Origin of the sequence: Bradyrhizobium sp. AUGA SZCCT0283, from assembly GCF_018130385.1 — a bacterium.
Lineage (GTDB): Bacteria > Pseudomonadota > Alphaproteobacteria > Rhizobiales > Xanthobacteraceae > Bradyrhizobium.
The window spans coordinates 1-110927 of record NZ_JAFCLU010000021.1; the positions used below are offsets into that span (position 1 = coordinate 1).

Annotated in this window: 113 protein-coding genes, 1 tRNA gene and 3 pseudogenes; 51 read left to right on the plus strand and 66 right to left on the minus strand. The window is 63.6% G+C overall.

Annotated features, from left to right (window positions below; genetic code table 11):
- Window positions 1-116: 116 nt before the first annotated feature.
- Window positions 117-1511 (minus strand): Nramp family divalent metal transporter, encoded by a 1395-nt coding sequence (locus JQ624_RS25475; protein WP_212421667.1) that lies wholly within the window; start codon window positions 1509-1511, stop codon window positions 117-119.
- 121 nt (window positions 1512-1632) lie between these two features.
- Between JQ624_RS25475 and JQ624_RS25480 the strand changes: the two genes are divergently transcribed.
- From JQ624_RS25480 to JQ624_RS25500, 5 genes are all read left to right on the plus strand, one after another.
- Window positions 1633-2763: a PspA/IM30 family protein gene (locus JQ624_RS25480; RefSeq protein ID WP_212421668.1), complete on the plus strand. Its 1131-nt coding sequence runs from the start codon at window positions 1633-1635 to the stop codon at window positions 2761-2763.
- A complete protein-coding gene (locus tag JQ624_RS25485; RefSeq protein WP_212421669.1) occupies window positions 2760-3419 on the plus strand; it encodes an OB-fold-containig protein in 660 nt (219 codons plus the stop codon). The genes JQ624_RS25480 and JQ624_RS25485 overlap by 4 nt, the downstream gene beginning before the upstream one ends.
- Before the next feature lie 2 nt (window positions 3420-3421).
- Entirely contained in the window at window positions 3422-5185 is a 1764-nt protein-coding gene (locus JQ624_RS25490; protein ID WP_249130071.1) for a flotillin family protein, read from the plus strand.
- Window positions 5186-5354: 169 nt separating this feature from the next.
- Window positions 5355-6611 carry an MFS transporter gene (locus tag JQ624_RS25495; RefSeq protein ID WP_212421670.1) on the plus strand — a complete coding sequence of 419 codons (1257 nt, stop codon included), beginning with the start codon at window positions 5355-5357 and terminating at the stop codon, window positions 6609-6611.
- Between the two features lie 217 nt (window positions 6612-6828).
- Window positions 6829-8040: a multidrug effflux MFS transporter gene (locus JQ624_RS25500; RefSeq protein WP_212421671.1), complete on the plus strand. Its 1212-nt coding sequence runs from the start codon at window positions 6829-6831 to the stop codon at window positions 8038-8040.
- Window positions 8041-8138: 98 nt separating this feature from the next.
- Here the strand turns inward: JQ624_RS25500 and JQ624_RS25505 are convergent, their stop codons facing one another.
- Genes JQ624_RS25505 through JQ624_RS25535 form a run of 7 tightly spaced genes read right to left on the minus strand, consistent with a single transcriptional unit; the run spans window position 8139 to window position 12202 of the window.
- Window positions 8139-8354 (minus strand): hypothetical protein, encoded by a 216-nt coding sequence (locus tag JQ624_RS25505; protein ID WP_212421672.1) that lies wholly within the window; start codon window positions 8352-8354, stop codon window positions 8139-8141.
- A gap of 14 nt (window positions 8355-8368) precedes the next feature.
- A complete protein-coding gene (locus JQ624_RS25510) occupies window positions 8369-8857 on the minus strand; it encodes a universal stress protein (RefSeq protein ID WP_312014490.1) in 489 nt (162 codons plus the stop codon).
- A gap of 44 nt (window positions 8858-8901) precedes the next feature.
- The gene (locus JQ624_RS25515) at window positions 8902-10173 is read right to left on the minus strand and encodes an adenylate/guanylate cyclase domain-containing protein (RefSeq protein ID WP_212421674.1); all 1272 of its coding nucleotides are present in this window, start codon (window positions 10171-10173) and stop codon (window positions 8902-8904) included.
- A 47-nt stretch (window positions 10174-10220) separates the two neighbouring features.
- Window positions 10221-10628, minus strand: coding sequence for an arsenate reductase (glutaredoxin) (arsC, locus tag JQ624_RS25520; RefSeq protein ID WP_212421675.1), 408 nt, complete (start codon window positions 10626-10628; stop codon window positions 10221-10223).
- A complete protein-coding gene (locus JQ624_RS25525; RefSeq protein ID WP_212421676.1) occupies window positions 10625-11320 on the minus strand; it encodes an MIP/aquaporin family protein in 696 nt (231 codons plus the stop codon). The genes arsC and JQ624_RS25525 overlap by 4 nt, the downstream gene beginning before the upstream one ends.
- Complete coding sequence (locus JQ624_RS25530) at window positions 11320-11847, minus strand: arsenate reductase ArsC (protein ID WP_212421677.1); 528 nt, start codon at window positions 11845-11847, stop codon at window positions 11320-11322. Before JQ624_RS25530 ends, JQ624_RS25525 begins: the two co-directional genes overlap by 1 nt.
- Window positions 11840-12202 (minus strand): helix-turn-helix transcriptional regulator, encoded by a 363-nt coding sequence (locus tag JQ624_RS25535; RefSeq protein ID WP_212421678.1) that lies wholly within the window; start codon window positions 12200-12202, stop codon window positions 11840-11842. The genes JQ624_RS25530 and JQ624_RS25535 overlap by 8 nt, the downstream gene beginning before the upstream one ends.
- Before the next feature lie 123 nt (window positions 12203-12325).
- On the opposite strand from JQ624_RS25535, the gene JQ624_RS25540 reads away from it, so the two are divergent.
- From JQ624_RS25540 to JQ624_RS25560, 5 genes are read left to right on the plus strand one after another with little or no spacing between them, the layout of a single operon-like run.
- The gene (locus tag JQ624_RS25540) at window positions 12326-12643 is read left to right on the plus strand and encodes a helix-turn-helix transcriptional regulator (protein WP_212421679.1); all 318 of its coding nucleotides are present in this window, start codon (window positions 12326-12328) and stop codon (window positions 12641-12643) included.
- 56 nt (window positions 12644-12699) lie between these two features.
- Window positions 12700-14064: an NAD(P)-binding domain-containing protein gene (locus JQ624_RS25545; protein ID WP_212421680.1), complete on the plus strand. Its 1365-nt coding sequence runs from the start codon at window positions 12700-12702 to the stop codon at window positions 14062-14064.
- Between the two features lie 52 nt (window positions 14065-14116).
- Window positions 14117-15283, plus strand: a complete 1167-nt coding sequence (locus JQ624_RS25550) for an MFS transporter (protein ID WP_212421681.1) — start codon at window positions 14117-14119, stop codon at window positions 15281-15283.
- Window positions 15280-16458, plus strand: coding sequence for an MFS transporter (locus JQ624_RS25555; RefSeq protein ID WP_212421682.1), 1179 nt, complete (start codon window positions 15280-15282; stop codon window positions 16456-16458). The genes JQ624_RS25550 and JQ624_RS25555 overlap by 4 nt, the downstream gene beginning before the upstream one ends.
- Window positions 16459-16854: a RidA family protein gene (locus JQ624_RS25560; protein WP_212421683.1), complete on the plus strand. Its 396-nt coding sequence runs from the start codon at window positions 16459-16461 to the stop codon at window positions 16852-16854.
- 3 nt (window positions 16855-16857) lie between these two features.
- On the opposite strand, the gene JQ624_RS25565 is transcribed toward JQ624_RS25560, so the two are convergent.
- Together JQ624_RS25565 and JQ624_RS25570 are read right to left on the minus strand one after the other, a co-directional pair.
- Complete coding sequence (locus JQ624_RS25565; RefSeq protein ID WP_212421684.1) at window positions 16858-17688, minus strand: N-acyl homoserine lactonase family protein; 831 nt, start codon at window positions 17686-17688, stop codon at window positions 16858-16860.
- Window positions 17689-17752: 64 nt separating this feature from the next.
- On the minus strand, window positions 17753-18631 hold the full coding sequence (locus JQ624_RS25570; protein ID WP_212421685.1) for a DMT family transporter: 879 nt from the start codon (window positions 18629-18631) through the stop codon (window positions 17753-17755).
- A 292-nt stretch (window positions 18632-18923) separates the two neighbouring features.
- Here JQ624_RS25570 and JQ624_RS25575 point away from each other — a divergent pair, with 292 nt between their 5' ends.
- The 3 genes from JQ624_RS25575 (at window position 18924) to JQ624_RS25585 (ending at window position 21436) form a co-directional block, all read left to right on the plus strand.
- Entirely contained in the window at window positions 18924-19655 is a 732-nt protein-coding gene (locus tag JQ624_RS25575; RefSeq protein ID WP_212421686.1) for a sulfite exporter TauE/SafE family protein, read from the plus strand.
- 214 nt (window positions 19656-19869) lie between these two features.
- Window positions 19870-20124, plus strand: a complete 255-nt coding sequence (locus JQ624_RS25580) for a hypothetical protein (protein ID WP_212421687.1) — start codon at window positions 19870-19872, stop codon at window positions 20122-20124.
- 415 nt (window positions 20125-20539) lie between these two features.
- Window positions 20540-21436, plus strand: coding sequence for a DUF1259 domain-containing protein (locus JQ624_RS25585; RefSeq protein ID WP_212421688.1), 897 nt, complete (start codon window positions 20540-20542; stop codon window positions 21434-21436).
- 15 nt (window positions 21437-21451) lie between these two features.
- Here JQ624_RS25585 and JQ624_RS25590 read toward each other — a convergent pair whose 3' ends face one another.
- A complete protein-coding gene (locus tag JQ624_RS25590) occupies window positions 21452-22678 on the minus strand; it encodes an MFS transporter (protein WP_212421689.1) in 1227 nt (408 codons plus the stop codon).
- Window positions 22679-22691: 13 nt separating this feature from the next.
- Window positions 22692-23264: a hypothetical protein gene (locus JQ624_RS25595; RefSeq protein WP_212421690.1), complete on the minus strand. Its 573-nt coding sequence runs from the start codon at window positions 23262-23264 to the stop codon at window positions 22692-22694.
- A gap of 374 nt (window positions 23265-23638) precedes the next feature.
- Here JQ624_RS25595 and JQ624_RS25600 point away from each other — a divergent pair, with 374 nt between their 5' ends.
- The 3 genes from JQ624_RS25600 to JQ624_RS25610 all read left to right on the plus strand — a co-directional run bounded on the left by JQ624_RS25600 (window position 23639) and on the right by JQ624_RS25610 (window position 26624).
- A complete protein-coding gene (locus JQ624_RS25600; protein WP_212421691.1) occupies window positions 23639-24457 on the plus strand; it encodes a sulfurtransferase/chromate resistance protein in 819 nt (272 codons plus the stop codon).
- Window positions 24458-24468: 11 nt separating this feature from the next.
- Window positions 24469-25860: a chromate efflux transporter gene (gene chrA / locus JQ624_RS25605; protein WP_212421692.1), complete on the plus strand. Its 1392-nt coding sequence runs from the start codon at window positions 24469-24471 to the stop codon at window positions 25858-25860.
- 107 nt (window positions 25861-25967) lie between these two features.
- Window positions 25968-26624 (plus strand): DUF6064 family protein, encoded by a 657-nt coding sequence (locus JQ624_RS25610; protein WP_212421693.1) that lies wholly within the window; start codon window positions 25968-25970, stop codon window positions 26622-26624.
- On the opposite strand, the gene JQ624_RS25615 is transcribed toward JQ624_RS25610, so the two are convergent.
- The 7 genes from JQ624_RS25615 to lepB form a co-directional block, all read right to left on the minus strand.
- Window positions 26621-27568 carry a cation diffusion facilitator family transporter gene (locus tag JQ624_RS25615; protein ID WP_212421694.1) on the minus strand — a complete coding sequence of 316 codons (948 nt, stop codon included), beginning with the start codon at window positions 27566-27568 and terminating at the stop codon, window positions 26621-26623. The genes JQ624_RS25610 and JQ624_RS25615 overlap by 4 nt on opposite strands.
- Window positions 27569-27736: 168 nt before the next feature.
- Window positions 27737-29992 (minus strand): DNA topoisomerase IV subunit A, encoded by a 2256-nt coding sequence (parC, locus tag JQ624_RS25620; protein WP_212421695.1) that lies wholly within the window; start codon window positions 29990-29992, stop codon window positions 27737-27739.
- A gap of 186 nt (window positions 29993-30178) precedes the next feature.
- Window positions 30179-30931 (minus strand): DNA repair protein RecO, encoded by a 753-nt coding sequence (gene recO / locus JQ624_RS25625; RefSeq protein WP_212421696.1) that lies wholly within the window; start codon window positions 30929-30931, stop codon window positions 30179-30181.
- A 127-nt stretch (window positions 30932-31058) separates the two neighbouring features.
- The gene (locus tag JQ624_RS25630; protein ID WP_212421697.1) at window positions 31059-31439 is read right to left on the minus strand and encodes a hypothetical protein; all 381 of its coding nucleotides are present in this window, start codon (window positions 31437-31439) and stop codon (window positions 31059-31061) included.
- A 47-nt stretch (window positions 31440-31486) separates the two neighbouring features.
- On the minus strand, window positions 31487-32416 hold the full coding sequence (era, locus tag JQ624_RS25635) for a GTPase Era (protein WP_212421698.1): 930 nt from the start codon (window positions 32414-32416) through the stop codon (window positions 31487-31489).
- Window positions 32406-33224 carry a ribonuclease III gene (gene rnc, locus JQ624_RS25640; RefSeq protein WP_212421699.1) on the minus strand — a complete coding sequence of 273 codons (819 nt, stop codon included), beginning with the start codon at window positions 33222-33224 and terminating at the stop codon, window positions 32406-32408. The genes era and rnc overlap by 11 nt, the downstream gene beginning before the upstream one ends.
- On the minus strand, window positions 33221-33979 hold the full coding sequence (lepB, locus tag JQ624_RS25645) for a signal peptidase I (protein ID WP_212421700.1): 759 nt from the start codon (window positions 33977-33979) through the stop codon (window positions 33221-33223). Before lepB ends, rnc begins: the two co-directional genes overlap by 4 nt.
- On the opposite strand from lepB, the gene JQ624_RS25650 reads away from it, so the two are divergent.
- Entirely contained in the window at window positions 33918-34217 is a 300-nt protein-coding gene (locus tag JQ624_RS25650) for a hypothetical protein (protein WP_212421795.1), read from the plus strand. The two genes, lepB and JQ624_RS25650, sit on opposite strands and share 62 nt — an antisense overlap.
- A 44-nt stretch (window positions 34218-34261) precedes the next feature.
- On the opposite strand, the gene acpS is transcribed toward JQ624_RS25650, so the two are convergent.
- From acpS to rpoZ, 4 genes are all read right to left on the minus strand, one after another.
- Window positions 34262-34681: a holo-ACP synthase gene (gene acpS, locus JQ624_RS25655; protein WP_212421701.1), complete on the minus strand. Its 420-nt coding sequence runs from the start codon at window positions 34679-34681 to the stop codon at window positions 34262-34264.
- Window positions 34678-35442, minus strand: coding sequence for a pyridoxine 5'-phosphate synthase (locus JQ624_RS25660; protein ID WP_212421702.1), 765 nt, complete (start codon window positions 35440-35442; stop codon window positions 34678-34680). The genes acpS and JQ624_RS25660 overlap by 4 nt, the downstream gene beginning before the upstream one ends.
- A gap of 162 nt (window positions 35443-35604) precedes the next feature.
- The gene (locus tag JQ624_RS25665) at window positions 35605-37896 is read right to left on the minus strand and encodes a bifunctional (p)ppGpp synthetase/guanosine-3',5'-bis(diphosphate) 3'-pyrophosphohydrolase (protein WP_249130075.1); all 2292 of its coding nucleotides are present in this window, start codon (window positions 37894-37896) and stop codon (window positions 35605-35607) included.
- Window positions 37897-38187: 291 nt separating this feature from the next.
- Complete coding sequence (rpoZ, locus tag JQ624_RS25670; protein WP_024512695.1) at window positions 38188-38580, minus strand: DNA-directed RNA polymerase subunit omega; 393 nt, start codon at window positions 38578-38580, stop codon at window positions 38188-38190.
- Between the two features lie 355 nt (window positions 38581-38935).
- Here rpoZ and JQ624_RS25675 point away from each other — a divergent pair, with 355 nt between their 5' ends.
- Both JQ624_RS25675 and JQ624_RS25680 read left to right on the plus strand, forming a co-directional pair.
- Complete coding sequence (locus JQ624_RS25675; RefSeq protein ID WP_212421703.1) at window positions 38936-39565, plus strand: NYN domain-containing protein; 630 nt, start codon at window positions 38936-38938, stop codon at window positions 39563-39565.
- Between the two features lie 145 nt (window positions 39566-39710).
- A complete protein-coding gene (locus JQ624_RS25680; RefSeq protein WP_212421704.1) occupies window positions 39711-40364 on the plus strand; it encodes a uracil-DNA glycosylase in 654 nt (217 codons plus the stop codon).
- 132 nt (window positions 40365-40496) lie between these two features.
- Here the strand turns inward: JQ624_RS25680 and JQ624_RS25685 are convergent, their stop codons facing one another.
- From JQ624_RS25685 to dapA, 4 genes are all read right to left on the minus strand, one after another.
- On the minus strand, window positions 40497-41072 hold the full coding sequence (locus JQ624_RS25685; RefSeq protein WP_212421705.1) for a peroxiredoxin: 576 nt from the start codon (window positions 41070-41072) through the stop codon (window positions 40497-40499).
- Between the two features lie 106 nt (window positions 41073-41178).
- Window positions 41179-41652, minus strand: a complete 474-nt coding sequence (gene smpB / locus JQ624_RS25690; protein WP_212421706.1) for an SsrA-binding protein SmpB — start codon at window positions 41650-41652, stop codon at window positions 41179-41181.
- 1 nt (window position 41653) lies between these two features.
- On the minus strand, window positions 41654-42070 hold the full coding sequence (gene mscL, locus JQ624_RS25695; RefSeq protein WP_212421707.1) for a large conductance mechanosensitive channel protein MscL: 417 nt from the start codon (window positions 42068-42070) through the stop codon (window positions 41654-41656).
- A 43-nt stretch (window positions 42071-42113) separates the two neighbouring features.
- A complete protein-coding gene (dapA, locus tag JQ624_RS25700) occupies window positions 42114-43004 on the minus strand; it encodes a 4-hydroxy-tetrahydrodipicolinate synthase (RefSeq protein ID WP_212421708.1) in 891 nt (296 codons plus the stop codon).
- 288 nt (window positions 43005-43292) lie between these two features.
- Here dapA and JQ624_RS25705 point away from each other — a divergent pair, with 288 nt between their 5' ends.
- Window positions 43293-45518 (plus strand): lytic transglycosylase domain-containing protein, encoded by a 2226-nt coding sequence (locus JQ624_RS25705; RefSeq protein WP_212421709.1) that lies wholly within the window; start codon window positions 43293-43295, stop codon window positions 45516-45518.
- Window positions 45519-45919: 401 nt separating this feature from the next.
- On the opposite strand, the gene JQ624_RS25710 is transcribed toward JQ624_RS25705, so the two are convergent.
- On the minus strand, window positions 45920-47443 hold the full coding sequence (locus JQ624_RS25710) for a porin (protein WP_212421710.1): 1524 nt from the start codon (window positions 47441-47443) through the stop codon (window positions 45920-45922).
- Window positions 47444-48414: 971 nt separating this feature from the next.
- Here JQ624_RS25710 and JQ624_RS25715 point away from each other — a divergent pair.
- Window positions 48415-48508 (plus strand) — tRNA-Ser (locus JQ624_RS25715).
- A 316-nt stretch (window positions 48509-48824) separates the two neighbouring features.
- Window positions 48825-49541, plus strand: a complete 717-nt coding sequence (locus JQ624_RS25720) for a hypothetical protein (RefSeq protein ID WP_249130076.1) — start codon at window positions 48825-48827, stop codon at window positions 49539-49541.
- 6 nt (window positions 49542-49547) lie between these two features.
- On the opposite strand, the gene JQ624_RS25725 is transcribed toward JQ624_RS25720, so the two are convergent.
- The 8 genes from JQ624_RS25725 to gatC form a co-directional block, all read right to left on the minus strand.
- Window positions 49548-50348 carry a tetratricopeptide repeat protein gene (locus JQ624_RS25725; RefSeq protein WP_312014491.1) on the minus strand — a complete coding sequence of 267 codons (801 nt, stop codon included), beginning with the start codon at window positions 50346-50348 and terminating at the stop codon, window positions 49548-49550.
- 180 nt (window positions 50349-50528) lie between these two features.
- Entirely contained in the window at window positions 50529-50795 is a 267-nt protein-coding gene (locus tag JQ624_RS25730; protein ID WP_212421712.1) for a hypothetical protein, read from the minus strand.
- A gap of 69 nt (window positions 50796-50864) precedes the next feature.
- Complete coding sequence (locus JQ624_RS25735) at window positions 50865-51284, minus strand: hypothetical protein (RefSeq protein WP_212421713.1); 420 nt, start codon at window positions 51282-51284, stop codon at window positions 50865-50867.
- A 1129-nt stretch (window positions 51285-52413) separates the two neighbouring features.
- On the minus strand, window positions 52414-53898 hold the full coding sequence (gene gatB, locus JQ624_RS25740) for an Asp-tRNA(Asn)/Glu-tRNA(Gln) amidotransferase subunit GatB (protein ID WP_212421714.1): 1485 nt from the start codon (window positions 53896-53898) through the stop codon (window positions 52414-52416).
- Window positions 53895-54200, minus strand: a complete 306-nt coding sequence (locus tag JQ624_RS25745) for a hypothetical protein (protein WP_212421715.1) — start codon at window positions 54198-54200, stop codon at window positions 53895-53897. Before JQ624_RS25745 ends, gatB begins: the two co-directional genes overlap by 4 nt.
- Window positions 54191-55666 (minus strand): Asp-tRNA(Asn)/Glu-tRNA(Gln) amidotransferase subunit GatA, encoded by a 1476-nt coding sequence (gene gatA, locus JQ624_RS25750; RefSeq protein ID WP_212421716.1) that lies wholly within the window; start codon window positions 55664-55666, stop codon window positions 54191-54193. Before gatA ends, JQ624_RS25745 begins: the two co-directional genes overlap by 10 nt.
- Complete coding sequence (locus JQ624_RS25755) at window positions 55663-55875, minus strand: hypothetical protein (protein ID WP_212421717.1); 213 nt, start codon at window positions 55873-55875, stop codon at window positions 55663-55665. The genes gatA and JQ624_RS25755 overlap by 4 nt, the downstream gene beginning before the upstream one ends.
- A 29-nt stretch (window positions 55876-55904) precedes the next feature.
- Complete coding sequence (gatC, locus tag JQ624_RS25760) at window positions 55905-56192, minus strand: Asp-tRNA(Asn)/Glu-tRNA(Gln) amidotransferase subunit GatC (RefSeq protein ID WP_212421718.1); 288 nt, start codon at window positions 56190-56192, stop codon at window positions 55905-55907.
- A gap of 443 nt (window positions 56193-56635) precedes the next feature.
- Here gatC and JQ624_RS39380 point away from each other — a divergent pair, with 443 nt between their 5' ends.
- From JQ624_RS39380 to JQ624_RS25770, 3 genes are all read left to right on the plus strand, one after another.
- The gene (locus tag JQ624_RS39380; RefSeq protein WP_283816966.1) at window positions 56636-56764 is read left to right on the plus strand and encodes a hypothetical protein; all 129 of its coding nucleotides are present in this window, start codon (window positions 56636-56638) and stop codon (window positions 56762-56764) included.
- Between the two features lie 233 nt (window positions 56765-56997).
- Window positions 56998-57789, plus strand: a complete 792-nt coding sequence (locus JQ624_RS25765) for an alpha/beta fold hydrolase (protein WP_212421719.1) — start codon at window positions 56998-57000, stop codon at window positions 57787-57789.
- Between the two features lie 42 nt (window positions 57790-57831).
- Window positions 57832-58710 carry an MBL fold metallo-hydrolase gene (locus tag JQ624_RS25770; protein ID WP_212421720.1) on the plus strand — a complete coding sequence of 293 codons (879 nt, stop codon included), beginning with the start codon at window positions 57832-57834 and terminating at the stop codon, window positions 58708-58710.
- A gap of 42 nt (window positions 58711-58752) precedes the next feature.
- Here JQ624_RS25770 and JQ624_RS25775 read toward each other — a convergent pair whose 3' ends face one another.
- Complete coding sequence (locus JQ624_RS25775) at window positions 58753-59829, minus strand: nitronate monooxygenase family protein (RefSeq protein WP_212421721.1); 1077 nt, start codon at window positions 59827-59829, stop codon at window positions 58753-58755.
- A 39-nt stretch (window positions 59830-59868) separates the two neighbouring features.
- Window positions 59869-60873: a nitronate monooxygenase family protein gene (locus JQ624_RS25780; RefSeq protein ID WP_283816967.1), complete on the minus strand. Its 1005-nt coding sequence runs from the start codon at window positions 60871-60873 to the stop codon at window positions 59869-59871.
- Between the two features lie 73 nt (window positions 60874-60946).
- On the opposite strand from JQ624_RS25780, the pseudogene JQ624_RS25785 reads away from it, so the two are divergent.
- Window positions 60947-61825: pseudogene (locus JQ624_RS25785) on the plus strand (LysR substrate-binding domain-containing protein); the annotation flags it as partial.
- On the opposite strand, the gene JQ624_RS38745 reads toward JQ624_RS25785, so the two are convergent.
- The 7 genes from JQ624_RS38745 to JQ624_RS25815 form a co-directional block, all read right to left on the minus strand.
- The gene (locus tag JQ624_RS38745; protein WP_249130085.1) at window positions 61815-62030 is read right to left on the minus strand and encodes a hypothetical protein; all 216 of its coding nucleotides are present in this window, start codon (window positions 62028-62030) and stop codon (window positions 61815-61817) included. The pseudogene JQ624_RS25785 and the gene JQ624_RS38745 sit on opposite strands and share 11 nt — an antisense overlap.
- Before the next feature lie 47 nt (window positions 62031-62077).
- Window positions 62078-63127: a HupE/UreJ family protein gene (locus JQ624_RS25790; protein WP_249130086.1), complete on the minus strand. Its 1050-nt coding sequence runs from the start codon at window positions 63125-63127 to the stop codon at window positions 62078-62080.
- Between the two features lie 2 nt (window positions 63128-63129).
- A complete protein-coding gene (locus JQ624_RS25795; protein WP_212421725.1) occupies window positions 63130-63651 on the minus strand; it encodes a hypothetical protein in 522 nt (173 codons plus the stop codon).
- Entirely contained in the window at window positions 63648-65210 is a 1563-nt protein-coding gene (locus JQ624_RS25800; protein ID WP_212421726.1) for a Gldg family protein, read from the minus strand. Before JQ624_RS25800 ends, JQ624_RS25795 begins: the two co-directional genes overlap by 4 nt.
- Window positions 65207-65908, minus strand: a complete 702-nt coding sequence (locus JQ624_RS25805) for an ABC transporter permease (RefSeq protein ID WP_212421727.1) — start codon at window positions 65906-65908, stop codon at window positions 65207-65209. The genes JQ624_RS25800 and JQ624_RS25805 overlap by 4 nt, the downstream gene beginning before the upstream one ends.
- Window positions 65905-66660: an ABC transporter ATP-binding protein gene (locus tag JQ624_RS25810; RefSeq protein ID WP_212421728.1), complete on the minus strand. Its 756-nt coding sequence runs from the start codon at window positions 66658-66660 to the stop codon at window positions 65905-65907. The genes JQ624_RS25805 and JQ624_RS25810 overlap by 4 nt, the downstream gene beginning before the upstream one ends.
- Window positions 66661-66781: 121 nt before the next feature.
- The gene (locus JQ624_RS25815) at window positions 66782-67645 is read right to left on the minus strand and encodes an N-acyl homoserine lactonase family protein (RefSeq protein ID WP_212421729.1); all 864 of its coding nucleotides are present in this window, start codon (window positions 67643-67645) and stop codon (window positions 66782-66784) included.
- A 402-nt stretch (window positions 67646-68047) separates the two neighbouring features.
- Between JQ624_RS25815 and ruvX the strand changes: the two genes are divergently transcribed.
- Together ruvX and JQ624_RS25825 are read left to right on the plus strand one after the other, a co-directional pair.
- A complete protein-coding gene (gene ruvX, locus JQ624_RS25820) occupies window positions 68048-68530 on the plus strand; it encodes a Holliday junction resolvase RuvX (RefSeq protein ID WP_212421730.1) in 483 nt (160 codons plus the stop codon).
- Window positions 68531-68533: 3 nt separating this feature from the next.
- A complete protein-coding gene (locus tag JQ624_RS25825; protein WP_212421731.1) occupies window positions 68534-69463 on the plus strand; it encodes an AEC family transporter in 930 nt (309 codons plus the stop codon).
- On the opposite strand, the gene JQ624_RS25830 is transcribed toward JQ624_RS25825, so the two are convergent.
- From JQ624_RS25830 to JQ624_RS25840, 3 genes are all read right to left on the minus strand, one after another.
- The gene (locus tag JQ624_RS25830) at window positions 69460-70236 is read right to left on the minus strand and encodes a CPBP family intramembrane glutamic endopeptidase (RefSeq protein WP_212421732.1); all 777 of its coding nucleotides are present in this window, start codon (window positions 70234-70236) and stop codon (window positions 69460-69462) included. The two genes, JQ624_RS25825 and JQ624_RS25830, sit on opposite strands and share 4 nt — an antisense overlap.
- Before the next feature lie 114 nt (window positions 70237-70350).
- On the minus strand, window positions 70351-71994 hold the full coding sequence (locus JQ624_RS25835; protein ID WP_212421733.1) for an acyl-CoA dehydrogenase family protein: 1644 nt from the start codon (window positions 71992-71994) through the stop codon (window positions 70351-70353).
- 21 nt (window positions 71995-72015) lie between these two features.
- Window positions 72016-72762, minus strand: coding sequence for a M15 family metallopeptidase (locus JQ624_RS25840; RefSeq protein WP_212421789.1), 747 nt, complete (start codon window positions 72760-72762; stop codon window positions 72016-72018).
- Between the two features lie 237 nt (window positions 72763-72999).
- On the opposite strand from JQ624_RS25840, the gene JQ624_RS25845 reads away from it, so the two are divergent.
- From JQ624_RS25845 to plsY, 3 genes are read left to right on the plus strand one after another with little or no spacing between them, the layout of a single operon-like run.
- Complete coding sequence (locus JQ624_RS25845; protein ID WP_159012754.1) at window positions 73000-73953, plus strand: aspartate carbamoyltransferase catalytic subunit; 954 nt, start codon at window positions 73000-73002, stop codon at window positions 73951-73953.
- 3 nt (window positions 73954-73956) lie between these two features.
- The gene (locus JQ624_RS25850) at window positions 73957-75258 is read left to right on the plus strand and encodes a dihydroorotase (RefSeq protein ID WP_212421734.1); all 1302 of its coding nucleotides are present in this window, start codon (window positions 73957-73959) and stop codon (window positions 75256-75258) included.
- Window positions 75259-75291: 33 nt separating this feature from the next.
- Window positions 75292-75882: a glycerol-3-phosphate 1-O-acyltransferase PlsY gene (plsY, locus tag JQ624_RS25855; RefSeq protein WP_212421735.1), complete on the plus strand. Its 591-nt coding sequence runs from the start codon at window positions 75292-75294 to the stop codon at window positions 75880-75882.
- Window positions 75883-75915: 33 nt separating this feature from the next.
- Here the strand turns inward: plsY and JQ624_RS25860 are convergent, their stop codons facing one another.
- From JQ624_RS25860 to JQ624_RS25870, 3 genes are read right to left on the minus strand one after another with little or no spacing between them, the layout of a single operon-like run.
- Entirely contained in the window at window positions 75916-76296 is a 381-nt protein-coding gene (locus tag JQ624_RS25860; protein ID WP_212421736.1) for a type II toxin-antitoxin system HigA family antitoxin, read from the minus strand.
- Window positions 76286-76609 carry a type II toxin-antitoxin system HigB family toxin gene (locus JQ624_RS25865; protein WP_212421737.1) on the minus strand — a complete coding sequence of 108 codons (324 nt, stop codon included), beginning with the start codon at window positions 76607-76609 and terminating at the stop codon, window positions 76286-76288. Before JQ624_RS25865 ends, JQ624_RS25860 begins: the two co-directional genes overlap by 11 nt.
- Before the next feature lie 52 nt (window positions 76610-76661).
- Complete coding sequence (locus tag JQ624_RS25870) at window positions 76662-77903, minus strand: amidase (RefSeq protein WP_212421738.1); 1242 nt, start codon at window positions 77901-77903, stop codon at window positions 76662-76664.
- Window positions 77904-78021: 118 nt separating this feature from the next.
- Between JQ624_RS25870 and dprA the strand changes: the two genes are divergently transcribed.
- Window positions 78022-79146 (plus strand): DNA-processing protein DprA, encoded by a 1125-nt coding sequence (gene dprA, locus JQ624_RS25875; RefSeq protein WP_212421739.1) that lies wholly within the window; start codon window positions 78022-78024, stop codon window positions 79144-79146.
- On the opposite strand, the gene JQ624_RS25880 is transcribed toward dprA, so the two are convergent.
- A complete protein-coding gene (locus JQ624_RS25880) occupies window positions 79143-79544 on the minus strand; it encodes a helix-turn-helix domain-containing protein (protein ID WP_212421740.1) in 402 nt (133 codons plus the stop codon). The two genes, dprA and JQ624_RS25880, sit on opposite strands and share 4 nt — an antisense overlap.
- A gap of 99 nt (window positions 79545-79643) precedes the next feature.
- Between JQ624_RS25880 and JQ624_RS25885 the strand changes: the two genes are divergently transcribed.
- Window positions 79644-80252 (plus strand): FMN-dependent NADH-azoreductase, encoded by a 609-nt coding sequence (locus JQ624_RS25885; RefSeq protein WP_212421741.1) that lies wholly within the window; start codon window positions 79644-79646, stop codon window positions 80250-80252.
- 51 nt (window positions 80253-80303) lie between these two features.
- Here JQ624_RS25885 and JQ624_RS25890 read toward each other — a convergent pair whose 3' ends face one another.
- Together JQ624_RS25890 and JQ624_RS25895 are read right to left on the minus strand one after the other, a co-directional pair.
- The gene (locus JQ624_RS25890; protein WP_212421796.1) at window positions 80304-80471 is read right to left on the minus strand and encodes a hypothetical protein; all 168 of its coding nucleotides are present in this window, start codon (window positions 80469-80471) and stop codon (window positions 80304-80306) included.
- Between the two features lie 155 nt (window positions 80472-80626).
- Window positions 80627-81400 (minus strand): SDR family oxidoreductase, encoded by a 774-nt coding sequence (locus JQ624_RS25895; protein WP_212421742.1) that lies wholly within the window; start codon window positions 81398-81400, stop codon window positions 80627-80629.
- 112 nt (window positions 81401-81512) lie between these two features.
- Between JQ624_RS25895 and JQ624_RS25900 the strand changes: the two genes are divergently transcribed.
- Entirely contained in the window at window positions 81513-81989 is a 477-nt protein-coding gene (locus tag JQ624_RS25900; RefSeq protein WP_212421743.1) for a helix-turn-helix domain-containing protein, read from the plus strand.
- 125 nt (window positions 81990-82114) lie between these two features.
- Here JQ624_RS25900 and JQ624_RS25905 read toward each other — a convergent pair whose 3' ends face one another.
- A complete protein-coding gene (locus JQ624_RS25905; RefSeq protein WP_212421797.1) occupies window positions 82115-82369 on the minus strand; it encodes a hypothetical protein in 255 nt (84 codons plus the stop codon).
- 229 nt (window positions 82370-82598) lie between these two features.
- On the opposite strand from JQ624_RS25905, the gene topA reads away from it, so the two are divergent.
- The 6 genes from topA (at window position 82599) to rpmG (ending at window position 90747) form a co-directional block, all read left to right on the plus strand.
- Entirely contained in the window at window positions 82599-85370 is a 2772-nt protein-coding gene (gene topA / locus JQ624_RS25910; RefSeq protein WP_212421744.1) for a type I DNA topoisomerase, read from the plus strand.
- Window position 85371: 1 nt separating this feature from the next.
- On the plus strand, window positions 85372-87714 hold the full coding sequence (rnr, locus tag JQ624_RS25915) for a ribonuclease R (protein WP_212421745.1): 2343 nt from the start codon (window positions 85372-85374) through the stop codon (window positions 87712-87714).
- Window positions 87702-88142 (plus strand): DUF983 domain-containing protein, encoded by a 441-nt coding sequence (locus JQ624_RS25920; RefSeq protein ID WP_212421746.1) that lies wholly within the window; start codon window positions 87702-87704, stop codon window positions 88140-88142. The genes rnr and JQ624_RS25920 overlap by 13 nt, the downstream gene beginning before the upstream one ends.
- A gap of 40 nt (window positions 88143-88182) precedes the next feature.
- Window positions 88183-88920, plus strand: coding sequence for an NUDIX domain-containing protein (locus tag JQ624_RS25925; RefSeq protein ID WP_212421747.1), 738 nt, complete (start codon window positions 88183-88185; stop codon window positions 88918-88920).
- Window positions 88921-89131: 211 nt separating this feature from the next.
- On the plus strand, window positions 89132-90457 hold the full coding sequence (locus JQ624_RS25930) for an LLM class flavin-dependent oxidoreductase (protein WP_212421748.1): 1326 nt from the start codon (window positions 89132-89134) through the stop codon (window positions 90455-90457).
- 122 nt (window positions 90458-90579) lie between these two features.
- Window positions 90580-90747, plus strand: a complete 168-nt coding sequence (gene rpmG, locus JQ624_RS25935) for a 50S ribosomal protein L33 (protein ID WP_027537094.1) — start codon at window positions 90580-90582, stop codon at window positions 90745-90747.
- 459 nt (window positions 90748-91206) lie between these two features.
- Here rpmG and JQ624_RS25940 read toward each other — a convergent pair whose 3' ends face one another.
- Both JQ624_RS25940 and JQ624_RS25945 read right to left on the minus strand, forming a co-directional pair.
- Window positions 91207-91824: a YeeE/YedE thiosulfate transporter family protein gene (locus JQ624_RS25940; protein ID WP_212421749.1), complete on the minus strand. Its 618-nt coding sequence runs from the start codon at window positions 91822-91824 to the stop codon at window positions 91207-91209.
- A gap of 17 nt (window positions 91825-91841) precedes the next feature.
- The gene (locus JQ624_RS25945; protein WP_212421750.1) at window positions 91842-92360 is read right to left on the minus strand and encodes a YeeE/YedE thiosulfate transporter family protein; all 519 of its coding nucleotides are present in this window, start codon (window positions 92358-92360) and stop codon (window positions 91842-91844) included.
- Between the two features lie 58 nt (window positions 92361-92418).
- Between JQ624_RS25945 and JQ624_RS39550 the strand changes: the two genes are divergently transcribed.
- The 5 genes and pseudogenes from JQ624_RS39550 to JQ624_RS25970 all read left to right on the plus strand — a co-directional run bounded on the left by JQ624_RS39550 (window position 92419) and on the right by JQ624_RS25970 (window position 96625).
- On the plus strand, window positions 92419-92742 hold the full coding sequence (locus tag JQ624_RS39550; RefSeq protein ID WP_312014492.1) for a hypothetical protein: 324 nt from the start codon (window positions 92419-92421) through the stop codon (window positions 92740-92742).
- 17 nt (window positions 92743-92759) lie between these two features.
- Entirely contained in the window at window positions 92760-94199 is a 1440-nt protein-coding gene (ccoG, locus tag JQ624_RS25955) for a cytochrome c oxidase accessory protein CcoG (protein WP_212421751.1), read from the plus strand.
- Between the two features lie 226 nt (window positions 94200-94425).
- Window positions 94426-94677 carry a hypothetical protein gene (locus JQ624_RS25960; protein WP_212421752.1) on the plus strand — a complete coding sequence of 84 codons (252 nt, stop codon included), beginning with the start codon at window positions 94426-94428 and terminating at the stop codon, window positions 94675-94677.
- Window positions 94678-94779: 102 nt separating this feature from the next.
- Window positions 94780-95211: pseudogene (locus JQ624_RS25965) on the plus strand (TetR/AcrR family transcriptional regulator); the annotation flags it as partial.
- Window positions 95212-95407: 196 nt separating this feature from the next.
- Entirely contained in the window at window positions 95408-96625 is a 1218-nt protein-coding gene (locus tag JQ624_RS25970) for a serine hydrolase (RefSeq protein WP_249130079.1), read from the plus strand.
- A 191-nt stretch (window positions 96626-96816) separates the two neighbouring features.
- Here JQ624_RS25970 and JQ624_RS25975 read toward each other — a convergent pair whose 3' ends face one another.
- Both JQ624_RS25975 and JQ624_RS25980 read right to left on the minus strand, forming a co-directional pair.
- A complete protein-coding gene (locus tag JQ624_RS25975) occupies window positions 96817-98190 on the minus strand; it encodes a PleD family two-component system response regulator (RefSeq protein ID WP_212421753.1) in 1374 nt (457 codons plus the stop codon).
- 12 nt (window positions 98191-98202) lie between these two features.
- Window positions 98203-98568 (minus strand): response regulator, encoded by a 366-nt coding sequence (locus JQ624_RS25980; protein ID WP_027538546.1) that lies wholly within the window; start codon window positions 98566-98568, stop codon window positions 98203-98205.
- 232 nt (window positions 98569-98800) lie between these two features.
- Between JQ624_RS25980 and JQ624_RS25985 the strand changes: the two genes are divergently transcribed.
- The gene (locus JQ624_RS25985) at window positions 98801-99100 is read left to right on the plus strand and encodes a DUF3572 domain-containing protein (protein ID WP_212421754.1); all 300 of its coding nucleotides are present in this window, start codon (window positions 98801-98803) and stop codon (window positions 99098-99100) included.
- A gap of 175 nt (window positions 99101-99275) precedes the next feature.
- Window positions 99276-100568, plus strand: coding sequence for a DNA polymerase IV (locus JQ624_RS25990; RefSeq protein ID WP_212421755.1), 1293 nt, complete (start codon window positions 99276-99278; stop codon window positions 100566-100568).
- A gap of 148 nt (window positions 100569-100716) precedes the next feature.
- Here the strand turns inward: JQ624_RS25990 and JQ624_RS25995 are convergent, their stop codons facing one another.
- The 6 genes and pseudogenes from JQ624_RS25995 to pdhA form a co-directional block, all read right to left on the minus strand.
- Window positions 100717-101118: a RidA family protein gene (locus JQ624_RS25995; protein ID WP_212421756.1), complete on the minus strand. Its 402-nt coding sequence runs from the start codon at window positions 101116-101118 to the stop codon at window positions 100717-100719.
- A 237-nt stretch (window positions 101119-101355) separates the two neighbouring features.
- Window positions 101356-102112: pseudogene (locus JQ624_RS26000) on the minus strand (slipin family protein).
- On the minus strand, window positions 102109-103515 hold the full coding sequence (locus tag JQ624_RS26005; protein ID WP_212421757.1) for a nodulation protein NfeD: 1407 nt from the start codon (window positions 103513-103515) through the stop codon (window positions 102109-102111). Before JQ624_RS26005 ends, JQ624_RS26000 begins: the two are co-directional and overlap by 4 nt.
- A 94-nt stretch (window positions 103516-103609) precedes the next feature.
- The gene (locus JQ624_RS26010; protein ID WP_212421758.1) at window positions 103610-104710 is read right to left on the minus strand and encodes a dihydrolipoamide acetyltransferase family protein; all 1101 of its coding nucleotides are present in this window, start codon (window positions 104708-104710) and stop codon (window positions 103610-103612) included.
- Window positions 104711-104729: 19 nt separating this feature from the next.
- The gene (locus JQ624_RS26015; RefSeq protein WP_212421759.1) at window positions 104730-105710 is read right to left on the minus strand and encodes an alpha-ketoacid dehydrogenase subunit beta; all 981 of its coding nucleotides are present in this window, start codon (window positions 105708-105710) and stop codon (window positions 104730-104732) included.
- Window positions 105703-106788 carry a pyruvate dehydrogenase (acetyl-transferring) E1 component subunit alpha gene (gene pdhA / locus JQ624_RS26020; RefSeq protein ID WP_212421792.1) on the minus strand — a complete coding sequence of 362 codons (1086 nt, stop codon included), beginning with the start codon at window positions 106786-106788 and terminating at the stop codon, window positions 105703-105705. The genes JQ624_RS26015 and pdhA overlap by 8 nt, the downstream gene beginning before the upstream one ends.
- Window positions 106789-106937: 149 nt before the next feature.
- Between pdhA and JQ624_RS26025 the strand changes: the two genes are divergently transcribed.
- The gene (locus JQ624_RS26025) at window positions 106938-107192 is read left to right on the plus strand and encodes a hypothetical protein (RefSeq protein WP_312014494.1); all 255 of its coding nucleotides are present in this window, start codon (window positions 106938-106940) and stop codon (window positions 107190-107192) included.
- 16 nt (window positions 107193-107208) lie between these two features.
- Here the strand turns inward: JQ624_RS26025 and JQ624_RS26030 are convergent, their stop codons facing one another.
- Window positions 107209-108075, minus strand: a complete 867-nt coding sequence (locus JQ624_RS26030; RefSeq protein WP_212421760.1) for a cell envelope integrity EipB family protein — start codon at window positions 108073-108075, stop codon at window positions 107209-107211.
- Between the two features lie 253 nt (window positions 108076-108328).
- Here JQ624_RS26030 and JQ624_RS26035 point away from each other — a divergent pair, with 253 nt between their 5' ends.
- The 3 genes from JQ624_RS26035 to JQ624_RS26045 all read left to right on the plus strand — a co-directional run bounded on the left by JQ624_RS26035 (window position 108329) and on the right by JQ624_RS26045 (window position 110908).
- On the plus strand, window positions 108329-108796 hold the full coding sequence (locus tag JQ624_RS26035; RefSeq protein WP_212421761.1) for a RidA family protein: 468 nt from the start codon (window positions 108329-108331) through the stop codon (window positions 108794-108796).
- A gap of 14 nt (window positions 108797-108810) precedes the next feature.
- Window positions 108811-109563: a glycerophosphodiester phosphodiesterase family protein gene (locus tag JQ624_RS26040; RefSeq protein ID WP_212421762.1), complete on the plus strand. Its 753-nt coding sequence runs from the start codon at window positions 108811-108813 to the stop codon at window positions 109561-109563.
- A 106-nt stretch (window positions 109564-109669) separates the two neighbouring features.
- A complete protein-coding gene (locus JQ624_RS26045; RefSeq protein ID WP_212421763.1) occupies window positions 109670-110908 on the plus strand; it encodes a GNAT family N-acetyltransferase in 1239 nt (412 codons plus the stop codon).
- Window positions 110909-110927 lie beyond the last annotated feature (19 nt).

Sequence of the window (110927 nt, forward strand, 5' to 3'; positions counted from 1 at the left end):
CCGAATCTTGTCCGTATCCATTCATCGCAACCTCCTTGGCTGAAGTGTTGCGACGACCGGTTGAATCCGCCCTGGGTCGCCCGGTCAAGCCGGGCGATGACGCGGTGTGTGAGGCCTCACCCGAAAAACGTCTCGAACAAGAGTTTTACGTTCAGCGCCACGATGATGCCCGCGACGATCCACGCCACCGCGGCGACCGAACGGGAGATCGCGAACTGGCCCATCTTGCGCCGGTCGGAAACGAACTTCACCAGCGGGATCACCGCGAACGGCAATTGCATCGACAGCACCACCTGGCTGAACACCAGCAACTGGCTGGTGCCGCGCTCGCCATAAAACGCGGTCACGATCACGACCGGGACGATGGCGATGCCGCGGGTCAATAGCCGCCGCGCCCAGCTCGGCAGGCGCAGATGCAGAAAACCTTCCATCACGATCTGGCCGGCCAAAGTCGCCGTGACCGTCGAATTCAGGCCGGAGGCGAGCAGCGCCACCGCGAACAGGGTGGAAGCGATGCCGAGGCCGAGCAGCGGCGACAGCAGCTCAAACGCCTGGCCGATTTCGGCCACTTCAGTGCGGCCGCTCGCATGGAAAGTGGCGGCGGCGACGATCAGGATCGCGGCGTTGATGAACAGCGCCAGCATCAAGGCGATCGTCGAATCCGTCGTCGCCCATTTGATCGCCTCGCGGCGGCCCTTGTCGTTCCGTTCATAGGCGCGGGTCTGCACGATCGAGGAGTGCAGATAGAGATTATGCGGCATCACGGTGGCGCCGATGATGCCGATGGCGATGTAGAGCATCTCGGGATTGGTGACGATCTCGGTCGAGGGCAAAAAACCCTTCAGCACCCCGGCAACCGACGGCGCGGCAGCCACGATCTGGATGCCAAAGCAGACGGCGATGACGATCAGGAGCGCGATGACGAAGGCTTCGAGGAAACGAAAACCCTTGTTCATCAACAGCAGCAGCAGGAACGCGTCGAGCGCGGTGATCAGCGCGCCGCCGATCAGGGGAATGCCGAACAGAAGTTTCAGCGCAATCGCGGTGCCGATCACTTCCGCCAGGTCGCAGGCGATGATCGCGGCCTCGCAGGCCACCCAGAGCAGGAAGTTGACCGGTCGGGAAAAGCTGGCGCGGCAGGCCTGCGCGAGGTCGCGGTCGGTGACGATGCCAAGCCGCGCGGCGAGCGCCTGCAGCAGGATCGCCATCAGGTTCGACAGCAGGATGACCGAGAGCAGCGTGTAACCGAATTTCGAACCGCCCGCGAGGTCGGTGGCCCAGTTGCCTGGGTCCATGTACCCGACGGAGACCAGGTAGCCGGGGCCGACGAAGGCCAGCAGCCGGCGCGACCAATGTCCGCCAAAGGGCACCGAGATGGTCGAATTGACCTCGGGCAAGCTGCGCTGGGCGTCAGCGGCGGCATCCGCGCGCCAGCCGGCGGCAGTCGTATCGGTCATCGGTACACTCTCAGTCGAGGGCTTCGGACCCAATGCGGGCGTTCGGGCGTCCATTTCGCCAAGATGGCCGATATCCGCCTTTATTGCAACTCATTTGCAACTGCATCTAGCAATCACGAAAATGATACCAGCGCGACCTCTGGAAAGCACTGAGGAAGTGCTTTATGATTACACTATGGTCAAGATCCCGGTCGAGACGCCCACGGCCACGCTGCGATACGCCCTCGCCCCCGACGAGGCCGGCATCGCCGCCATCGAGGCAACCTTTGCCGCCTACGACCGGATGATGGCGATCCTCGCCGAGGTTGCACCTGTCGGCGCCAACCTCGTCGCCCTTCATGCCCAGGCTTACGAAAAAATCCGCATCGAGACCGGCCTGCCCGCGCGGCTGGTGACGCTCGGCCTGCGCGACCGCGCCGGCTATGTGGCTGATGCGGCGATGCGCCGGATTCCACTCGACGACAAGTTGTTTGCGATCAAGGGGCCAACTTCACTGACCATTAGCACTGTCCAGGGACGCGTCTTGGTCCCGTTCGATGTCCCGGGCTACCTTGCCGGCTGGGAAAGTCCCTTCCCGGCTCACTTGGTCTCGGACGGCCACGCTTACGAAATCCAGATCGCCGTCAAATCGAAATCAATACAACCGGAGGAGAAGACCATGCTTCACGAAGGCATTCTAGCGCGCATGGGCCGGCTTCTTGCCGCCATCGCCAGCCAAACCATCGACAACGCCGAGAACAGCAACAAGCTCGCGCTGGTCAAACAGGCGATCCGCGAGATCGACGCCGGCGCCGACGAAGCGCGCTATGCGCTCGGCAAATCGCGCGCCGAGGAATTCCGCCTCAAGCGGCGGCGCGAGGAGCTGGACGCCGAAGTCGCTGCGTTGACGGAAAAAATCCGTCTCGCCATCGCGGAAAATCGCGAAGACCTCGCGCGCGCCGGCGTTGCACGGCAAATTGATCTGGAATCCCAGACCATCGCGCTCGAACGCGCGATGGATTTCGTCGAACTCGAAATCGATGAGCAGACCAAGGCCTTGCAGGCGATGCTTGGCGCGCGACGTGAAGCCGAAACCCGTCTCGCCGATCTCGAAGCGAGCCTCCTGCAGCACGCGCCACTTGAACCCGGCCGGGCGGCTCCGGCGACTAATACGATGAGTGCCGATCGCGCCATGGCGGCGATCGCACGCGTCACCGGCGTGCCCGCCTCCAGCGTTCTCGGCGACAGGGAGCTCGACGAACTCGACCGGCTGCATCGCGAAAAGGAAATCGCGGCGCGGCTTGAAAGGATCAAATCGCAACAATGAGCGCCCTGACCGACCTCCTGCTGGCGCCGGACGTGCGGCCTTTCACTGTGGCCGCGGCAATCATGGTGACGCTCGGCGGCATCGAATTGCTGACGACGCTGGTCGGATTTTCGATCAGCGAACTCCTCGGCAAGGATCTCGCGGTCGAGGCCGACAGCGACAGCGGCCTCGGCGGCATGTTCTTATGGGTCAACGCGGGTCGCCTGCCGCTGTTGATCCTGATCATCCTCGCGCTCGGCGTGTTCTCGATCGCAGGATTTTTCCTGCAGGGCCTTGCGCACGGTGCGGGGCTCTCGGTCCCCGCCTCGATCGCGGCGCTCGCCGCTGCGGCCTGCAGTATCCCGGCCATCCGCGTCACCAGCCGCGGCATCGCCCGCATCATCCCGCGCGACGAGACCTATGCGGTGGACGAGGCCGATTTCGTCGGCCACGTTGCCGAAGTTTCGATCGGCCCGCTCGACCAGGGACTGCCCGGCCGCGTCCGTCTCAAGGATGTCTTCGGCAACTGGCATTCACTGGTGGCGCGCGCCAGTCCCGATTCCGCACCGCTCCCGGTCGGCGCCAGCGTGTTGCTGGTCGACCGTGACGCCAAGAGCTTCATCGCCATTTCCGCACCCGCCGACCTTATTGCGCAACAACGTTCAGACAGGGCTTAAACATGTGGGAACTTGCAGTACCCGTCGCTATTGGCGTCATTGCCGTTCTTGTTATCGGTCTCCTGCTTGCCAAACTCTACCGCCGCTCGACGCGTGACGAAGCCTATGTCCGCACCGGCCTCGGTGGCCAGAAGGTCGTGCTCGACGGCGGCTCGATCGTTCTTCCGGTTTTCCATTCCACCGCCGCGGTCAATTTGAAGACACTGCGGCTCGAGGTCGCCCGCGGCGGGCCGGACTCGCTGATTACCAAGGACCGCATGCGCGTCGACATCGGCGCCGAATTCTATCTGCGCGTCAAACCGGATAGCTCGTCGATCGCGCTCGCCGCGCAGACGCTGGGCAGCCGCACCAACAATGCCGGCGAGCTGCGTGAACTGATCGAGGCCAAATTCGTCGACGGCCTGCGTTCGGTGGCCGCGACCATGAACCTCGAAGAGCTGCAGGAGCAGCGCGCCACCTTCGTCAAGTCGGTGCAGGAGGCGGTCGGCGCCGACATCCAGAACAACGGCCTCGAGCTCGAGTCAGTGTCGCTGACGCGGCTCGACCAGAGCGACATCAAGCATTTCAACCCGAGCAATTTCTTCGACGCCCACGGCCTGACGACGCTGACCAAGATCACCAGGGAGCGCGAACAGGAGCGCAACCAGATCGTCCGTACCACCGAGGTGAATATCGCGCAGCAGGACCTCGTCGCCCGCCAGACCACGCTGACGATCGAAGCCACCAAGCGCGAGGCGGAACTGGCGCAACAGCGCGACATCGCCAACAAGACCGCCGCCATGCGCGCGCAAACCGCCCAGGTCGAGCAGACCGCGCTGCAGAACGAGGCGGAATACCGCATCCAGCAGGAACTGGCGGTCGCCAACAAGCAGACCGAAGCCAACCAGTTGCGCGACACCCGCAAGATCGAAGCCGATCTCGCGGTGAAACGCCGCAACACCGAAATGGAGCGCGACCTGCAGATCGTTGCCCAGGAAAGCGCGATCGCGGTTGCCACCAAGAGCAAGGAGCAGTCGGAAGCGCAGACCATCGCCGAGACCGCGCGGGCGCTGGCCATTGCGGCCGAGGAAAAGGTCACGACCGCCCGTGCCACCGAAATCGCCGAGCGCGACAAAATCATCAACGTGATCGCGGCGCGAAAGGCGGCCGAAACCGAGGCAATGCCGATCACGGTGATGGCGGAGGCCGAAAATCAGGCAGCCAACAACAAGGCGGAAGCCATCAATGTACTGGCACAGGCGGATGCCAATGCGGCCACCACCCGGGCCGCCGGCGTCAAGGCGCTCGGTCAGGCCGAGGCGGAGGTCGCCATGCTCAAGGCCGAGGCGCGCAACAAGCTCAGCCAGGAAATGATCGACTACGATATCAATCTCGCCCGCATCAACATCATTCCGAATGCGCTAGCCGAAGCGGTCAAGCCGATCGAGAAGATTTCCGACATCCGGATCTTCGACACCGGTGGCCTGCTCGGCCGCGGCAGCGGCAATGGCGCCATGAACGGCGGTGGCAACGGCCTTGGCCTCGGCGACGGCCTTGCCGCGCAGCTGCTGTCGGTCTCGGCCTTCAAGCCGATCATCGACAAGATCCTCGCAGAAGGCGGTTTTGCCGCCGGTCCTGACGCGCTGACCAGCCTGACCAACGCGCTCGCCGCGCAGCAACTGGCAAATCCCGCCGAACCGCCTCCCGCGGTCGATGCACATGACGTGGTGACGCCGCCGGCGACCATCTCGGGAACGGGCAAGGCGACGCTCGGACCCAAATCCTGATCAGGCCGCCTGATCCGCCGCTCCAACTGAAATCGAAACAGGCCCGCCGCGGTTCACGCGGCGGGCTTTTTCTTGTGCAATTCCCTCCCGCCCCTTGTCGGGAAACGGGTGGGTTCGATCGTCCTGCAGTCAGACAATGAGGACAGATCGAATATCAGGGAATTTCGCCATGTCCGCCGCCGCCGCGCCTCGCCTGCCCGCAACGTTCAACCGCCTAGCCTGGTCCAACCTCGCCGCGCAGTCGGCCGAACAGATTGCGCTCGCCGCGGCGCCCATCGTTGCAGTGCTGCTGCTCGGTGTCGGCGAAGGCCAGACCGGGCTGTTGCAGACCGCACTGACGCTGCCCTTCATCCTGTTCGCGATCCCTGCAGGCCTGCTCGCCGACCGCATCTCGCGGCGCTGGGTGATGGCAAGCTCCGAGGCGCTGCGGGCGGCCGCGCTTGCCGGAATTCTGCTGCTGATCTGGCTGGGGCAAATGACGCTGCCGCTGCTTTCGCTGCTCGGCTTTATCGCCGTCTGCGGAACCGTCGCCTACAGCGTCGCCGCACCCGCGCTTGTACCGTCGCTGGTGACCTCGCAACAACTGCCCGCGGCGAACGCGCGGATCGAACTGGCGCGGACGATCGCGTTCGCCAGCGGACCGGCGCTCGGCGGCGTGCTGGTCGGATGGGTTGGCGCGGCGCCCGCATTCGGCTTCGCCGCGGCGTTGTCGGTGATCGCGGTCGTGCTGCTGTCAGGCATTTACGAGCCGGCACGCGCCCCCGGTCCGCGCCGCCATCCGCTGCAGGAAATCAAGGAAGGCGCCGCGTTCGTGCTGCATCATCCGCTGCTGCGGCCGGTGTTCATCACGCAGTTCATCTTCAACACGGCGTCGTTCCTGCTGCTTGCCGTATTCGTGCCCTATGCCGTGCGCCGCCTCGACCTATCGGCTACCGGCGTCGGCGTAACGCTTGGGATGTATGGCGTCGGCATGGTCGTTGGCGCGCTCGCGGCGACGCGGGTGATGAAGCTGCTGGCCTTCGGAACCGTGATCGGGCTCGGGCCCGTCACCGGCTTCGTCGCCGCAATGGTGATGGCGCTGACGACCATCGTGCCGACGCCATGGCTGGCGGGCTTAAGCTTCTTCCTGCTCGGCGCCGGTCCGATCCTGTGGGTGATCTCGACCACGACGCTGCGGCAATCGGTGACGCCGCCATCGCTGCTCGGGCGCGTCTCCGCCATCAACATCATGAGCTATGGCGCCCGCCCGCTTGGCTCCGCGCTTGGCGCCGTCGTCGGCGGGCTTTATGGCGCGGAAACATGCCTCTATCTGGCGGCGGCGATCTTCGGCGCGCAGGCGCTGGTGATCTGGATTTCGCCCGCGGTCTCGCTGGCGCGGCAGCCGGACATGGTGGGAGAAGCGGCGGGCGCAGTGCGGGCCTGCTGAGCGGTTCCCGTCATTGCCTGCGACAAACGCGAAGCGTTTGCGCAAGGGAGCGATAGCGACGAAGCAATCCATGCCTTTGCCGGGTCATGGATTGCTTCGCTTCGCTCGCAATGACGGCAGTTACCAGCAATTTATTCCAAACCTACTCCCGCCTACTGGCATTTTCTCATCTCGTTTTATATGATGGTTGTCATTCCAAACAAAAGCGGAACCCGCCATGACCGACCAGATCGCCGCGATCGACGCCAGCCCCCGTACCGAGGCCTCCTCGACCGTCCTGCAGATCGCCGTGTTGGCCGGCCTTGCCGCGACCGGGACGCTTGCCACCAACATCCTGCTGCCGTCATTGCCGCAGATGGCCGCGTCGCTGAACGTCACAAGCGCGGCGGTCACATCGGCAATCACGATCTTCCTGGCCGTGTTCGCCGTCGGCCAGCTCGCGGTCGGGCCGATCTCGGACCGTTACGGCCGCCGCTGGCCGGTCCTGATCGGATTCGCCGTCTTTTTTGCCGGCAGCGTCTGGTGTGCGCTGGCGACCGACCTGACCAGCCTCTTGATCGGCCGCGTCATCCAGGCGGCGGGCGCCTGCGCCACGTCGGTCCTGTCCCGCGCCATCGCCCGCGACATGTTTTCGGGCGCCGCGCTGGCACGGGCAATGGCGCTGATCATGATCGCGATGGCGGCGGCGCCCGGCTTCTCGCCGTTGCTCGGCGGCGCGCTCGACCACACGTTCGGCTGGCGCTCCGAGTTCGTCCTGGTCGCGGCCTTTGCGGCGCTCGGCGCCGTCGCCTATGGCGCCGTGTTCGGCGAGACCCATCACGCAACGCGTACCCCGCTCGACCCGCTCGCGATTGCCAAGAACTATTTCGGCCTGATCGCCGACCGCCGCTTCCTGGTGCCGGCCGCAACCGTCAGCCTGATCATGGGCGGGCTGTTCTCGATGTTTTCGGCGGCACCGCGAATCCTGATCGAGGCGATGCACCTCACGCCGATCCAGTTGGGCCTGTTCTTCGCAGGCACCGTATTGATCGTGTTCGCCGCCGGCATGCTCGCGACCAGACTAGCCCCGCGCTACGGGCTCGACCGCTCGATCCGGGGCGGGCTGCTCACGGCCGCCGCCGGCAGCATCGCGATGCTGCTGGTCGCGCTGTACAGCCCCACTCTCCTTTCGTATCTGGGCGCCCTGAGCGTGTTCCTGCTCGGCATGGGCATCGTCAATCCGTTGGGGACGGCGCAGGCGCTGTCGCCGTTCGGCGACAGAGCGGGCGCGGCATCCGCGCTGGTCGGCTTCTGGCAGATGATGACGGCCGCCATCGGCGTCTGGCTCGCAGCCACGATCTCGCACGAGGCGCTGTTCGCGCTTGGTGTGGTGCTGACGGTGTTCTCGCTGCTGGCGGTCGGGCTCTACACGCTGCGAGCCAAAGCCTAGAGCGGGATGACTTTTCTTCGAATCGTCATCCCGCTCTATCTCTTTGATTTGAGCATGATCTTTTCGGAAAACCGGTACCCACTTTTCCGGATCATGCTCTAGGGGCGCATGAACATGAAATCCGTCCCGGGATCGCAATTCTCGGCAACGAAGCGAAGCTCCGACTGAACGTCAGCGACTTCCCTGTTTTCGAGATATTTGGCGACGACGAGACCGAGCAGCGCGCGGCAGACACTGTCGACACCTTGCCCGGTGCTGTCCGCTTCCGCGACGGCCGCAGAGAAATGACGTTGCGCGATTTCGGTTGCGGACATTCAGGCTTCCATTGTTAGCGATAGACCAGGATCGGAACCGCGCTGTGGGTCAGCACTTTCAGCGTTTCGCTGCCGAGAATCGCCGATACTCCGCGCAGACCGTGCGAGGCCATGACGACCAGATCGCAACCATTGTTTTTCGCGGTGTCGACAATCGCCTCATACGGCTTGTCATGTTCGACACACAGCGCGCTGCAGGCGACACCGGCCTCGGCGGCTTCGTTCCTGATGCTGTCGAGATATTTCGCGGTCTGCGTCGCGACCAGCACCTTGTATTGTTCGAGCGCCGCCGAGGCGGCAGTGGGATCGACCACGAGCGAGGTCAGCGGCGTCGAGACGACAAGGGCGCTGACCCTGGCCCCGATCGCTTTCGCCAAGGCTATTCCATGCCGCATCGCAGCCTTCGACAACTCCGAGCCGTCGGTGGGAAGTAAGATATGCTTATACAAATTGCGCCTCGCCCCTGCTTTTGCAGCAGATTTGAGACGGAAACCGGGCCGCACGCATTGATGTGAATCAAGCCTGACGCCCGACTGGAAATTCGGCGTCAGGAGGCCAGATACCGCTCGTACTTCCCCGCCACCACTTCATCCGCGGCGATGTCCGGATCGAGCGTGTAGAGGTCCTGCGCGCGGCCGATGCCGCGCAGCGCATAGCGGCCGGTGGACACCAGGTAGTTCCGCCCCGCGGCATCGAGGCCCGCGCGGAACGCCGAGGACATCAATAGTTCCCGGTCGACCGAGCGGCACATCGAGGCGATGCGGCTGACCTCGTTGACGGCCGGCCCCACCACGGTGAAGTCGAGCCGGTCATCGCTGCCGATATTGCCGTAAAACACCTCGCCGACATGCAGGCCGACATGGGCTGACGTGACCGTGCGGTTTTCGGCCGTGCGGCGGGTGGTGAGAGCCTTCATGTTGCGGCGGAAGCGATGTTCGGCGCGCAGCGCGGCGCGTTTTGCCACCGCCATGTTGTCATGCATGTTCTCTTGGGTGAACATCGCCAGCACGCCGTCGCCCATCAGCTTCAGCACCTCGCCGCCGGCGTCATGAATGGCGTCGATCGAGGCCTGCGCATAGTCGTTGAGGAACGGGATGATCTCACCCGGCTCGATGCTCTCGCTGATCGCGGTCGAGCCGCGCAGGTCGGAAAACCACAGCACCGCGTTGATGCGCTCGGTGACGCCGCGCGCGATCCGCCCGCGCAGCACCTGTTCGGCAGCGTCGCGCCCGAGATAGACCCGGCCCAGCGTCTTGGCGATGTCGGCCTGCGCTGCGGATTTGATCGCAAGGCCCAGCACCGGCACGAGGTCGCGCAACGCCGCCAGCCCCTGAGCGCCAAAGCCCTCGTCGCGCCGGGTCACAAAATAGGAATAGACGCAATCCATCTGCCCCATGGTGCCGGCCTCGCCGAAGCGGTGCGTATAGGCCACGACATGCTTGTGACCTTTCTCGGCCAGATCGCGGGCGAATCCGTATCGATGTGAAGCGCCATCGGCGAGGTCGATCGGCATCTCCTCCACGCCGCTTTCGAGCATGTGATAGAAAACCGAGTTCTGCCAAGCCTGCGCGGCTTCGCCCTCATTGGTCGAACCATATTCGAACGCGTCGCTCTCGTTGGTCTGGGTGTCGTTCCAGCGAAAGCCACGGCCTTCGAAAATCGGGTGCAGCGTGTCGATGAAGACCATCCCACGCGACAGGCCGAGCCCCTCGGCGCAGCAGCGCTCGCAGAAGCCGCGGATCAAATCGTTTTCGGGCAGGCCTGTGAGGCCCTGGCTGACCAGCCAGTTCATCAGGCGCAGACGGGGGGCAAGTTCCATACGCTGATTATGCCGCGCAATGGTGATGAGTGAAAGCCTCGCCCCAATCAACGCTTCGCGCGCGCGACCGCCTCGCCGTCTTCCTTGACGAAGGATTCGACAGGGTGATCGAGCAGGTCGAGCACCAGTTCCGACGGCCGGCACAGCCGCACGCCCTTCGGCGTCACCACGATCGGCCGGTTGATCAGGATCGGATGCTCAAGCATGAAGTCGATCAGCTCGTCGTCGCTCCATTTGGGATCGGCAAGGCCGAGTTCGGCATAGGGCGTGCCCTTCTCGCGCAAGAGCTCGCGTGGCGAGATGCCCAGCGCCCCGATCAGTTCGACCAGCCGGGCGCGGCTCGGCGGGGTCTTCAGGTACTCGATCACCTCGGGCGCCTCGCCGCTCTGCCGGATCATCGCCAGCGTGTTGCGCGAGGTGCCGCAGGCGGGATTGTGATAGATCGTGACGGTCATGGCCGAGCCTCCCTTTTCTTTCCAGCCTCGCCTGCCCCGCGCAGCAGCCAGTTCATGAAAATCAGCGCCACAACCGCGCCGCAGAGTTCGGCTGCAATGAAGCCGGGAAGATCGGCAGGGCGAATGCCCGAAAACGTATTGGTCATCGAGCGCGCGATGGCAACGGCCGGATTGGCAAACGAGGTCGAGGCGGTGAACCAGTAGGCCGCCGTGATGTAGAGGCCGACCAGCCACGGCACCGCGGTGCGGTTGAACCTGATACCGGCGAGGATGGTCGCAAGAAGGCCGAATGCGGCAACGCCCTCGGCGAGCCATTGCGCGCCGCCGGTCCGCATTTTCAGCGAGGCGTCAATCAGCGGCAGCGCGAACATCGCATGCGCCACCATGGTTCCGGCGATCCCTCCGGCCACCTGCGCGAAGACGTAACCCAGCGCATCACGCGGCGTCAGTTCGCCCTTCAAGGCAAAGACCAGCGATACCGCGGGATTGAAATGCGCGCCCGAGATGGGCCCGAGAATGGTGATGAGAACCACCAGGATCGCGCCGGTCGGCAGCGTATTGCCGAGCAACGCCAGCGCGATATCCTTCGTCAAGGTTTCGGCCATGATGCCGGAGCCGACCACGGTCGCAACCAACAGCGCGGTGCCGAGGGCTTCGGCGGCGAGCCGGCGCGGCAAATCAAATTCGGACATCAGCTGGCCTTCTCCTGGCCTGAGGTCGAGCCGTCGCTGCGGCCGATGTCGCGCAATCTGGCCCCAAGCGACAGTTGGTCAATGCTTTCCAATGGCAGACTTGTGAAGGCGGCGATTCGATTCTTGAGATAGCGGAAGGCCGCGACAAAGGCCGCTTCCTTCTCGATGTCCGTCCCCTCAACCGCCGCCGGGTCTTCAATCCCCCAATGCGCCGTCATCGGCTGTCCGGGCCATAGCGGACAGGATTCGCCGGCGGCGTTGTCGCAAACCGTAAAGACAAAATCCATCACGGGTGCATCGGTGCGGGCAAATTCTTCCCAACTCTTCGAGCGCAAATCGTCAGTGGGGTAATCAAGGCGGTTCAGAACCTTGATCGCAAATGGATTGACCGTCCCCTTCGGCTGGCTGCCGGCGGAGAAGGCGCGGAAGTTGCGGCGGCCATCCTTGCGCAGGATCGATTCCGCCAGGATCGAACGCGCGGTGTTTCCGGTGCACAGGAAGAGAACGTTGTAGATGCGTTCAGACATGCGCTTTCCTCCTTGTCTTTGGCGGACAGCAAGGCGTGAGGTCTTCAATCAGCGGCCCGCAGATCTCAGGCCGCCCGTCGCAGCAGTCCCTCAACATGAACAGCACCACGGCCTGAAAGGCCTTGAGATCCGCACGATAGACAATCGAGCGGCTGAAGCGCTGCGCCGTCACCAGCCCCGCACGGGACAGGATCGCCAGATGCGACGACATGGTGTTTTGCGGCACGGCGAGTGCCTTGGCGATGTCGCCGGCGGCGAGCCCATCGGGTTCGTGCTTCGCCAGCAGGCGAAACACATCGAGCCGGGTCGACTGAGCAAGCGCCGCCAGCGCGAGGATGGCTTGTTCCGATTCCATATATCCAGACTTATCGATATAATGTCCCCTGTCAACCCGAACGCAAAAGCCTGCCCTGAACCATATTTCGATGATTCTAGAAATACCGTTGACGAGTCAGGATTTGCGTGAGAGGATGCCCGCATGAAAATCGACGACGCCGCCGCCCATCTCGAAGCGCTGGGCAATCCGACCCGGCTCAAAATCTACCGCGCGCTGATCCGCGCCGGTGATGCCGGGCTCGCGGTCGGCCGCCTGCAGGAGAAACTGAAGATCGCACCCTCCACGCTATCCCACCACATCAAGGCCTTGGTAGTGGTCGGCCTCGTGACCCAGGAGCGCGACGCGACCACGCTGATCTGCCACGCCAACTACGAAGTGATGCGGGAGCTGGTGGGGTTTCTGGTCGCGGAATGCTGCACTGAAAGCGCCGAAACCACCGATGCCAAGACTGCGGCATAGCGGGCCGCGTTTTTTCGATCTTTATTTCGATAATTCTAGTTTTACGGGAGGATAACGTGAGCGAAGCCAAAACCGTCGCGATTATCGGAGCCGGGCCGGTCGGCCTTGCCGCCGCCGCCCATGTGCTGGAGCGCGGCCTGCAGCCGATCGTGCTGGAAGCTGGCGACCATGTCGGCCACGCCATGCGGCAATGGGGCCACGTCCAGCTGTTCTCGCCGTGGGAATACAATGTCGACAAAGCTGCGGTGCGTTTGCTGGCGACGACGGGCTGGAACTCTCCTGAACCCGATCAGTACCCGACCGGCGCGGAGATGGTGGAGCGCTATCTCGAGCCGCTCGCCAACAACACCGCGCTCAAGCCCCACATCCACACCTCGAGCCGCGTCACCGGTATCAGCCGGGTGGGCTTCGACAAGCTCAAGACCAAGGGCCGCGAAACGGCGCCGTTCGAAATCCGGTATCAGAACGGGAAAGGTCCTGAGATCGTCAAGGCCGATGCGGTCATCGACGTATCCGGCACCTGGCATTCGCCGAATCCAGCAGGCGCGAACGGCCTCCCCGCCATCGGCGAGACAGAGGCGACCGACCGGATCGCCTACGGCATGCCCGACGTATTGGGTAAGGACCGCGCGCGCTATGCCGGCAAGACCGTTGCAGTGCTGGGTGCCGGGCATTCCGCGATCGGCACGCTGACCGATCTGGCGAAGCTTGCGGAGCAGGCACCGGAGACACAACCGATCTGGCTGTTGCGGGGCAACGATCCCGCCAAGGCCTTTGGCGGCGGCGCCAACGACAAGCTGGTCGCCCGCGGCGAACTCGGCGCCGCCTTCGCCGCGCTGGTGACCGCCGGCCGGATCAAGGTCGAAAGCGAATTCCGCGTTTCGCATCTCATCCCTGACGGCCCTCGCCTTATCGTGGGCGCCCTTTCCGCCTGCTCGGCCCGTCGGGTGGTCGTCGACGAACTGATCGTGGCAACGGGCTTCCGCCCCGACCTCGATTTCGTGCGCGAGCTGCGCATCCGGCTCGATCCGGCGATCGAATGTCCGGTCGCGCTGGCGCCGCTGATCGATCCCAACGAACATAGCTGCGGCACCGTGCGGCCGCATGGCGCGCGCGAACTGGCGCAGAACGAGCCCGGCTTCTATTTCGCGGGCATGAAATCATATGGCCGCGCGCCGACCTTCCTGATGCTCACGGGATACGAACAGGTGCGCTCGATCGCAGCCGACATCGCCGGAGATCGCGAAGCCGCGGAGCGGGTCGAGCTGGTGCTGCCCGAAACCGGCGTCTGCAGCCGTTCGCTCGCGCCAGATGCCAGCAATTGCTGCGGCGGCCCTGCATTATCGGATGTTGACGCCTGTTGCGTCGCGGATGAGAAAGCAAAGCAGCAAGGCAAGACGGGATGCGGTTGCGCGTCCTGATCAATAAGGAGTAGGCGGAATTTTTCTGGAGGGACGCTCCGTCATCGTCGCGATGTGCTTCGGGCAGCTTGGCAGCCTGCTCCCGCATGTCGTCGTGCCTTCGATTCTTGCGGCATTCCTGATCCCGGAATGGCATCTCAGCGGCGCGCAGGCCGGCCTGCTGGCGGGCTCCGGCGCCGCCGGCTACATGCTGGCCGTGCCGGTGCTGGCGACGCTGACCGACCGTATCGACGCGCGCAAAATATTGATCACAGGTTCGGCGCTCAGCGCGCTCGGGACCTTGCTGTTCGGCCTGTTCGCGACCGGCCTGTGGTCGGGCGCCCTCTTCAACGCGGTCGCGGGCGTGGGCTTTGCCGGCGCCTATATGCCGGGCCTCAAGGCGCTCACGGATCGTCTCGCCCCGGGCGATTCATCCCGCGCCATCACGCTCTACACATCGAGCTTCTCGTTCGGCGTCGGCGTGTCGTTTCTGGTTTCCCAACTCGTTGCGGATGCCTGGGGCTGGCGCAGCGCATTTTTCGTCACCGCCGCCGGGCCGCTGGTGATGCTCACCGTCTGCTTGCTGTTACGGCCGGTCGAACCGAAGCCGGCGTCGGGACGCCTGCTGGATTTCGCACCGGTGTTCCAGAACCGCAAAGCCATGGGATTTGTCCTCGGCTATGGCGCGCATTGCTTCGAGTTGTATGGCATCAGGACCTGGATCGTGGCGTTCTGGACGTTCGTGGCCGCAAGGAATTCGGACGCTTCGATCCTGACGCCGATCGTCGTCAGCGTGGTGTTCTCCATGCTCGCGATGCCCGCGAGCATCCTCGGTAATGAGATCGCGCTCCGGTTCGGCCGCCACCGCGCCATAACGACCGTGATGTTGGCTTCCGCCGCGGTGGCCCTTTTGATAGGCATCCTCGCCGACAAGTCACCGTGGCTGCTGCTGCCTTTGATGCTGGTATATGCCATCACGGTTCCCGCAGATTCCGGCGCATTGACCTCGGGCATGTCGATGTCCGCAGAACCGAACTATCGCGGCGCGACCATGGCGATGCATTCCACCGTCGGCTTCAGCCTGTCCGCGCTTGGCGCGTGGGCGGTAGGTATTGCGCTGGACGCTGCGGGAGGACCGCAAAGTTCAGCGGCCTGGATGGCGGCATTTTCGGTGTTGGCGGCAGGGATCCTGCTTGGGCCGCTGGCGCTCTATTGGTCAAGAAGAGAGACGCCGCAGTGAACCGCAGCCAGTTTTCCATCATTATCGCGCTCGGCACGACCCAGACACTGGCCTGGGCTTCGAGCTATTACCTGCCCGCGATCCTCGCCGATCCGATCGCGCGCGATCTCGGCGTTTCCTCGAACTGGATCTTTGCAGCTTTCTCAGCGTCACTTGTCATCTCGGCCATGCTCGGGCCGCGCATCGGCCGGCAGATCGACCTGGTCGGCGGCCGGTCCGTGCTGTCGCTTTCCAACCTCGTGCTCGCCGCGGGACTGGCGCTGCTCGGTCTTACCTATTCGATACCGGTGCTGCTCGCCGCCTGGCTCCTGCTCGGCATCGGCATGGGTGCGGGGCTCTACGACGCCGCCTTCGGCGCGCTCGGCCGCATCTATGGCGACGCGGCGCGGCGCTCGATCACCGGCATTACCCTGATCGCGGGCTTCGCCTCCACCGTCGGATGGCCGCTGACCGCATGGGGGCTGGAAACGATCGGCTGGCGCAACACGTGTTTTGCGTGGGCGGCGGCGCACGTCCTGATCGGCCTGCCAATCAACTGGCTGATGCTGCCGCCGGTCGCGGGCGCAAAGGCGGCCATTGCCGCCGCCGTCAAGCCGCACGTTCCGCTCGACCGCACCATGATCCTGCTGGCGTTCGCCTTTGCCGCAGCATGGTGCGTCACCGGCGCGATGGCCGCGCATCTGCCGCGCATTCTCGAATCCGCCGGCGCGACCTCGCTGCAGGCGGTGGCCGCCGGCGCCCTGATCGGTCCGTCGCAGGTGGCCGCGCGCATCTTCGAGGCGAGTTTTCTCTCACGATATCACCCGCTGGTGTCGGGCCGGCTCGCCTGCCTCACCCACCCGATCGGTGCGGCCATCATTGGACTATTGGGCGGCGGCGCGGCCAGCGTCTTTGCCGTCTTCCATGGCACCGGCAATGGCATCCTGACCATTGCGCGCGGCACCATGCCGCTCGCGATCTTCGGGCCGAAAGACTATGCCTATCGGCTCGGCATCATCGGCGCCCCGGCGCGGATCGCGCAGGCCGGCGCGCCACTGGCGTTCAGCCTCTTGATCGACGTCATGGGCAGCCGCATCCTGATCGTGTCGTCGGCGCTCAGCCTCTCGGCGCTGCTAGCGCTGTGCTTGCTGCGGGCGCCGCCGCCACGAAGCGGGACGAAAGAGGGGGATGTCTGAATGATCACCCGCATCAATCCGCCTGAACTCGGCTCGCCGCCCGGCTATTCCCAGATCGTCGAAGTGACCGCGGGACGCATCATCTTCATCGCCGGCCAGACCGCGCTCGATCGCGACGGCAATGTGGTGGGCCGGAACGATTTCGCTGTCCAGGCCGAGCAGGTGTTCCAAAACCTTGCGATCGCGCTGCAGGCCATCGGATGCACGGCCGCCAACCTGGTGAAGCTCACCGTGTTCCTCACCGACATGGATAATCTCGGGCGTTACCGGGAAGCCAGGAACCGCTTCTTTGCGTCGGTCACGCCTGTGGCGGCGCCCGCAGTGACGCTGGTCGAGGTGTCGAAGCTGTACGGTCCGGACTTCCTGATCGAGATCGAAGCCATCGCGGCGGCGTAAGCGTCATTCGTAAAACTCCGGTGACATCTTCAAGCCGTCCCGCTGCGCCTTGTCGTGGTTGATCCAGAGTTGCGCCTTCTCTTTTGTGAGCGTATCGGCAATTTTCTGCATCGAGGCCTGCGTCTGCTCCTTGTTGGAGTTCATGGACGGGACCGCGCGAATTTCCCAATTGCTTGTAAAATGAACGGCGTCGCCCGACAGCACGATCGCGCCCGATTTCGGCAGCTTCACCAATAGCGATTGATGACCGGGCGTATGCCCCGGCGTCGAGAGGATGGTCACGCTGCCATCACCAAATATGTCACGGTCTCCTTCCAGTTTGGTGACCGGGTGCTCGGCCTTGAAGCGCGGCGCATTGTTGGCCCCGGGCCATTCATATTCGGCCTTCTGCACGTACAGCATGGTGGTCGGAAACATCTCGACATTGCCGACGTGGTCGGGATGGGTGTGCGAAACTGCCATCCCCTTGATGTCCGCGGGTTTCACCCCGAGCCTGTCAAGCTCCCCTGCCAAGGTCTTTGGCCGGCGCCACAACACGGCCTTGGGATCGGCCGGCGCAAGACCATCCGGCATCGCCGCAACGGCGTCCGCGACTCCGGTGTCCCACAGGAACCAGCCCTGCGCGTGCTTGATCAGGTAACAGCTATCGACGAAGTTCATCGACTTGCCTTCGTTAAGACCCGGCGACCAGCGCGAGATGTCGCCCGCAACGCCCTCGCCGCAGTTGAGAATGTAGAGTTTTTCGACACCTGGCCTGGCTGATTGGGCGTGACCGGAATTGACAGTAAGCGCGGCAGCAACCAGCGGCACTGCAAGAGTGATCGTGCGTTTCACGTTGTTCCTCCCGAGAGCTCAATGTCAGCTATCCTATCTCATCTCCGGGCGCCTTGATTGGTGGTTACGGACTTTTTACCTCCGACGTTGCGATCCAAATCCCGGCGAACACCGCGACAAGCCCGAGCACGAGATTGGGCGTGATCGGCTCACCGACCAACTGCGTGGCGAGCAGCCCCGCCGCGAGCGGATTGACGGTCATGGTATTGGCGACGCGCGTCGGCGACGCCCGTTCCAGCGCCAGCACCCACAGGATGAACGCCAGCGCGCCACCGGCAACGCCGAGATAAATGCCCGCGATCCATGGCGGCGTGCTGAACTGGCTCAATGCCGCGACGCTTCCCGTCAACAAGCCGACCAGGACCAGGGCTGCGGCGCCGGTCCCCATGCCGACGGTAAGGAAGCCAAGCGCGCTCGATCGCCGGATGAAGGGGCGGGACCAGACATTGTAGAACGCCATGCACAATACAGCCGCGGTCAGGATCAGTTCGCCCCGCCAGGCGCCCGGCGGCGCGGCCGACAATCCTGTTGCAAGCGCCGCTGCGACACCGAGCACCGCAATGCAGACCCCGATCGATTTCCGTTTCGTCAGCGGCTCGATGCCGAGTATGGCGCCGACCACCATCGTGTGCAGCGGCAACGTCGCCAGCGCGAGGCTGGCGCGCGCCGCGGTCGTGTAGGACATCGCGATGTTGTAGAGAACGAAGAACACGCCGAAGAAACAGAAGCCGAGGGCGGCGACGGCCGGCCAGTCGCCGCGGCGCGGCCATCGCGCCTTCAGCAACAGCGCCGCCGGCAGCACGCAACAGAAGCCGATCGCCCAGCGCAGAATCGCAAGCGTAATCGGATCGGTGTTGCCGGCGAGATAGCGCGTGATCGCGGCCGCAGTTCCGCCGAGGCAACTCGAGACCAGCGCGATCGTGACCCCAACCCACTCGCCCACGCCGTCTCCCCGCATTTGACGCGCCATCGGCTGCAGCGCTTGGCTGAACATATGATCGCGACAGACCGGCGCACGAACAAAAAGCGTTTGTCGTGCGAATCTTTCTGCCGGATGGCGACAACTGTCAGCATGGCGACAATTGTCAGCAGCGTGGTCATCGCGAGGAAGCATGACGTTGCATCTTGCGCACACAACCATGCCGGGCGTAGCCTGCCCCCCGGGGGGAATCGCAGCCTCCCCGTCAAATGGCGATCCCATTCAAGCGCTGCTCGCTTTTCTGCGGAGCGAGCACATGGATGGAACGACATTCGAACTGACGCTGTTTCTTCTCGCGACCTTTGCCGGCGCGCTGGTCGCCGGCCTCTCCGGCTTCGCCTTCGGCCTCGTCGCATCGGCGATCTGGCTCTACATCCTAAGCCCGCTGCAAACCGCGACGCTGATCATCGCATTTGGGCTGATCGTGCAGGGCTATTCGGTCTGGAAGCTGCGCGGCGCGCTGGACTGGAGGCGACTCTGGCCGTTCGTGGCCGGCGCCGCGCTCGGCGTTCCCGTCGGCGTTGGCATCCTGACCTGGGCGAACCCCGTCCATGTGCGCATGGGCGTCGGCGCGTTCCTGGTGTTCTACAGCCTTTACGCGCTGCTGCGGCCGGCCATCCCCACGGTGAAAACCGGCGGCGCCGCGGCCGACGCGGGTGTCGGCTTCCTCAACGGCGTCCTCGGCGGCATCACCGGGCTTGCCGGAATTCTCGTGATCATCTGGTGCGGCTTGCGCGGCTGGTCCAAGGACGTGCAGCGCACGGTGTTTCAGCCAGTAGCGGTTGCGATCTTCGCCATGAGCGCATTGTGGATCGGCGCCAGAGGCGCGATCACGCCAGAGGCGATCAAGCTGTTCCTGATCGGATTGCCGGCCTTGTTCGCCGGCACCTGGCTCGGGCTGAAACTGTTCGGGCGACTCGACGAGGCCACGTTCCGGAAAATCGTGCTGGCGCTTCTTCTGCTGTCAGGCGCCCTGCTGATCGTGTAGGCGGGCATTCGTGAGCAATATCGCAATGGATTGACGCGGCGCCGGTCACATCAGCGCATTATCGCGTCAATCCATCCCTAAATTTCAATCAATTGCGTCGTTCCTGCATAGCGGGCCGCTAAGAAGTTTTTGTCATGAGGAAGTACCGGAAACCCGGTTTCCGGTGGTTTCGAGGCTCCAGTAAGCCGGAGCTTCCAGGCTCTGGAATTGGGCAATGCAAGAAGCGATCCGCTTACGTGAACTGGAAGCCGAGTGCCGTCAACGCGCGCTGAGCGAGCCGGACAAGAAATGGTACTGGCTCGCGCAGGCCGCCAAATACCAGGTGCAGGCAGACCAGAAACTCGCCTTTCGCTCGGAAGAGGCCAACGCCCCCGACTCTCCGGAGATCAAGCTCGTGCAATGGTCGCATGTACGCGATGAGCGACGATTGATGGAGCCACTCCCTGACGGACGGCGACCGCTCTGGTAGGCGCCGAGCCGCATTCGTGATGATCTGACCACCGTCAGCGCTGAAACCGACGAGCAAGCGATCCAGCTTCATTAATCAATTGAAAGTGAACTCACGGTCACTTTCCCGGAACGCCCGCGGTAATGCGCTTGGAATAAAGGCTTTCGCCCCGTCCTCGTAACGCCGTTGCAATCACCGGCGCCTGACCACGTTGACAGTCCGTTTCCGTGTGGCTGAATACAACCATGGGGGTTTGCGATCCCCCCACGAGGCGTCATGCCCAAGTATCGCGTCCCGGTTTCCCGGAGGCGCATACGCATGCCCGAATACTTGCCGTCACTCACAAAAAATCCGTCAACGCTCGGCCGCGCTGCATCACGCCTCGCGGGAACATTGCCATGTGCGGTCGAACATGGGGCGCAAGAAGGAGAACGCCATGAAACAGTCCCTTACGCTACTCGCGCTCGGCACCGCGCTGCTGCTGTCACAGGCCGCCCGCGCCGATGCTATCGACTGGAAGAAGGTAGACGCCGCCCTCGGGAAGACCGCCACGGTGAGCGGTGAAGTGCACCGTTACGGGCTGCCGCGATCCGATCTGCACGTCACGCTGGATGGCGTCGCGATCAAGCCGGCGCTGGCGCTTGGAGGATGGGTCGCCTTCGCGCCCATGCAGGGAGAGGCCATGCTGATGGGCGACCTTGTGCTGCTGGACACAGAGATCACGCCGGTCATGACCAAATTGCTGGACAGCGGGCTGGACATCAGCGCGATCCACAATCACGTCCTGCGTGCCTCTCCCGCGACCTTTTACATGCATGTGGCGGGGCACGGCGACCCCGAGAAAATGGCGACCGCGATCCGCGCAGCGCTTTCTTCGGCAAGCAAGACGCCCTTCGACCCACCGGCCACCACCGCCACCGCCACCGCGGCGCCGGCGATTGATCTCGATACCGCAGGGATCGACGCTGCAATGGGCGCCAAGGGTACCGCGAACGGCGGCGTCTATCAGTACGGCATTCCAAGGCGTGATCCGGCCAAGGAAGGCGGAATGCAGGTCAACGCCGCTCTTGGCGGCGCGAACGCCATCAACTTTCAGCCGACCGGCGGCGGCAAGGCCGCCATAACAGGCGATTTTCTCGTGACCGGGAACGAGGTCAATCCCTTGATCCGGGCGCTGCGTGCCGGAGATATCGAGGTCACCGCGATCCACAGCCACATGCTTGCGGAAGAGCCGCGCATGTTCTTCGTTCATTTCTGGGCCAACGACGACGCTCTGAAGCTGGCGCGCAACGTCCGCGCCGCGCTCGACAAGACAGCCGTCGCGCAGCATTGAACCGTGGATCGACCGCTAGCGCTTTTCCTCCGGCGGCTTGATATGGCGGAACGAAAACAGGAGTGCGAGATCGTAGGCGATCTTTAGCGTGCCGCAGACCACCAGCGGCAGCCCCGTAAACGACGTCATCAGCAGCGCACCCGAGATTGCCGGGCTGATCGCGGATGCGAGGCTGCGCGGCACGGCAGTGACGCTGGCAGCCGCCGGCCGCTCCGCCGGCGTCACCACCGCCATGACGTAGGAGGTGCGGGTCGGCACGTCCATCTGCGACAGCGCCGAGCGCAACAGCAGCAACCCAAGCGCCAGATAGAGGTTTGGCGAGAACGCCGCCAGGATCAGGAAGATGCTGGACGGAATATGCGTGAACACCATGGTGTTGACGAGCCCGACGCGTTTGGCGATCCAGGCCGCGACCGGATAGGAAAAGGCGCTGAGCGTGCTCGACCAGAAGAAAAACAATCCGGCGGCGGACAATGACAGGTCGAAACGCTCGAACAGCCAGAGCACCAGCAGGGATTGCGCGACGAAACCGCCGGCAAAGGCATCGATGCTGAACAGCGCAGCGAGCTTGTAGACGGTGCCGCGCGACGGCCCGAGCGGCGTCTGTGGCGGCCTCTCCTCGCCGCGCGTATGCGGGACGTATCGGTAGAGCGCGGCGCAGGCGATGCCGAGCGCGGCATAGGCATAGAACATCACGCGGAACGCGGCGAGCTTTGTACTCCCGCCGGCGACAAGCAGATCGGGCAGCGACGCCGCCAGCGAGCCTGCCGCCGTGCAGAGCGCGCCGATCAGGCTGTAGCGGGCGAACACCTGCGTGCGGCGCTCATCGGTGGCGCTGTGCGCCAGCACCGCATGCTCGAGCGGGACCAGCACGCCGAGATCGCCGCCGGACGGATTGATGGTGCCGATGAAAGCGACCAGCGCGATCAGCACAAAATGCTCGACGCCGGGAAAGGCGATGCCAGTGGCGGCCATCAGGCACGCGCCTGATATCAGCAATGGCCGCAGGTCATGACGCGGCGCGATCCAGCCCGTGATCAGCGTCAGCAGCGCCGTTCCCAATAACGACGCCGTCGCGACAATGCCGACCGCGATGGCGTCGTAACCGAGCGCCATCATATAGGCCGGCAGGATGATGACGGCAAAACCGTCGCCGAAGCCGCGCAAGCCCCGCGCGAGATAAAGCAACGAGATCAGCGCAGTTCCAGTGGAAGCCTTCGGTTCAGTCGTGATATCGGCCATTCCCGTGTTCCCGTTACGGCAAGACGGAGATCTTGAACTGATCGAAGCGCGTCACGCTGTCGGACTTGGTCCACAGCGCCACGCCGCCGGACTTGGCAAACGTCTTGTCCGTCGCGCTGAATAATTTCTTGCCGTCGAAGGAGACAGTGAAGCGCTGGCCTTCCGCGCGCAAGCCGAGCGTATGCCATTCATTGGGGCTGACCCTCAAATTGGCGCCGGCCAGTTGCTCGCGCCGGCCGGCGACGACGCGATAGAAGCGCACGTTGTCCTCCAGCGCATTGGCGCGGGCCACATAGTAATTGTCGGCATCCACCAGCCGCACGGCGATGCCGCCGGCCTGATCCGTCTTGCCCGCCACAGCCTTGAAGCTGACTTCGACGTCGACATTGGCGGCCGAGAGGCTCTCGTAGATCGCGAGTGGAAACCGGTAATCGGTGCGGTCGGTGCTGGTCTGTTCGATCACCTTGCCCGCTGCGGCGGTCTGATCGGCAGTGACGGTCCATTCGCCCCCGCTGCCCTGGCCGGTTCGTGCAAACGAAAATCCCGCCGGAGGTGATCCGGGCGTCATACGATCGATGGCAATCATGGCGGCTCCTGTTTGCGCGGACGCGAACAGCGTCCCGTCCGCAAGGAAACACGCGGCGAGAAAAGCGGTCAGAACTGATCTGCGGGGATAAAAAAAAATCGGCCTGTTCCCGTCCATGCGCAATCCTCGACACGTCGAGTGGTGCGCAGAGCTTGGACGGAACGGCCGTCTAACGGGGAGCCTGCTTTATCCCCGATGCCGACCAAGGTAGGTCCGAATGCGGGATTCCGCAAGCCTCCCGTCGGGAACAGGTGCGGCGCCAGTTGACAGCACCGGCCATGGGCGGTTAATTCGACCCATGGGGGTTTTGCGATCTCCCCACGAGGCGACATGCCCAAGTATCGCGTCCCGTTTTCTCTTACGAGGGCGCAACCATGTCATCCTACACCACGATATCTCCAGACAAGCTTTCCCGACTGATCGGCACGGCGCATATGCCTGCCCTGATCGACGTTCGTACCGACGAGGATTTCGCCGCCGACCAGCGGCTGATTCCCGGTGCGATCAGGCGCAGCCACCAGGATGCCGGCGACTGGAGCGGCAAATTTTCCGGGAACTCGGCCATCGTCGTCTGCATGCGCGGAGCGAAACTCGCGCAGGGCACGGCGGCCTGGTTGCGGCATGCCAATGTCGCCGCGGAGACGCTTGAAGGCGGCTTTGAAGGCTGGAAGGAGGCAAAGCTTCCGCTGGTGAACGCATCGAAACTGCCGCCGCGCGACGCGCAGGGCCGCACCGTCTGGGTGACCAGGGCACGGCCGAAGATCGATCGCATCGCCTGCCCGTGGCTGATCCGCCGCTTCGTCGATCCGAACGCGGTGTTCCTGTTCGTAGCGCCTTCCGAGGTTGTCGCCGTCGGCGAACGCTTCAATGCAGCACCCTTCGACGTCGAGAACGTGTTCTGGAGCCACCGCGGCGAACTCTGCACCTTCGATGTCATGATCGAGGAATTCGGCCTAGCGACGCCGCCCCTGCTGCGGCTCGCGGCGATGGTCCGCGGCGCCGATACCGGGCGGCTCGATCTGTCGCCGGAAGCGCCCGGCCTGCTCGCCGCCTCGCTCGGCCTGTCGCGCATATTCGACGACGATCTCGAGCAGTTGGAAGCCGGCATGTTGTTGTACGACGCGTTCTATCGCTGGTGCCGCGACGCCTCGGGCGAGACGCATAATTGGCCCACCAACAAGGCGAAGCCGTAATGGATGCCACGATGGACAAGACGACCGAGGCCGGCGCAAGCCGCGACCTCGGTCACGGCATCAGCTTTGGTGAAGCCTTCCGGGTCTGGCTGCGGGTCGCCGTATTGAGCTTCGGCGGCCCGGCCGGGCAGATCGCGGTGATGCACCGCATCCTGGTCGAGGAAAAAAACTGGATCTCCGAGAGCCGGTTCCTGCATGCGCTGAATTACTGCATGCTGTTGCCGGGTCCGGAGGCGCAGCAGCTTGCGACCTATATCGGCTGGCTGTTGCATCGGACCGCCGGCGGCATCATGGCCGGCGGCCTGTTCATCCTGCCCGGCATCGTCGCCATCATGGCCTTGAGCTACGTCTACGCGGCCTATGGCAATGTCGGCTTCGTCGAGGCGGTGTTCTTCGGATTGAAGGCTGCGGTGCTCGCCATCGTCGTCCATGCCGTGGTCCGCGTGGGAAAACGCGCGTTGCGCAACCGGGTGATGATTGCGCTGGCGGCGGTCGCCTTTGTCGCGATCTTCTTTTTCAACGTCCCCTTCCCGGTCATCATCATCGCGGCGGGCGTGATCGGTTATTTCGGCGCGCGCAGCGGCCGGCCCGAATTCGGCGCTATCGAACACGGTGGCGGCGGCAAGACGTCGGCGGCGGTCGACAGCCTGCTCGGCGAGGAATTGCCCGATCACGTCCGGCCCAGCGTGGCGCGCGCTCTCAAAGTTAGCTCGGTTTGGCTATTGCTGTGGGTGGTGCCGGTCGCGGCGCTGCTGATCGGGCTCGGGCAAGCCAATGTGTTCAGCCAGATCGCGCTGTTCTTCTCCAAGATGGCGATGGTGACGTTCGGCGGCGCCTATGCGGTGCTGGCCTATGTCGCCCAACAGGCGGTCGAGCATTATCACTGGCTGCAGCCGCGCGAGATGCTGGATGGCCTTGGCATGGCCGAGACCACGCCGGGCCCGCTGATCATGGTGTTGCAGTTCGTTGGCTTCATGGCCGCCTATCGCGATCCCGGCGCGTTGTCGCCGATGCTGGCCGCGACGCTCGGCGGTTTGCTGGCGACTTGGGTCACCTTCATTCCCTGCTTCCTCTGGATCTTCCTCGGCGCGCCCTATGTCGAGACGCTGCGCGGCAACAAGGGGCTGGCGGGCGCGCTGACCGCGATCACCGCCGCGGTCGTCGGCGTGATCCTCAATCTGTCGATCTGGTTTTCGCTGCATACGCTGTTCCGGCAGACCATCCCGGTTCGCTCGCTCGGCCTGTCGTTCGACATGCCGGTGTGGGGAAGCCTCGATATCGCGGCCTTCGTGCTGGCCGCGGCCGCGGCGACCGCGATCTTCCGCCTCAACATCGGGATGCTCTGGGTGCTGGCGGGGTCGTGCGCGGCGGGCGTAGCGTTGCGGTTTGCGGGGCTTGTCTGAATGCAGACTCATCGAAGGCACGAAAGGCCACGTCGCCACGCGGCCTTTGCGTAAGATCAAGCTGGCCCCTGCCGGCTGCATTAGGGTGCCTCAATACGAGGCTTGTCATGCTGCCGTTTACGCCGGACCAGTTTCTCTCGGTCTTCGTGACGTACAACAACGCGATCTGGCCGATCCAGATCGTCGCCTATCTGCTCGGCGGCGTCGCGGTCACGCTTCTGTTTCGAAAGCCGCCAGGCGGAGATCGGGTGATCGCCGGCGTTCTCGCCGCGATGTGGCTGTGGACTGCGATCTTCTATCACGCGCTGTTCTTTGCGGACATCAACAAGGCGGCGTACCTGTTCGCGGCATTGTTCGTCGTCCAGGGCGGCTACTTCTTCTACGAAGGCTGCTATCGCGGCCGGATCCACTTCAGCCAGGGATCGGGATTTCTCGCCTGGCTGGGCCTCGCCTTCGCAGCCTACGCGGCGATCCTGTATCCGCTGATCGGCATGATGACCGGGCATCCCTACCCGGCGATGCCCATGTTCGGCGTCACGCCATGCCCGGTGACGATCTTTGCCTTCGGAATGTTGCTTGCGACCGCACCGCCGCTGTCGCGCTGGCTGCTCGTCATTCCCTTTGTCTGGTCGCTGATCGGAGGCAGTGCGGCCATCTTGCTGCACGTGCCGCAGGACTGGTTTCTGCTCGTCAGCGGCCTGATCGCCGTACCGTTGATTGCATTCCGTTCTGGACTGGCTGTCCAGCCGCAGCAGGCCCGCTAAACCACGTTCGCCGGCGCCAGCTTGCAGACATCAGGGTCCACCTCGATCTGCAAGGTGGTGTGGTGGATGTTGAAACGGTGCGAAAGCTCCTCGCAGACGCCATGCAGGAAGGCGTCGTCGGTGCCGCCCGGCCGCACCAGATGCGCGGTCAGCGCGGTCTCGTTGGTGCTCATCGCCCAGACGTGGAGGTCGTGAACGTCGGAGACGCCTTCGAGGCCGGCGAGATAGTCCCTCACCTGCGCCAGCTCGATGCCGCGCGGCACGCCGTCGAGCGCGAGGTTGACGCTGTCGCGCGCCAGCCCCCATCCGCTCCAGAACACCACGGCGGCGATGACGAGGCTGATGGCGGGATCGAGCCACAGCCATCCCGTCAGCATGATGACGAAGGCGGCAACCACCACCCCGAGCGAGACGCCCGCGTCCGCCACCATGTGCAGATAGGCGCCGCGGATATTGAGATCGCCGTGGCGGCCGCGCATGAACAATAGCGCGGTGCCGCCATTGATGGCGACGCCAAGCGCCGCGACCACCACGACCATCCAGCCCGCGACCGGCGCAGGGCTGTAGAGCCGGTTGACCGCCTCGACGACAATGCCGCCGACCGCAACCAGCAGCAGCCCGGCATTGAACAGGGCCGCCAGGATCGAAGCCCGGCGATATCCGTAGGTATGCCGCTGCGTCGGCTGCTTCTGCGACAGCCACGCCGCGCCCCATGCCAGGAGCAGCGCGATCACGTCGGAGAGATTGTGAACCGCGTCCGAAATCAGCGCCAGCGAGTTGGCGGCATAGCCGAAGATCAATTCCGCAATGACGAACGCCGTATTGAGCGCGGCGCCGATGGCGAACGCCCAGCCGAAACTGTCCGGCGCATGGCTGTGGCCGGCCTGACCATTGGAATGATCATGCGTGTGGGAATGATTGTGATGAGAGTGATCGTGCGCCATTCCGCCTCGATGAACTTCAACGGCGACTTATATAGCGCGACGGATTTCGAATACTATTACAGGCGGGAATCGTATGGTGGGCAAAGCGACGCGTGCCCACCAATTTCCAATCGCGAAACAAGATGGTGGGCACGGCGCTGGTGCGCCTTTGCCCCCTACATTCTCGCGCTACTCCACCCCGCGCAAGAACTTGTTCGACTTCGGCAGGCCGTGCGCGAGGCGGCCGGCGTCGGCGCGGTTGCCGCGCCAGTCGGACAATTCCTTGGCGCTCATGCTCTGCTCGCGGCCGGCGGAATCCTTCCAGGTCAATCCCGCCTTGAGTTCGAAGACGGCGACATCGGACAGCTTGGCGCTGGAATATTTCTGCAACCGCACGCCGCGGCCACGCGCCATCTCCGGCACCTGGTCGAGCGGGAACAGCACCATCTTGTGGTTGGTGCCGATCGCAGCGACGGTATCGCCTGCCACCGTCGCAATCGCACAGGCCTCGTTCGGCATGGTGACGTTGAGCACCTGCTTGCCCTTGCGGGTATTGCCGACGCAATCCTCTTCCTTGACGATAAAACCCTGCCCCTCGCTGCTCGCGATCAGGAATTTGCGTTCGCCCTTGTGGACGAACAGCGAGACGATCGCCGCATCCTGCTCCATGTCGATGAACATCCGGATCGGTTCGCCATGGCCGCGGCCGCCCGGCAGTTTCGCGACGTCGAGCGAATAGAATTTGCCGTTGGTGGCAAACAGCAGCAGTTTTGACGTGGTCTCGGCGAAGAACGCATGGTCGAGCTTGTCGTCGGTCTTGAAGGCGAGCCCCGAGATATCCTCGACATGGCCCTTCAGCGTGCGCACCCAGCCCTTTTCCGAGATCACTACCGTGCAGGGCTCGCGCTCGACAAAGGCTTCCTCGATCGCGGCGAGATCATGCTCGGGCGCGTCGGCGAACATCGTGCGGCGCTTGCCGAGCGGCGTCTTCGGCCCAAAAAGATCGCGGACCTTGCGGACCTGCTCGCCGACCTTGGACCATTGCTCGGTCTCGGAACCGAGCAGCGACTTGATGCCCTTCAATTCGTTGCGAAGGTTCTTGTCCTCGGTGCGGATTTCGAATTCCTCGAGCTTGCGCAAGGAGCGCAGGCGCATGTTGAGGATGGCGTCGGCCTGGACTTCCGTGAGCTTGAACGCCTTGATCAGCGCTGGCTTCGGCTCGTCCTCGGTGCGGATGATCTTGATCACCTTGTCGATGTTCAGATAGGCGATCAGGTAACCGCCGAGAATTTCGAGCCGGTTCTCGATCTGGGTCTTGCGGAAGTTGGAGCGGCGGACCAGCACGTCGCGCAGATGGTCGAGCCATTCGCGCAGACATTCCGCGAGCCCCACCACCTTGGGGATCTTGCCCTTGATCAGCACGTTGAGGTTCAGCGAAATCTTGCTTTCCAGCTCGGTGAGCCGGAACAGCGATTCCATCATCAGTGCGGGATCGACCGCACGAGATTTCGGCTCGATTACCAAGCGGACGTCTTCCGCCGACTCGTCCCTGACGTCGCCGACCAGCGGCAGCTTCTTCTCGTTCAGGAGCTCGGCGATCTTCTCGACCAGCCGGGATTTCTGCACCAGCCACGGGATCTCGGTGATGACGACGACCCAGGTGCCGCGCGCGCCCTCTTCCTGGGTCCATTTGGCGCGGGTGCGGAACGAGCCGCGGCCGGTGGTGTAGGCTTCGGCGATGCTTTCCTTGGAATCGACCACGATGCCGCCGGTCGGGAAATCGGGACCCTTGACCCATTTCAAAAGCGACTTCGACTTGGCGTCGGGCTTGTCGATCAGATGCAACGCTGCATCGCACAGCTCGGCCGCGTTGTGCGGCGGGATCGAGGTCGCCATGCCGACCGCGATGCCCTGCGAACCGTTGGCGAGCAGATTCGGGAAGCCGCCGGGCAGAACCACCGGCTCCTTGCTCTGTCCGTCGTAATTGGGGCGGAACTCGACGCCGTCCTCGTCGATGCCTTCCAGCAGCAGCCGCGCGACCTCGGTCATGCGCGCTTCGGTGTAACGGTAGGCGGCCGGATTATCGCCGTCGATATTGCCAAAATTGCCCTGGCCGTCGACCAGCGGATAGCGCGAGGCGAAATCCTGCGCCAGACGCACCATGGCGTCGTAGATCGCCTGGTCGCCATGCGGATGGAACGAGCCCATCACGTCGCCGACGATCTTGGCCGACTTCTTGAACGGCGTGCCGGGGTCGAGCCGCAACAGGCGCATGCCGTACAGAATACGCCGGTGCACCGGCTTCAGCCCGTCGCGGGCGTCTGGCAAAGCGCGGTGCATGATGGTCGAGAGCGCGTAGGCGAGATAGCGCTCTTCCAGCGCATCGCGCAGCATCACCTCGTGGATTTCAGCCGGCTCTTCCGGCGGTAGCTGTCGTTTTCCCATGGGGAGGCGTTAAACTTTTCGGCTGAATCGGGCAAGACGCGAATGGGAACATCCGCGTCCCGGCGCCCTGAGGAACCCATAACCACAGGTGTTTGTGGCGAAAAATGGCTGGGGCTGCCGAGCCATGGATGGGCCGCGGCTTATGGGTCGCCGCGTTCACGGGGACGACCGGCGGCAGGGGCCAAGTCAGGCCGACGAACTGATTCGCGCCCGGTGCCGCGTCACCGCGTTGATGAACCCGTCTCTGGCGTCGGAATGGCCCTGCCCGCGCGGCTCCAGCACGTGGCGGAGCAGGAACATCCCGGTCAGGCGAAAACCGTCCTGCAGGTCCTGGTCCGACCAGCCGTTCGCGCCACCCGCGCCTTCGCGCAGGAAGGGCGGCAGCCGCAGCAGCCGGTCCCGGTATGGCTCGCCCGCAGCCCGCGACACCGCGCCGCCGGACTTTGGCGAGACGTAGATCAGGTCGGCGGTCCCGCCGGTGGCGGCGCAGTTTTCCAGATCGAGGCCGAAGCCGAGTTCGGCCAGCATCGCGAGTTCGAACCTGATGAGGTGGGCGGCCGCGCCGCTGGCATCGTCAAAGTCGTCGAGGATGCGGTCGAGCAACTCGTAGATGTCCTCGTGCGGATCGCGCTCCGGCAACAGCCGCGCCAGCGAAGCCAGATGGGTGACGCCATAGACCGCATGGGAGGACGCGAGCAGCGTTGCGGCGCGCAGCCGCGTGCCTTCGATCGCGTAGGTGCCGAGATGCTCGTCGAGCCGCGCCCGCCAGACCGCGGTGACGCTGTTGCCGGGTTGCAGCAACGGCCGCATCCGCGACGAGGAGCCGCCGCGTACCAGGCCGAGATGACGACCATGCTCGCGCGTCAGCAGTTCGACAATGGCGGAGGATTCGCCATGCCGCCGCACGCCCAGCACGATGCCTTCGTCGGTCCATTCCATGGGAAGGAGTTTACAGGATTTCGGCGCATGTAGGGTGGGCAAAGCGCAGGTGCCCACCAACGATCAACAAACTGTGTCGCCTGGGATGGTGTGCACGGCGCGAAGCGCCTTTGCCCACCCCGCACGATCACGCGTCGAACCATCCTACCGCATCGCCGGTGAAGGAGAAGTACAGCCCCGCCGCGGTCAATGCGCAGGAGATCACCTCGATGCCGCTGTCGAACGCCAGGCCCTTCTCGGCGATCAGTTGCACCAGGGAAATCACGGAGAGCACCAGCGCTGCCGCCAGCGCCCAGCGCGGCCAATTCTTGCGGCGCTCGGCGGCGAGCCGGACGAAGTAGACCAAAAGCAGGATCAGACCGGCCGCCATCAAGGTCCCGGCATTGATCATCTGCTCCGTCATGTTGGCGTTCGGCGTGCGGTCCTGAAACGCCACCGACACCGCATCCAGCGTCAGCGACAGATACAGCAGAACCTCAAACCACAGCACGTTGCGGGGTACGTTCATCGGGCCTGTTCTTTGTTATTGCCTGATTGCGGCCTGATCATTGCCGATCATTCCTTGGGGAATTCCAATCCCATTTCCCGGTAGCGGTCGGGATCGTTGCCCCAGTTCTCGCGCACCTTGACGAACAGGAACAGGTGCACGGGCACGCCCAGAATCTCGGCGATCTCCTTGCGCGAATCCGCGCCGATCGACTTGATGGTGGCGCCGCCCTTGCCGAGTACGATCTTGCGCTGGCTCTCGCGCTCGACAAAGATCGTCTGCTCAATCCGCACCGACTTGTCCTTGCGCTCGGTCCAGCTGTCGGTCTCGACGGTCGATTGATACGGCAGCTCCTGGTGCAGTTGGCGGTAGATCTTTTCGCGGGTGATTTCGGCTGCCAGATGCCGCAGCGGCGCATCCGACATCTGGTCCTCGGGGTAATGAAACGGCCCCGGCGGCACCATCTTCGCCAGCGTCTTGCGCAGATCGGCGACGCCATCGCCCGACAACGCCGAGATCATGAAGGTGCTTTCGAATTTCATGCGCTCATTGGCGGCCTGCGCCAGCGCCAAAAGCTTCTCGCGCGGGATCAGGTCGATCTTGTTCAGCACCAGGATTTTCGGGTGCGCAACCGTCGCGAGCTTCTTCAGGATCGCGTCGGCCTCCTCGTCGATTCCAGCCTTGGCGTCGAGCAGCACGCAGACGAGGTCGGCATCATGGGCCCCGCTCCAGGCGGTGGAGACCATGGCGCGGTCGAGCCTTCGTTTGGGCGCGAAGATGCCGGGCGTATCGACCAGGATGATCTGGGCATTGTCCTCGATCACGATGCCGCGGATCAGCGCCCGCGTCGTCTGCACCTTGCGCGAGACGATGGTGACCTTGGAGCCGACCAGCGCGTTGACCAGCGTGGACTTGCCGACATTGGGGGCTCCGATCAGCGCGACAAAGCCGCAACGGGTGTCGGCGGACGTGGCCTCGGCTGAGGATTCAACTGTCATTGCTGCCACCGCCGACGCCTTCGCGTTCGATCATCACGGAGGCTGCGACCTTCTCGGCGGCGCGCTTGGAGCCGCCAACGCCTTCGGCGGGCACCAGTCCCGGCAAGTCGACGGCGACGCGGAACTGCGGGTCGTGATGCGGCCCGGTGCGCTCGATCTCGCGATAGACCGGTGTCGGCAAGCCCTTGCTCTGGGCCCATTCCTGCAACACCGTCTTGGGATCGCGCAGCGGCCGGCGCGGCTTGCGCATCCGCTCCAGCCAGTTGCGCTCGACGAATTGCGACGCCGCCGCATAGCCGCCGTCGAGATAGATCGCCCCGATCACGGCCTCGCAGATGTCACCGAGCACGGATTTGCGCAGGCGCGCGCCCGCCCCCGCGCCGACCGCGCCGAGCTTGATATCGTCGAGCAGCCCGAGCGATTTTGCGACGTCGGCGCAGCTTTCCTTGCGCACGAGATCGGCGAGGCGCTTCGACAATTCGCCTTCGTCGGCCCGCGGATAGGCGCGATACAGCATGTCGGAGATGATCAGCCCGAGCACGTGATCGCCGAGAAATTCGAGGCGCTGATAGCTGTCCGCGCGATGACGCGTGGCGGGCTTCAAGGCGGAGACATGGGTAAAGGCGGTCGTCAGCAGTGCGGGATCGGAAAATTTGTAGCCGATACGCCCCTCGATCGCGGCAGCGGCCGCCTTGGCCCCGGCCTTGCCGCGCTTCTTTTTCGGCGCAGTGACGCCGGCGGCTTCGGCCTGCTGGCGCGGCTCGCCCGAGGTCGGTGTGTCAGGAATGATCGCTGTCTCGTCGTTCATCGCACGATTGTGAATAGGCGATTCCAGCGCACGGCCGTCGGCCAGCGCCAGAACATCCAGGCATGTTCACCCTCGGCGATGGAGAAGAAAATCATTTGCGCGCGGCCGACGATGTTCTCGAACGGCACATAGCCCACCGCCGACAGCACGCGGCTGTCGGTCGAGTTGTCGCGGTTGTCGCCCATCATGAAGAAGTGGCCGGCCGGCACCGTATAGACGTTGGTGTTGTCGTAGAAGCCGTTGTCGACGCAATCGAGCGATTCATAGCTGACGCCGTTCGGCAGCGTTTCCTTCCAGCGCTTGACGCGCGCGGTGGCGTCGGAACCGCAGGGATCCTCGCCGATGAAGTCGGAAAGCCGCTCGCGCTTGACCGGCTTGTCGTTGATGTAGAGCAGGCCTTCCCGCATCTGGATGCGGTCGCCCGGCAGGCCGATCACACGCTTGATGTAATCGGTGGAGTCATCCTTCGGCAGGCGGAACACCACAATGTCGCCCCGGTTCGGCTCCGAGCCGAAGATGCGGCCCGAGAACAGCGGCGGCGACAATGGAATGGAATAGTGGCTGTAGCCGTAGGAATATTTCGAGACAAACAGGTAATCGCCCACCAGCAGCGTCGCCTTCATCGATCCCGAGGGGATGTTGAACGGCTGAAACAGGAAAGTGCGGATCACGAGCGCGATCAGGAGAGCGTGGATGACGACGCGGATGGTTTCGCCCAAGCCGCTTTCAGATTTTGTGCTGGAGGTCACGCTCATCGCTTTCCCAATTCCCGCGAGCCCTTGCCCGCACGGTGGCAGAACGTTTTCCGCACGCGAATCGCTGGTACGTTCGCGTCAGGAAAATGGTCTCAATACTGATGTTGAAGGCCCATTCCGGCGCTACCCTGAATCGGCCCTGGCTCGAACACGTCGTTCGCGGCGTTTTAGACGGTTGTTGGTGGGCGCGCAATCAAGCGCCTCGTCAAAACTTCATAATGCATTGATAAGTCAATGATTTTTTGTTTTGTCCCGCTTCCCCGGCGCAAACGCCTGCGCGGCTCATGATTTGCCGGGAACGACCGCCGAAATTATGACGAAGGCCTGCGCCAGCGGCCAGTCATCGGTGATCGACAGATCGATCCGCGCCTCGAACCCCTCCGGCGTCAGCGCCTCCAGCCGGGCCAGCGCGCCGCCGGTGAGTTTCATGGTCGGACGGCCGCCCGGCAGGTTCACCACCCCCATGTCCCGCCACCAGACGCCGCGCCGGATCCCGGTGCCGAGCGCCTTGGAACAGGCCTCCTTGGCGGCGAATCGCTTGGCGTAGGTCGCGACCACCATCTTTTCGCTGTTGGCGCGGCGCGCCGCCCTGGCGCGCTCGGCGTCGGTGAAGATGCGGTCGAGGAAGCGGTCGCCGTGGCGCTCGATCACCTTGGCAACCCTTGTGATGTCGATCAGGTCGGAGCCGATGCCGATGATCATGGCCGGGCCGCGTTTCGCTGGCGTCCGCGGTCCATCGCGGCGCGCATCTGCCGCACGGTCTCGCCGAGGCCTACGAACAGCGCCTCGCCCATCATGAAATAGCCGATGTTGAGTTCGGCGATCTCGGGCAGCGCCGAAATCGTCTCGGCCGTCTGGTAGTCCAGGCCGTGGCCGGCATGGACCTCCAGCCCCGCCGCACGCGCCAGGGCGGCCCCCTCCACGATTCGCCGCCATTCCGCCTCGGCCTTTGCGGTGTGGCCGTCGACCACGGCATCGCACCAGCCGCCGGTATGGATCTCGATCACGGGCGCGCGCAACCTTGCCGCCATCTCGATCTGCTGCGGGTCGGCCGAGATGAACAGCGACACCCGGATGCCGACATCGCTGAGCCGCGCGATGAAGGGCGCCAACGCATTGTGCTGGCCGACCACATCCAATCCGCCCTCGGTGGTGAGTTCTTCGCGGCGCTCCGGCACCAGGCACACCGCGTGCGGTTTGGTGGCGAGCGAGATCCGCAGCATGTCTTCGGTCGCCGCCATCTCGAAATTCAGCGGCTTCGATATCTCGGCCTTCAACCGGGCCATGTCAGTGTCGCGTATATGACGACGGTCCTCGCGCAGATGCGCGGTGATGCCGTCGGCGCCGGCCTCGATCGCCGCCAGCGCGGCGCGCACCGGATCCGGCCGCTCGCCACCCCGCGCATTGCGAAGGGTTGCGACGTGATCGACATTTACACCGAGGCGCAGCGGAGGGACGGGCATTTTGGGACTCGCAGATATCTTCGAACAAGTTGCGGATTATAGTGCGAGTTCCTCATCCTGAGGAGCGCGAAGCGCGTCTCGAAGGATGAGAGGCACCAGCCGGCCTCGTGGTTCGAGACGGCGCTTCGCGCCTCCTCACCATGAGGGTTAGAGACATAAGCGCTATCCATTGACGCGCTCAACCTTGGCGACGACGGCTTTGGCGCGCAATTGTGCGATAATTGCACTGAGATGCTTGAGGTCATAGACCTCGAGATCGATGGTCAGCTCGGTGAAGTCAGGCGAGCGGCGCGACATGCTGATATTGTCGATATTGCCGTCATGCTCGGCGATCACGGTGGCGACCTGGGCGAGGCTGCCGGGCTCGTTGACGTTATGGACCAGGATCCTCGCCGGGAAACGTTGCGGCATGGCCTCATCGATATCCCAGCGCACGTCGAGCCAGCGCTCCGGCTCTTCCTCAAAGTCCTTCAGCGCCGGCGACTGGATCGGATAGATCGTGATCCCCTCGCCCGGCGTGACGATGCCAACGATGCGATCGCCCGGCACGGCACCGCCGTTCGGCGCGAACTTCACCGGCAAATCGGAATTGATGCCGCGCACCGGGATGACGGACGTGCTGCGCGCCGGATGCGGCGGCGATTTCAGCTTCAGTTTGACCGCGAGGCTCTTCTTGGCCCCGTAGCGCACCATCCGCTCTTCCTTGTAGTCCGGATACATGGCGCGGGCGACGTCGGAGGCCTTGAGTTCGCCGCGCCCGACGGACGCCATCACGTCCTCGATCGAGGCGCGCGCCAGCCGCGGCAGCGCGCCCTTCAGCTTGTCGTCCGCGTATTCGATCTTGGCGCGGGCAAACAGGCGGTCGACGATGCGGCGGCCAAGGCCGGCATATTGATCGCGCACCGCGGTCCGCGTCGCGCGGCGGATCGCGGCGCGGGCCTTGCCGGTGACCGCAAGCGATTCCCAGGCCGAGGGCGGCGCCGACTGGGCGACCGAGGTCAAAACCTCGACCTCGTCGCCGTTCTGCAGCTCCGACGACAAGGGTGCGAACTTGCCGTTGATCTTGCAACCGACCGCCGAGTTGCCGACATCGGTGTGCACGGCATAGGCGAAGTCGATCACATTGGCCTGGCGCGGCAGCGCGATCAGCTTGCCCTTCGGCGTAAAGCAGAACACCTGGTCGTGGAACAGCTCGAGCTTGGTGTGCTCCAGAAACTCTTCCGGATTGGCACTTTCGGACAGGATGCCGACAGTGTGGCGCAGCCAGGCAAAGGCGTTGGATTCATGCTTGAGCCGCTCGGTCGGCGAGCCCATGCCTTCCTTGTAGAACGCATGCGCGGCGATGCCGAATTCGGCGATCTGGTTCATTTCCTCGGTGCGGATCTGCAGTTCGACGCGCTGGTTGCCGGGACCGATCACGGTGGTGTGGATCGAACGGTAATCGTTTTGCTTCGGCGTCGAGATGTAGTCTTTGAACCGGCCGGGCACCACCGGCCAGGTGGTGTGCACGACGCCGAGCGCGCGGTAGCAGGCTTCGACATCCGGCATCACGACGCGGAATCCGTAGATGTCGGAAAGCTGTTCGAAGCCGACCGACTTGCGCTCCATCTTGGTCCAGATCGAAAACGGCTGCTTGCGGCGGCCATAGACCCGCGCGGCGATGCCGTTCTTCTGCAGGTTCTTGGAGAGCTGGCTTTCGATCTCGCCGATCAAATTGCGGTTGCGCTCGGCCAGCGCGTCGAGCCGCTGCATCACCACGGCATAGGCTTCCGGATCGAGCGTATGGAATGAGAGATCCTCGAGCTCTTCCCGCATCTCCTGCATGCCCATGCGACCGGCGAGCGGCGCATAGATGTCCAGCGTCTCCTCGGCGATGCGGCGGCGCGAGGCGTGCGGCACGAATTCCAGCGTGCGCATGTTGTGCAGGCGATCGGCAAGCTTGATCAGCAGCACGCGAACGTCGTCGGCGATCGCCAGCAAAAGCTTGCGCAGGTTCTCGGCCTGCTTGGCCTCGCGCGAGACCAGTTCCAGCCGCTTCAGCTTGGTGAGCCCCTCGACCAGCGCGCCGATCTCGTGGCCGAAGATGTTGTCGATCTCGGCGCGCGTCGCCTCGGTATCCTCGATGGTGTCGTGCAGCAGGGCAGCTACGATGGTGGCGTCATCGAGCTTGAGGTTGGTCAGGATCGCCGCGACTTCGAGCGGATGCGAGAAAAAGGGGTCGCCGGAGGCGCGCGTCTGCGTGCCGTGCGCCTTCATGGCGTAGACATAGGCGCGGTTCAGCAGGTCTTCGTTGGTGTCGGGATTGTACGACCTGACCCGCTCGACCAGATCGTATTGCCGCATCATGCGCGAACGCGGCGATTTGGGCTTTTCCGCCACAGGCGACGTCGGCGCGACCGCGACCTGACCGGTCGCGGCCTGCATTTGCCGGGAGTTGCGGCGCCAATACGCCATTACATCACTGCCTTCTTCCACCAGACCCGGACGGGTCCCGCCGTTTACGTATCTAATGCGTTTTCGAACGGCGATGCACGCCGCTCGGGCCGCAAAACGGTTCAATTTCGCTTGGCCAGCGGCCAGCCAACGCCCAACCCGGTGACCCGCCGGCAGGCTAGTCAGCCGATTTCGGCCGCGCCGGCCAAGGACGCACTGTAACCGCAAAAATGTCAACAAAAGCAAAGGCCCGGACGGATGTCCGGGCCTTTGGCAGATCGGGGAGTTTGGGACGGCCCGGGATGTTCCGGACTACTCGTCCTCTTCGGGCTGCTCTTCCGGCGGCGCCAGGCCTTCCAGCCCCTTGAGGAGCTCTTCCTCGGTCATGCGCTCGACCGCGACCTCGGTGTCGTCGGCATCGACGCTGGCGCCGGCCGAGCCGATCAAAGGCACGGTATCGGGCTCAGGCTCGTCGACCTCGACAAATTTCTGCAGGGAATGAACCAGTTCCTCGCGCAGGTCTTCCGGGGAAATAGTGGAATCGGCGATCTCCCGCAGCGAAACGACCGGGTTCTTGTCGTTATCCCGATCAACCGTGAGTTGTGACCCGGAGGAAATCATACGGGCGCGATGCGCCGCCAGCAACACCAGGTCGAACCGGTTGTCGACCTTATCAATGCAATCTTCCACGGTTACGCGCGCCATAGACTGTCGCTCCGTTATTTGGGGCCAAATATGTCGGTATTGGGGGCTAGTTATAGGGGTGGAGGCCGTTTCGCAAGACTAAATTTGTGATTTGCCTTCCTAATGGGCTCTGATACCCCAGCTCCGGGGCCAGAATGGGCCGGAGCGTCCAGACGCGGTGAGGTTGCCGTACAGGACAAGTAAATCTCTTCATTGCACTGTCAAAAGTATAGGTTTTTCGCCCTCGCCTCACCATAATTGCAGTGGTGACTGTCGTGGGGCACGATTCACCGAACTTTAGGCAACAGAACTGGAAAGTGCGCGCGGTCGATGGCCGCTGCGCTAGAAAAGCTAACCACAACGTGAGAACCATTTGATGTCACCCGCTTCCAACAAGATTGCGCTCTTCATCGACGGCGCCAACCTCTACGCAACGGCCAAGACGCTCGGCTTCGACATCGATTACAAGCGCCTTCTCAAGGAATTTCAGAGCCGAGGGACGCTGTTGCGTGCGTTCTACTACACGGCGATCATCGAGGATCAGGAATACTCCTCGATCCGTCCGCTGATCGATTGGCTCGACTACAACGGCTACACCGTCGTCACCAAGGCGACCAAGGAATTCATCGACGCTTCCGGCCGGCGCAAGGTGAAGGGCAACATGGACATCGAGCTCGCCGTCGATGCCATGGAACTCGCCGAGCATGTCGACCAGATCGTGCTGTTCTCGGGCGACGGCGATTTCCGCTCGCTGGTCGAAGCGGTGCAACGTCGGGGTGTTCGCGTCACGGTCGTTTCGACCATTTCGAGCCAGCCGCCGATGATCGCCGACGAACTGCGCCGCCAGGCCGACGTCTTCACCGACCTCGTCGAGCTGCAATCAAAACTGGGCCGCGATCCTTCCGAGCGCCCGGCCCCGCGCGAACCGCGTCATCACTCCCCGCAATTCCTGCAGCGCGCGACCACCATGGCGCCGCGGGCCAGCGAGGACGAATTCGACGATTGAGAATGAGCCAATACGCTGCTAGAGCCTCGGTTCTGATTGAAAACAGAACCGGGGCTTTTTGTTTGACGCGCTTTCCTGACGCGACCCGGTATCGATCCCGGATCCAGGTCCGTGGCTGGCTTTCGCTCTAAAACGCTTTGGACACATGGCTGGCCTCCCCGCCCCCGCTTCTATCGAGCCCGACCGCGATTGCCAGCTTTGCCCGAGGCTCGCCGAATTTCGTGCGCAGGCGCGCGCGAAAGCGCCGGACTGGCACAATGCGCCGGTCGCTTCATTCGGCGATGCCAACGCCCAACTGTTGATTGTCGGGCTGGCGCCGGGCCTGCAGGGCGCCAACCGCACCGGACGGCCGTTCACCGGCGACTACGCCGGCGACTTGCTGTATGCGACCTTGCTCGAATACGGCTTTGCCAAAGGCGTCTATCAGGCACGTCCCGACGACGGCCTGCAGCTGGTCGATTGCCGGATCAGCAACGCGGTGCGCTGCGTGCCGCCGCAGAACAAGCCGTTGCCTGCCGAGATCAATACCTGCCGGCAATTCCTGGCCGCGACGATTGCGACCATGCCGAAGCTTCGCGCGATCGTGGCGCTCGGGCGGATCGCCCATGAATCGACATTGAAGGCGCTCGGCCTGCGCAATGGCACTGCCCCCTTTGCGCACGGTGCCGTGCATGGCGCAGGCGCCGTCCGGCTTTACGACAGCTATCACTGCTCGCGCTACAACACGAATACGCGGGTGCTGACGCCGGAGATGTTTCGCAACGTGTTTGCGAAGGTGCGGAAGGATCTGGATTCGTAGATTCGTAGGGCGGACAAAGGCGCGATCGCGCCGTGCCCACCAGATATCTGCGGTAAAATAGATGGTGGGCACGCGGAGCCTGTCATCGAGCGCGCATTCGCGCGACCCGTTGGCTTTGCCCACCCTACCGATTCAAGCCGGGTTTTCTCTCAGCCACGCCAGCACGTCGGCGGCATTCCGGTCGGGCGGAAACACCGGATAGAAGACGTGGCGGATGCGGCCGTCGTCGACGATCAGCGCCAGCCGCTTGATCAGCGTCAGTCCGGCCACCTGCATGGTCGGCAGCTTCAGGGCGCGGGTCAGCAAAAGCTTTTCGTCCGACAAGACCGGAAACGGCAGATGCAGCCGTGACGCCATCTCGGTCTGATAGGCATTGTCCTGCGTCGACAGGCCGAACACATGCTTGGCGCCGGCGGCTTTCAGCTCCGCAAACAGATCGCGGAACGAGCAGGTTTGCGGCGTGCAGCCACGCGCGCCGGGAATCATGTCCCAGTCGTCCACGAGGCTGATCTTGCCGGGCTCCCCGGTGCGGGGATAGGCAAACACCACCGTACGGCCGGCAAGCGCGGACAGCGTCACCGAACTGTCGTCGGTGGCGAGCAGCGTGACCGGCGGGATCATCATGCCGGCAAGATGCGCCGCCGCGCCGTCGTCCACCGGCGCCGGGATCTTGCTCCAGTCGACTTCGAGCAGGTTCTTCTGGTTCATGGACACCATTCTCCATCAGCCGTCATTGCGAGCGGAGCGAAGCAATCCACGCTTCCATGCAGCACAATGGATTGCTTCGCTCCGCTCGCAATGACGGATAGACCTTTCATCCTCTTGCCCGCATCAGGCGGCCTTTTTCGCGGCCCCAATCGCGTTTCTTCTCGCTCTCGCGCTTGTCGTGCAGTTTCTTGCCCTTGGCGATCGCCAGCAAGAGCTTGGCGCGGCCGCGTTCGTTGAAATAGAGTTTTAGCGGAATCAGCGTCATGCCTTCGCGATCGACCGCGCCCATCAGCTTGTTGATCTGCTTTCGGTGCAGCAGCAGCTTGCGTGGCCGTTTCGGCTCATGGTTGAAGCGATTGGCCTGCAGATATTCCGGAATATTGGCGTTGATCAACCAGATCTCGCCGTCCTTGGAATCCGCATAGGATTCGGCAATCGTCGTCTTGCCGTTGCGGATCGACTTCACTTCCGTGCCGGTCAGCGCAATGCCGGTTTCGATCGTGTCCTCGATCGCGTAGTTGAACCGGGCCTTGCGGTTTTCGGCGACAACCTTGATCGGGCGCTCGTTCTTCTCGGCCACGTTAGCCCTTCTTGAGGAGATCGCGGATCTCGGTCAGCAGTTCCACCTCGGGCGTCGGCTTCGGCGGTGCCGCGGGTGCCGCCTCGTCCTTGCGCTTCAGCTGGTTCATGGCGCGAATGACCATGAACAGCACGAAGGCGATGATGAGGAAGTTCAGTGTCAGCGTCAGGAAACTGCCCCAAGCCAGTACGGCACCCTGCTTTTTGGCGTCGGCCAGGTTGGTCGCCGTCACCGATTTCGACAAGCCGGTAAAATAATTGGAGAAATCGAGACCGCCAGTGATCGCGCCGATGATTGGCATGATGATGTCGCCGACCAGCGAGGTCACGATCGCGCCGAACGCCGCCCCGATGATGACGCCGACGGCGAGATCGACGACGTTGCCCTTCATCGCGAATTCGCGGAATTCTTTCAGCATGTTGAGGCTACCTTCTCGCGGTTCAGGCGAAACCCTTGCCGGCTTAGTTGATCAGGCCCGCATGCACCATGGCGTCGCGGATCACCTTGCCGGTTGGCGGCGTCACGTTCATCAACGGCAGGCGCACTTCTTCTTCGAGCCGCCCCAGCAGTTTGAGGCCATGCTTGGCTCCCGCGAGGCCGGGCTCCTTGAAGACGGCATCATGCAGCGGCGTCAGGCGGTCCTGGATCTTCAGTCCGGTAGCGTAATCACCCTGCATAACAGCTGACATCAGGTCGGCACACAGCTTCGGCGCCACGTTGGCGACCACCGAAATGCAACCATGTCCTCCCGCCGCCATATAGGCCAGTGCGGTCATGTCCTCGCCGGACAGCTGGATGAAATCCGGCCCCATCGCATGGCGTTGCTGCGACACCCGGGCAAGATTAGCGGTGGCGTCCTTGACGCCGGCGATGTTCTTCAACTCGAACAGCCGGGTCATGGTCTCGACCGACATATCGACGACGGAGCGTGGCGGGATGTTGTAGATAATGATCGGGATCCCGATCGCGTCATTCACAGCCTTGAAGTGCTGATACATCCCTTCCTGGGTCGGCTTGTTGTAGTACGGCGTCACCACCAGCACGGCATCGGCACCGGCCTTCTCGGCGTGAACAGCAAGGTCGATGGCTTCGCGCGTTGAGTTCGAGCCCGCGCCTGCGATGACAGGCACGCGTCCATTCGCCTCATCGATGCACATCTCGACGACCCGGTGATGCTCGGCGTGGCTCAGTGTCGGGCTTTCGCCGGTGGTACCCACGGGAACGAGACCGTGAGACCCCTGCTCGATCTGCCAGCTCACGAGCCCGCGGAAGGCCGCCTCGTCGAGCGAGCCGTTCTTGAATGGCGTGACCAAGGCGGTGAACGACCCCCGGAATTTTGTCTTGGCTGCCATGGACTTCCTCCAAACGCTTAAGAAACGGCACAACCGAAACTGGATTTCAATTCATATCGGGTCTGGCGATCAGGCGAAAGGGCTGTGCCGTATGGCGCTAGCGCTTTGTTTCGACGCTCTTTCTCAGGCTGACCGAGCCGCCCTCGTCGAGGCCGCCACAGCCGCGATTTTGCCGCGGTGATGGCGCAAACAGGCCCGGCCGCGACGTTTTAGCATTTTGTCCACATATTCAATCAAATAGACCTAAGGCTGGAGCGATTGAATGATTCGCCGCCGCAGAGGAACACCGTGATCTCTTCCGCCCGCGCCGCCGCTTTGCGATCGACCGCGCTGGCCACGAGCCTGGCGCTGGCCGTCGGACTGACGGCGTTCCCGCTGGATGCCTGGGCCAAGCCAAAAGTTCCCCTGCCGAAGCCGCGGCCGATCGCTCGCAACGTCGTTCCAAAGTCCGCGGCGCCCGCTGGCGCACCCGCCGCCCACACCCCGGCGGCGGCCGCCGCACCCACTCCTGCGCCGCCAGTTCTCGCGCCTGCGACCCGCCAGCATGCCGCCTTGCCGCCCCCACGCAAGCAGGTGGCGCCTGCAGCGATAGCCGCGACGTCCTCTACATCGCAAGCCGACAAGGACGCGCTGGAAAACGTCATCGAGTTGGTGCGCAAGCACAAGCCTGAGGATGCAACCCAGGCGCAGGCTGCGATATCGGATCCAGTCGCCCGCAAGCTCGCGGAATGGCTGATCCTGCGCAGCGACAACAACAATGCTTCCGTCGAGCGCTACCGCGCGTTTGTTTCGGCCAATCCGAGCTGGCCGTCGCAGACCTTCCTGCGGCGGCGCATCGAAGCAGCCCTCTGGGACGACCGCCGCGACGACGCCGCGGTCTGGTCCTGGTTCGGAAACGAATCGCCGATTTCGGCCAAGGGCAAGTTCGCGCTGGCGAAGGCCATGCTTGCGCGCGGCGATCGCACCAATGCCGAACGGCTGGTGCGCGAGGCCTGGCGCAATGATGGCATGTCGGAAGACACCGAGAGCGCGGCGCTCGATATGTTCGGCGCATTGCTGACGGCGGGCGACCACAAGACGCGGATGGACGCGCTGCTTTACGGCACCGAGCAGGAAGCCGGCGGCATGCGCGCCGCCAAGCGGCTGGGTTCAGGCCATGTCGCGCTGGCCAAGGCGCGCATTGCGGCCAACAAGAAATCCTCCAACCTCAAGTCGCTGCTCGATGCGGTGCCGCGGGAGCTCCACAGCGACCCCGGCTACATGTTCGCCCGGATCCAGTGGCTGCGCCGCGAAGAGAAGTTCCACGAGGCCGCACAGCTCATGCTGGCGGTGCCGAAAGATCCGAATCGCCTGCACAATCTCAACGAATGGTGGATCGAGCGGCGCCTCCTGGCGCGCAAGATGCTCGACGTCGGCGAACACCGCACCGCCTACCTGATTGCGCGCGACGCGGCGCTTCCCTCCCGCGACATCTACAAGACCGAGCAGGAATTCACCGCGGGCTGGATTGCGCTGCGGTTCCTGAAAGATCCGGCGGTCGCCGCCCAGCACTTCGCGCGCATCGGTGTCGGCAGCGCCAACCCGACCGCGCTGGCGCGTGCCGGCTATTGGCAGGGCCGCGCGGCGGAAGCCGCGGGCCGCACGCAGGAAGCCCGCGCGGCTTACGGCCGCGCCGCCGAGCAATCGACCAGCTATTACGGCCAACTGGCGCGTGCCAAGCTCGGCCTGCCGCAGCTCGAATTGAACGGTGTGCCGGCAGGCCGCGGCCGCGGGATCGAACGATTGGAGATCGTCCGCGCCGTGCAACTGCTCTATGAGCTCGACGAGCGCGAGCTTGCGATCCCGATTTTCGCTGACATGGGCGAGAATGGCGATCCCGATGCCCTGGTCGGCCTCGGCGAACTCACCTCACGCCACAGCGACGCCCGCGGCATGCTGCTGCTCGGCAAGGCCGCGCTCAACCGCGGCCTGCCATTCGACCATTACGCCTATCCCGTCACCGGCATCCCGTCGTTCAAGCAGATCGGACCCGAGGTCGAGCCCAGCGTCGTCTATTCGATCGCGCGGCAGGAAAGCGCCTTCAACCCGGCCGTGGTCTCACCGGCGCAGGCCTACGGGCTGATGCAGGTGACGCCGGATGCCGGACGCTATGTCTGTAAACGGGCCGGCGTCAGCTTCGACCTCAACCGGATGAAGACCGACTCGGTCTACAACGCCATGCTTGGCGCCGCCGAGCTCGGCGGGCTGCTCGAGGACTACCGCGGCTCCTACATCCTGACCTTTGCCGGCTACAATGCCGGTCGGGGCAGCGTCAAGAAATGGATCGAGCGTTACGGCGATCCGCGCGATCCCAAGGTCGACGCGGTCGACTGGGTCGAGCAGATCCCGTTCTCCGAGACGCGCAACTACGTGCAGCGGATCATGGAGAACCTGCAGGTCTATCGCGCGCGGTTCGGCGGCGGCACCAGGCTTCAGATCGAAGCCGACCTGCATCGCGGCGCCAGCGTCGAATAGCGCTTCAAGGCAAGTCCGTTCTGGACGCCCAATGCGGGCCGCTCTCCATGGCTGGGCCCGAGGAGCGAAACCCTGCGAGCGCGAGGCCTAATAGACCAGACCCCGCGCCCGGCGGCTTGTCGAGCGCTGCGGCGAGCGAGCGATACTCTTCGCAACCGGTGCCGCAGATCGCAGCGCTCCGCGGCGAAATGACCCGCTTGCCCCCGTCACCACCAACACCGGCCTGTTGGCATTATTCGTGCGGATAAACGCGATCTTGGAAGCCGTGATGGGCGGGGGCGGAAGGTCCGCTCCGGCTGTTTCCCGCCAGCGACTGCTTTCGTACCGGGAAAAAAAGAAAAACCCCCGGCAGTTTCCTGCCGAGGGCCTTTTTGATCATGATCTCCGTTAGGAGATTAGGATCAGAAGTTGCGCTGAACGCGGACGTTCAAGCTGACGGCGTCCTGGTCCTTGAACTCGTACCGGGTGACCGGCTTCGGAGCAACCGCAGTCATGGTCGCAGCGCCGCCCATCCTCTGGTCGAGATGGAACCACATTGCTTCCGCCGAGAACGTCAGGTTCGCAACGGGGGTCCAACGGGTGACCAAACCGAGCTGCGAGATGTTGTAGTCGGGGTTGCAGCTGAAGTCGCCGCTGACCGTCTTGTTGGCGACGTAGTTGGCACACCACTGACCCTTCGCCGTGGTGAAGTCGAAGGCGCTGCCACCGTACCGAACCGCAGCCCAAGCACCGAACAGGCTGGTCGACCAGTACGGATCCCAGTTGTGGTTGAATGCACCACGGATACCGTACGCTTCAACCAGCTTGATGTCGCCGGTGCCGCCCAAGATAGCGGGGAAGAAGACACCGTCGGCAGTCTGGCCGAAGCCGATGCTCTGGTAAGAGTCCGCACGGCCCGTGCTGCCAAACATCGCGAAGCTCGGCGCGGTGTTGATCACGTTCTTCGTCGCACCCTTGGCATAGGACACATCAACCTTGATGTCGTCGCCAGCGCCGGTCGGCAGGTTCTTGAGCTGCAACGCGGCCATCACCGAACCGCCCCACTTTGCATCGGGGTGGCCAGAGATTTCCGACAGGTTGTTCGCAGCGCCAGCGGTCAGGAGGTTGTAGGAACCAGTGACTTCATGCGCGGCGGCCGAAATCTGGAACAGACCCCATGCCTGGTCGACGCGGATGTTGCCGACGATGTCCGGAGCACGCGCGCCGGCGTAAGCGTTCGCACCTGCCGTGATGGAAGTGGCCGGGTTGTTAGTAGTACCAGCACCCACAAAACCCAGGTTCAACAGCTGAGTACGGTTGTAGTAGGGGTCGTCCAGACCGATGGTGCCGGACACGCCGTTACCGAACTGCGCGGTGTACTGGATGTTGTTCGTGCCGACGACGTCGTCATGGCCGCCAAGCAGGAACGAGGAGTTGTTGCCTGGATAACCATGCCAAGGCGTCGCATAGGCCGAAGCAGACTTACCGAAGGTGAACCCAGCGAACTGGATGAACACCAAGTCCACGCCGAGCGTCTGCGAGCCAGCTACAGCCGGACCTTCGCCAGTGGACGAGTTCAAGTTAAAGTTGGCCTGACCGAAGGTACGAACGACGCCGTACTGAGTGGCGGTACGGGTATCGATGCTGACCGCCAAACGCGAACGGGCAGCATAGTAATCGCGCAGGCGATTCTGCTGACCAAGATTGCCGTTCCACGCCGGCTGATCGAAAATGCCACCGTTGAAGGTGGTGTCGACGCGCAGATAACCACCCAGCTTGATGCAGGTGTCGGTGCCCGGGATGTAGTAGAAACCCGCGCCATACAGGGAGCAGATCCTCACGTACTCGACCGCTTTGGCCTTGACGGGAAGATCGGCCGCCTGAGCTCCGCTCATGGCGATCAGACCCGCCGCTGAGCCGAGAATAAGGCTCTTAACCATCTTCATGTTAAACCTCCAAGTTGCTCTGTAGGGAAGGTTCCGGATCCGCCGGGTGCATGACACCCTAAGGTTGGTTCCCTTAATCCCCTGAAACCCGCTTAGTCGCTTCGCGCCTTCGGACACTCCCGCATGAACGCGAGGGACTTAAGCGAACCACCTAACGGGACGACCTCGGGATGCCCCCCTCCGTCGCCCGATCACAATTACCGAGGACTTCTGCACACGCAACAAAGGAACCGCCTCGAGCGGCCCAACCCCGCCCCTTTTCCGAAGGGTGTTGCACAAATAACACGCGTTTGTGATTGAAGTTTCTCTGCAAGATATTGTTGCCGCTCGGTATTTTCGAATAGTTCCAATTGACACCGAGATAGTCGGTGTGGGCACCGCAACACGCGGCTCGTGCCCGCCGGCGCGCCTCCCACGCATCGAATCGAAGGCGAGGTCGCCGAATCCGCAGCGGGCGATTACGCACCCATTATAGAGTCAGCGGACGAGCCCCTCGCATGCGGGCGCAGGCCGCGAGGGCCGTCTCACCGTCGACGGATGCCCGACCAGGGCCAAAAACCTGCGAAAGATGATGAAGGCCCGATATTTCCCAGGATCGAACGCAGTTGAGGAGTGCGGCAAAACCCGGCGCTTGCGCGCCGCGATCTGGAACCGTGATTTGGGGGAATCGAACCGCCCGCCGGCGACATCGAATCAATTTCACGCGATTTCGACGCGGTGCGCGAGGCAAACGCACGGTGAAAGCCTCCCCGCAGAGGTTAAGGTCTCGCGTCGCGAACGCCGTGCCGACGCGAGCCGTCTGCGTGTCCTCGAGACCACAGAACCCGGAAACATGCGCCCAAACGCGCAATACCGGATATCGGCCGTTCGCGAGCAATGCGCGCGAGGCGCACCGCGCCTCTAAATGGCCTCGGCGTAATCTGAATCTGCCGCTTGCGGCTGGCCCTCGCGTCAGGCATATCCGCGCTCATGGAGCTGTGGCCGAGTGGCTGAAGGCGGCGGTTTGCTAAACCGTTATAGGGTTGTAAAGCCCTATCGAGGGTTCGAATCCCTCCGGCTCCGCCATCCCGCTTCTGTCCAGCCCGGAGACATCGGTAACAGGTCGTTCTTACGCTTCGGCGCCGCTAGCCGCGATGAAGCGCAAGAAAGCGGGTGACGGCGGGCTGGTTCGAACTTTCTCCCTTCGGCTCCGCCATTGCCATTCATCTTGTTGATATGAATACAGAGCCGACTGGTCCATTGTTGGGTCCACAATCAAAGCTTCAAACAAATCTACTGCCAAATCGGCAGCCCGCTCTGAGCCGTCACGATTCCCAACGTATCGCCCGCGTCATACAGTTCAGCGCTGCAAGCATCGAACATCCAGACCTTGGAGCAAAACATGACTTCGCAACAAGAGAGTTCGATGACGCTGACGTTCCGCTGCCCGATCGAACTGGACGGGCTGCTGCCACCGCCGGTGCCGGCGGCGCTGGGTGTGCCCGACTGGTTCAAGGCGATGCCGTCACAAGCATTCAATCCGGTCCATTCCCGGGTCGGCGACACGCTCAAGCGTTGTCCGCCCTTTGTCGACGCCATGACCTCCGGCTTTTTGATTCCACTGATCTGCGACCTGAGGGTCGAAAACGGCGAATTCACCTGGGACAACGATCTGCCGCCGGGCGGAGAGGTCGGCTTCGTACGCTCGCCGGTCGGCTTCCATGACGCCAGTCAGGTCAGCGGCACGCCGCTGTTCGACGCCGATCGCTTCCTGATCAAATTCCACAACCTCTGGACGATCGAGGCGCCGGAAGGCTATTCGGTGCTGTTCACGCATCCAGCCAACCGCTTCGATCTGCCGTTCACCACGTTGACCGGTCTGGTCGATTGCGACCTCTACCATGACAACTGGATACATTTTCCGGCGCATTGGCACGACACGAATTTCAGCGGCGTGCTGCCGAAGGGCACACCGGTCGCTCAGTGCATGCCGGTCAAGCGCGAAAGCTGGGTGGCGCGCACTGCGACATTCACCAAAGAAGAGGCGCAGCGGGCGCACGATCTCACAACTGCGATCTACCGCGAGACCGGCATCTATCGCCGGCAGTTCCGGGCATAACGACAGTCAGCTTTTTTCAAGGCCCAGGAACTTCGCGGCGGCGCTCGGCCGCAGGAAGAAACGACCGTGCGAGGCGGCGGCGAGCGAGGTGAGCGCCTGCCCGGCCAATTGCGGCGCGCCACGCGTTATCGCACGCAGGCTCGCTTCTCCCGCCTCGCGCTCACCCATCTCGAGTTGGCATACGCCGAGATTGGTTCTCGTCACGGCATCGTCGGGCCGCATCCCGAGCGCACGCCGATAGAGATCGGCGGCGGCGGCATATTCACCGTCCAGCGCCATCACCTTGGCCAACCCAACCAGAACGGCGTACCGCTCCGGCGCCACCGCGAGCAGTTGCGAAAAAATAGCGCGCGCCTCGGCGCGGTTGTTGCGTTTGATATGGAGATACCCAAGCTCCGTTCGCAGATCGACCGCATCGGGGGTGAGCGCAAGGCCGCTTTCGAGCACGGCGATGGCCTCGTCGACGCGTCCAATTTTGCCAAGCTGGCTGGCATATTCGAGAAATGCCGGCGGAAACGGCGGTCGCCGCGCAATGGTCCGGCGCAACCGGTCAAGCGCCTCGTCGCCCCGCCCGATGGCGGCCAATGCGACGGCCAGCAGGGTCTCGATCCCCGGATCGTCACTGCGGCGCGCCGCTCTCTCCAACGGAACAATCGCCTCGTCGGCGCGGTTCTGCATCAGTAGCGCGCGTCCGAGAATTTGCGCCGCAAGGGCATTGCCCCGATCCGATTTCAATACGCCGAAGACAAGCCGCTCGGCCTCATCGGGACGCTGCATCCGCAACGCAAGCGCCGCGCTTTCGAGCACCTGACTGCTCGAACCCGGCCGTTGGATATTCGAAGGATGTGGCGGGCGCTTCGACATCGGTCCGAGAATAAGCCATAAACAGGATTGCGCCAGCTGGCCGGTTCGGATTTCTCGGCGATTTCCGCTCTGGCCGCCACAGCGCCAAACCAGGGCAAACCGACAGGCCGAATGGCGTTGTCCTTAGTGCGCGGTCATCCAGGCGCGGGCTTCGCGCTGCGCGGTGGCGATTTCGGCATCCGACATCATCTCGGCGACCTCGCGGCGCATAGAGATGGCATCCGCGCGTCCCTTCAGCGCGGCGAGATTGAACCATTTGTGGGCCGCGACGAGGTTCACCACGCCGGAACGGCCGCTCGCCCAGTACAGGCCGCGCTCGAACAGCACGTCCGGGATCGCCGTCGCCTCCACCGCAGTGGCCGTGTCGAGATCAATCTGCCCCTGAAACATCCGTAGCTCCCCTTTTTATCGTTACCGCCCTCCCCCGAGTGCGGCCCCTGTCCATTGTCAAACTTCCCGTTATCCCAGCGCGCGATCAGCAAAAGTGGAAACCGGTTTTGCGTCCGATCGCGCGCCCTTCATTAGAAGAGCGCATGATCTGATCGCCAAACCGCCCACACTTTGGCGGATCATGCGCGTACCGTTTTCCGGTCTGTTGTTGGGATGATCATGACCGATCAAATTTGAAGGGCAGTTTAAGGTTCGCGATGAACGGGATGTAAACGGGCGCAGCGCGCCATCGAACGCGAAATCGCGGAAATGCCTGCGGCACAGGGAGAAGTTACCAATCGTGAAGTTCGGTTTACCCTGCGGTTTCGCAGAACGATAACCATTGCCGCAACGTCGGTGTTCTCTTCCCTCGTCACCGGGCCGGCGCAACACGCTGTGCAATGACGGGTTCCAGCAGATGATCGAGGGTCGCGCAGCTTCTGCGGTCATTCGGGAGTTCACGGCGTACCGGAACCCGAATTCGCGAGCGACGACGCGCCTGCGGCAAAAGGCGGAAGCGAAACAGCCGACGCCTGCGAACGATCAATATGAATTGGGAGATTTCAGCGCCGGACGCCTGATGCGTGGGCTATCGGAGCGCTCCGGCGAAAGCGGGCGTTCCGGGGAACGAGGGCGTCGGCGAACACGTCAGGACCAGATTTCATGCCGGGCTTTGGGCCCGGTGAAATTGCGGGTCGTAAGGATACCCGCACCGAACGAAGAAAAACTTGTTTCTTCTGCCGGACCGGCTTTGAAAGAGCGGGCTTCTTTTGAAAGAACGCTCTTTGCGAAATACGATCCAGCCGTTTGACCTGATGTCTCGCCGACACCCTCTTTCGTCGACCAGAGCCTTCAGAGTTTTATCCGGGGCTCGTGTGACGTGCCGGCATCAAGCCGCCGGCAATTCTTGGAGAAGCGAAGTTACTTCTTCTTCTTGGCGACCTTGCGGGTCTTCTTCGCAGTCTTCTTCACTGCGCTCTTCGCCTTCTTTGCCTTCTTAGCTTTCTTGGCCATGTTGCCCTCCTAATGTAGTGAGATGGCTTAATCGCTGCGTGCACTCGGGAATCGAGATGCACTACATCCCGAATACACCAACGCATTCAAAAAAACAGCGTCCCGCTTAAGGAAGTGTTGACGAGGCAATGTGAGAGCGCGCGAAGCACTTCATTCGACGGCGCAACGGCAAGCGCGCGCGCCGATGCAAAAAGTGCCGCAACGACGGGCATCGGCGCTTGTCAATAGTGAAGGAAGCGCCTGTGCCGCAGCACTTTCTTGAATTCACGATAGTAACGATCGATGAACGATCAGCGTCGTCGCGACTCAATGATGCCGTCAAAAAGCCGTGCGCGCGGACTCTGAGTCGCAGAATTTGGCAATAAAAAAATTTTCATGGTCACAGCGTTGGCGTCTCGTCGGCGCTCGCCAAAACCGAACTTCCGGACGAATCGCGACCACCGATTCGGACTCACGCTCTTGGTCGCGATGGTGAATTTTTCGATCGCGATGAACGATCGATGCGCGCTCACGCGCATCTCTCGCGCGTCATCGACGATGGAGTCGTCCCGTTACGGGACACGATTCAGATGCCGAGCTTCGCCTTCAGCAGATCGTTCACCGCCTGCGGATTGGCCTTGCCGCCGGACTGCTTCATCACCTGGCCGACGAACCAGCCGGCGAGCTGCGGCTTGGCTTTCGCCTGCGCGACCTTGTCCGGATTGGCCGCGATGATGTCGTCGACGACCTTCTCGATCGCGCTGAGATCGGTGACCTGCTTCATGCCGCGCGCATCGACCAGCTCGCGCGGGTCGCCGCCTTCCGTCCAGACGATCTCGAACAGGTCTTTGGCGATCTTGCCGGAGATGGTGCCCTCGCCGATCAGGCCGACGATCGCAGCCAGCTGCGCCGCCGACACCGGTGAGCCCGTGATCTCCTGGCCTTCCTTGTTGAGACGCCCGAACAGCTCGTTGATCACCCAGTTGGCCGCGAGCTTGCTGTCGCGCGCCTTGTCGGCAAGGCCGGCGAGCACAGTTTCGAAGAACACCGCGCTCTCCCGCTCGGCCACCAGAACGCCGGCATCGTAGGGCGACAGACCGAGGCTCTCGATGAAGCGCGCCTTCTTCTGGTCCGGCAGTTCCGGCAGCTTCGACCTGAGTTCATCGACATAGCTTTGCGTGAACTCGAGCGGCAGCAGGTCCGGATCCGGGAAATAGCGATAGTCATGCGCTTCTTCCTTGGAGCGCATCGAACGCGTCTCGCCCTTGTTCGGATCGAACAGCCGCGTTTCCTGGTCGATCGCGCCGCCATCCTCGATGATCTCGATCTGGCGCCGCGCCTCGTACTCGATCGCCTGGCCGATGAAATTGATCGAGTTCATGTTCTTGATTTCGCAGCGGGTGCCGAGCGGCCCTCCCGGCTTACGCACGGAAACGTTCACATCGGCGCGCAGTGAGCCCTTCTCCATGTCGCCGTCGCAGGTGCCGAGATAGCGCAGGATCGAACGCAATTTTGTTACATAGGCCTTGGCCTGCTCGGCGTCGCGGATGTCGGGTTTTGACACGATCTCCATCAGCGCCACGCCGCAGCGGTTGAGGTCGACATAGGACATGGTCGGTGACTGGTCGTGCAGCAACTTGCCGGCATCCTGTTCCAGGTGCAGCCGCTCGATCCCGACGGTCGCGGTCTTGCCGCCGTCCAGTTCGACCACGACCTCGCCCTCGCCCACGATCGGCGACTTGTACTGGCTGATCTGGTAGCCCTGCGGCGAGTCGGGATAGAAATAGTTCTTGCGGTCGAACACCGAACGCAGGTTGATCTGCGCGTTGAGGCCAAGCCCGGTGAGCACCGCCTGGCGGACGCACTCTTCATTGATCACGGGCAGCATGCCCGGCATCGCGGCATCGACCAGCGAGACATGGCTGTTCGGTTCGCCCCCGAACTCGGTCGAGGCGCCGGAGAACAGCTTTGACTTCGAGGTGACCTGAGCGTGGATCTCCATCCCGATCACGACTTCCCAGTCGCCGGTCTGGCCCTTGATCAGTTTTCCCGGTTTGACTGACACGTTCATGCTTTTCCACTCTCGAGCAGCGCGGACACGATCCGCTCCCATTCGGCTTCCAGAGAATCCTTCGCCACCGGCTGGCCGGCGTGGCGGTACCAATAGCCGGCATTGCCAAGATCGCCTTCGACCCGGTGCAGATAGGCGTGCACCCAGGCTGAATTCGCGTCACCCTCGTCCTGCACGATCTTGTGCGCACGATCCCAGTCGCCCTTGGCGGCCCACCACAACGCCGCCAGCGATGGTTCCAGGCCTGGCGCTGGCGCAGCGTCCGCGAGAGTGGCGCGGAAATCCGCCATCGCTACCACCATTTCGGCGGCGTAAAGCGGCCGGCCGCCTGCTCCAAGACTTCGCCAAGCGAGAATAGCGTTTCCTCATCGAACGGACGGCCGATCAGTTGCAGGCCGAGCGGCAGACCTTGCGCGTCCTTGCCGGCCGGTACGGCAATGCCGGGCAGTCCCGCCATGTTCACCGTCACCGTAAAAATGTCGTTGAGATACATCTCGACCGGATCGGCACCGCCCTTTTCGCCGACGCCGAACGCCGCCGATGGCGTCGCCGGCGTCAGGATCGCGCTGACGCCTTTTGCAAAACAGTCCTCAAAATCCTTCTTGATCAGGGTGCGGACCTTTTGCGCGCGCAGGTAATAGGCGTCGTAATAGCCGGCCGAAAGCACATAGGTGCCGATCATGACGCGGCGGCGCACTTCGTCGCCAAAGCCCTCGGCGCGGGTGCTCTCATATAGTTCGCCGATCGAGCGGCCCGGCACGCGCAGGCCGTAGCGCACGCCGTCGTAACGCGCGAGGTTGGACGAGGCCTCCGCCGGCGCCACGATGTAATAGGCCGGCAGCGCATATTTGGTGTGCGGCAGCGACACCTCGACCAGCTCGGCGCCGGCTGCCTTGAGCCATGCCGCGCCTTCGGTCCAGAGCTTTTCGATTTCCACCGGCATGCCGTCGAGGCGATACTCCTTCGGGATCCCGATCTTCAGGCCCTTCACCGACTTGCCGATCGCGGCCTCGTAGTCGGGCACGTCGCGATCGACCGAGGTGGTGTCCTTTGGATCGTGCCCGGCCATCGAGCGCATCAGGATCGCGGCATCGCGCGTGGTCCGCGCGATCGGCCCGGCCTGGTCGAGCGAGGATGCGAACGCCACGATGCCCCAGCGCGAGCAGCGGCCATAGGTCGGCTTGACGCCGACGGTCGCGGTGAAGGCAGCGGGCTGGCGGATCGAACCGCCGGTATCGGTCGCGGTCGCGCCCATGCAGAGCAGCGCCGCTACCGCGGATGCCGATCCGCCGGAGGAGCCACCCGGCACCAGCGTGGTGTTGGACCCTTCGCGCCGCCACGGATTGACCACCGGGCCGAAGCACGAGGTCTCGTTCGACGAGCCCATCGCGAACTCGTCATTGTTGAGCTTGCCGAGCATCACGGCGCCGTCGCGCCAGAGCTGCGAGGTCACGGTCGATTCGTAGGGTGGCACGAAATTGCCGAGGATTTTTGAGCACGCGGTGGTGCGCACATCCTTGGTCGCGAACAGATCCTTGATGCCGAGCGGAATGCCCGCCAGCGGACCGCCCTCGCCCTTGGCGATCCTGGCGTCGACCGCGCGCGCCATGGCACGCGCCTGATCCGGCGTTTCCAGCACGAAGGCATTGAGCGAACGCGCCGCTTCGATGGCGGCGAGATGCGCATCCGTCAGTTCAAGCGAGGTGAAAGACTTGTTCGCGAGGCCGGCTTTGGCCTCCGCGATCGTCATCGATGTCAGGTCGGTCATTTATTGATCGGGCTGCAGAAGAACGGAGAAAGCGTCTTGTCGTTGGCGGGATCGTTCGGCTTGGGCCGTGTTCTTTCATTAGCCTCGAGCTGATCGAGGACGGCATCCATCGCCTTGTCGGGATCGGCGGCCTTGCCCTGCCGCTCCATCGCGTCAAGGTAGTTCATGTAGGCCCGGTAGGCCTTTTCATCGTCGCAGAGCAGACACATCGGACTTCCGATCTCATAACGAATAGAAGTTATTCAACAACCTTCGGCACCAGGAAGAAATGGTTTTGCGTTTCCGGCGCGTTCCTGACGATGTCGTCGGGGATCTCGCCGTCATTGACCACATCGGGGCGCTTCTTCATTTCCATCGGGGTCACCGAGGTCATCGGCTCGACGCCGTCGACGTTCACCTCCGAGAGCTGCTCCACGAAAGCCAGCATGGCGTTCAGCTCGCCCTGCAGATGGGGAACCTCGGCCTCGGTGACCGCAATTCGCGCCAGATGCGCGATGCGGCGAACGGTGGCGGCATCAACGGACATAAATATAGGCCTCGAATGGAGAATTCGCATCCGCCGTATAGCAGAGGCCGCTTTTGCACCGCAACCGCGGGAACAGGCGGAGCCGGCCTGGGGACGCCGAACACCCCTTTTGGAGGTCAGACGTCGATCCCGCCCCCACGCACGAGATTTTGAGCGCCAAGCGCCCATTTCCCTCGCAAAGCGCCCCGACGAAACCATATTCGGCCCTTCACGTAGTCGTCCTGAAACAGTCGAGGGATGTAGTCGCGGCCAGAACATCGGGAGGCCGTGCCATGTCCACCATCAAAAACGGCAGCGCCGGATCGGAAAGCTGGGATCCCGCGCTCTGGTCCATCGGGACCGTACTCGGCGCCGCAATCGTCTACCTCGCCTGCTTAACCTGACAAACGTGAGTGAGAGCCATGTCCCAGACACAGGCTAAAATCCTCCAGGAAAAGGCGGAAATGTTCGAACGCCGCGCGGAAAGCGCGACCGATCCCATCTCAAAACAGCATTACAAGGAGATGGCGGCGCATTATCGGTCACTGGCGGTTGAACATCTTGAGGTCCACCGCGACGAACCGGCACACTAGTCCCCGCATCTTATGCGGGGCGAACGGCCGGTTCGGCGGAGAGCTTGCTCATCAGCCCAAGCAGTAAGCCACCCCGCGTCGCCGACGGACGCCAAAAACCAACCTGTAGCCCCACACCTCGAGAATTTGAGATTTGTGTCGCCTCCGGTATCGTGGACCTCGGATTCCGAGGCAGACCGGCTGGTCGCCCGCCGTACCAAACAAGAAGACCAAGAGAACCCGGGGGGCGCAGCATGGATTTCATTGAAGCCAATGGCGCAGGCCTGCGCTGCGAGCTGAGCGGCGGCGGCGACCGCACGCTGGTGCTGGTTCACGAAATGGGCGGCTCGCTCGAAAGCTGGGACGACGTCGCACCGCAGTTTGCGAAATCGCGCCGCGTGCTGCGCTATGACACCCGCGGCGCTGGAATGTCGCAAAAGGTGCGCGGCGAACTGACCCTCGATACAATGGCCGACGACATCGCAGCCCTGCTCGATCATTTTGGGATCGCCGGCAAGGTCGCGCTGGCGGGGATCGCCGTCGGAGGTGCGATCGCCCTGCACTTCGCGGCCCGATACAAGGAGCGCACCAGCACCGTTGCGGCCGGCAGCCCGGCCACCGGTATCGCAGCGGAGCGCCGCGCGGCGGCACTGGAGCGCCTCGCACGGATCGAAGCCGCCGGCATGGCGGTCGCGGTCGAGGATTCGATGTTGAACGGCTATGCCCCGGAGCTTCGCGGTGACATCGCCCGGTTTGAGCGCTTCCGGGCGCGATGGCTCGGCAACGATCCCTCAAGCTATGCAACGATCTGGCGAATGCTGGCGGCAGCGGACATGCAGGACGAACTCGCCAGGCTGACTTGTCCGGTCCTCGTGATCGGCGGCAGCCTGGACCGCGTGCGCCCGCCGGCGCTGGCGGAACGCGTGGCCAAGACCATCCCCGGCGCCCGCTACGTCGAAATCCGCACCGGGCACTATATGTCGGTGCAAACGCCCGACCTGCTCTTCGATTGCATCGACGAGTTCCTGAGATCCGTCGGTGCCTGATCGAACCTGACGATCCCCCCAACAGCCCCAAGGCCTCCCCACATGAATCCGCAACCCGCGCACCAGATTCCCGGCGTCTATCATCGCAGGATCGGAGACATCGTCGTCACCACAATCAGCGACGGCTATCTGGACGGCACCCTCGACGTGATGCGCAATATCGATCTCGAAAAAGCGCGTCAAATCCTGACGGACTCGTTCCGGCCGGCACGGCGAACCAGTGTCAACACCTTCCTGATCCATTCGAAGGGACGCATCGCGATCATCGACACCGGATCGGGCAACTATTTACAGCCCACCGCCGGCTTCGTTCAGCGCAACCTCGCTTCGGCCGGCATCGATCCGAAATCGATCGATACCGTCTTGCTGACCCACATGCATCCGGATCATTCAGCCGGCCTGACTGACATGTCGAACGGGCAGCTTCTGTTTCCGAACGCCGAACTTGTGATGCACGAGAACGAACTGGCGCACTGGTTCGACGACGGCGCGATGGCGAAGGTCGACGAGCGGTCGGCACAACTCTATTTTCTGGCCGGCCGCGAACAGGTCGCGCCCTACAAGAACAGGACGCGGTTGTTCAGTGAGGGCGAGGTGTTTCCCGGCGTGACCGCGATACCGAGCCTCGGGCATACGCCGGGCCACACCGCATATCTGATCGCGTCCGCCAAGGATCAGCTGATGATCTGGGGCGATACGGTGCACGTGCCGGAGGTGCAGACCGCGTTTCCCGAAGCCGGCATGGCCTTCGACACCGATCTCGCCGCGGCCGCAGCCGCGCGAAAACGCATGTTCGACCGCGTCTCCGCCGACGGCATTCTGATTGCCGGGATGCACCTGCACTTCCCGGCGTTCTCACGGCTGGCCCGGCGGGGTGAAGCCTATGCGCTCTATCCTGAAGCCTGGGTCCACACGCTATAGCGCGTTGACCCTGGCGAGCCGCGAACGCCCCCCGCCGCCGCACTACCCGCCCAGCGCACCCAGCCGCGCCAGCGCGGCGCCCGCGAGCGCACGCGTCAGCTCGGCCGCCGGCAGGTCGCGGCCCATCCGCACCGCCTGCCCGGCCCAGAGATTGGTGAAATCGACCTTGCCGAGCTTTTCGGCCGCCGCCTTCAGCGGCCCAAGCGCGGTGGCGGCGTGCGGGAACGCCGGCGCATCCGCCGAAATCGGCCCGACCTCGCGCATGACCCGGTTGGTGACGCCGCGCGCGGGACGGCCCGTCATGACATTGGTGATGACGGTGGAATCGTCATGCGCCTGGGCCAGCGCCGTGCGCGCCGCCGCGATTACCTTGGATTCCGGACAGCGCAGATAGGCGCTGCCGATCTGCACGCCGGATGCGCCGAGCGCAAACGCCGCGGCGATGCCGCGCCCGTCGGCGATACCGCCGGCTGCAATCACCGGCACCTTCACTGCATCGACCACCTGCGGCACCAGCGCAAACGTGCCGGGCTGCTGGGCAATGTTGTCGGTCAGGAACATGCCGCGATGGCCGCCCGCCTCCGCGCCTTGCGCGATGATGACGTCGGCGCCGTGCTCCTCCAGCCAGATCGCTTCCTTCACAATGGTCGCTGACGACATCACGATCGAGCCGGCCGCCTTGACGCGACGGACCAGCGCCGGATGCGGCAGGCCGAAATGGAAGCTGACCACTTCCGGCTTCAGCTCCTCCACGACGGCGCACATCGCCTCATCGAACGGCGCGCGGTTGGCGGCGTTGACCGGCGCGGCGGGATCGAGACCGAATTCCTTGTAATAAGAACCAAGCCTGGCCTTCCAGCCGGCCTCACGCGCGGCGTCGGCATCGACAGGCGTGTGGCAGAAGAAGTTCATGTTGACCGGCGCCGGGACGCGCTGGCGGATGATGTTGACCTGCTCGCGCGCCTTCTCGGCCGTGATCATCGCACACGGCAGCGAGCCCAGCGCCCCGCCCTGCGCCGCCGCGATCACCAGCTCGGCGTCCATGATGCCGGCCATCGGCGCCAGCACGATCGGAAATTCGGTCTTGAAGAGGTCGATGATCCGGCGGTCTGGCCACATGGTTTCTGCTCGCTTGAATGAATTGAAGGGGCGTGAGGGTCAGGCGGCGATGGAGTTGCGCCGTCCGTTCAATATCTGGTCGGCCTCGGTGACGAACCTGTCAACGATTTCGGCCGCCGGTGGGATATCATGAATCAGCCCGACGGCTTCGCCCGCGATCACGGCGGCGATATCAAAATCGCCTGCGGCCTTCGCCGCCGCATATTCGGCGGCGACCGCGTTGACGTTTTGCAGAAGCTCGACCTCGCGCCCCATCCAGCGCCGCGCATGATCGTTGATCAGGCAGCGGCCGGTAAAGGGTGCCGGCCAAACATTATTGCGCGAGAGATCGAAGATGATGCCGCGGACGCTGTTGCCGCTGGTCGCGGCGCAGATGCGCCGTTTCGCTTCCTCTGGGCCGTCGCATTCCTGACTGGCATAGAAGCGCGTGCCAAGCAGCACGCCGGACGCCCCCAGCATCATCATCGCGGCGAGCCCGCGGCCGTCGCCGATGCCGCCGGCAGCCGCGACCGGTACCCGGCCGGCTGCGAGATCGACGATCGCCGGCACGATGTCGATCGTGGTGCGCGACGCGCCATGGCCTCCGGCCTCGGTTCCCTGCGCGATCAGAATGTCCGCGCCTGCATCGAGAGCCTGCCGCGCCATCGCTTCGTCCTGCACCTGGCAGATCAGCAGCACGCCCGACGCCTTGATGCGCGGCGCAAAGGGCTTTGGATCGCCGAACGAAAGCATGATCGCGCGCGGATCAGCTTCAAGCGCGACGTCCAGCAGCGCCGGCTGTTTCGCAAGGCTCCAGGTGATGAAGCCGATGCCGAAGGGATCGGAGACATCGGCAAGCTTGGCTGTCTCCTGCTCGAGCCACGCTTGGTCACCATAGCCGCCGCCAAGAATGCCAAACCCGCCGGCGGCGCTGACGGCTGCGGTGAGACGCGCCCCCGCGATGACGTCCATCGGCGCCGACAGGATCGGATGCTGGATGCCCAAACGGGCGGTCAACGGCGTGGCGATTGGCATGTCCATTCCCTGAAATCTGGACAGCGACATTAGGTCGAACTATCATTCTCTAAAAATGAATACTAGAGAACACTGGCATCTCAAAAATGAAACGGAACGCCCCATGGAGTTGAGCGATCTCCTGACCTTTTCGACGGTTGCGCGGCTGGGCGGCATCACCCGCGCCGCCGACGAGCTCAACACCGTGCAGTCCAACGTCACCCAACGGATCAAGGCGCTCGAAGCCGAGATCGGCACCGCGCTGTTCGAGCGGCACAGCCGCGGCATGACGCTGACCGGCGCCGGCCGCCGGCTGCTGCCCTACGCGCAGCGGATGGCGGCGCTGTCGCGCGAGGCTCTTTTGGCCGCGCGTGACGATGGCGAACCGAAGGGACCGCTTGCGATCGGATCGATGGAAACCACGGCCGCCGTTCGCCTGCCCACCCTGCTCGCCGAATTCCATCGCCGCTTCCCGCAGGTGCGATTGAGCTTGCGGACGTCGACGACCGCCGAGCTGGTGGCGGGTGTGCTCAACGGTACGTTTGACGGCGCGTTCGTCGCGGGTCCCATCGACCACGCCGAACTCGAGGCGACGGTCGCCTTCCGCGAAGAACTGGTCTTGGTCACGGCGCGGCGATGGGCGAGCCTCGCCGCCCTGCGCGCAGGCACGCCGGAGTCCGGGCCGACCGCGCTGGTTTTCCGTACCGGCTGCACCTACCGACAACGGCTCGAGCAGATCTTCTCGGAATTCGGCTGGCCGTCTTCCGCGCGGTTCGAACTCGGCACGCTCGACGGCATGATCGGCTGCGTCGCCGCCGACATGGGTGTGACGCTATTGCCGCGCGCGGTCGTCGGGCGGAACGAAAGCGTGAGCATCCACACGCTGAGCCCGGCGCAGTCCAAGGTCGAGACGCTCTTCATCACCCGCCGCACTGCCCATCAATACAGCGCCCTGCAGGGCTTTGCGTCCTGCCTGAGCGGCAATGGCGAGGTTATTGCCGCCTGGCATACCAGCGCCGCAGCGCGACGCCGGCCCAGATCGCCTCGACCAGCCCGAACGGCCAGGCGCCCTGCAGAAATCCGTAGATCGAGCCGAGCGCACAAGCGCCGGCGAAGGCGAGAATGAACCAGTGGCTGCGGTCCTCCAGCGCGTAGGCCACCAGCATCGCAGTCACCGCCAGCAGCCCGAACAGGCTCAACGCGTCCATCGTCATCTACCCGCCAAAACTCCAGCGCCACAGCGCAACGACGGCACTTAACCAACAAAGATGCGTTCGACCAGCCAGTAGGTGCCGATCGCCGCCACCGCCAGCGAGGCGATGCGCGGGGTCAGCCGCGCGCCGCGACCGCGCGATAGCCACATCAGCGCCGGCAGGAAGACGACGACGAAAATTAGTTGCCCGATCTCGACCCCCACATTGAAACCCACCAACCCACGCACCAGTGTCGCCCCCTTCAGGCCGAGCTCGCCAAGTACGGAGGCAAACCCGAAGCCGTGCACCAGGCCGAAACTGAAACTCCAGATCCACCGCCTCCTGTCGGGCTCGGCCGCGAAAAGATTCTCCAGCGCGACCCAGACGATCGTAGCCGCAATCAGCGGCTCGATAATGCGGTCGGGAATCGTCACAATGCCCAGCGCGGCGACCGACAGCGTTACGCTATGAGCCAATGTGAAGGCCGTGACGATGCGCACTACCGACCACGCACCTCGCGCGGTGGCCAGCAGCGCGACCAGAAACAGCAGATGGTCATAGCCGGTGAGAATGTGCTCGATGCCGAGCTTGACGAAGTCGAACCAGCCCGTCGCGACGGTGCGGTCGATGTCCACAGTGACGAACCTCGATTCCTCCCCGAAGATCACCTGCCGCTCGCCGCTCGGCGTGCGAAGATTGCCGAGGGTTTGGTAGTGCTCGCCCAGAAAGGCGCGCCAGTCCTCGGTGATGTCGAGACGGCCATGGGAAGAGTCGCAGGTGAAGTCGATCTCGATTGTTGCGCGGGTCTCGTTGGTGCCGGCGCCGCCAATGCGCACTCGTCCGGCCCGGCAGCGTCCGCCGTCGAGGTCCACTATGACGCTCCTGCGCGCCGCTTCGGCCACCGCTTCCGCCGCTCCACGGTCACCACTGGCGGCGGTGGTGAGGATCGCCGCCGAGGCCGCCGGCAGTTCAGGCAAGGCGAGCGAGAGCGCGTAGAGCATCCGGCCGCCAGTGAATTCGATGCGCAATAATCCGGTGGTGGTTACGTGCGCAAGCGCGCCGCAGCAGCCAATAAGCGTCAGCCAGAGGAGTACCCATCGCGCGAGCCTCATCGTCACGGTGCGCCTCCCGCCCGCTCCCATTCTTCGACAACGAAGGCCGGCAACAGTGCGACCTCCTGACTCCCGTCAAGCCTCGCATAGTGCGACAGGCCGATCGGATTGGTGCCGCCGAACGAAATCGCGAACACCGAAGCGCCGGGGCCGCTGACAATGACGCGCAGCCGGGGTGGCGCGAGACCGAACTGCGCCACGCCGACCCGAGCGACTTCCGCCTCGGTCAGGACGCGGTCCGGTCCCGAGTTTCGAAGCAGCTTGAGCGCGCTGTCGAGGCGCGCCTCGAAGCCTGCAGCGGCTGCGCCCTGCGTTGCGCGCCAGCCGGCTTGCGTGCGCACGAAATGCCAATGGCCGCGCGAGGCGGTTACATCGACCTCCCGCACGTCCTCTACCGCAATCGTCATCAGCCCCTTCGGCACGTAAGGCTCAAACCCCGGACCACCACGTCCGCCGGTAAACGCCAGTGCCGCGAGGAAACCGGTCGCGCCGAGCGCGGCAGCTGCCCAGGCCAGCCGGTTCATCGCCGCCACCACCACATTGCGCTGCCGGCGAATGCTATCAGCCCGGGAATAAGCAGCACTGTGACCAGGAAGATGCCGCGCATCTGTTCGCCCGTGAGCGAGACCGTGGGGAGCACCTCGACCGGCGGTTTCATCGCCGGCGCTCTTTCCTCACGCGTCAGCCACGCGATTCCGGCCAGCACGGCATCGGAGTTGGCCAGATAGGGAAAGAAGGAATTGGAGGCGAAATCGGCATCGCCCGCGACAATCAAGCGAAAGGCCGCTGCCGCCGATCCCTGCAATCGCCCCTCGGCGGCGATCGCGATGATCTGCGAGGCGCGCGGGCCGGACTTGGCCTTTGTCCGGTCGCCGAGACGATTTGCGATGACATAGCTGTCGGCGCTGCTGGCGGCCAGTGGCGTCACTTTGACGCCCGGGACCGGCAAGGCCTCCAGCGGCCGCGCGCCGGGATAGAACGATAGCGCCAGCCCACGCGTGGCAGGGTGGGAACCGTAGCGCGATACGGCAATCATCTGCTCGTCGGTGAAGTAGTGCTCGGTCGGATCGACGATCACGCCGTCACGCGCTGCGATGCCGGCGCTCGCAAGCAGCGCCGCGATGCTCTCGTCGAGGGCGTAATCCGGCTCGATCAGGAACATCGCAGAACCGCCGCGCTCCAGATAACGGCGCAGCACGTCAGTTTCGCCGGGGCTGTAGCGGGTCCGCGGGTTGGCTTCGACCATCGCCGCACAATCATCCGGGATCGGCTGGCCCGTGGCGAAGGAGACCTTGCGGGCGACCAGGCCGAGCTTCTCGATGGCACGCCTCAGGCGGCCGAGACCGTGCTGTTCCATCAGCACCACACCGGTGCCGGAGGCGTCATGGCTGTGGTTGTGGGCGCCTTCGAAATGCGTATGGAACTCAAAATTGTCGATGTCGTATTCACCATGACCCGACGCGAAACAGATCACCACCTCGCGGGTGCGTAGCAGCCTCAACACGCCAAGCGCGATCTCGCGATCGTCGGTGGTGATGACTTCGACGCGGCGTTCGTCAAGCCGCAGGACGGCGGAATTGTAGGTTCGGACGCCCTGGCTGCTGGCCAGCGCCGGATTCTGGTCGGCGTCGATCAACTGCACGCGAAAATTCCCGTTCAGCCGCTCGAGCTGCCGCAGCATGGCGCCCAGCGCGCGAGCGGCCTGATTCTGCTTCTGGTAGAAATAGACCACCTCGATGCGCTCGCTGAGCCTGCGCACGACCTCGCGCGCCTCCGCCGACGGCGTGAAGGCCTTTTCGCGGGTGAGATCGAGATGGGCGTCGTGGCGGAAGAGCGCCACATTGGCGAGGATCGTGACCGCCACGGCGGCGACGGCGACAAGCGTGGCAGACGCAATGCGGCTGGCGAAGGCCAGCCGCGCCGGCACCTTCAGCCCGGCCGCAAACAGCACCGCCAGCGCGAAGACTACTCCGGCAAACCAGCCCAGATTGATCCAGTCGAGCGATTGCAGCGGCTCGAGCAGATTGTGAAGAAAGCTCGTGTCCTCGGCCGGCAGGTCGTTCGAACCTTGCTGGTCGCTCATCGCTGCGCAAGCCCCCAGGTGGTGAGGAAAAGCGCAAGCATGCTCGCGGTGACGAAGTAGCCGATGTCCGACAGGAACACCGAGCCGCTGACCATCGGTTTGAAGTGGCCTATCAAAGAGAGGTTGATTGCAAAGCTGTCGAACGGAGGTGGCAGAAGATAGGACACCGAATCGGCAAACCAGAGCATCAGGAACGCGCCGATCGACAACGCCGCGGCCACGACCTGGCTCTCGGTAATGCTCGACATCAAGAGACCGACGGCGACCAGCAGCGAGGCATGGAGCGCGAGCGCCAGATAGCCGGCATAGATCGGTCCCCAATCCGGTTCGCCGTAGCGGCCGAGGATCACAGCGTAAATGAGCGTCAGCGCGAAAATCCCGAGCACGAGCGTCAGCGTCGCGGCATATTTCGCCAGCACGACCGAGAGCTCGCGAACCGGCGCGGTAAGCAGCAATTCCAGCGTTTCCGACCGCCGCTCTTCGGCGAATGTGCGCATTGTCAGCACGGGAACCAGCAGGATCGACAGCACATACATCTGGTGAAAGATGTATTGGAGGTTCGCTACCTTGGTGACGAACAGCGTCAGGCTGAACGTATAGCCCAGCACGAGCAGGAACACGGCCGCGACCGTATAGCCGATCGGCGACGTCAGCGTCGCGTTCAGTTCCTTGGCAAATAGGATGCGCAGCGTTCTCATGTCAGCGACAAAAACCAGCTCTCGAGATCCGGGGTGTCCGCCATCGCCTGGACGCCGAGCAACCGGCCGTCGAGCATTACTGCCACGCGGTCGGAAGTCTTCTCCACCTCGCTGAGGATATGCGAACTCATCAGCACCGTGTGGCGTCCGGCCAACGAGCGGATCAGCTCCCTCATTTCGATGATCTGGCGGGGATCAAGTCCGTTGGTCGGCTCGTCGAGGATGAGGATATCGGGATCGTGGATCAGAGCCTGGGCAAGCGCTGCCCGCTGGCGATAACCGCGTGACAGGGCCCTGGTCGGCTTGTCGACGACAGCGCCCAATGCGAGCCGGTTGACCACCCGCTCCACGGCGGCGGCGACCGCCCGTTCGGGCAGCCCGCGAAGCCGGGCCATGAATGCGAGGAATTCGCCGACGCGCATCTGGCGATAGAGAGGTGCCGATTCCGGCACATAGCCGATACGCCGTCGCACCGCGAGCGAATCGCGGACCGTATCGAGGCCTGCCACCGTGAGCCGCCCGGCGGAAGGCAACAGGTAGCCCGCAAGCAGCCGCATGAAGGTGGTTTTGCCCGAGCCGTTCGGTCCCAACAGGCCGAACACCTCGCCGCGGCGGATGTCGAGCGTCAGCCGGTCAAGTGCCGTGACCGAGCCGTAGCGTTTGCTTACGCCGACAGCCGAAATGGCAGGAATATCCGTCGCTCGGGTTGGCGCATTATCCCGCAGCGCCGCGTCGATTGACGAGATGGTCATGCAGCGTCCCGAAAGAGCAGCGCCTGTCCAGCGGACAAGCTTGCTGCCGCGTCGCTTCGGCGGGCTAACCTGGAATCTGGCACGGGCGCTCCACCTGGCACAGCCCGCGCCGACTCAGCTTTCAATCGTAGAATTCGGGCGCTTTCTTCGTCGCCTTGAAGATCTCCGGATCGTGCCCGTAGAAAATCTGCGCGTTATTGGCGTCGCGTACCAACCGAACGCGCTGATAGCTGCGATACGCATCGCCCGGATTGACCGTCCCCGGGATCGGCGGGATCAGGTTCTTGTCGAGGTTTTCTTTCAGATAAACGACGTCACTCGTCAGGATGACCGTACCCGTCTTGGGCAGTTTGACGGTCACGAACTGGCTGCCGGGAGTATGGCCGGGAGCACGCATGACGCGCACCGAGCCGTCGTCGAACAGATCCAGGTCGCCATTGAGCCGGATGATGTTCATTTTCTTGGTGTCGGCGAAATCGCCCGGAATGTAATAGACGGAGAAGCCGACATCCGGCCACCAGGCGGCCTTCAGCTCGTCGTCCTGGGTGACGAGGGTAGCATTCGGAAACTGGCCGACATTGCCGCCATGATCGAGATGCAGGTGGCCGACCACCACGTATTTGATATCGTCGGTCTTGAGGCCGATTTTGGCAAGCTGCGCCGGAATGGCGTCGTCCTTGGTCATCTTGAGGCCGAAGCCCTTGGCCAGCGGTCCCCACCATCCCTCGGGATCGGTGATTGTCTTGTCGTTGTTTCCGGTGTCGATGATGACGTTGCCCTTGGGATGCTTGAGCACGTAGAAGCTCACCGGTGCCCAGTCGATATTGCCTTGCCCACCCATCTGCAAGGCAGCCTTCGGGAAGCCACCCAACGAACCGGATGTGAAGACGTAGAGTTTGGGGCCCTCTTGTGCGGGAGCCGGCGCGGCCACGGCCGCAAGACCGAGCGCGATAGCTAGACTTAGGGCAACATGCTTCATCGTCATAGCGTGTCCTCCTTTGCCTTCGTTTTACGGGCTGTCTGTGCAGCCACTATGCGTCGCCCCGACGCGGTCGAGGCCAGCCACCTGAGAATAGATTGGGCTTCGCCAAAAGCAAGTTGGGAATGCCATTTGAAAATAGGCCCACTCTCGGTCAACGCCGCCTTTTGCCGGCCTTTTTCTCGGCCTTCCGCACCTCCGTCTGACTGCGATAGGCCTTCGCCATACTCAAAAACCTTGGGAGGCCTCGGCGTCTCAGGCGGACCGCGCCATCCCGCCGACATAATTGGCAACGCGGCAAGGCGGAAAGCATCGCGTACAACGGTGGGAGCGGAGTCGAGACGACCCCCACCCGGGGGGTGAAGTGTGCGCTTTGCCTGACAGGCATAGCGCGTGTTAAGCGGGGCAATGCCCGCCCCCATCCTTCCCCTGATCGAAGCCGTGACGCATTGGCCCGAGCGTGGCGCCCTGATCGGCCTCGATCTCGGCACCAAGACCATCGGCGTCGCCGTATCCGACCCCGATCGCCGCCTGGCGACCGGCGTCGAAACGCTGCACCGCAAGGCGTTCAAGGCCGACGCGGCACGGCTGCTGGCGATATCGGGCGAACGCAACGCAGTCGGCTTCGTGCTCGGCCTGCCGATCAATATGGACGGCAGCGAGGGCCCCCGCGCGCAATCGACCCGCGCCTTTGCCCGCAATTTCTCCAACCTCACAGGGCTTGCCATCGCGCTATGGGACGAGCGGCTCTCGACCGCCGCCGTCGAGCGCGAGCTGATTGGCATGGACGTCAGCCGCGCCCGCCGCGCCGAGGTGATCGACGAGCATGCCGCGATTTTCATCCTGCAGGGCGCGCTGGACCGGCTGATGAAGCTGCGCGGGGATCGCTGAGCAATGGCGGTCGTCATTGCGGCGCTACTGCCGGTGTTTCTGCTGATCGTGCTCGGCTTCATCCTGAAGCGGACCTTGATACGGCCCGAGACGCAATGGCACGGGCTGGAACGGCTGACCTACTACGTATTGTTTCCGCTGCTGCTGATCCAGACGCTGGTGAAGGCCGACCTCACCAAGGTGCCGGTGGCCGGCGTCGGAGGCGCGCTGCTGCTGTCAGCGCTCGCGATGTCGCTGCTGTGCCTTGCGCTGCGTCCTCTGCTCGCCCGGGCCGCGGTCGATGGCCCCGCCTTTACCTCGATCTTCCAGGGCGCGACGCGCTGGCAGACCTATGTGGCGCTGGCCGTCTCCGGCAGCCTGTTCGGCGACCTCGGGCTGGCGCTGGCGTCCGTCGCGATGGTCGCCATCATCCCGCTGGTCAACATCGTCAGTGTCGCGGTGCTTGCCCATTACGCCTCGCCGGAAAAGCGCTCGGCCGGCTCCATTGTCGTGACGGTGGTGAGCAATCCCCTGATCTGGGCCTGTGCGATCGGGCTCGCGCTCAACGTCACGCACATCCCGCTTCCGAAATTATGGCACGAGGTGGCGGACGCGCTCGGCCGCTCCTCGCTCGCCATCGGGCTGCTGGTGACCGGCGCCGGCCTGCATCTCGAAGGCCTGTTCCGGCCGAGCCTCGCCGCCGGCGTCGCGGTGTTCCTCAAGCTGGTGCTGATGCCGGTGATCGCGGTCGCGTTGGCGTTAAAATTTGGACTTGCCGATTCCAACCTCGCCGTCGTGACGGTCTGTTCAGCGGTGCCCGCGGCGTCAAGCGCCTATGTGCTGGCGCGGCAAATGGGCGGCGACGCGCCGCTATTGGCGCAGATCATCACGCTGCAGACCATCTTGGCGGCGGTGACGATGCCGGTCGCGATTGCGCTGGCTGCGATGTGCTAGCCGGAGCCGGCCAGCCAGAAGGTCTGAATGGTCGCGGCCGAATTGTTGATGCCGTGCAGGACGATCGTCAGCCAGGTCGAGTTGGTGCGATAACGCAGATATCCCAGCAGCAGGCCGATCGAAAACACCTCGCCGAAAAAGAACCAGTCATACTGCAGATGCAGTGAGGTCCAGGCCAGCGACGACAGGAAGATGGCCCCGGCGACGCCGAGCTTTGATTCCGACCAGCCGCGGTAGAGAAATCCGCGCGAGAATATCTCTTCCCACATCGGCGCGGCGACACAGAACGCGATCACCAGCAGCCACAGCGCGCCGTCGGCCTGGGCGGATTTCAGCACGTCGCCCATGAAGCCCGGTGTCACCTCGCGCCCGAGCGCCCGCGACAGCAGGTCCCAGCCGCCGACGAGGATGGCGAGCGCCGCGACGCCGATCAAGAAATTGCGCCATGAGGTCCAGCGCAGCGCCAGATAATCGGTAAAGGAAATGCGCGTTGGACGGATCGCGATCCATGTTGCCAGCAGCACGGCGGGCAACCCCAGGATGACCGAGAGCGAGATGGTCAGACCGCCGCCGACGACATGGATCGCTGCGGCGACGTCGAACGATCCCTGCCGCAGCACAAAGTAGATGATGACCGCGACCTGGCCGAGAAACATCGCAGCGAAGATGAACAGGCCCCACAGCACCGTACCCCAGAATTTCCAGACGCGTGGCGGCCGGTCAGGAATCGCGGGCGGAACTGCAACAGCACTTGCGGGCGTAACGGAATCCATCAGATCGCTTTCTCGGTGTCGTCATGCCCGGCCTTGTGCCGGGCATCCACGTCTTCGCACGGAGACAAAGACGTAATGGCCGGGCCAAGCCCGGCCATTACGGATGAGACATATTCACGGCAGCGCGTGCTCCAGCAACCCGCGGATGTCTTCGCTCGCCAGATCGACCGCCCCGTACATGCCGGCGTGATTCCCGGCAAGGCGGGTAGCGGCGAACAACTGCGCGTGCTGCGGCGACACCGCATTGAGCGCGGCAGAAGCCGCCAGCAGCGCCAGCTTCTCGACCGCCAGCCGCGCCACACGCTCGCTGTCGGGCCGCCGGAACGCCTTGCCGATGAACGCGGTTGCCTCCCCCGCGCCCGGCAATCCGAGCGTCTCGCCGGTCAGTTCATGCACGATGCTGGACGCCACTTCCGGCTCGCGCGACAGCGCGCGGAGGACGTCGAGGCACATCACATTGCCGGAGCCTTCCCAGATCGCATTGACCGGCGACTCCCGGTAATGCCGCGCCAGAATGCCCTCCTCCACGTAGCCATTGCCGCCGAGGCACTCCATTGCCTCATAGAGAAAGCCCGGCGCGCTCTTGCAGACCCAATATTTGATGGCGGGCGTCAGCAGCCGCATATAGGCGGCTTCCTTGGCGTCAACGGGCGCACGGTCGAACGACCGGCACAGCCGCATCACCAGCGCGACTGACGCCTCGACATGCAACGCCATGTCCGACAGCACCGCCTGCATCAGCGGCTGATCGGCGAGATGTTTCTGGAACACGCTGCGATGCCGCGCGTGATGCAGCGCATGTGCGAGGCCCGAACGCATCAGACCGGCGGAAGCAATCGCGCAATCCTGCCGCGTCAACTGCACCATCTGGATGATGGTGCGGATGCCCTTGCCCTCGGCGCCGACGCGCTCGGCATAGGCGCCGTGAAACTCGACTTCGGACGAGGCGTTGGAACGATTGCCAAGCTTGTCCTTCAGCCGCTGGAACCGGATCGCGTTGATCGAGCCATCAGGCGCAAAGCGCGGCATCAGGAAGCAGCTCAGTCCCTCCTCGGCCTGCGCCAGCACCAGGAAGGCGTCGCACATCGGCGCCGACATGAACCATTTGTGGCCGGTGATGCGGTAGACATCCCCGTCGCGCTCCGCCCGCGTCATGTTGGAGCGCACGTCGGTGCCGCCCTGCTTCTCGGTCATACCCATGCCGAGCGTCATGCCGCGCTTGCTCCACCACGGCGCAAACGCCGGATCGTAGGATCGCGTGCCCAGCACCGGCATCACCCTGGCCAGCAGGTCGGGCTGTTCCGCCAGTGCGGCGACGGAGGCCCGCGTCATCGTGATCGGGCAGAGATGCCCGGTCTCGACCTGCGCGGCCATGTAGAATTTCGCCGCTCGTATCACCTCGGACGCGCCGCCGGCCGGCTTGCCCACGGCGTCCCAGGTCGAATTATGCACGCCGGCATGCGCACTGTGCGCCATCAGTTCGTGATAGGCCGGATGAAACTCGACCTCGTCGCGGCGGTTGCCGCGGGCATCGAAGGTGCGCAGCTTTGGCGTGTTCTCGTTGGCGACGCGGCCCCGCTCCGCCATCGCCGCCGAGCCCCAATGCTTGCCGAACTCCGACAACTCGCTTTGTGCCGACGCCCCGCCATTGGCGGCGACCGCCTCGGCCAGCGGCCGGTCGACCGCATAGAGATCAATGCCCTCGAACGGCGGCGACTGGTTGAAGACCTCGTGGGTCGCAAATGTTACCTGGCTCATGGCTGGTCCTGGAACCGTGAATCACTTCCGCGGTGTAATCGGAAAATCATAGGCCTGCCCGCCGGCTCCCGGCAGCGAAAAGTGCCACCACTCCTTCGAATAGTTTACAAATCCTCGCCTCGCCATCAGCATAACCAGCTTCTCCCGCCAGCGGCGCTGGGCTGCCGTGATGGATTTTGCCCCCGTGTGCGACTTGACGTCGGAACAATCGTAGCCGGTGCCCATGTCAACGCTACCGTCCGGCGCGCGAAGGTTCACATTGGCGGTGCAGTCGCCATAGTCCTTGGTTGGATCGAAGGTGGCCGAGTTATCGGCTTTCAAGTCCACCAAAGTGAGGTCGAGCGCGGCGCCGGTGGAATGGCCGGACCGTTCGGCGATGTAGCCGAGCCGAAACAGGTCGGCCTTGCTGAACGCCGGATTGTAGCGCTTTCCTGCCACCGTCTCCTTGCCGTCGCGCGACCACGCCACCATGTCGGCAACCGCGCGCGCCGGCCGGTAGCAGTCAAACATCTTCAGCGACAGGTTCTGCAGCGCGAGCTCTTCCTGAACGCTCTTCAGCAGCGCGCCCACTTCGCGCTTCACCACGCATTCAGCGGCTTGATACCCCTTGAGGGAACGGCCGACGAAATTGTTGGCGCCGGCGTAACGCATGTCCTGGATGATGGTCGGATCGATTTCGCGCAAATAGACGAAGCCGGCAGGCAGTTTTGGCGCCTGCGCGGCGGCGCTCGCCAGGCAACCCGCCGCGAATATCGCCGCGAGGGCCATCGGTCTTCCGGCACCCCTCCCGGCGATCGCCAATGCCCGCAACATGATCCGGACGGATTGAATGAAATGCCGCACGTTCTTCATGGCCTGATGCATCCCGGCCACCCTAGCGGAAACCAGCGGTACGGAACACCGGCAGGCGCCGTTTACCCTGCCGCCGAAGCGCTGGTGGATAAGTCCGGACGCGGGATTTGACGCTTGCCCTGCATGGCATCTCTGCCTATAGCTCTGGCTTTAATGACCCCTGCATCGAAATCGACCTTCGTCCTCGGGCACCGGCATCTGCTGGGAATCGAGGGGCTTTCCGCTGCCGATATTACCGGCCTGCTCGACCTTTCCGAGGAATATGTCGAGCTCAACCGCCAGGTGGACAAAAAGCGCACCAGTTTGCGCGGTCGCACCCAGGTGAACCTGTTTTTCGAGGCCTCGACCCGAACCCAATCCTCGTTCGAGCTGGCGGGGAAACGGCTCGGCGCCGATGTCATGAACATGTCGGTCTCCCAGTCCTCGATCCGCAAGGGCGAGACGCTGATGGACACGGCCGTGACCCTCAACGCCATGCACCCGGATATCCTGGTGGTGCGGCACCACGCCTCCGGCGCGGTGGAACTTCTGGCGCGCAAGGTTGACGGTTCCGTGATCAATGCCGGCGACGGCGCCCACGAGCATCCGACCCAGGCGCTGCTGGATGCGCTGACCATCCGCCGCAACAAAGGCCGGCTGGAAGGCCTCGTGATCGCGATCTGCGGCGACGTGATGCATTCCCGGGTGGCTCGCTCCAATATCCTCTTGCTCAACACCATGGGCGCCCGCGTCCGCGTCGTCGCCCCCTCCACGCTGCTGCCGCGCGGCATCGAGCGGATGGGCGTCGAGGTCGCGCGCGACATGCGCGAAGGCCTCAATGGCGCCGATATCGTGATGATGCTGCGGCTGCAGCGCGAGCGGATGAACGGCTCCTTCGTGCCGTCGAGCCAGGAATACTTTCATTATTTCGGTCTCGACCAGAAGAAGCTCGCTTACGCCAAGCCGGACGCGCTGGTGATGCACCCGGGACCGATGAACCGCGGTGTCGAGATCGACTCGATCGTGGCGGACGGCGCACAATCGCTGATCCGTGAACAGGTGGAAATGGGAGTGGCGGTGCGGATGGCGGTGCTCGAAGCGCTCGCCCGCAACCTGCCGAACGCATAAATCATGCTGACTGACCGACGCCCCATCCTGCTTGCCAATGCCCGCGTCGTCGATCCCTCCAGGGATTTCGACGGCCCCGGCGACGTCCTGATTGCCGACGGCACGATCCGTGACTCAAAGCGCGGCATCGGCGCGGCCGGCGTGCCCGAAGGCACCGACATCATCAATTGCGCCGGCAAGATCGTCGCCCCCGGCTTGATCGACATGCGCGCCTTTGTCGGCGAGCCCGGCGCCAGCCACCGCGAGACGTTTGCCTCTGCCAGCCAGGCAGCTGCCGCAGGCGGTATCACCACCATCATTTGTCAGCCCGATACCTCGCCTGTCATCGATAATTCGGCGACCGTCGATTTCGTGCTGCGCCGCGCCCGCGACACCGCGATCGTCAACATTCACCCGATGGCGGCGCTGACCAAAGGCATGGGCGGCGAGGAGATGACCGAGATCGGGCTGCTGAAAGCCGCCGGTGCCGTGGCCTTCACCGACGGCGACAGGAGCGTCACCAACGCGCAGGTGATGCGCCGGGCGCTGACTTACGCGCGCGATTTCGACGCGCTGATCGTGCACCACACTGAAGACCCCAATCTGGTCGGCGAAGGCGTGATGAACGAGGGCGAATTTGCCACCCGGCTGGGCCTGGTCGGCATTCCCAACGCCGCCGAAGCCGTAATGCTGGAACGCGATATGCGGCTCGTGGCGCTGACCGGCGGGCGCTACCACGCGGCCTCGCTGAGCTGCATCGAGTCGCTGGAAATCCTCAAGCGCGCGCGCGACGCTGGCCTCTATGTCAGCGCGTCGGTGTCGATCAACCACGTCACGCTGAACGAAAACGACATCGGCCCCTACCGTACCTTCCTGAAACTGTCGCCGCCGCTGCGCACCGAGGAGGACCGCCTCGCGCTGGTCGCCGCCCTCGCCTCCGGATTGATCGACGTCGTGATGTCCGATCACAATCCGCAGGACGTCGAGGTGAAACGGCTGCCGTTCGCGGAAGCCGCTGCCGGTGCGGTCGGGCTGCAAACCATGCTGCCGGCGGCGCTGCGGCTGATCCATAGTGGCGAGATGAATTTCAAGACGCTGATCCGGGCGATGTCGACGCGCCCTGCGGAACTGCTCGGCCTGCCTGGCGGCTCGCTGCGCGCGGGGTCCCCGGCCGACGTCGTCGTGATCGATCCCGATACGCCCTGGGTGCTCGATCCCGCCGATCTCAAATCGCAGTGCAAGAACACGCCGTTCGATGAAGCCCGCTTCTCGGGGCGCGTCGTGCGTACTATTGTGGGCGGGCGGACGGTCTATGAACATGTCTAGCGCGCAAGACACGCCGCGGTGGGAGCAACGGTGATGACGACGGCTGCATTCCTCGTGCTCGCGCTCCTGGTCGGCTATCTGCTCGGCTCGATCCCGTTCGGGATGGTGCTTACCAAGCTTGCCGGCACGCAGGATTTGCGTTCGATCGGTTCCGGCAATATCGGCGCCACCAACGTACTACGCACCGGCCGCAAGGGCCTCGCCGCGGCGACGCTGATCGGCGACATGCTCAAGGGCACGATCGCGGTGGTAATCATGGGCTACTACGGCGGTCCCGATGCGGCGATGCTGGCGGCGCTCGGCGCCTTCCTCGGCCATCTGTTTCCGGTCTGGCTCAAATTCAACGGCGGCAAGGGCGTCGCCACCTATATCGGCGTGCTGATCGGCCTGTTCTGGCCGGCAGCTCTGATGTTTTGCTTGATCTGGCTGGCGACCGCCTTCACCACGCGCTATTCGTCGCTCTCGGCATTGGTCGCCGCGTTCGTTACGCCGCTGTTCCTGTGGTGGTTCGGCCACCCCGCGCTGGCATCGCTGTTCGTCGTGCTGACATTGCTGCTGTTCTGGAAGCACAGCGAAAACATCAAGCGGCTGCAGGCCGGGACCGAGGGACGGATCGGGGCGTAGTAGGCGTGACTTGTTGCGGAGGCAAGCGGCCGATCAAGCCGCCTCGTCCTCGCGGGTCGGGCGGATCAGTATCTCGGCAGAAATCCCGAGTTGCTCATGCAGCCGCCGGATCATATCGATTGACAGGCTGCGCCTGCGGTTCATGACTTCTGCAACCCGCGCGCGAGTGCCAATCAACGGCTCGAGATCCTTGCGGCTAAGGCCTTGCTGTTCCATCCGGAACTGGATCGCCTCGATCGGATCCGGCGGATCCATGGGATAGTGCTTCGCTTCGTAAGCGTCGATCAGGGTCGCCAGCACGTCGAGCCGATCGCCCTTCGCTGTCCCGCTCTTTGCGCCCCAAAGACGCTCAACCTCGGCAAGTGCGTTCTTGTAGTCCGCCTTGGTGCGGATCGGTTTTAGTTCAGTCGCCATATCGCACCTCCGTCACGTCGATCCTGTCGTAGGCTTTATGCGTGCCGATCCATTTGATCCAAACGATGCCCTTTTCGAAATCGACAGCCACTGCAAGTCGATAGTCATTGCCTTTTATGTTGAAGACGATCCGCTCAGCGCTGACGACACTTGCCGTGGCATAGCGACGCTTGACCTCCGCGGTGCTCTTCCACGAAGCCTTGCTCACTTCGTCGAACCATGCATCCAGCGCCGCTTTTACCGCTGGCTGATCCTTCCTGCCGGACAGGCCCTGGACGAACTCTCGCAATGTCCGGCGAGCAATAACCCTCATTCCTCATGATATATCATGGTCCCATTATGGGAGCAACAGGCTTGTTGCCATTTCATTTCCGCGCCAGAGCCTTCTCCACAAATCGCGCTGCCGCCAATGCTTCGGCATCGGCGCCATATCGCGCAATCACCTGCACGCCCACGGGCAATCCGCCTTCCGCGACGTGCGCGGGAATATTGATGCAAGGCACCCCCATCAGCGTCCAGAGGCGGTTGTAACGGGCGTCGCCGGTCGAACCCAATCCCTTGGGAGCCGCACCCGGCGCTGACAGGGTCAGCAGCACGTCCACCTCATCGAACACTGTTGCCAGCGCATGCCGCGCGCGGCTCGTAACGCCCGTCGCTGCGTCATAGTCGGCCGGTGTCAGGCCCCTGCTCTCGTCCAGCCGTGCGCGGAGCAGCGGGGCCATCGCGTCGTAGTTTTCGCGGTATTCCCAGGCGAGCGCCTGATGCGCCTCGAATTCCTGGATCACTGGATGCACGCGCCACGCCTCCGCAATGATCTCAGGCAAATCAAGCGCCCGCACCGAGGCTCCGGCGCGTTCGGCTGCCTTGGTCGCAATCCGCAGCGCCTCCCCGCCTGTCGCCTCCGGGCTACCCGCAAAATCCTGCGTCACGACACCGATGCGCGGGGTCGGAATGCTGGACGGCAGCAGCAATTCGACCCGGCCCGTCATCGCGGCAAGCCCGCGCGCCACGTCATCGACCCTGGCCGCGAACAGACCGACGGTATCGAGCGTCCACGAATAGCATTTGACACCGACCGTCGGCAGCAAGCGGTAGGACGGCTTGATCGCAGCCACGCCGCAGAATGAGGCCGGCCGGATCACCGAACCGCCGGTCTGCGTTCCCAGCGCGAGCGGGATCATGCCGGCCGCCACCGCCGCCGCCGACCCCGATGACGATCCGCCGGGCGTATGACCATGATTGTGCGGATTGAGCGTGGGCGTCGGATCCACGGAGGCGAACGCCGTGGTCGTGGTCTTGCCCACGATGGTCGCGCCCGCCTGCTTCAGCATCATCACCACGGCCGCATCGCCGCGCGGCCGAAATCCCCGGTAGATCGGCGAGCCCATTTCGGTCGGGAAATCCGCCGTATCCATGATGTCCTTGATGCCGACCGCCATGCCGCGCAGCGGCCCGGCGCTTTGCGCGCGAGGATTTTCATCCCGACAAACGAAGGCGCCGATGGACTTTTCATGCGCACGGGTTGCTTCGAGCGACTGCGCGATCGCAGCGTCTGCGGAAAGGTCGCCGGCATCGATGCGGCGCTGAAGTTCGGCGAGCGAGATCATGAAGGCCTTCCTGTGGTGACGAGGCAGGTTACGGAGGGCCTTGGCATGGAGCAAGCGTAGCGCCCATCACAATCAAACTGGTTGATTGCAATCTCCGGTTGGGCAAAGCTGTATCCGCATGCATGACCGGACATCCCATACGCTTCACCTCTCCGATACGGACCGGATCGACCGCTTGCGGCTGATCCGCAGCGACAATGTCGGCCCGCGCACCTTTAACTCGCTCATCGCCCATTTCGGCAATGCGCGCGCGGCGCTGGAGCGGTTGCCCGATCTGGCGCGGCGTGGCGGCGCCGCGCGTTCAGGGCGCATCTGTAGCGAGGAGGAAGCGCGGGCTGAGATCGCTGCGGCGAAAAGGATCGGCGTCACGCTGGTCGCACCGGGTGAAGCCGCCTATCCGCCGCGGCTGGCGACACTTGAGGATGCGCCGCCGCTGCTCGGCGTGCGTATGCGCGCTGCGCCCGACGTCCTGATACGGCCGATGATCGCGATCGTCGGCTCGCGCAACGCCTCCGGCGCCGGTTTGAAATTCGCCGGCCAATTGGCGCGCGATCTCGGCGACGCCGGCTTCGTCGTCATCTCAGGCCTGGCGCGCGGTATCGATCAGGCCGCGCATCGCGCGACGATCGAAAGCGGCACGGTCGCGGTGCTGGCGGGCGGCCACGACCGGATCTATCCGGCAGAGCACGAGGAGCTGCTGGCCGCCCTGCTCGATCAAGGCGGTGCGATCTCGGAAATGCCGCTTGGCCATGTGCCGCGCGCCCACGATTTTCCGCGGCGCAATCGCCTGATCTCCGGCGCGTCGCTCGGCGTCATCGTGATCGAGGCCGCGCACCGCTCGGGATCGTTGATTACGGCACGGATGGCGGCCGAACAGGGCCGCGAGGTATTTGCGGTGCCCGGCTCGCCGCTCGATCCGCGCGCCGCCGGCACCAATGACCTGATCAAGCAGGGCGCGGCGCTGGTCACCGAAGCCAGCGACGTCATCAACGCCCTTCAGCCGATCCTGGAGCGGCCGATCGTGCTCGAGGCGCGTGAAGGCGATGACGAGCCGCTCGATTTCGACATCGATCCGGGCGTACGCGAGCGCATCGTCACGCTGCTCGGACCTAGCCCGGTCAGCCTCGACGATCTGATCCGGATGTCGGGGCTTTCAGCCACCATCGTTCGCACGGTGCTGCTCGAACTCGAACTCGCCGGACGGCTGGAGCGCCATGGCGGTGGCCTGGTGTCGCTGCTCTAACCCTTCTCATTGCGCGCGTCGAAACTGGTCCGCGCGCCCTCGATCTCCGGCAGGTGTTCGAATGCCCATTTGCCGAGCGCCTGCACCGGCTGCGCCAGCCCGCGGCCGAGATCAGTGAGTTCATAGTCGACCCGCGGCGGGATGGTCGGAAAGATCGTGCGCGTCACCAGCCCGTCGCGCTCCAACCCGCGCAAGGTGAGCGTCAGCATCCGCTGCGAGATGCCGCCGATCGTGCGCTTCAGCTCGTTGAAGCGCATCGACCCGTCGATCAGCATCATGATCACCAACACGCTCCACTTATCGCCTACCCGTGCCAGCACAGAAGCCACCGCGCGGCAGTTGCCCTCGGCATGCGGGCTCGGAGGCAGGGCAGGCACATTCTTGTGCTCGGGTCTCATCGATGTGCTCGGGTGTAAAAAATGTGCGTTCTTGCGGGGTTTTGCCACAGTCACTCATATAGCGCCAGTTACAAATCTATACCGAAGGTGACATCAACCATGAAACTTCTGCACATCGACTCCAGCGTTCTCGGCCCCCACTCCGTCAGCCGCCAGGTTTCCGCCGCCATCGTCGAACGGCTGCGCCAATCCACGCCCGGCCTCGAAGTCAGCTATCGCGATCTCACGCTGACGCCGCTGGCGCATCTCACCGGCTCGCACCTCGCCGCTGGCCAGGGGGCGCCCCCGGAAGCTTCGCTGCGCGAGGATCTCGCCGCCGGTCAGGCCGTGATGGAAGAGTTTCTGGCCGCAGACGTCATCGTGCTCGGCGCGCCCATGTACAATTTTACGATTCCGAGCCAGCTCAAGGCCTGGATCGACCGCATCCTGGTCGTCGGCAAGACGTTCAAATACTCAGCGCAAGGCCCCGAAGGTCTGGCCGGCAACAAGCGCGTCATCGTCGCGATCTCGCGCGGCGGCTTTTATGGTCCGGGCACGCCGGCCGCGGTCGGCGAACATCTCGAAACTTACTTGCGCTGGGTGTTCGGCTTCATCGGCATCAAGAATCCGGAATTCATTTCCGCCGACGGCATCCAGGTCGGTCCCGAACATCGTGAAAAAGCCGTGGCCGGCGCGCTGAAAGCCGCAGGCGATCTGAACGCCGCCTGAGTTTGGGGCGAGAGCGGTTGCCGTCACCTGACGCGACGGCAGCCGCTCAAATCAGAAGACGCCGTGCATGCGGAGGAGCACGACAATCAAGGAGGCCAGGAGGCCGACCCCGGAAAACAGCGCGATCGAAACAAATTGCGCTGTGTCCGAATTTTGCGACGCCGACGAAGAGATGCCAGCGGTTTTCGGCATGACGGCTCTCCAGTTCTTGGTGGTCAAAAAACTCCTGTCCCTGAAATGTCCGACAACCAAAGCCGGGGTTCAATGCGCCTTCTGGCTCAGCGCCAATCCGCCGCAGGTGCCGAAGCCGGCCGGCAACCGATGATAGATGCCATCAGAACCTCCGACCGGCTTCGAAATGGCTGAAACCTGTCTCACCCCCGATAGATCGGCGCACCGCTCGGAGAGGCCGTGGCGCCGCCGTCGACGAACAGTTCCTGGCCCTGCACATGGGCAGAATCGTCTGACGCCAGGAACAGGACCGTCTTCGAGATATGATCGGGTTCGCCGATGCGCCCGAGCGGCGTCGAGAGCGCGATCCGCTTCTCGAAAGCCCTTTCGGCTTCCGGGGTTGCGATCGCAGCTCCCCAGATCGGGGTACGGATCGCGCCGGGCGCCACGACATTGACGCGGATGCCGCGCGGCGACAATTCCGAGGCCATGATCCGCGCCATGGCCCGCACGCCGGCCTTGGCCGCGCCATAGGCCGAATAGCCGGGGATGCCGAGCACGGAGATGACCGAGCCGTTGAGAATGATCGAGGCGTTGTCGTTGAGATGCGGCAGTGCGGATTGCACGGTGAAGAACACGCCGGTGAGGTTGGTGCTGATGACCTTCTGAAATGCCTCGATATCAGTCGCGCCCAGCGGCGTGCCGCCGGCGATGCCGGCATTGGCGAACAGGATGTCATACTTGCCGAACTTTTTGGCTCCCTTCCCGATCGCAGCGTCAGTGGCGGCGACGTCTGTCGCGTCCGCCACGACCGCGACCGCGTTCGAGCCCAACTCCGCGGCGACGGCATCGAGCGTCGCCTGATTTCGCCCGGTGATGACGACGTTGGCGCCCTCGGCCACGAACAGTCTTGCGGTCGCCAGCCCGATGCCGCTGTTGCCCCCTGTGATCAACGCCGTCTTGTTCGCCAGCCTCATGGCCGCCTCCAATGGTTGCATTATTAAACTAGATTGCCTACCTAAGGCGTCTGGTTTTATAATGCAACTACACAAGGCCGTGATCGCCTCTCAATCCCGCCTGGAGTTTGCGATGGTGAAAAGGACGAGTTTTGAGCACGACGATTGCCCGATCGCGCGCTCGCTGGATGCGATCGGCGACTGGTGGTCGATCCTGATCATCCGCGAGGCGCTGTTCGGGGTCAGCCGCTTCGGCGAATTCCAGAAAAAACTGGGGCTGGCCAAGAACATCCTCACGGTGCGGCTGCGCGCGCTGGTCGATCAGGGCATCCTGAAGACCGCGCCCGCCTCCGACGGCAGCGCGTATCAGGAATATCTGCTGACACCGAAGGGGCGTGGCATATTCCCGATCCTGGTCGCCTTGCGGCAATGGAGCGAGGAGTTCGATGAGCGCCCGGAAGAGATCGCCACCATCCTGGTCGATAAGGAAAAGGGCCGGCCAGTTCGCAAGCTCGAACTCTATTCGCAGGATGGGCGGCTATTGAGTGCGGGCGATACCGCGCTAAAGCAGCGGCCGACAGGGAAGCAACGCAAGCGTGTTACGGCGTAGAGGATTGGCATCCCACATTCATCACGGCAGAGCTTGTCCCGGCCAGCCACGTCTTTTCTTGCACGATGGGGTAAAGAACGTGGATACCCGGCACAAGGCCGGTCATGACGATCTTGAGGGAGCACTCACGACAGCTTGTGCTTGCTCCGGGTGCGCAGGCGCTCTTCCGCCTCGAGCTGCGCCATGCCGAGCAAATGGCTGAGCACCTCGAGCCGGTGGCGCTCCGCCAGCTTGACCAGTTCGGCCACGGTCTCCGCAATGAAGGCCACGGCCTCGTCGGGGCCGCCCTCCTCGCCTCGGTCAGCGGTACGTTCCTCGGGTGGCGAGTCCCGATGTTTGCCTGAAGCTTTCCGCTTCCGGCCGCCTCCGGCCTTGCTCAAAAAACTTGCATCCAATCGAATACAATATTGCCCAGAAATAACCCCTTTGGTGGCGCAACTCTAGGGCGCATTTCGCAACCCGTTAGATATAAAGTCGGCCTCAAAGGTTCCCTGACGGCATTTGTAGATTTGACAGGGGCCGCCTCACCACCCATGTTCGGGTCCAATCGGTGGGCCGCGAGTCTCGCGGAACCCGCCTTGATCTTTTCCCGTAAGCCATTGGAATGACATGAATATCGTCATCGTGGAGTCGCCGGCGAAAGCCAAGACTATCAATAAGTATTTGGGCGCCTCCTACGAGGTTCTGGCCTCGTTCGGCCATGTCCGCGACCTCCCCGCCAAGAATGGTTCCGTCGATCCGGACGCCAATTTCCAGATGATCTGGGAGGTCGACCCCAAGGCGGCCGGCCGGCTCAACGACATCGCCAAGGCGCTGAAGGGCGCCGACCGGCTGATTCTCGCAACCGACCCTGATCGCGAGGGCGAAGCGATCTCCTGGCACGTGCTGGAGGTGATGAAAGAGAAGCGTGCGCTCAAGGATCACAAGATCGAGCGCGTGGTATTCAACGCCATCACCAAGCAGGCGGTGACCGACGCGATGAAGGCGCCGCGCCAGATCGACGGCGCGCTGGTCGACGCCTATATGGCGCGCCGGGCGCTGGATTATCTGGTCGGCTTCACGCTCTCGCCGGTGCTGTGGCGCAAACTGCCGGGCGCGCGCTCGGCAGGCCGCGTGCAGTCGGTCGCGCTGCGGCTGGTCTGCGACCGCGAACTCGAGATCGAAAAATTCGTTCCCCGCGAATATTGGTCATTGGTCGCGACGCTAACGACGCCGCGCGGCGACACGTTCGAGGCCCGCCTCGTCGGCGCCGACGGCAAGAAGATCCAGCGTCTCGACATCGGCTCCGGCGCGGAAGCCGAAGACCTCAAGAAGGCCATCGAGGCCGCGAATTTCACGGTTTCAACCGTGGAAGCAAAGCCCGCGCGCCGCAATCCGCAGGCGCCCTTCACCACCTCGACGCTGCAGCAGGAGGCCAGCCGCAAGCTCGGCTTTGCGCCCGCACACACCATGCGGATCGCACAGCGGCTCTATGAAGGTATCGATATCGGCGGCGAGACCACCGGCCTCATCACCTATATGCGGACCGACGGCGTGCAGATCGACGGCTCCGCGATCACGCAGGCCCGCAAGGTGATCGGCGAGGATTACGGCCACGCCTATGTGCCGGAGGCGCCGCGCCAGTACCAGACCAAGGCCAAGAACGCGCAGGAAGCGCATGAAGCGATCCGCCCGACCGATCTGTCGCGACGGCCGGCCGAGATGCGCCGGCGCCTCGATACCGATCAGGCCAAGCTCTATGAGCTGATCTGGATCCGCACCATCGCGAGCCAGATGGAATCGGCCGAACTCGAACGCACCACCGTGGACATCGCGGCGAAGGCCGGTTCCCGCATGCTGGAACTGCGCGCGTCGGGCCAGGTGATCAAGTTCGACGGCTTCCTCGCGCTCTACCAGGAAGGCAAGGACGACGATGGCGACGACGAGGATTCACGCCGCCTCCCCGCCATGAGCGCAGGCGAAGCGCTGAAGCGGCAGGATCTCGCCGTCACCCAGCATTTCACTGAACCGCCGCCGCGCTTCTCGGAAGCGTCGCTGGTCAAACGGATGGAAGAGCTCGGCATCGGCCGTCCCTCGACCTACGCCTCGATCCTGCAGGTCCTGAAAGACCGCGGCTACGTCAAGCTCGAAAAGAAGCGGCTGCATGGCGAGGACAAGGGCCGCGTCGTGGTCGCGTTCCTGGAGAATTTCTTCGCCCGCTATGTGGAATATGACTTCACCGCCGCGCTGGAAGAGCAGCTCGACCGCATCTCCAACAACGAGATTTCCTGGCAGCAGGTGCTGAAGGATTTCTGGGTCGGCTTCGCAGGCGCAGTCAGCGACATCAAGGATCTGCGCGTCTCCGAAGTGCTGGATGCACTCGACGACATGCTGGGGCCGCACATCTACCCCGCCCGCGCGGACGGCGGCGACGTCCGGCAGTGCCCGACCTGCGGCACCGGCAAGCTCAATTTGAAGGCCGGAAAGTTCGGCGCTTTCGTCGGTTGCTCGAACTATCCGGAGTGCCGCTATACCCGTCCGCTGGCCGCCGACTCTGAGGCCAGCGCCGACCGCGTCCTCGGCAAGGACCCGGACACCGATCTCGACGTGACGGTGAAGGCCGGACGTTTCGGTCCCTATATCCAGCTCGGCGAGCAGAAGGACTATGCCGAGGGCGAAAAACCCCGGCGCGCCGGCATCCCGAAGAACATGTCGCCCGGCGACATGGAATTGGAACTGGCGCTGAAGCTTTTGTCTTTGCCGCGCGAAATTGGAAAACATCCGGAAACCGGCGAGCCGATCACCGCCGGTATCGGCCGTTTCGGCCCGTTCGTGCGCCACGAAAAGACTTATGCGAGCCTGGAAGCCGGCGATGAGGTGTTCGACATCGGCCTCAATCGCGCAGTGACACTGATCGCGGAAAAGATCGCAAAGGGTCCGAGCGGCCGCCGCTTCGGCGCCGACCCGGGCAAGCCGCTCGGCGAACATCCGAGCCTTGGTGGGGTTGCGGTGAAGAACGGCCGCTATGGCGCTTACGTCACGGCCGGCGGCGTCAACGCCACGATCCCGAGCGACAAGACGCCTGAGACGATCACCCTCGCCGAGGCCATTGCGCTGATCGACGAGCGCGCCGCCAAGGGTGGCGGCAAGCCGAAGCGCGGCGCGAAGAAGGCTGCAGCGAAGAAGGCCGCGCCGAAGAAGGCCGCTGCCAAGGTTGCCGATCCCGACGCGCCAAAGCCTGCCAAGAAGGCGGCGGCGAAGAAAGCCGTGGCGAAGCCGAAATCGGAAGCCGTGAGCAAGGCGCGCGCCCCGGTCGCATCCGCCGCCAAGACATCGGCGGCAAAGCCCGCCACTGCACCCAAGACGCCTGCGAAGAAGAGCGCGGGCAAGGCCCGCGGATAACGTGCCGAAGAAACGCGACAGCAGCTTTCCGCCCCCGGACGCCCTCGTCGCCTTCATCCGTGCGCATCCGGGAAAAGTCGGAACTCGCGAGATAGCGCAGGAATTCGGCCTGAAGAATGCCGATCGCGCGGAATTGAAGCGCATTCTGCGCGAGCTGGCCGACGAAGGCGTGATCGCCAAGCGCGGCCGGAAAATCAGCGAGACCGCCGCGCTGCCGGCCACCATGATGGTCGACATCACTGGCCGGGACAGTGATGGCGAATTAATCGCGACGCCCACCGAATGGGATGAGGTGGAAAACGGCGAGCCGCCGAAGATCCGCATCCATGTTCCTCGTCGTGCGCAGCCAGGCACCACCGCAGGTGTCGGCGATCGCGCGCTGCTGCGGATCGAGAAACTCGATGAAGGCGATGGTGCTGCCTATCGCGGGCGCGTCATCAAGGTCATTGATCGCGCCAAGGCCCGCGTGCTCGGAATCTTCCGGAGCCTGCCCGGCGGCGGTGGTCGACTGGTTCCGGTCGACAAGAAGCAGGCCGGCCGCGAATTGAATATCGCTCCGATTGATACAGGCGGCGCCGAGGATGGCGACCTCGTCAGCGTTGATCTGGTGCGCTCGCGTGGTTTCGGGCTTGCCTCCGGCAAGGTAAAAGAGCGGCTCGGCTCGCTGGCGACAGAAAAAGCGGTCAGCCTGATCGCCATTCACTCCCACGAAATTCCGCAAGCCTTCTCGCCAGCCGCGCTGCGCGAAGCCGAAGAGGCACAGCCCGCAACGCTGAAGGGGCGCGACGACTGGCGTGAGGTGCCGCTGGTAACGATCGATCCGCCCGATGCCAAGGATCACGACGATGCGGTTCACGCCGAACCGGATCCCGATCCGAACAACAAGGGCGGCTACATCGTCAATGTCGCGATTGCCGACGTCGCGTTCTATGTGCGGCCGGGTTCAGCGCTGGACCGCGATGCACTGACGCGCGGCAATTCGGTGTATTTCCCGGATCGCGTGGTGCCGATGCTGCCAGAGCGCATCTCCAACGATCTCTGCTCGCTGGTGCCGGGCCAGCCGCGCGGTGCACTCGCGGTGCGGATGGTGATCGGCAGCGACGGCCGCAAGCGATCGCACAGTTTTCATCGCATCCTGATGCGTTCGGCCGCAAAGCTGCACTACGCGCAGGCGCAGGCGGCGATTGACGGCCGGCCGGATGACGCCACCGGTCCCCTGCTCGATCCGATCCTGAAACCGCTGTACGACGCTTATGCGGTTGTGAAGCGAGCGCGCGACGAGCGTGATCCGCTTGATCTCGAGATCCCTGAACGCAAGATCCTGCTGAAACCTGACGGGACGGTGGACCGCGTGATCGTGCCCGAACGGCTCGATGCGCATAAATTGATCGAAGAATTTATGATCCTGGCCAACGTCGCTGCGGCCGAAATGCTTGAAAAGAAGGCGCTGCCGCTTATCTATCGGGTGCACGATGAACCATCGCTTGAGAAGGTTCATGCGCTACAGGAATTCCTGAAAACGCTCGATCTGCCGTTTGCAAAAAGCGGCGCGTTACGCCCTTCCCTGTTCAATCGCGTACTGCTGCAGGTCAAGGGTCACGATTCCGAACTGCTGGTGAATGAAGTGGTTTTGCGCTCGCAAGCCCAGGCCGAATACGCCGCCGAGAATTACGGCCATTTCGGCCTCAATCTGCGGCGCTATGCGCACTTCACCTCCCCGATCCGTCGCTACGCCGATCTTGTCGTGCATCGCGCACTGATCCGCGGCTTAGGGCTAGGTGAAGGCGCGTTGCCCGAAACCGAGACGCCGGAAACCTTAAGCGAGGTCGCGGCGCAGATTTCGGTGACCGAGCGCCGCGCGATGAAAGCGGAACGCGAGACGGCCGACCGGCTGATCGCGCATTTCCTTGCCGACCGCATTGGCGCGACGTTTCAGGGCCGTATTTCCGGGGTCACCCGCGCCGGGCTGTTCGTGAAGCTTTCGGATACCGGCGCCGACGGGCTGATCCCGATCCGCACGCTCGGCACCGAATACTACAATTACGACGAGACGCGTCATGCGCTCGTCGGCTCACGCAGCGGTGCCATGCACCGGCTGGGTGACGTTGTCGACGTACGTCTGGTAGAAGCGGCACCAGTTGCGGGCGCCTTGCGCTTCGAACTGCTGTCGGAAGGCAAGGTCATTCCGCGCGGCAGAAAACGCGACGGTTCGAAAGCGTCGACAAAGCCGTCGAATTCGCATCCGGGCCGCAGCCCGCGCGACAAGGTTCGCAAAGCCCACAAGGGCAAGTCCGGCAAAGCCAAGCCGGGCAAATCGAAGAAAGGCAAGGCATGGAAACGGTGAGCACCGCCACGACAGTCTGGACGCGGAATACCGTTCAGGCCGAAAAGCGCGACCTCTGGACCGCGATGAAGCGCGGCTTTCGTTGCCGCTGCCCGCGCTGCGGCGAAGGCAGGATGTTTCGCGCCTTCCTGAAGACCGCCAATAATTGCTCGGCCTGCGGGCTCGATTTCACGCCGCACCGCGCCGACGATTTGCCGGCCTATCTCGTGATCGTCGTCGTCGGCCACATCGTGGTACCGGCTGTGCTGTGGATCGAAACCAACTACTCGCCCGCGGTGTGGCTGCAACTGGCCATCTACCTGCCGCTCACGTTCATCTTGTCGCTGCTGCTGTTGCAACCGATCAAGGGCGCAGTGGTCGGCTTCCAATGGGCATTGCGCATGCATGGCTTTGACGAGAATGCCCCTGGCGACATTCCGCCGGTCTAGCTAAACCGGGAGCAACAAGAGCACTAAAAATGGGGATGGAATGAGCGAAGCTGCGACTGCCGTACAAGAAGGAAAAGAAGCCGATCACCATCCCTATTTCCGGCCCAAGGATGCAGCGACGCTGATCCTGATCGACCGCTCCGGCGACAGGCCGAAAGTCTTGGTCGGCAAGCGCCACGACAAGGTCGTGTTCATGCCGGGCAAGTATGTTTTCCCCGGCGGCCGCGTCGACAAGTCCGACAACCGTATTCCTGTCGCCGCTCCGATTTCCGCGGAGCTCGAGGCCAATCTGCTCAAGGGCAGCCCGAAGATCGTGCCTTCGCGGGCGCGCGCGCTCGCGGTCGCCGCCATCCGCGAGGCCTGCGAGGAAACCGGTCTCTGCCTTGGCCGCAAGGTTGACAAGCCCGTGAAGCTCGACGGCGCCTGGAAGCCGTTCACGGAAGCGGGGCTGTTGCCCGATCCATCCAGCCTGTTCCTGATCGCGCGCGCGATCACCCCGCCCGGCCGCGTCCGCCGCTTCGACACGCGCTTCTTCACCGCGGATGCTTCCAGCATTGCCCATCGCGTCGAAGGCGTGATCCACGCCGATGCCGAACTGGTCGAACTGGTGTGGGTCGAGATCGGCTCGCAGCCGCTGGCCGACGCGCATGCCATGACCAAGAACGTGCTTGCCGAACTCGACCGCCGCCTCGCCACCGGCCCGCTCCGCCACGATGCGCCGGTGCCGTTCTTCCATTTCTACGGCGGCAAGATGCAGAAGGACGTGCTGGGGGCGTAGCCTCCGCTGTCTCCCCGTCATTGCGAGCGGAGCGAAGCAATCCATGCCTCCACACGGGGAAAGATGGATTGCTTCGCTCCGCTCGCAATGACGCGGAAATTTCCTCTGGAAGTCATTCAATTCGCAAAATTCTTCTCACGCTGACTTGATGGCGCTGCGCTGATCGCCTCCCTATCTCTTCCCCAACGACAACGGCTACGGAAACGGGGCGATGACACAGCGGCAACTCAAGCTCGGCGCGTTCATGCGGCCGGTCTCCATCCACACCGGCGCGTGGCGCTATCCCGGCGCCTGGCCCGATGCCAACTTCAATTTCCCGCGCATCAAGCAACTGATCCAGAAGCTGGAGGCCGGCAAGTTCGACGCCTTCTTCATGGCCGACCACCTGGCCGTGCTGAACATGCCGATCAATGCGCTGAAGCGCAGCCACACCGTGACCTCGTTCGAGCCGTTCACGCTGCTGTCGGCGCTGGCCGGCGCCACCGAGCATATCGGCCTGATCGCGACGGGATCGACGACGTTCGACGAGCCCTATCACGTCGCGCGGCGCTTCGCCTCGCTCGATCACATCAGCGGCGGACGGGCGGGCTGGAACATCGTCACCACCTCCAATCCGGACGCCGCGCTGAATTTCGGGCTCGATGACCATATGGAGCATGCCGAGCGCTACAAGCGGGCGCGCGAATTCTATGACGTGGTCACCGGTCTGTGGGATTCCTTCGCCGATGACGCTTTCGTGCGCGACGTCGAAGCCGGGCTCTATTTCGACCCGGCGAAAATGCACGTGCTCAATCACAAGGGAAAATACCTGTCCGTGCGCGGGCCGCTCAACATCGCCCGCCCCGTCCAGGGCTGGCCGCTGATCGTGCAGGCCGGCGCGTCCGAGGACGGCAAGCAGCTCGCGGCCGAGACGGCGGAAGCCGTGTTCACCGGCGGCGGCCCTCTCGCCGACGGACAAAAACTTTATGCCGACATCAAGGGCCGGATGGAGAAGATCGGCCGCAACCCCGAGCATCTGAAGATCCTGCCCGGCGCCTTCGTCGTGGTCGGCAACAGCGTCGAGGAAGCCAAAGAGAAACGAGCAAAACTCGACAGCATGGTGCATTACGACTCAGCCATCGCCTCGCTCTCGGTGCAGCTCGGCACCGACGCCTCCGGCTTCGATCCCGACGGACAGTTGCCGCCGATCCCCGAAACCAACGCCAGCAAGAGCGGCCGCCAGCGGCTGGTCGACGCCGCCGCGCGCGACAAGCTCACGGTGCGCCAGCTCGCCCAGCGCGTCGGCGGCTATGGCGGGCTGTCCTTTGTCGGCACGCCCTTGACCATCGCCGACCAGATGGAGGAATGGCTGATGAGCCGCGGCAGCGACGGCTTCAACATCATGTTCCCGTTCCTTCCCGCGGGGCTCGACGATTTCGTCGACAAGGTGGTGCCGGAACTGCAGAAGCGCAGGATTTTCCGCAAAGAGTATGAGGGCCGGACGCTGCGGGAGAATTTGGGGCTGCCGAGGCCGAAAAACCGGTTCTTTGAGGGTTAATCCCGCCGAATCTGACCCGTTTTTGCCCCGAAAACCTTGACTTTGGACGATCAGAAGCTAGGTTGCGCGCAAATGCAGGCCGTTTGGCCGGCGCCCGATATCCCCTATTTGAGGTTCTGAAAATGGCCAAAGCGGTCACCATCAAGGTCAAGCTCGTTTCCACGGCGGATACCGGCTTCTATTACGTCGCCAAGAAGAACTCGCGCACCATGACCGACAAGCTGGTCAAGAAGAAGTACGATCCCGTGGCGCGCAAGCACGTCGAGTTCAAGGAATCGAAGATCAAGTAACGTCGCGGTAGTTTACCGACGTCCGGACGGGGCCTTGCGGCCCCGTTTTTGTTTGGGCAACGGGCAAGCAGGCGTCACACTATCGTTATAATCCGGGCAAAAAATCTCAAATCGACCGACGTTCAATCGACGTGGGAGAGCACAATGAGAATCGCGTTGCTCATCTGCCCGTTTGTCGTGAGTACCGCTCTGGCTGCCGCGGCCGAACCGCTTGAAGACCGGTTCGGACCTGATCGCGAACGCGGTTATCGCGCGGAACGCGGACTCAGCGCGGCCCGCCCCGGCTTCGAGAATCGCGACCGCTCGAATTTCCTTGACCCCAACCGTCCGTTGCATGACGAAAGCCGGCGCCCCGCCGCGATCTCCATCCCGCCCTGCCCGTCGGCTTGCAGCGATAGCTGAAAGCGCTTCCGGCTCAATCCCGGGCCGATCGGGCGCTGGGGTAAGTAGCCGTCCCGGTCATTCGGCGGGCGCCAGACGGCTGCGCGGCTGCGATGTCTTTTCCGCGCCGTTTCCGTCGACGTCCGCGCCGAGGTCGTCGCGCCACGGCCGCAGCCTCTCGATCAGCACGAGGATGACGGCGATCGTCACGGCGAGTGCCAGCGCGCCCTGCCAATAGGGAATGCCGGCGAGATCCGTGAAGATCAGTTTGGGCCCGGTGCCGATCAGCGACCTGGCGAGCCAGGGCTGCGCGTAAGAGAACGCAACCGCGCCGACCAGGCCGCCGAGCAGCGTAAAGATGGCATCGCGATAGCCGACGCCGATCTGCGCCAGCGTCGTGCCCGGACACGCGCCCGCCAGCGCGATGCCGGCGCCGAGGATCAACCCGCCGACGATATCGGCGGCATAGAGCGCGGCCTTGGGCTGCAGCTTGACGAACCCAAATCCATGAAGGATCGCCAGCACCACCGCGCCGGTCGCGACCGCGCTCAGAAACACCTTGAGCATGATCCAGTTGCGCAACTGCATCTGGCCGACGATCATTCCGGGTTCGAACACCCGCGATTTTTCCAGCGCGAAACCGAACACCATTCCCATCAGCACGCCGCTCAGAATTCCGACAGCAACCGATGACATGATCATTCCTCCGAAGGTTAAATTCGACGCAGCAGAAGCAGAGCGGTAGCAATGCCGCCTGCAAACATCGCAGCGACCGCAACCGTCGACCCAACCGACAATTGCGCCATCCCCGACAAGCCGTGGCCGCTGGTGCAGCCATCGGCGATCCGTGCTCCGAACAGCATCAGGAAGCCGGCGGCAAACGCCACCGCATAGCGCAAGCCCCTCGATGGCGAGCCGAGCGCTCTGGTCCAGATCGGCGAGATCGGCGCGCGGACCGCGCCCGACAGCTTCATCGATACGAATGCGCCCAGGGCAATGCCGACGACCAAGGCGACCTGCCAGAGATTCTTGGCGTTCGCTGCAATGTGCTTGGCGACGTAGTCGATGTTGAGCAGCGACGGATCGACCAGGCCGGTTATCACCGCGCCGACCGTCACATAGGAGGAAGAAGCTCCGAGCGCAGTCTCGATGATCAGGAACGCCGGAATTTGCAGCAGCCCGATAAGGATACCGGCAGCGTAGGGCGACCAGGCCTTGTCAAAAGGTGACATCAGCAACCTCCCTATTTTCATATATTAGATTTTCTTAATATAATATAGGATGCCGTCATTGATATGGATCAACACCGGTCCTGACGAGACGGCCGATTTGATTGAAGCGATTTGTTGCGGATCAATGCGCGCTATCGAGATGCAGCGAGAGTGCGTCTATCCACAATCGGAGAGCACGCCAATGTTCAAGATCTCACTTCTCGTATGGATCATGTTGGGCACCGCGCTCGCGGGCACTGCCGTGATCTCGGTCCTCGCCGTCCCTTCCCTCGCCGCTGAGGCGATGAACAACATTCCGTTCGCGGTGCTGATCGGCTTTGCGGCCGCCATGCCGCTCTCATATCTGGTCGCCAGAAAAATCGGCACATCATCGGCCCGGTAACACGAAAGCGAAGCGGCATGGGCGAAACCATCATCGAGGGGCCGCTATATGCGCCCAGCAAGAAGGTCTACCCGCAGGCCGTCCATGGCCGGTTTCGCCGGATCAAATGGACGCTGCTGGTGGTTGGACTGGCGGTCTACTATCTACTGCCCTTCGTGCGCTGGGACCGCGGGCCCGGCATGCCCAATCAGGCGGTGCTGCTCGACCTGCCGCATCGCCGCTTCTACTTCTTCTTCATCGAGCTATGGCCGCAGGAGGTCTACTATTTCACCGGCCTGCTGATCATCGCAGCGATGACGCTGTTCCTGATGAACGCGCTGGCGGGCCGCATCTGGTGCGGCTACCTCTGCCCGCAAACGATCTGGACCGACCTGTTTTACGCCGTCGAGCGCTGGGTCGAAGGCGACCGCCGCGACCGTATCCTGAAGGACAAGCGCGCCTGGACCTTCAGCCATGTGCGCGAGGTCGCGACCAAGCACTTCCTGTGGCTGATGATCGCCTGGTGGACCGGCGGCGCCTGGGTGCTGTATTTCGCCGATGCGCCGACACTGGTGAAGGATCTCGCCACCTTCCAGGCGCCCTTCGCCGCCTATCTCTGGATCGGCATCCTGACCGCGACCACCTATGTGTTCGCCGGCCACGCGCGCGAGCAGGTCTGCATCTACATGTGCCCCTGGCCGCGTATCCAGGCCGCGCTCACGGACGAATGGGCGCTCAACGTCACCTACCGCCGCGACCGCGGCGAGCCGCGCACCTCCATCAAGAAGGCAGAGCAGTTGCGCCTCGCCGGCGAACCTGCCGGCGACTGCGTCGATTGCCATCAGTGCATCAATGTGTGTCCGACCGGCGTCGACATCCGCAACGGCATCCAGCTCGGCTGCATTCAATGCGGCCTGTGCATCGATGCGTGCGACGCGATCATGCAGCAGATCAACCGGCCGACCGGACTGATCGCCTACGACACCGACATCAATGCCGAGCGCCGGCTTGCCGGCAAACCGCCGGTCTATCGCCTGATCCGCGCGCGCACCGTGCTCTACGCCGCCATTATCGCCATCGTCGGCAGCATCATGCTGTACACGCTGGCGACCCGCAGCTCCATGAGCATCAGCGCGCTGCACGAACGCAGCCCGCTATTCGTCACCCTGAGCGATGGCAGCGTCCGCAACGACTATACCGTGCGCTTCCTCAACAAGGCCGGCGTGTCCCGCTCCTTCGCGCTGGAAGTGCTCGGTGTTCCCGCCGCCGAGATTCGCACGTCGGGGGTCGAACGCGGCGCCGACGGAAAGCTGATCGTCGAGGTCGGGCCCGACCAGACCAGGGAACTCCGGGCATCCGTGCAGGTGCCTGCGGCCAACCTGCCGAAGGAAGCAACCGACATCGAGTTCAGGGCCACCGATGTCGCAACTGGACAGACCGCCTCGGTTCGCGACCATTTCGTTGCGGCGGGCCGATAGTATGATCTCGCAAGCCGAAGTTTCGGACGGGGCCTTCAAGGCCCCGTTTTCTCATTCTTCCGTCGTTTCCCGGTATGCCTCCGGCGCACCGACGCGACACGGCGTTGCATAGCCGTCCGGCATGGTGTCGAAAGCCAATCGATATTTCAGATCGCCTTCGCCCCTTTCCATACTCCCTGCCATCGCTCCTCAGAATTCGCCGCGGGGCACAACAGGGAGAACTACCATGTCATCCATCAAGATCGGCCTTGCCGCAATCGGCAGCCTCATTGCATTGACGGCCTCCGCCTCGGCCGAAGTCCGCTACAACGGCTTCCCCAAACTTGGGTACTCCGTCGTATTGCCGGCACCTGCTTCCACTTCCGCCACAGCCGGCAAATCAAGTGCCTTCGATGCCAGAGCAGAACTTCCAAAGGCGGAAATGCCCCTCCCGCAATCGCCGTTTCGCAAGGGTGGCATCAACGGCCGCGGCATCTGAGGTCTCGGTCCCGAGCGTTCGCGACCTGCTCTTGGTCCCGACTACGCCGTCTGCATCTGCGACGGCCCACTCGGCCGGATCAGCGCGAACGCGACCTGGACGCGGCGCTTCGTGGTCCCGCGTCCATCAGACAAATCGCCGGTCGAGCAGATTCTCGGCACCTTCGATTCGCTGGAACGGCGCTTTTCGGCGAAAGATTTTCGTGGCTGTCCGTTCGTCAATGCGGTCGCCGAACTCGGCGAAGACCGGTCGGTGCGAAAGGTTGCCGTCGCCTTCAAGGAAAGCCGCCGCCTCTGGTTTCGCGACCTGCTGGTGCAGCTTGGCGTCGCGCAGGCAGAAGCGCTTGCAACCCAGCTTGCCTTGCTGGTCGACGGCTCGATCGCGCAGGACCTCGTCCGCAACGATCCGGCGATGGCTCGGGCGGCAAAGGAAGCGGCGACGGTGCTGCTGAGGAATTCGGGGGTGAAGGTGGGCGGGAGTGCCGCCGCGAACAAAGGCGCGGTAAAGAAACGACAGTCAGGGTCGGGCTCTTGAGGCTCTCTCCACCGTCGTCCCTGCGAAAGCAAGGGACCCATACGCCGTGGCTTTTCAGTTAGGCGATGTGGTAGTTACCTTCTTCACAACGAGCGCCGGTGGTTATGGGTCCCTGCTCCCGTGCGCAATTGCGCACTAGGCAGGGACGACCAAGGAGCAAAAGCGGCGCAAGAACATGACGGCAAAGGGAGCGAAAATGGAAGACCTGAAAGTCACCGCCAACGGTTACGACTTCAAACCGGCGCAGGCGGCGATGCAGCGCTACATCGACAACAACCTGCTATCGGGCATTTCCTGGGCGGTCATGGTCGGGCGCGACCTCGTCGACGTGAATTGCGTCGGATGGGCCGACAAGGAAGCGCAGGTGCCGCTCCGCACCGATCATGTCTTCCGCGTCTTTTCCAACACCAAGCTGGTCACCTCCTGCGCGGCGCTGCTGCTGTTCGAGGAAGGCAAGTTGAAGCTTGATGACCCGATCGAAAAATATATTCCGCAGCTCGGGAATAGAAAGGTGCTGCGGCCCGGCGCCACCGCGCTTGACGAAACCGAGCCCGCCAACCGTTCGATCACGATCCGTCATCTCCTCAGCCACAGTGCGGGGCTGAGTTACGGCTTCTTCGATCCCGGCTCGCTCATCTTCAAGGCCCTCAACGATCGCGGCGTGCACAATCCCAGGACGACGCTGGCGCAAATGGTGGACGTGCTGGCCGATCTGCCGCTGATCTATCATCCGGGCACCTCGTGGGAATACTCGCTCGCCATCGACGTCGTGGCGCGGCTGGTCGAAGTGATCAGCGGCCAGCGTTTTGATAAATTCATCCAGGCGCGCATCCTCGATCCGCTTGGCATGGTGGACACCGGATTCGTCATTCCGGAGCAGAACCAGAACCGGCTCGTCGCGTATTACGCCGGCGCGGACCTGCTGGACCCCATGAAGCCGGGCCTGACCCGAACCGACAACGCGCCGTTCCCCGGCGCCTATCTCAGTCCGATCGAACGGCTCAATGGCGGCGGCGGCCTGGTTTCAACGCTGCCCGATATGGTCGCACTGATCCGAAGCCTGCTGCCCGGCGGCAAAACCCTGCTTAAGCCGGAGACGATTGCGCAGATGACGACCAACCAATTGCCCGAGGCCCAGTGGATCCGCTTTGCCATGATGGGGGAACAACCGGGCAAGGTGCACGGGCTTGCCGGCGCGCTGATCCAAAAGCCATCGCCGATCGATCATCCCGATGCTGCGGGCGAATTCTATTGGGGCGGCGTGGCGGGCACGCAATGGTGGATCTCGCCGAAGCGCAACATGGCGGGCGTGATGATGGCGCAGCGCCAGATGGCGTTCGTTCACCCGTTCTCGTTCGAGTTCAAGCGGCTGGCGTATGAGGCGGTGAAGCAGAAGGCCGAGGTTGTTGCCTGAGGGCAAACCACTGACCATCGTCGTCCCTGCGAACGCAGGGACCCATACCGCGTGATCCGTCGATGGAGCGCGGTGGCTGACGCTCTGCGTTCGCAGGTTATTGCTGTAAGTTGTTGAAGCGAAGCCATCTTCCGTCCGTGCCCATTACGCGGGCCGCGGCGTATGGGTCCCTGCGTTCGCAGGGACGACGGCTAGGCCGCCGTCGAGACCACCCTGTTCCGCCCGTCGTGCTTCGCCCGATACAGCGCCATGTCGGCGCGCTTGAGCACGTCGGCGACCGGCTCGCCCTTGTTGTCCAGCGTCGCCAGCCCGATCGAGATCGTAACGTCGATACGCTTGGTGCCCTTGTTGACCGCAAAGGTTTCGCCGGCGATCGAGCGGCGCAGGCGCTCGGCGACCATGCCGGCGACCTGGATATCGGTTTCCGGCATCACGATGACGAACTCCTCGCCGCCATAGCGGCAAGCGAGATCGATGCCGCGGATCGACTTGCGGATGCGCACCGCGAATTCGCGCAGCACGTCGTCGCCGGCGTCATGGCCGTAGGTGTCGTTGATGGATTTGAAGAAGTCGATATCGAGGATCATCAGCGCGAGCGGCCTGCCGCGGCTCGAGGCCTGTTCGGCGAGCGTCGAGAGATGGCTTTCCATGTAGCGGCGGTTATGCAGGCCGGTCAGCGCGTCGGTGATCGCCATTTCGATCGAGTTCTGCACGTTGTCGCGCAGGTGGTCGGTATAGCGCCGCTTGCGGATCTGGGTGCGCGCCCGCGCCAGCAATTCGTTCTTGTCGACGGGACGCAAGAGATAATCATTGACGCCGATTTCGAGCCCGCGCAGCAGCCGCGCATTGTTGTCGGCATCGGAGATGGCGAGGATCGGCAACTGGCGGGTGCGCTCCAGCGAGCGCGCCTGGCTGCACAGCCGCAGCCCATCGTAATTTTCCAAGCTGAGCGAAACGATCAGCAAATCGTAATTGCCCTCGGCGGCGTGAAACAGCGCCTCCGCCGGATTGGTTTCGACGTCGATGGTGTGCTCGGCGGAAAGGATCGGCGCCAGCCGCTCGTAGGACGACGGCCGGTCGTCGACCAATAGGATCCGGCCGCCGACGCCCTTGTCGGCGATCGCGCTGCGTTCGGGCGCTTCCATGCCGATCTCGAGCGAGGTGATGGCGCGCATCCGCAGCTCATCGGTCATCATCTTCAGCCGCGTCAGGGACCGAACGCGGGCGATCAGGACGATGTCGGACACCGGCTTGGTGAGAAAATCGTCGGCGCCGGATTCCAGCCCGCGGACGCGATCGGACGGGCTGTCCAGCGCGGTGACGATCACGACGGGAATGAAATGGGTGGCCGGGTTGGACTTGAGCCGGCGGCAGACCTCGAAACCGTCCATGTCGGGCATCATGACGTCGAGCAGGATGATGTCGCATTCGGAACGCGAACAGATGTCGAGCGCCTCAGCTCCGTTGGAAGCCGTGAGCACGTCGAAATATTCGGCCGACAGACGGGCTTCCAGCAGCTTGACGTTCGCTGGAACATCATCGACGACGAGGATACGCGCAGACATCGAAACTCACTCCTACCCGATAAAACGCCGCACGGTTTCGATAAACTTGCCGACGGAAATTGGTTTGGACAAATACGCCTCGCAGCCGCCCTCGCGGATGCGCTCTTCGTCGCCCTTCATCGCAAAGGCGGTGACGGCGACCACCGGAATGGCGCGCAACTCCGGATCGTCCTTGATCCAGCGCGTCACTTCGAGGCCGGACACCTGGGGAAGCTGGATATCCATCAGGATCAGGTCCGGGCGCAGCTTGCGGACGAGATCAAGCGCCTCGAAACCATTGCTGGTGCCCGAGGTCTGATAGCCATGTGCTTCCAACAGGTCGCGAAAGAGCTTCATGTTGAGCTCGTTGTCCTCCACGATCAGGACGGTTTTTGCCATCCCGTCCCTCCCCTCTCTTCAGGAAACAGATCCGGCCTTTCAGTACGCTTCTGTACCGCCGCCGGGCTGTCGAAAAGTGAATTCAAACTAGCGTCAGATTTCGCTCTAAGCCGTTAAATCGATGCGCCAACTTTTGCGGAGTGGTTTCCACTTGCTTGAACATACTCCGCAGACTCGGGCATGATGGTTCCAAACTAGACACCATAAGTTAACGGAAAGGCAAACCCATCTGTTGAAAAAGCCTGTTCACAACCCCCGCGAAGTGGCTGAAATCGTTGCAGTTCAGGCGCTGAGTTTTATTGCCGGCGACCCTGAAAGGCTAGGCCTGTTCCTGGCCGAAAGCGGCATCGGTCCGGAGACCCTGCGGACGGCCGCGGCCGACCCGCAATTTCTGGCTTCGGTGCTCGATTTCGTGATGCGCGACGACGCAACCGTGAAGGCGTTTGCGAGCACCTCGCAACTGCACCCGACCAATATTGCCGCCGCCCGCCAGGTGCTGGGTGACCCGCATTGGGAGCGCGACGTGCCGTGAGCGCGCCCGCGGTATCACCAGTGCGGCGAATTTGAAGTTCCTACCAGACTCGCGGTAGCCTCCTCGGTAGGAACTTCAAATTCTAAAAGCCGCACTGGCAAACATAATTTGCTGGTGCTCCTTATCATTCCGCAGTTCGCATAAGGTGGTGCGGCAAATGCGTGCGAACTGCGGAATGGGAGCACCAGACGGTCCGCGCGCTTTCTGCCGGGATTGCCTCGGCGACCTCGATATCAAGGCTAGGCGGTGCGGCGAATGCGGTTCCCCCCGCCTCGTCCGCCACCACGCCCTGCCCTCGCTGACGCTGGCGCATATCGATTGCGACGCGTTTTACGCCACCGTGGAGAAACGCGACAACCCGGAGCTTGCCGACAGGCCCGTGATCATCGGCGGCGGCAAGCGCGGCGTGGTGTCGGCCGCCTGCTACGTCTCGCGCACCTACGGCGTACGCTCGGCGATGCCGATGTTCAAGGCGCTGGCGCTCTGCCCCCAGGCTGCCGTAATCCCGCCCGACATGGCGAAATATGTCCGCGTCGGCCGCGAGGTGCGGCACGCCATGCAGACGCTGACCCCGCTGGTGGAACCGCTATCGATTGACGAAGCGTTCCTGGATCTTGCCGGCACGCAACGCGTTCACGGCATGATCCCGGCAAAAGTGCTGGCGCGCTTTGCCCGTGACGTCGAGCGCGACATCGGAATCACGGTGTCCGTCGGCCTGTCCTGCAACAAGTTCCTGGCCAAGATCGCCTCCGATCTCGACAAGCCGCGCGGCTTTGCCGCCCTCGACCAGAGCGAGGCGCGCGAAATGCTGGCGGACAAGCCGGTCGGCTTCATCTATGGCGTCGGCCCCGCGACCCAGGAAAAGCTGGTGCAGCGGGGTTTTCGCACCATTGCGGACCTGCAGCGCGCCGACGAGGTCGAGCTGATGAAGCAGTTCGGCGGCGAAGGCCGCAGGCTGTGGCGGCTGGCGCGCGGCATCGACGACCGCAGCGTGGTGCCGGACCGCGGCGCCAAGACCATTTCCAATGAGACCACCTTCGAAAACGACATCAAGGATTTTGCAACGCTGGAAAAGGTGCTGTGGCGGCTGTCCGAAAAAGTGTCGTCGCGGCTGAAGAGCGGCGATCTGTCAGGCCTCACCATCACCTTGAAGCTGAAGACCGCGGATTTCAGGCAGCGCACCCGCTCGCAATCAATCCAGGCGCCGACCCAGCTCGCGGCAAAGATTTTTGCAGTGTCGCGCGAAATGCTGGCGAAGGAGATCGACGGCACCGCCTTCCGCCTGATCGGCACCGGCGTCAGCGCGCTGCGCGAGGGATCGCTGGCCGACGACACCGACATGCTCGACCGCCGTTCGGCCCATGCCGAGCGCGCGATGGATGATTTGCGGAAGAAGTTCGGCAATGCGGCTGTCATCAGGGGCATCGCGTACAAGGGGCCGGCGAAGGAAGAGGATGAGGAGGAGTAGACCGCTCCCTCCCCGTCATTGCGAGCGCAGCGAAGCAATCCATTTCTCCGCTTGCGACGCTACGGATTGCTTCGTCGCTTCGCTCCCTTGCGCAAACGCTTCGCGTTTGTCGCAGGCAATGACGGAGTGAGAAGACGCCGCAGAGACGTCAATCGACGACGGCCACGGCCTCAATCTCGATCAGCCATTCAGGGGCCGCCAGCGCCGTTACACCGACGAGCGTGCTCGCCGGCGGCTCCATGCCTTCAAAGAACGCCGAGCGCGCCTTGCCGATGATGGGACGCAGCTCCGGCTTGTAGCCGACGACGAAGGTGGTGATCTTCACGATATCAGCATAACCCGCACCGGCGGATTTCAGCGCCAGGCCAATATTTTGCATCACCTGTGTCGTCTGCGCGGCCAGATCACCCTCGCCGACCACCCGTCCCTCCTCGTCGGTGGACACCTGTCCCGCGATATAGATCGTGCGCGCGCCGGAAGCGACGACGACGTGGGAGTAAGCCGGATTGTGGTGAAGTCCGCTTGGCCGAAGTTGTTCGAGCTTGCTCATGTTTGTGCCTCCCGACACGTTTGATTGAGGCCGAAGCGTATCTGGGTCCGGCGCTCTCGGCCAGACGAGTCCTCGCAGGCTCAGCGCGTCCTACCGCAGCTTGAAGAGATGGTCGAACTGCGGAACTACCGTCAGAGCATCTTGCCGACGACTGACCGATTGTTCGGCTGCATCGATGGATCAGCGCTTGATCCGTCCGACGCCATCACGCGATTGGCTTGTTGCCGGCAATGACCCTCATGTTGCTTCGCTCCGCCGCCCGGTCAGATGGCCGAGCAAATCCATCGGCAGCGGAAAGACCACGGTCGAGGATCGCTCACCGGCAATGTCGTGCAGCGCCGCGAAATAGCGCAGCTGCATCGCCTGCGGCTCCCGCGCGAGCGTTCGGCCGGCCTCGACAAGCTTCTCGGCGGCTTGCTGCTCGCTTGATCACTTTGGCGCGCCGCAACCGCTCCGCCTCGGCCTGCTTGGCAATCGCGCGCACCATGGTCTCATTGAGATCGATATCCTTGATCTCGACGGTGGTGACCTTGATGCCCCAGACGTCGGTCTGCTGATCGAGGATCTCCTGGACATCGGCGTTGAGCCGGTCCCGCTCGGCGAGCATCTCGTCCAGCTCGTGCTTGCCGAGCACCGAGCGCAGCGTGGTTTGCGCCAGTTGGCTGGTCGCAGCCATGTAATCGCTGACCTTGATGATCGCACGCTCGGGATCGATGATGCGGAAGTAAAGAACGGCATTGACCTTGACCGAAACGTTGTCGCGCGAAATTACGTCCTGCGGCGGCACGACCTGTACCATCACCCTGAGATCGACCTTCACCATCTGCTGCACGACCGGGATCAGGATGATGAATCCCGGCCCCTTCACGCCGGTGAAGCGGCCGAGCGTGAACACGACGCCACGCTCGTATTCGCGCAGGATACGAATGGCCGAGGACAGAAACAGGACCACGACGACCGCGAGCGTCCCATAGGTCAAATAATCAAGTATCATGACGTACCTCCTTCGCGGGTGGTGATCGCCGGTCGACGCCGTACCACCAGCGTCAAATCTTTGATATTGGCCACCTCGACCACCTCTCCAGGCTTGAAGGCTTCGGTGCCGCGTGCCTGCCAGCGCTCACCTTGGGTGAAGACGTGGCCTTCGCTCTCGGACCAGTCGAGGATTTCGGCGGTCAGGCCGCGCATAGCTTGCGCGCCGAGCCGTACGGGGCCTTTTTGAGCGCGTCGGAGCGAGCCGAGGACAACCAGGATCAGGCCGATGAAAATCGCCGCCGTGACGCCGATCACCGGCCATGACAGCCGGAATCCTGGCTCTTCGAACTCGAACAGCATCACTGCTCCGAGAACGAATGCGACAATCCCGCCGAGGCCGAGAACCACGGTCGGGTTGAAGACCTCGATGACCAGAAGCGTGGTCCCCAACAGGATCAGGCCGAGTCCCGCATAGTTGACGGGCAGCATGTTGAGCGCATAAAGGCCCAACAGCAGACAGATCGTGCCGATCACCCCCGGTGCGACCGTGCCGGGCGAGGAAAGTTCGAAGATCAGGCCGTAGATGCCGACCAGCATGAGAATGAAGGCGACGTTGGGATCGGTGATCACCCTCAGAAATCGTGAGATCCATCCGGGATCGATCGCTTCACGCCCGGCATCCCTGGTCGTCAGCTGCCGCGTCTCGCCACCCGCAACCTCGACCGTGCGACCGTCGATCTGCCTGAGCAGTTCGGCCGGATCGCGTGCGATGAGGTCGATGACATTCGCCTGCAATGCGCCATTGGCGGACAGGCTGGCCGCGTCCCGCACCGCTTTCTCTGCCCAATCGGCATTGCGGCCGCGCATCTCGGCAAGACTGCGGATCAAGGCGACGGCGTCGTTCGTTGCCTTCGCCGTCATGGCATCCTTTGTCTTCGGCTGCTGATCGCTGCCCTCCTTCTTGTCCTTATCGCCCTTGTCAGGGGTAGCGTCGGGCAGACCCGGCAGCGGGCCACCAATCTGCACCGGCGTCGCTGCTCCGAGATTGGTGCCCGGCGCCATGGCCGCGATATGCGTGGCGTAGAGGATATAGGTTCCGGCGCTGGCCGCGTGGGCTCCGGAAGGCGCAACATAACCGACGACGGGAACGCGCGACGCCAGCACGTCTGCGATAATCTCGCGCATGCTGGTTGAGAGACCGCCCGGCGTATTCAAACGCAGAACGACAACCTCGGCACGTCGTTCGCTTGCCTTGGTCAGCGCGTCTTTCACGTAACGGGCCGTTGCCGGCCCGATCGCTCCTTCGACCGAGACGGTCAGCGCAAGCTTGCTGTTGGCTTCCGCCGCCGAGGCGGCAAGGGAAGAGACAGCCAGAGCCACCGCTGCAGCGGCCGCAACAAGAGTCGCCTGTACGTTCTGCACAGCAAGGACTCCCTTATGGAGATGATATGGGGGTGTCCTGGTCGAATCTCAATATAGCCGGAATTGCAGGTCCGCAGCATTTCCCCAGTCTATCTTACGAAACCTGCTCAAGATCCGATTTGAGCGCCACCAGGAAGCGAGCGGCCTCGCCGCCCGTCACGACGCGATGGTCGAAGGTGAGCGACAACGGCAGCACGCGCCTCACCGCCGGCTGGCCCAAATGCGCGACCACCCGTTGGGCAATTCGGCCGGCGCCGATGATCGCCACTTGCGGCGGCACCACGATCAGGTTGGCGAACCGGCCGCCGATCATGCCGAAATTCGACAGCGTAATGGTCGCGCCGCGTAGCTCGCCCGGAGGTATCGAGCGCGCGACTGCATCAGCCCGCATCCGGTCGAGCCCGGCTCTCAAGTCCGATGCGTCCCTCTCTGCGACGTTGCGCAAGACTGGGACGATCAGCCCACCTCCCGTATCAACCGCGATGCCGAGGTCGACCCGCTCGATCAGACGCCGTTCTGCCGCACTGGCATTGTACCAGGCGTTGAGCGCAGGCTCCGCCTTGCAGGCGGCAGCGATCGCGCGTACCAGGCGGATGGTCGCGTCCTCGCCCTTTCGCCAGTCGTCGATATCGGCGTCGTCGGTGACACTGGCAGGAACGATCTCGGCATGAGCCACCGTCATCCGTTGGGCCATCGCGCGCCGCAAACCGCGCAGAGGTTCGGCGGGCCCGGTCCGGGACAAACTCTTCGCGGCCCGTTCGACGTCCGCACGCGTCATGGTGCCGCCGGGTCCCGTGGCTTCGACAAGCTCGAGATCGACGTCGAGCTTGCGGGCTAGCGCACGCACGGCCGGAAACACCTGGACTTTCTGTCCCGCGGCTGGCCTGGAAGGTGTGGTTGCCGCCGGCGGCTGCTCGCTGGTGCCGAGCTCGCCGACGATTGTGCCGGTGTCTTGCTCGGGGCCTTCGGCAAACTCGACGAGCGGTGCGCCTACCTTCACCACATCTCCCTTGGCGCCAAACAGATGCAGGATGCGTCCGCTCGACGGTGACGGCACCTCGACGACGGCCTTGTCAGTCTCGACGGAAACCAGCGGCTGATCGGTGACGACGTGATCGCCTTCGTTGACGTACCAGTTCACGATCTCCGCCTCTTCGAGGCCCTCTCCCAGATCCGGCAATACGAACTGGCGCATGTGACAAGTCCGCTGAATATCAACTGAACTGGCAGGCTTTGCGCGCGGCCGTGACGATACGACCGACCGATGGCATCATATGCTGCTCGAGCCGCGCCATCGGAATGACCGTGTCGTAACCGGTGACGCGGGCCACAGGTGCGAGCAGAGAGGTCAGGCCGCGTTCGGCGATCAGCGCGGCGATCTCGGCTCCGAATCCGCCGGTGCGCGTCGCCTCGTGCACGATGACGCAGCGCCCGGTCTTTGCGACCGAACCGAGCACCGTGGCTTCATCGTAAGGCTTGAGCGTGGCGAGATCGACGACCTCGGCTGTGATGCCCTCGCTAGCGAGCGCGTCGGCAGCCGCCATGGTTTCCTTTAGCATCGCGCCCCAGCTGATCAGCGTGACGTCGCGGCCTTCCCGCAGGACAAAGGCAACATCCAGCGGCAAAGCCTCACCGTTGTCTTCCACCTCGCCTTTTGCGGCGCGGTAGATCCGGGTCGGCTCCAGAAACACCACCGGATCGGGATCGCGGATCGCGGCGAGGAGCAGTCCGTACGCGCGTTCCGGCGACGACGGAATGACAACGCGCAAGCCGGGGATATGGGCAAGCATCGCCTCGGTGCTTTCGGAATGATGCTCGGGCGCGCGAATGCCGGCGCCGTGCGGCGTGCGCAGAACCATTGGACAGGTGAGCCGTCCCTGGGTGCGGTTGCGGATTCGGGAAGCGTGGTTCACCAGTTGATCGATGCAGGGATACAGAAATCCCATAAACTGGATCTCGCCGACGGGCTTCAGCCCCTGCACCGCCATGCCGACGCAGAGTCCGCTGATCAGAAGTTCGGCAAGCGGCGTATCGAGGACGCGCTCCGGGCCGAAACGCGTTTGCAGCCCGACGGTTGCGCGGAAGACGCCGCCATTGATGCCGACATCCTCGCCAAGCACTACGACATCAGGATCATCCTCCATCGCGCGGGCCAGCGCCAGATTGATGGCTTCGACCAGCGTCATCTCAGACATCGCCCTCTCCCGCGAGTTCGCGGCGCTGCGCGGCATAGACCTCGGGCAGCTCGGCATAGAGATGATCGAACATGGTTTCGGGTCGGCGCGGCTCCGTTGCCAAATAGCGCTCGACCGCCGCCTCGACGCCCTCATGGCACTCCGCGGCAAGCTGTTCCTCCTCCGCCTTGCTCCACATTTTTTGGTCGACAAGATAGTTCCTGAGGCGCGCAATCGGCTCTTCTTTCCAACGGGCCTGGACTTCGTCGGCCGGGCGATAGCGTGATGCGTCATCGGAGGTCGTATGATCGCCGAGCCGGTAGGTGACCGCCTCGATAAAATACGGGGCCTGCCCGTCGCGGGCCGCGGCAATGGCCGCTTCGGCCGCGGCGCGTACCGCTACGACATCGCTGCCGTCCACCTGCTCGCCGATGAAGCCGGCGGCGATAGCCTTCTGCGCCAGTGTTTCGCAACCGGTTTGCAGTCGTAACGGTACCGAAATGGCCCATTGATTGTTGGTGGCGACGAACACGACCGGCAATTTGTGCACGCCGGCAAAATTCATTGCTTCATAGACGTCGCCTTTCGAGGTGGCGCCATCGCCGAACATGCATACGGCGACGCGCGGCTCCTTGCGCAGCTTGAAGGCGTAGGCAACACCGGCGGCATGCGGCGCCTGCGATCCCACGGGAACGCAAAACGGGAAATCCTCGACCGGTCCGGAGAAGTCATTGCCCCGTTCGTCGCCGCCCCAGAACAGAAGAATCTCTTCCAGTTTGACACCGCGCCAGATCAGCGCGCCGTTATCCCGATAGGAGGGCAGCAGCACGTCTTCCCCCCGCATCGCACTGGCGATGCCAACGGACACCGCCTCCTGGCCGAGCGAAACCGCATAGGTCCCAAGCCGGCCGGTGCGCTGCAATGCGACAGCCTTTCGGTCAAAGATGCGCAGCAACACCATCGCTCGATAGAGCGCGGTGAGGAGGTCGGCATCGGAGGCGAATGCAGGGAGCGGCCGGTTGATCGAGCCGTCTGGCGCGAGGTAGTTGCGGTGGCGCACCTCAAAGCGCGCGATCACCGGGAGCCCGCCGTCTGCCATTTTCTTGCTGGCCACGTCCTCGCTCCCTGAGCGATTCTGCATCCCACCGCTCGTAATTGGTGCTGGACCGGAACAATACAAGATGGGTGCGCCCAATCTCGCATCGCCGTTGCTGCACCGCGGGCTCGCGGGGATCAGCCCTCACCATCGTGGAAACGCCACCGCGTCAGTGGTACATTAAAGCCATGGCAAATGGTCAGGTTGTCCTCGTAACAACTGAACCGTTGGGAGGCGGTTCGCCCGTTCGCTCGGTCTACTATGTGGCTGAACAGGACCCGGCAAAGGCCGAGGCAATTATCGCCGCAATGATGGCCCCGAACGAAAGGGTCGAAGCCTGGGGGTCGCTTCCGGAACCAGCCGTCAAGGCGCTCGGATTGAAGCTCGGCGACTTCACGCGCGGATGACCGGCTGCCGGTGCCGTCACTTGCAGGGCTTGGAATCCCTGACGTCAAACCGGCCCATCGCGCCCGCGATCACGAAGTCGTTGTAATCGAGCACCAGCGCGCGGGAGACGCCGTTCTCGAACAACTCGAACGACATCGCGTAAACCGGCGTCTGCTCGCCTTCCTTCGCCTTGGCGTCGCGATCGTAATAGCTGACGGTCACCGGCCAGCGAGTGAGCGCCTTCATCTGGTCGTTGGCGGTCGCGGGATCGGGCGTCGCGATGCTGCGGGTACCCGGGATTGGCTGGCCGATCACCGACAGCGTATTGTAGACCTTCTCGCCATTGTCGGAGCCGTCATAGACCATCAGCTCCAGCACCGACTTGCCCTCGCGGGCGGCGGCGATGATGTGCTGGATCTGCTCGGTCGGAAACACCACTTTGCCGTCGAGCTCGAACGTCTTCGCAACCGGCTGCTTCAGCTTGACCTTGATGCGATCGCCGACCCGCTCCGCCATGCCGTCGATCGGCGCGGAATCGGCGTCGTTCATCCGGGTATCGATCTTGAAGCGATAGCTCTTGCCGCCGGCATCTTCCCAGGAATGCGAGCGCAGATCGCTCAGCGTCAGCTTGCCCTCGCCGCTGTCGAGTTCCGACACCTGACGGAATTCGGACGTGTAGCCCTCGCAGGCGCTGCCCGAGAAATTGTAGAGGATGCGCCCGCGCGCACCCGATATCGCATTGGTCCCGCGCGACTTGACCAGCTTCAGTTCATACAGCGCCTGATGGGCAAGAAACGGCCCGCCGGCTGCAGCCAGTGCCGGTCCGCTTGCGAAGCCGGATATCAGGGCAGCGGCGGCCGAGAACGCCAAAGCACGGACCGGAATCGGGAACGAGCTAGCCATGTCCAGTTTTTTCCTCGAGGGAGATTCGGTTACATTAGTGATGGCTCCATTGCGTCGCAACTAGGGCGGCGTCACGAAAACGCAAGAATTAGATACCGAGGCGCGCTGTTTTCCGGGGTTTTTCGGCAAGATTCGCTCGATCACCACACGGCGACGCGGATACACCGTCCCTTGCAAGTAAAAGCGCGATGCGCGAAACAATGCGCGTCTGATCGATGGTCAGGCGCGGTCACATCAATCGGGGACGAAAAACATGGCGGGTACGGTCGAACAGAAGCTGGCGGCGCAAGGCATCGTCCTGACCGAGCCGCGCACCCCGATGGCGAATTACGTCGGCTTCGTGCGTACCGGCAACCTGCTGTTCGTCTCCGGCCAGGTGTGCGCCAATGCGGAAGGCAAGCTGATCGCCAAGGGCAAGCTCGGGGCCGGCGTCACCATCGAACAGGGCTACGCCGCGGCGCAGGGCTGCGGCGTCAACCTGCTGGCGCAGGTCAAGGCAGCGCTCGGCGATCTCGACAAGGTGGTTCGCGTGGTCAGGCTCGGCGGCTTCATCAATTCCGCGCCCGATTTCCTCGACGGACCCAAGGTGCTCAATGGCGCCTCCGACCTGATGGTCACCGCCTTCGGCGACAAGGGCCGGCACGCCCGCACCACGGTCGGCGTCGCCTCCCTGCCCTCGGACGCCGCCGTCGAGGTGGACGCCATCTTCGAGGTGTCCTGAGCGGAGCGCATCTCATGCGTGCTCCCGATTGGCTGACGGCGCGTCCGGTCGCCCACCGCGGCCTGCACGATATTGCGCGCGGCATCGTCGAGAACATGCCAGCCGCCGCGCAGGCCGCCGTCGACGGCAATTTCGCCATCGAATGCGACATCCAGCTTTCGTCCGACGGTGAGGCGATGGTGCATCATGACAATGCGCTCGGCCGCCTCACCGAGGGTTCCGGCGCGTTGCTCGGCAAGACCGCGGCCGAACTCAAGGCAGTCCAATTCAAGAATACGCCGGAGCGGATGATGACGCTCGGCGATCTCTGTTCGCTCGTTGCCGGCCGCGTGCCGCTGGTGATCGAGGTCAAAAGCCATTTCGATGGCGACCGTCGCCTGGTGAAGCGGATGGCGGAGGTGCTGGCCTCCTATTCCGGCCCTGCCGTCGGCATGTCCTTCGATCCGGACCATGTGGTGGCGCTGCGCGAACTGATCCCCGGCCGCGCCCGCGGCATCGTGGCGGAGCGCGAATATACCGCCGAAGAGTGGCCGGAAGCGTCTGCGGAACAGCGAAGGGGTATGACGCATCTGCGCCACGCCTTCCGCAGCCGGCCCCATTTCGTCGCCTATTGGGTGGACGAACTGCCTGCGGCAGCGCCATGGATCGCCCGTAACATTTTTGGCCTGCCGCTGCTGACCTGGACCGTGCGCACGCCCGAGCAACGCCAACAGGCCGCGCGTTACGCTGATCAGATGATCTTCGAGGGGTTCCTGCCGGGAACCTGATCCGCAGCCGCCCACCTTGAACTCGCGCGCCCGATGCACGATCTTTGAAATGTTGGCCACCCTGCGCGATGGCTGATCGCACGATGGGACCGGTCCGAATTTCTAGATGGCGTCATCCGAAATCACCCTCGAAGCCGTCCCCTCCGTCAGCGACATCCAGGCTGCGGATTGGGACGCCTGCGCCAATCCGAAACCTGGTCCGAGCAGTCTCGAAAATTTCGACACGCTGGCTGTAAGCGGGTCTCAAAGCGATCCCTGCAAGGGAGCCTATAACCCCTTCGTTTCCCATGCATTTTTTGCCGCCGCTGAAGCCTCCGGTTCGGCCTGCGCCCGCACCGGCTGGGGTCCCCGGCATCTCCTGGCAAGGCTCGACGGCGAGATCGCCGGCATCGTGCCCTGCTATCTGAAATCGCATTCGCAAGGCGAATACGTCTTCGACCGCGGCTGGGCCGACGCCTATGAGCGCGCCGGTGGGCACTACTATCCAAAACTGCAGGCCTCGGTGCCCTTCACACCTGCCACCGGCCCGCGGCTCTTGATCCGCGGCGACGTCGATCGCGAGCGGATCGGAACCGCGTTGGCGAGCGGGCTGATGGCGCTGTGCAACGCGACCAACGCCTCCTCCGTGCATGTGACCTTTGCCCCGGAGGCGGAAGCGAAGTTTTTAGGGGCGCACGGCTTCCTGCAGCGCAACGACCAGCAGTTTCACTGGCACAATGAAGGCTACGGGACTTTTGACGATTTCCTGACTTCGCTGAACTCGCGTCACCGCAAGGCGATCAAGCGCGAACGTCGCGAGGCGGTGGCAGCCGGGATCACCATTCACCACCTGACGGGCGCCGATATCACCGAGGATGCGTGGGACGCATTCTTCGCGTTCTACATGGAGACCGGCTCGCGCAAATGGGGCCGGCCCTACCTGACCCGAAAATTCTTCTCGCTGATCGGCGAGAGCATGAGCCGCGACGTGCTCCTGGTGATGGCCAAACGCAACGGCCGCTGGATCGCCGGCGCCATCAATTTCATCGGCTCCGACACGCTGTTCGGCCGCAACTGGGGCGCCGTCGAGCATCACCCCTTCCTGCATTTCGAGGTCTGCTACTATCAGGCGATCGATTTCGCGATCCAGCGCGGCCTGAAAGTGGTGGAGGCCGGCGCGCAGGGCGAGCACAAGCTGGCGCGCGGCTATCTGCCGCAAACCACCTACTCCGCGCACTTCATCGCCGATCCCGACCTGCGCCGCGCGATCGCGGACTATCTGAAGCGCGAGCGCGCCTATGTGGCGGCAGCCGGACGCGAACTGACGGAAGCCGGGCCGTTCCGCAAGGCGGCCGACGAGGCTTGACCTGCTGAATGGACGATAT

Excerpts from the sequence above, each read along its gene's own strand:
- JQ624_RS25475 (WP_212421667.1), bottom strand. The coding sequence starts at position 1,511 with ATGGACGCCCGAACGCCCGCATTGGGTCCGAAGCCCTCGACTGAGAGT.
- JQ624_RS25480 (WP_212421668.1), top strand. The coding sequence starts at position 1,633 with ATGGTCAAGATCCCGGTCGAGACGCCCACGGCCACGCTGCGATACGCC.
- JQ624_RS25485 (WP_212421669.1), top strand. The coding sequence starts at position 2,760 with ATGAGCGCCCTGACCGACCTCCTGCTGGCGCCGGACGTGCGGCCTTTC.
- JQ624_RS25490 (WP_249130071.1), top strand. The coding sequence starts at position 3,422 with ATGTGGGAACTTGCAGTACCCGTCGCTATTGGCGTCATTGCCGTTCTT.
- JQ624_RS25495 (WP_212421670.1), top strand. The coding sequence starts at position 5,355 with ATGTCCGCCGCCGCCGCGCCTCGCCTGCCCGCAACGTTCAACCGCCTA.
- JQ624_RS25500 (WP_212421671.1), top strand. The coding sequence starts at position 6,829 with ATGACCGACCAGATCGCCGCGATCGACGCCAGCCCCCGTACCGAGGCC.
- JQ624_RS25505 (WP_212421672.1), bottom strand. The coding sequence starts at position 8,354 with ATGTCCGCAACCGAAATCGCGCAACGTCATTTCTCTGCGGCCGTCGCG.
- JQ624_RS25515 (WP_212421674.1), bottom strand. The coding sequence starts at position 10,173 with ATGGAACTTGCCCCCCGTCTGCGCCTGATGAACTGGCTGGTCAGCCAG.
- arsC (WP_212421675.1), bottom strand. The coding sequence starts at position 10,628 with ATGACCGTCACGATCTATCACAATCCCGCCTGCGGCACCTCGCGCAAC.
- JQ624_RS25525 (WP_212421676.1), bottom strand. The coding sequence starts at position 11,320 with ATGTCCGAATTTGATTTGCCGCGCCGGCTCGCCGCCGAAGCCCTCGGC.
- JQ624_RS25530 (WP_212421677.1), bottom strand. The coding sequence starts at position 11,847 with ATGTCTGAACGCATCTACAACGTTCTCTTCCTGTGCACCGGAAACACC.
- JQ624_RS25535 (WP_212421678.1), bottom strand. The coding sequence starts at position 12,202 with ATGGAATCGGAACAAGCCATCCTCGCGCTGGCGGCGCTTGCTCAGTCG.
- JQ624_RS25540 (WP_212421679.1), top strand. The coding sequence starts at position 12,326 with ATGAAAATCGACGACGCCGCCGCCCATCTCGAAGCGCTGGGCAATCCG.
- JQ624_RS25550 (WP_212421681.1), top strand. The coding sequence starts at position 14,117 with ATGTGCTTCGGGCAGCTTGGCAGCCTGCTCCCGCATGTCGTCGTGCCT.
- JQ624_RS25560 (WP_212421683.1), top strand. The coding sequence starts at position 16,459 with ATGATCACCCGCATCAATCCGCCTGAACTCGGCTCGCCGCCCGGCTAT.
- JQ624_RS25575 (WP_212421686.1), top strand. The coding sequence starts at position 18,924 with ATGGATGGAACGACATTCGAACTGACGCTGTTTCTTCTCGCGACCTTT.
- JQ624_RS25580 (WP_212421687.1), top strand. The coding sequence starts at position 19,870 with ATGCAAGAAGCGATCCGCTTACGTGAACTGGAAGCCGAGTGCCGTCAA.
- JQ624_RS25585 (WP_212421688.1), top strand. The coding sequence starts at position 20,540 with ATGAAACAGTCCCTTACGCTACTCGCGCTCGGCACCGCGCTGCTGCTG.
- JQ624_RS25590 (WP_212421689.1), bottom strand. The coding sequence starts at position 22,678 with ATGGCCGATATCACGACTGAACCGAAGGCTTCCACTGGAACTGCGCTG.
- JQ624_RS25595 (WP_212421690.1), bottom strand. The coding sequence starts at position 23,264 with ATGATTGCCATCGATCGTATGACGCCCGGATCACCTCCGGCGGGATTT.
- JQ624_RS25600 (WP_212421691.1), top strand. The coding sequence starts at position 23,639 with ATGTCATCCTACACCACGATATCTCCAGACAAGCTTTCCCGACTGATC.
- chrA (WP_212421692.1), top strand. The coding sequence starts at position 24,469 with ATGGACAAGACGACCGAGGCCGGCGCAAGCCGCGACCTCGGTCACGGC.
- JQ624_RS25610 (WP_212421693.1), top strand. The coding sequence starts at position 25,968 with ATGCTGCCGTTTACGCCGGACCAGTTTCTCTCGGTCTTCGTGACGTAC.
- JQ624_RS25615 (WP_212421694.1), bottom strand. The coding sequence starts at position 27,568 with ATGGCGCACGATCACTCTCATCACAATCATTCCCACACGCATGATCAT.
- parC (WP_212421695.1), bottom strand. The coding sequence starts at position 29,992 with ATGGGAAAACGACAGCTACCGCCGGAAGAGCCGGCTGAAATCCACGAG.
- recO (WP_212421696.1), bottom strand. The coding sequence starts at position 30,931 with ATGGAATGGACCGACGAAGGCATCGTGCTGGGCGTGCGGCGGCATGGC.
- JQ624_RS25630 (WP_212421697.1), bottom strand. The coding sequence starts at position 31,439 with ATGAACGTACCCCGCAACGTGCTGTGGTTTGAGGTTCTGCTGTATCTG.
- era (WP_212421698.1), bottom strand. The coding sequence starts at position 32,416 with ATGACAGTTGAATCCTCAGCCGAGGCCACGTCCGCCGACACCCGTTGC.
- rnc (WP_212421699.1), bottom strand. The coding sequence starts at position 33,224 with ATGAACGACGAGACAGCGATCATTCCTGACACACCGACCTCGGGCGAG.
- JQ624_RS25650 (WP_212421795.1), top strand. The coding sequence starts at position 33,918 with ATGACGACGCGGATGGTTTCGCCCAAGCCGCTTTCAGATTTTGTGCTG.
- lepB (WP_212421700.1), bottom strand. The coding sequence starts at position 33,979 with ATGAGCGTGACCTCCAGCACAAAATCTGAAAGCGGCTTGGGCGAAACC.
- acpS (WP_212421701.1), bottom strand. The coding sequence starts at position 34,681 with ATGATCATCGGCATCGGCTCCGACCTGATCGACATCACAAGGGTTGCC.
- JQ624_RS25660 (WP_212421702.1), bottom strand. The coding sequence starts at position 35,442 with ATGCCCGTCCCTCCGCTGCGCCTCGGTGTAAATGTCGATCACGTCGCA.
- JQ624_RS25665 (WP_249130075.1), bottom strand. The coding sequence starts at position 37,896 with ATGGCGTATTGGCGCCGCAACTCCCGGCAAATGCAGGCCGCGACCGGT.
- rpoZ (WP_024512695.1), bottom strand. The coding sequence starts at position 38,580 with ATGGCGCGCGTAACCGTGGAAGATTGCATTGATAAGGTCGACAACCGG.
- JQ624_RS25675 (WP_212421703.1), top strand. The coding sequence starts at position 38,936 with ATGTCACCCGCTTCCAACAAGATTGCGCTCTTCATCGACGGCGCCAAC.
- JQ624_RS25680 (WP_212421704.1), top strand. The coding sequence starts at position 39,711 with ATGGCTGGCCTCCCCGCCCCCGCTTCTATCGAGCCCGACCGCGATTGC.
- JQ624_RS25685 (WP_212421705.1), bottom strand. The coding sequence starts at position 41,072 with ATGAACCAGAAGAACCTGCTCGAAGTCGACTGGAGCAAGATCCCGGCG.
- mscL (WP_212421707.1), bottom strand. The coding sequence starts at position 42,070 with ATGCTGAAAGAATTCCGCGAATTCGCGATGAAGGGCAACGTCGTCGAT.
- dapA (WP_212421708.1), bottom strand. The coding sequence starts at position 43,004 with ATGGCAGCCAAGACAAAATTCCGGGGGTCGTTCACCGCCTTGGTCACG.
- JQ624_RS25710 (WP_212421710.1), bottom strand. The coding sequence starts at position 47,443 with ATGAAGATGGTTAAGAGCCTTATTCTCGGCTCAGCGGCGGGTCTGATC.
- JQ624_RS25720 (WP_249130076.1), top strand. The coding sequence starts at position 48,825 with ATGACTTCGCAACAAGAGAGTTCGATGACGCTGACGTTCCGCTGCCCG.
- JQ624_RS25730 (WP_212421712.1), bottom strand. The coding sequence starts at position 50,795 with ATGTTTCAGGGGCAGATTGATCTCGACACGGCCACTGCGGTGGAGGCG.
- JQ624_RS25735 (WP_212421713.1), bottom strand. The coding sequence starts at position 51,284 with ATGACCGCAGAAGCTGCGCGACCCTCGATCATCTGCTGGAACCCGTCA.
- gatB (WP_212421714.1), bottom strand. The coding sequence starts at position 53,898 with ATGAACGTGTCAGTCAAACCGGGAAAACTGATCAAGGGCCAGACCGGC.
- JQ624_RS25745 (WP_212421715.1), bottom strand. The coding sequence starts at position 54,200 with ATGGTGGTAGCGATGGCGGATTTCCGCGCCACTCTCGCGGACGCTGCG.
- gatA (WP_212421716.1), bottom strand. The coding sequence starts at position 55,666 with ATGACCGACCTGACATCGATGACGATCGCGGAGGCCAAAGCCGGCCTC.
- JQ624_RS25755 (WP_212421717.1), bottom strand. The coding sequence starts at position 55,875 with ATGTGTCTGCTCTGCGACGATGAAAAGGCCTACCGGGCCTACATGAAC.
- gatC (WP_212421718.1), bottom strand. The coding sequence starts at position 56,192 with ATGTCCGTTGATGCCGCCACCGTTCGCCGCATCGCGCATCTGGCGCGA.
- JQ624_RS39380 (WP_283816966.1), top strand. The coding sequence starts at position 56,636 with ATGTTCGAACGCCGCGCGGAAAGCGCGACCGATCCCATCTCAAAACAG.
- JQ624_RS25765 (WP_212421719.1), top strand. The coding sequence starts at position 56,998 with ATGGATTTCATTGAAGCCAATGGCGCAGGCCTGCGCTGCGAGCTGAGC.
- JQ624_RS25770 (WP_212421720.1), top strand. The coding sequence starts at position 57,832 with ATGAATCCGCAACCCGCGCACCAGATTCCCGGCGTCTATCATCGCAGG.
- JQ624_RS25775 (WP_212421721.1), bottom strand. The coding sequence starts at position 59,829 with ATGTGGCCAGACCGCCGGATCATCGACCTCTTCAAGACCGAATTTCCG.
- JQ624_RS25780 (WP_283816967.1), bottom strand. The coding sequence starts at position 60,873 with ATGTCGCTGTCCAGATTTCAGGGAATGGACATGCCAATCGCCACGCCG.
- JQ624_RS38745 (WP_249130085.1), bottom strand. The coding sequence starts at position 62,030 with ATGGACGCGTTGAGCCTGTTCGGGCTGCTGGCGGTGACTGCGATGCTG.
- JQ624_RS25790 (WP_249130086.1), bottom strand. The coding sequence starts at position 63,127 with ATGAGGCTCGCGCGATGGGTACTCCTCTGGCTGACGCTTATTGGCTGC.
- JQ624_RS25795 (WP_212421725.1), bottom strand. The coding sequence starts at position 63,651 with ATGAACCGGCTGGCCTGGGCAGCTGCCGCGCTCGGCGCGACCGGTTTC.
- JQ624_RS25800 (WP_212421726.1), bottom strand. The coding sequence starts at position 65,210 with ATGAGCGACCAGCAAGGTTCGAACGACCTGCCGGCCGAGGACACGAGC.
- JQ624_RS25805 (WP_212421727.1), bottom strand. The coding sequence starts at position 65,908 with ATGAGAACGCTGCGCATCCTATTTGCCAAGGAACTGAACGCGACGCTG.
- JQ624_RS25810 (WP_212421728.1), bottom strand. The coding sequence starts at position 66,660 with ATGACCATCTCGTCAATCGACGCGGCGCTGCGGGATAATGCGCCAACC.
- JQ624_RS25815 (WP_212421729.1), bottom strand. The coding sequence starts at position 67,645 with ATGACGATGAAGCATGTTGCCCTAAGTCTAGCTATCGCGCTCGGTCTT.
- ruvX (WP_212421730.1), top strand. The coding sequence starts at position 68,048 with ATGCCCGCCCCCATCCTTCCCCTGATCGAAGCCGTGACGCATTGGCCC.
- JQ624_RS25825 (WP_212421731.1), top strand. The coding sequence starts at position 68,534 with ATGGCGGTCGTCATTGCGGCGCTACTGCCGGTGTTTCTGCTGATCGTG.
- JQ624_RS25830 (WP_212421732.1), bottom strand. The coding sequence starts at position 70,236 with ATGGATTCCGTTACGCCCGCAAGTGCTGTTGCAGTTCCGCCCGCGATT.
- JQ624_RS25835 (WP_212421733.1), bottom strand. The coding sequence starts at position 71,994 with ATGAGCCAGGTAACATTTGCGACCCACGAGGTCTTCAACCAGTCGCCG.
- JQ624_RS25840 (WP_212421789.1), bottom strand. The coding sequence starts at position 72,762 with ATGGCCCTCGCGGCGATATTCGCGGCGGGTTGCCTGGCGAGCGCCGCC.
- JQ624_RS25845 (WP_159012754.1), top strand. The coding sequence starts at position 73,000 with ATGACCCCTGCATCGAAATCGACCTTCGTCCTCGGGCACCGGCATCTG.
- JQ624_RS25850 (WP_212421734.1), top strand. The coding sequence starts at position 73,957 with ATGCTGACTGACCGACGCCCCATCCTGCTTGCCAATGCCCGCGTCGTC.
- plsY (WP_212421735.1), top strand. The coding sequence starts at position 75,292 with ATGACGACGGCTGCATTCCTCGTGCTCGCGCTCCTGGTCGGCTATCTG.
- JQ624_RS25860 (WP_212421736.1), bottom strand. The coding sequence starts at position 76,296 with ATGGCGACTGAACTAAAACCGATCCGCACCAAGGCGGACTACAAGAAC.
- JQ624_RS25865 (WP_212421737.1), bottom strand. The coding sequence starts at position 76,609 with ATGAGGGTTATTGCTCGCCGGACATTGCGAGAGTTCGTCCAGGGCCTG.
- JQ624_RS25870 (WP_212421738.1), bottom strand. The coding sequence starts at position 77,903 with ATGATCTCGCTCGCCGAACTTCAGCGCCGCATCGATGCCGGCGACCTT.
- dprA (WP_212421739.1), top strand. The coding sequence starts at position 78,022 with ATGCATGACCGGACATCCCATACGCTTCACCTCTCCGATACGGACCGG.
- JQ624_RS25880 (WP_212421740.1), bottom strand. The coding sequence starts at position 79,544 with ATGAGACCCGAGCACAAGAATGTGCCTGCCCTGCCTCCGAGCCCGCAT.
- JQ624_RS25885 (WP_212421741.1), top strand. The coding sequence starts at position 79,644 with ATGAAACTTCTGCACATCGACTCCAGCGTTCTCGGCCCCCACTCCGTC.
- JQ624_RS25895 (WP_212421742.1), bottom strand. The coding sequence starts at position 81,400 with ATGAGGCTGGCGAACAAGACGGCGTTGATCACAGGGGGCAACAGCGGC.
- JQ624_RS25900 (WP_212421743.1), top strand. The coding sequence starts at position 81,513 with ATGGTGAAAAGGACGAGTTTTGAGCACGACGATTGCCCGATCGCGCGC.
- topA (WP_212421744.1), top strand. The coding sequence starts at position 82,599 with ATGAATATCGTCATCGTGGAGTCGCCGGCGAAAGCCAAGACTATCAAT.
- JQ624_RS25920 (WP_212421746.1), top strand. The coding sequence starts at position 87,702 with ATGGAAACGGTGAGCACCGCCACGACAGTCTGGACGCGGAATACCGTT.
- JQ624_RS25925 (WP_212421747.1), top strand. The coding sequence starts at position 88,183 with ATGAGCGAAGCTGCGACTGCCGTACAAGAAGGAAAAGAAGCCGATCAC.
- JQ624_RS25930 (WP_212421748.1), top strand. The coding sequence starts at position 89,132 with ATGACACAGCGGCAACTCAAGCTCGGCGCGTTCATGCGGCCGGTCTCC.
- rpmG (WP_027537094.1), top strand. The coding sequence starts at position 90,580 with ATGGCCAAAGCGGTCACCATCAAGGTCAAGCTCGTTTCCACGGCGGAT.
- JQ624_RS25940 (WP_212421749.1), bottom strand. The coding sequence starts at position 91,824 with ATGTCATCGGTTGCTGTCGGAATTCTGAGCGGCGTGCTGATGGGAATG.
- JQ624_RS25945 (WP_212421750.1), bottom strand. The coding sequence starts at position 92,360 with ATGTCACCTTTTGACAAGGCCTGGTCGCCCTACGCTGCCGGTATCCTT.
- ccoG (WP_212421751.1), top strand. The coding sequence starts at position 92,760 with ATGGGCGAAACCATCATCGAGGGGCCGCTATATGCGCCCAGCAAGAAG.
- JQ624_RS25960 (WP_212421752.1), top strand. The coding sequence starts at position 94,426 with ATGTCATCCATCAAGATCGGCCTTGCCGCAATCGGCAGCCTCATTGCA.
- JQ624_RS25970 (WP_249130079.1), top strand. The coding sequence starts at position 95,408 with ATGGAAGACCTGAAAGTCACCGCCAACGGTTACGACTTCAAACCGGCG.
- JQ624_RS25975 (WP_212421753.1), bottom strand. The coding sequence starts at position 98,190 with ATGTCTGCGCGTATCCTCGTCGTCGATGATGTTCCAGCGAACGTCAAG.
- JQ624_RS25980 (WP_027538546.1), bottom strand. The coding sequence starts at position 98,568 with ATGGCAAAAACCGTCCTGATCGTGGAGGACAACGAGCTCAACATGAAG.
- JQ624_RS25990 (WP_212421755.1), top strand. The coding sequence starts at position 99,276 with ATGGGAGCACCAGACGGTCCGCGCGCTTTCTGCCGGGATTGCCTCGGC.
- JQ624_RS25995 (WP_212421756.1), bottom strand. The coding sequence starts at position 101,118 with ATGAGCAAGCTCGAACAACTTCGGCCAAGCGGACTTCACCACAATCCG.
- JQ624_RS26010 (WP_212421758.1), bottom strand. The coding sequence starts at position 104,710 with ATGCGCCAGTTCGTATTGCCGGATCTGGGAGAGGGCCTCGAAGAGGCG.
- JQ624_RS26015 (WP_212421759.1), bottom strand. The coding sequence starts at position 105,710 with ATGTCTGAGATGACGCTGGTCGAAGCCATCAATCTGGCGCTGGCCCGC.
- pdhA (WP_212421792.1), bottom strand. The coding sequence starts at position 106,788 with ATGGCAGACGGCGGGCTCCCGGTGATCGCGCGCTTTGAGGTGCGCCAC.
- JQ624_RS26030 (WP_212421760.1), bottom strand. The coding sequence starts at position 108,075 with ATGGCTAGCTCGTTCCCGATTCCGGTCCGTGCTTTGGCGTTCTCGGCC.
- JQ624_RS26035 (WP_212421761.1), top strand. The coding sequence starts at position 108,329 with ATGGCGGGTACGGTCGAACAGAAGCTGGCGGCGCAAGGCATCGTCCTG.
- JQ624_RS26040 (WP_212421762.1), top strand. The coding sequence starts at position 108,811 with ATGCGTGCTCCCGATTGGCTGACGGCGCGTCCGGTCGCCCACCGCGGC.
- JQ624_RS26045 (WP_212421763.1), top strand. The coding sequence starts at position 109,670 with ATGGCGTCATCCGAAATCACCCTCGAAGCCGTCCCCTCCGTCAGCGAC.